Origin of the sequence: Janthinobacterium sp. NFX145 (genome assembly GCF_049810325.1) — a bacterium.
GTDB classification, from domain to species: Bacteria; Pseudomonadota; Gammaproteobacteria; order Burkholderiales; family Burkholderiaceae_D; genus Janthinobacterium; species Janthinobacterium rivuli.
The window spans coordinates 3,533,956-3,649,298 of the sequence record NZ_CP187360.1; the positions used below are offsets into that span (position 1 = coordinate 3,533,956).

Genomic DNA, 115,343 nt, shown 5'->3' on the forward strand with positions numbered 1-115,343 from the left:
CGCAACTTTTGGCCAGCGCCGAAACGGAAACCCTGGCCTTTCCCACCAGCATCAATACGGCCCTGCTCCTGCAAAAGGAACTGGCCAATCCCGATTGCCACTCGGCCGACATCAGCCGGCTGCTGCTGTGCGAACCGACCTTGTCGGCGCGCGCCGTGGCGCTGGCCAATTCGGCCCTGTTTGCGCCCGGCCAGTCGCCCGCCATCACCAGCGTGCGCGCCGCCGTCGAGCGGCTGGGCCACCGCAACCTGTATGCGCTGGCGACGGCGGCCGTCATCCGCCAGCTGAACGCGGGCATCCGCGACGAAGCCTTGCGCGCCCGCGCCACCCAGCTGTGGGCGCACACCGTGCACGTGGCGGCGCTGGCACATGGCCTGGCAGGCGCCGTCACGCACACGGATGCCGATACGGCCCTGTTCGCCGGCATCGTGCATGAAGTGGCCGGCTTTTATTTGCTGGCCCAGGCCGACAAGACCCCGGGCCTGTACGCCCACCTGGAAACGCAGATGGCGTCCGCCCTCGAAGTGATCGGCCGCGCGCTGATGCGCCAGCTGGGCGTGCCGCTGCAGGTAGCCGATGCCGTCAATACCTTGCCCGGCTCGACCATCATGCTGCCGCCCGAGGGCTTGCGCGACACCCTGCTGCTGGCCAAGGCGCTGGCGCCCGTGCCTTCGCCGCTGCCGCAGGCCGGCATCACCATCAGCGCGCCGCTGCAAGCCTACCTGGAAAATGATCCCGTGCTGCAGGCGCTGCGCACGCAGCCGTCGGCCGAGGCGAAGGGCCTGATCGAGGTACTGCTCAGCTGATGGCCTATCTGCTATGATTGCGCAGGCCGGAATGGATCCGGCTTGCTTTCATTGACGTCCACTGGAAAACTGCCTTGACTACCTCCTTACGCATGCTCGGCCTGGCCGCAGCTCTGACCATGGCGTGCAACGCCAACGCCGACAGCTTTGTTTCCTCGGCCTCCAGCGCCGGTTCCCAGTCGAGCGGCAGCATTTCCGATTCGCTCAACGGTTCGAGCAACAGCTCCTCGCGCGACAACAAGGTGGCCAATGGCCCCTACCGCATCATCGACGTGGCCGCCGTGCCGGGCCGCGACGGCATGACGCGCCTGACCATGCAGGCCGACGCCACGGCGACGCCGCTGGTGCTGGACTTGCCGCAAGCGGCGCTCGACAAGCAGCAACTGGCGCAGGGCGACGTGGTGCATGCGCAAAACCGCGCCTACGGCATCGAATTCTCGCGCAACGACACGCGCGCCGCCTTCTTCCTCGTGCTGGCCGACGACTGGTACGGCGAAATGGCAACGCGTCCCGTCAGCCTTTGATCCGTTTTCTCCTGCGCCGCCCCGCGCTGCTGCTGGGCGTTTGCGCCATCGTCGGCGCCGGCGCCGCCCAGGCAGGTACTTCGCTCGCCTCATCGCGCTTTTGCGACCGCGCACAGGAACTCACTGCCACGGAACAGGACCGGCTATTGCGCTTTGCCGCCGTCGTGCGCGAAGAACTGGCCGCCAGCGAAGGCAGCGTGGCCCTGATCAGCCGCTCCGGCCTGGACCTGGCGCGCTTCGGCATCCGCTATTCGCATGCGGCGCTGGCCTGGCGCCACGACAATGACAGCGGCTGGTCCGCGCGCCAGCTGTACTACGCCTGCGACGAAGGCCGCCCGCGCATCTTCGACCAGGGCACGGCCGGTTTCGCCATGGGCACGGAAAATCCGTCACTCGGCTACATCTCGCTCGTGAAACTGCCGGCCGAAACCGTGCCGCCCCTGCGCCGCGCCCTGCTCGACCCCGTGCGCGTGCAGCAGTTGCTGGCGGGCCGCTACAGCGCCAATGCGTACGCCTTCAATTTGAAATACCAGAACTGCAATCAATGGGTGGTGGAAATGCTGGCCGCCGCCTGGGGCGAACTGGCGGCCGGCGGCGACTTGCGCGCGCGCGCCCAGGACTGGCTGCGCGCCGCGCCGTATGCGCCCTCCCCCGTCGACGTGGGTGCGCGCTGGCTGATGCTGGGATCGATCTTCGTGCCGCTCGTGCACATGGACGACCACCCGCCGGAAGCCATCGGCACGATGCAGCTGGAAGTGAGTCTGCCGGCCAGCCTGGAAGCGTTCGCGCGCCAGCGCCTGCCCGCCAGCGAGCGCGTGGAAATCTGCCACGACGGCAAGCAGGTGGTGGTGCACCGGGGCTGGGATGCGATCGCCGACGGCTGTATTCCAGGCGCAAACGACAGGGTCATCGCCCTCGACTGATCATTTGTCCGCGTCGAGCGCTTCGCCGATCGCATAAAAGCGCCCGCCGGCAATGTAGTGCAGGCTGCGCCACGATGGATCGGCATCCTCGAAATGCCAGTGCCCGTCGCGGAACACGCGCGTGTCGGCCCAGGCGCCCACCACTTCGCCAATGAACAAATCATATGCCTGCTGATTGTGCGGCTCGGGGATCAACCGGCAAGCCAGCCAGGCCGAGCATCCGGCCACGAACGGCAGATCAAACCCTTCCCGATGGAATAGCCCTACCCCGGCGCGCGCCAGTTTATCGGGCTGCGCATCGAGGCTGTGCGTGCCCACCGCATGCGTGAGCTGCAACTGCGCCGCCGTCGGCACCTGGATGACGAAGCTGCCGCTGCCTTCGACCAGCGCGCGCGTGCGCGTGGCCTTGTCCAGCACCACGGTCAGTTTGGGCGGCGCGAAATCGAGGGCGCAAGCCCACGCGGCGGCCATCACGTTGTCGATGCCCGCATGGCGCGCCGAAACGAGAATAGACGGGCCGTGATTGAGCAGCCGGTAGGCTTTTTCCAGTGGCACGGCGGCGATGTGGTCCCGTTCATTTAGCGACAGCAGCATGTCCCACTGGTCGATGCCGGGCCCGAAGCCGTCCGGCGTCACCTTGACCGGTTCAAAGCCGAAGCGCGCATAAAAGGCCTGCGTGTGCTGGCTGGTATGCATGCTCACCTTGGCCACTCCCGGCACGGTGAGGATGGCGTCCAGGCGCGCCTGCGTCAGCACGTGGCCCAGGCCCTGACCGTGCAGATCCCGCGCCACCATGCCCCAGCACAGGCTGGCCACCGTGCCGCTCGCATCGAGCGCATGGCCGCCGCAGGCGACGATGTTCCCGTCGCGTTCGATGACCAGATAAGGATGTGTCGAATTTTCCAGCCAGGCGACAAAGCTGGCGCGCTCGGACGGGTCGAAAAAACGCGGCGTATTGCCGTCGAAAAGGGACAGGCAGGCATCGCGGTCGCCGGCCTGGTAAACACGTACTGTCTGCATTGTTTGTACTCGCAAGTAGATGATCGGGAATTATACGGGCGGCGCGTTCAAACCAGCTGCTCCGGGCTGACGACGTGCACGCCCGGCGCGCTGGCCAGCGCCGCTGCCAGCAAGGCGCTGGCGATGCGTGGCGCGGGATTGATGCGCCAGCGGCGCGGCAGCACGGGACCGAGCACGCGCAGCAGGCGCAAGGCGGCGCCCTCGCCCGCCCGCGCCACGTCGCGCTCGCCGCCGATCAGGCCGGGACGCACGTGCGTGAGCGAGCCAAACCCCAGCGCTTCCAGGTCGCGTTCCAGCTCGCCCTTGACGCGGTTGTAGAAAAAGCGCAAGGCCGCATTGGCGCCGGCGGCGGAATTGAGCGCATACGTGCGCGTGCCGGCCGCCAGTGCCAGGCGCGCCGCGGCCAGCGGATAGTCGTGGTCGACTCTGCGGAACGCCTGCCGCGTGCCCGCCACCTTCATGGTCGTGCCCAGCGTGCAGATGACGGCGTCCGCCTGCCACCAGGGCGCGTCCGCCGGCAAGCGGTCGAAATCGACGAGCGGCGCATCGAGCTTGGCATGCGCCGGCAAGGGTTTGCGCACGGGCGCGACGATGGCCGTGACGCGACCGTCAGCCAGCGCCAGGCGCAGCACTTCGCGCCCCACGAGGCCCGTGGCGCCTATCAGTATCAGTTTCATTCCTTCTCCCGCATACACTGGACGCCACACGATACAGTATCAGGCGCCCGCGTGCGTGTGATAGATCTTGCTGACGATGGTCCACTCGCCCTGCACCTTGAGCAAATTGAAAAAGTCGGTGAAGCGGAAGCCCGAGATGTCGTCCGTATCGACGCGCGCGCTGGCTGCCGTGCCCACGATATCGACGCGCACGATGGCCGCCCTGGCCTGCGGCGATGGACGAAAGGCGCTGTCGATGATTTCGAACAGGCCTTCGATGGGCCCGCCCGTCAGTTGATCGTCGCCATCGACGCCGAAAATGGTGGCCTCGCTGCTGAAGGCCGGGCGCATGATGCCGCTGTCTGCCTGCGCCCCGCCCGCATTGTATTGATTCAGCACGGCGACGATGGCCTGATAATCCTGCACATAAGTGGTGTTGTTCATGTTGCGCTCCTTGGGTGGGTGAAAAAATCAGGTCGGACTGGCGGGCCAGTCGGTGTAGCCGACGGCGCCGCCGCCGTAATACGCCGCGCGCGGCGCCACGGCCAGCGCCACGCCATGGCGCAGGCGGGCCACGAGGTCCGGGTTGGCGATGAAGGGACGGCCGAAGGCCACCGCATCGACCTTGCCTTCGGCGCGGCGCGCCAGCGCCAGCTGCAGGTCGTAATGGTTGTTGCCGATGTAGGGGCCGGTGAACAGCGCGCGCAGCGCATCGAGATCGACGCCATCGGGCACGTCGCGCGAGGTGGCCGTGGCGCCCTCGACGAAGTGCAGGTAGGCCAGAGCGTGGCGGTTCAGTTGCTCGATCAGGTAGCCATAGGTGGCCATCACATCGCTGTCGACGGGCGTGTTGCCCGCGTCGGGCGTGACGGGCGACAAACGGATGCCGACCCTTGCTGCGCCCCACACTTGCACCACGGCGTCGGTCACTTCCAGGGTCAGGCGCGTGCGGTTGTCGATGCTGCCGCCATACGCATCCGTGCGCCGGTTGGTCGAGTCGCGCAGAAACTGGTCGAGCAGGTAGCTATTGGCCGAATGCACCTCGACGCCATCGAAACCAGCGCGCAGCGCGCATGCGGCGGCATGCGCGTACTGCGCCACGATGCCGGCGATTTCCCGCGTTTCCAGCGCGCGCGGCATCGATACGGGCTGCATGCCGCTGGCCGTGTAGGTGCTGCCTTCGGCCCGGATGGCGGAAGGCGCGACGGGTGCGGCGCCGCCGGGCTGCAGGCTCGTATGCGAAAAGCGTCCCACATGCCACAGCTGGCAGACGATCTTGCCTCCCGCCGCATGCACGGCATCGGTCACCAGCTTCCAGCCCGCCACCTGCTCGTCCGTCCAGATGCCCGGTGTCATCGCATAGCCGCGCGCCTGGGGCGAGATATTCGTCGCCTCGCTGATGATCAGGCCGGCGCTGGCACGCTGGGCGTAATACTCGGCGTGCATGGCGTTCGGCACACCATCATCGCCCATGCGGCTGCGCGTGAGCGGCGCCATGACGATGCGGTTGGCCAGGGCCAGCGCGCCCAAGTCGACTGGAGAAAATAGATCGCTTTCATGCTGTTCGGTCATCGTACTGCTTTCATATTGTGCGAGAGGTCAAAATAACTGACCGGTCGTCTAGTTAATGGTTAAAAAAAACGGCTAGGACAACAGCCGTTGCGTGGTCGACATAGCAGCGTCGAACGGTCCGCCGTTCCTGGCCACCTTGACCATCAGCGAAGCGCCCAGCCACAGCTGGTACAGCGATTCGGCCAGCACGCGGGCCGGCGTTGCCACCGCCACGGAACCGTCGAAGTGGCCCGCTTCGATGCACTGCGTCAGGCGCTCCAGGATGGCGCCCGTGCCCTGCTGCAGCACGGCGCTCATGTCCACGGACAGGTCGCACACTTCGGCGCCCAGTTTGACCACCAGGCATTTGCCTTCCGGCGCGCTGCCGGCCTGGGTGGCGCTCCAGTAGTCAAAATAGGCCAGCAGGCGCTCGCGGGCATTGCCCGGGCCGTCCAGCAAGGCGTCAACCGTCTGCAGATAGGTGGTGAAGTAATCGTCGAGCAAGGCTTGGCCAAACTCTTCCTTCGACTTGAAGTAATAGTAGAACGAGCCTTTCGGCACGCCGGCCGCCGCCACCAGTTCGGCCAGGCCCACGGCCGTATAGCCCTTCTCGGCCATCAGGGCCTTGGCGATGTCGATCAGGTGCTGGCGCATGTCAGCGGAAGATTTTTTGCTCATGCGGCCAGTATAGCAAAAAATCTGACCGGTCGTCTAGTAAGCTATCCCCTGCTCCGCCATCACCCCAGGCGCAGCGCCAGCGCGGCCAGGGTCACCAGCAGCACGGGCATGGTCAGCACGATGCCGACGCGGAAATAGTATCCCCAGGAAATGTGGATGTTCTTGCTGTCGAGCACGTGCAGCCACAGCAAGGTGGCCAGGCTGCCGATGGGCGTGATCTTCGGGCCCAGATCGCTGCCGATGACGTTCGCGTAGATCATCGCTTCGCGCACTGCCCCTTGCGCCGTCGTCGGATCGATGGCCAGCGCGCCCACCAGCACCGTCGGCAGGTTGTTCATCACGGAAGACAATAAGGCCGTCAGCACGCCCGTGCCCATGGCCGTGCCCCACACGCCGTACTGCGCGAAGTGGTTCAGCATGCCCGTCAGGTAAGCCGTCAGGCCCGCATTGCGCAAGCCGTACACGACGAGATACATGCCCAGTGAAAAGACGACGATCTGCCACGGCGCATGGCGCAGCACGTGGCGCGTGGAAATCACATGGCCCTTGCCGGCCACCACCAGCAGCAGCGCGGCGCCCACGGCGGCGATCAGGCTGATGGGCACGCCCAAGGCTTCTTGCGAGAAAAAGCCCACCAGCAGCAGCGACAGCACCAGCCAGCCGGCGCGGAAGGTGCCCGGGTCGCGGATGGCGGCGCCAGGCTGTTTGAGCTGCGCCACTGCGTAGTCGGTCGGTATATCCTTGCGAAAAAAGATCAGCAAGGCCGCCAGGGTGGCGCCCACGGCGACAACGTTGACGGGCACCATGACGGACGCGTACTCGGCAAAGCCGATCTTGAAGAAATCGGCCGAAACGATATTCACCAGGTTCGACACCACCAGCGGCAGGCTGGCCGTGTCCGCAATAAAACCGGCGGCCATCACGTAGGCCAGGGTGGCCTTGGCGGAAAATTTCAGGGCGCGCAGCATGGCGATGACGATGGGCGTCAGGATCAGCGCGGCGCCGTCATTGGCGAACACGGCGGAGACGAGCGCGCCCAGCAAGACCAGCAGCACGAACAGTTTGCGTCCGCTGCCGCCGCCCCAGCGCGCCACATGCAGCGCGGCCCATTCAAAGAAGCCGGCCGCGTCGAGCAGCAGGCTGATGATGATCACGGCAACAAACGTGCCGGTGGCGTTCCACACGATATGCCAGACGACGGGGATGTCGCCCCAGTGGATCACGCCGGCCAGCAAGGCGACGCCAGCGCCGATGACGGCGCTCCAGCCGATGCCCAGGCCGCGCGGCTGCCAGATGACGAGGACTAATGTGGTGAGAAAGATGAGGAAAGCGGTGAGCATGAGGTCCCGTTCGTTGCGGCATCGCGGGCACCATGCGCCGCAGCCATTGAATATCAACAATAATTCTATAATACTGGAATTATTGAATCGAAGCAAAGCTGCGGCGTGTTTCCTTACTTGAGCGCGATGGCAATATCGACCAAGCCCACCGACCCGTTGCCGATGGCGGAAGCGGCCGGCGTGGCCGCGCCGCCGCTCAGCACGGCCGCACCCGTCGCCAGGTCGATGCGGTACAGCGAGCTCGGTCCCGTGGCCGACGTGCGCAGCACCGCCAGGGCCAGGCCGTTGGCGCCGCCCGCGATATCGAAGCCCACGTCACCGGCCACGGCCACGCCAAGCGCGCCGACGTTGACGAGGGTGCCGTCGTTCGGCGGATTTTGCAAGGCGAGACTGGCGCTGGCCGTGTCGATATCGAACAGCATGGTCGACGTCGTGCCCGCAAAGCTGTTGCTGTAGGCGGCGGCCGTGACGACAGGCGCCGCGCCAGCCCTGTTGACGGCGCCGTCGGTGGTGGTGGCGCCCGTGTCGACATTGATGCGCAGGCTTTGCCCCGTGTTGCCGATCACGCGCAGGCGGTCGGCGACGGGGTTGAAATCGACGCCAAAGGCCGTACCGGCGATGGCCGTGTACGGCGCGCTGGCATCCGCCGCATCGGCGGCCAGCGTCGCCTTGACGGTGACGGCGCCCGTGTCCGGGGCGATGGTGACGATGCGTCCCGCCGACGATATCCCGTACAGCAAGCCATCCTTGGGACGGATGTCAAAACCCAGCAGGCGCTCGCCCGCCGCCAGGCCCGTGACCGCCACATTGGCGTCCAGGGTGTTCGGGGTGGCCGTCTTGAAGCTGACGATGCGATTGTCGTCCGTCAGGCCGTAGGCGACGGGCGCCGCCGGCGCCTTCAAGGCGATGCCGCGCAATTCTTCCGTCACGCCGATGGCCGCCACCAGGGTCGCCGGCGCGGTGCTGGCTGCCAGATTCAGCGTGTACAGATTGCGCACGCCGGCCACCGTCATGACGGCGTAGCCCGTGTTGGCGCGCGCGTCGATGTCGAAGCCGGCCACGCCGGTCGCCGCCACGCCCAGCGGCACGGCGCTGGCCAGGGTGCCGTTGTTGGGCGGATTTTGCGTGTACAGGGTGGCGTTGGCCGCGTCGATGACGAACAGGGTCGTGCTGGCCGTGCCCGCAAAACTGTTGGTGTAGGCGGCGGCCGTGATGGCGGTATTGCCTGCTCCGCCATTGATATTGCCATCCGTCGTGGTGGCGCCCGTATCGACATTGATGCGCAGGCTTTGCCCCGTGTTGCTGACGATGCGCAGGCGGTCGGCGACCGGATTGAAGTCGACGCCGAACTCCGTGCCGGCCAGCGCCGTGTAAGGCGCCGTCGCATCGCCCGCATCGGCCGCCAGGGTGGCTTTGACGGTGGCGGCGCCCGTCACGCCATTCAGGGTATAGATGCGTCCCGTGCTGCCAACGCCATACAGCTGGCCATCGGCGGGACGGAAATCGATGCCCAGCAGGTTTTCGCCAGCTTGCAAGCCCGTGACGGTGACCGTGCTGCGGATGGTGGCTGGCGCGGCGCGGTCGAACGACAGCAGTTTATTACTGGCGGTGAGCACGAAGACGTCGCCGGCCACCACCGCGGGCGGCGGTGGCGGAACAACAACATCGTCATGGTCGCTGCCGCCGCCGCAGGCGGAAAGCGACATGGCGACGGCGGAAACGAGCAGCAGCTTGGCGTATGGCAAAGTTGGCAAATATGGCATGGTCGTGGCCCCTGTAAGAGTGAGTGAAGGTGCCGCTCATGCCGCGTTTGCGGCGAGCGCACCCCTGTACTACTTGCCATGCGCGCGTTTGGATGCAGCGGCGCAAAAAAAGTTTTGCCGTCTCAGCTTATGGTTGTCTTTAGGCAACTTAATCGGTGTATAGTCGCAGGCACGATTAAAACCGGGGTCAGGAAAGTGGCGCGCATCTATCAAACCAACAACATGGGCGAAGCCGACGTACGGGTCGCCATCGTGCAGCGTGGCAACGCCGACTTGCTGGTGCACCGCGCGGCCAGCTACGGCCTGGCGCATGGCGACGCGCAGTGGTTCATCACCCGCGAGCGCCAGGATGCGACGGCCAGCATGTACTTCACCTCGCCAGGCTTCGCGCAACTGGCCATCTGTTTTGTCGACAGCGCCAGCGAGGCGGGCTGGACCAAACCACACCGGCTGAAGGGCTGCCTGTCGTAGGCGGCGCCAAGCCCGCAAGGCGGCTACTCTTCCAGCCCTCCCCCCAGCGCCTTGTACAGGGCCACGGCCGACTTGAACTGGTCGCGCCGCGCGTCGAGCAGGGTTTGCTGCGCCGCGTACGACTGGCGCTGCGCGTCGAGCAATTCCAGGCGGCTGTCCTGGCCCGCGTCGTAGCGCAGCTGCGACAGGCGCTGGCGCTGCTGCGCCGCCACCACCACGCGTTCTTGCGCGGCGATCTGCTGCGCATACGTGGCGCTGCCCGCCAGGCCGTCGCGCACGTCGCGAAACGCCGCCTGGATCGCCTGTTCGTATTGCAGCACGGCCACGTCCTTGCGCAGGCGCGACAGCTGCAATTCCGCGCGCAGCTGGCCACCCTGGAACAGCGGTTGCGTCACTTGCGGCGCAAACGACCAGCTGCGCGCGCTGCCGCGGAACAAGTCACCGAGTTCCGGGCTAGCAAAGCCCAGCGACGCCGTCAGCGACAGGCGCGGGAAGAAGGCGGCGCGGGCGGCGCCGATTTCCGCATTCGCCGCCACCAGCGCATGTTCCGCCTGCAGGATATCGGGGCGGCGCGCCAGCAAGTCCGATGGCAGGCCGGGCGGCAGCTGCGTCAGCACGGGCTGGCCATCGAGCGGACGGCCAGCCGGCAAGTCCGTTGGCAGCGGTGCGCCCAGCAACAATTCCAGATTGTTGCGCGAAAGTAGACTGGCCCGTTCACGCGCCTGCACGTCCGCTTCCGCCGTGGCGGCCTGCCCTTCGGCTTGCGCCACGTCAAGGCCACTGCCCTGCTGCGCGGCGTGCAGGCGCTGCGTCAGGACCAGGGCCTGACGCCAGTCAAGCAGGGTTTGCCGCGCCAGCGCCAGCTGTTCCTCGGCCAGGCGCTGCTCCAGATAAGCGTCGGCCACGGCGCCGATCAGGGCCATGTGCGCGGCGCGCTGACCCTGCTGCGTGGCCAGGTAACGGGCAAAGGCGGCATCCGACAGCGAGCGCAGGCGGCCGAACAGGTCGATCTCGAACGCGCTCATGGCGATGCCGGCCGTGAACTGGTTTTGTGTCACCGCGTCGGCGCCGCGCTGGCGCACACCGCCCGCATTCGCGCCGATGGCCGGATAACGGCCCGCATCCTGGATCTGGTACTGGGCCCGCACGGCTTCCACGTTGAGGGACGCGACGCGCAAGTCGCGGTTGTTTTCCAGTGCGATATCGACCAGGCGCTGCAGGCGCGCATCGAGCAGCATCTGACGCCAGCCCAGGTCCGCGGCGCTACCCTGCGCAGCGAGTTCGCCATAGCTGGCAGGGATCGGCGCCGCCGGCTTGACCAGCGGCGGCGTCAAGGAACACGCCGACAGGGCCAGCGCGGCCAGGGGTGTGATAAAGAATAAACGCATTACAACTCTCCTTCCACCGCCTTGACGGCGATGCGGTTACTGCGTTTGTTGAAGTACGCGCCCATCTTGTCGACGGCGCCCAGCACCACGACAAAGAACACGGGCACGAAAAACACGGCCAGCACGGTGGCGGTGATCATGCCGCCGAACACGCCCGTGCCGATCGCGTGCTGCGTCTCGGCGCTGGCGCCCGTGGCCAGCATCAGCGGCACGACGCCCAGCGCAAACGCCAGCGACGTCATCAAAATCGGGCGCAAGCGCAATCTAGCCGCTTCCACGGTCGCTTCGACCAGTCCACGCCCTTGCGCCTGCAGCTGGCGCGCATACTCGACGATCAAAATGGCGTTCTTCGCCGACAGGCCGATGATCGTGATCATGCCCACCTTGAAGAAGACGTCGTTCGGCATGCCGCGCAACATCACGGCCAGCACGGCGCCCAGCAAGCCCAAAGGCACGACCAGCATCACGGAGACGGGAATCGACCAGCTTTCATACAGGGCCGCCAGCACGAGGAAGACCACCAGCATCGACAGCGCCATCAGCATGGGCGCTTGCGACGCCGATTCCTTCTCTTGCAGCGACTGGCCCGTCCACGCCAGCGCGAAGCCCGGTGGCAGCTGCTTCACGAGGCGCTCCATTTCCAGCATGGCGTCGCCGCTCGACACACCCGGTGCGGCGCTGCCCGAAATGCGCGCCGCAGGATAACCCTGGTAGCGCACCAGCTGCAGCGGCGACTCGCTCCACACGGGGCGCACCAGTTCACCCAGGGCCACCATGCCGCCCGCGTTATTGCGGATGCGCAGGGCCAGCACGTCGTTCAACTGCATGCGCGATGGCGCATCGGCCTGGATGATCACCTGCTGCATGCGGCCAGCGTTGGGGAAATCGTTGACATAGGTCGAACCCATGGCTGCCGTCAGCATGTCGGCAATGGCCGTAAACGACACGCCCAGCGCTTCGGCCTTGGTGCGGTCGATATCGAGGCGCACACTGGCGCCGGGAGGCAAGCCGTCCGGATACACGCCCGCCACCTTGCCGCTTTGCGCGGCCAGGCCCAGCAACTGGTTCTGCGCCGCCTGCAGGGCAGTGATGCCCTGGTTGGCGCGGTCTTGCAGGCGCATGGAAAAGCCGGACGAGTTGCCCAGTTCATCGATGGCGGGCGGCATCAAACTCATGATCACGCCCTCCTTTGCCTGCGACATGGCGGCCTGCGCCAGCGCCACTTCTTCCTGCGCCGTGGCGCCGTTGCGCTCTTTCCAGTCCTTCAGCATGGTGAACGCCAGGCCCGCATTCGGTCCCGCGCCGGAAAAGCTGAAGCCAAGAATAGACTGGTTCACTTCGATGCCGGGCCGCGTGGCCACGTGCTGCTCGTACAGTTTGACGACGTCCAGCGTGCGCTCCATGGTGGCGTCGGACGGCAGCTGGATCGAGGTGATGAAATATCCCTGGTCTTCTTCCGGCAAGAAGGCCGACGGCAGCTGCATGAAAGCCACGCCCAGCGCCGCGACGATGGCGCCATACACGACCATCGAGCGGCCGGCGCGTTTCACCATCGCCACCACGCCTTTTTCATAGCGCGCCGTCATGCGCTCAAACTGGCGGTCGAACCACAGGAAAAAGCCCTTTTTATCGTGGTCGTGCGGGCCTATCGGTTTGAGCATGGTGGCGCACAGGGCCGGCGTCAGGGTCAAGGCCAGGAACGCCGAGAACAAAATCGACACGGCCATGGCCAGCGTGAACTGGCGGTAGATGGCGCCCACGGAACCGCTGGCCAGCGCCATCGGGATGAACACGGCCGTCAGCACCAGGGTGATGCCGACGACGGCACCCGTGATTTCGCGCATGGCTTTCGACGTCGCTTCCTTCGGCGACAAGCCCTCGGTCGCCATCAGGCGCTCGACGGCTTCCACCACCACGATGGCATCATCGACGATGATGCCGATGGCCAGCACCATGCCGAACATGGTCAGCACGTTGACGGAATAGCCGGCCATCAGCATCACCGTGAAGGTGCCCATCAGGGCAATCGGCGCGACGATGGCGGGTATCAGGGTGTAGCGTATCTTTTGCAGGAACAGATACATGACGAGGAAGACCAGCACCATCGCTTCCAGCAGGGTGACGATGACCTTTTCAATCGAGATTTTCACGAACGGCGCCGTATCGAACGGCACCGAGTACTTGATCCCGGCCGGCATGGTGTGCGCCAGTTCGGCCATGCGCGCGCGCACGGCGGCCGCCGTCTGCACGGCGTTGGCGCCCGGCGACAGCATGATGGCGGCGCCCGACGCGGCTTGCCCGTTTTCGCGGATGCTGAAGTTGAAGCTTTGCGCTCCCAGCGACACTTTCGCCACGTCGCCGATCGTCACTTTCGAGCCATCCGCATTCGCGCGCAGCACGATGGCGGCAAATTCCGCCGGCGTTTGCAACTGGCCCTGCACCGTCAGCGGAATGGTCACGCGCTGGCCGTGCACGGCCGGCGAATCGCCCAGGCGGCCCGGCGCGATCTGCGCATTTTGCTGCGCGATGGCGGCCGTCAGCTCGCCCATGGCGATGTTGTACGACACCAGCTTGGCCGGATCGACCCAGATGCGCATGGCCCGCTCGGAGCCGAACAGCTGCACCTTGCCCACGCCGGGAATGCGGCGCAGTTCTTCCGTCACGTTGCGCGCCAGGTAGTCGCCCAGCGCCACTTCATCGTGCTTGCCATTCTCGGAAATCAGGCTGACGATCATCAGGAAGCCGGACGACGCCGACTCCACCGTCAAGCCGTTTTGCCGCACGGCTTGCGGCAAACGCGGTTCGATGGCTTTCAGGCGGTTCTGCACGTCCACCTGCGCCATTTCCGGGTTCGTTCCCGGCTGGAAGGTGACGGTGATCGAGGCCGAACCCGACGTATCGGTGGACGACTCGAAATACAGCAGGTGCTTGACGCCCGACAGTTCGCGCTCGATCAGGCCAACCACGGAATCGTTCATGGTTTGCGGCGTGGCGCCGGGATAGTTGGCGCTGATGCTGACGCTGGGCGGCGCCACCGAAGGGAAGCGCGCAATCGGCAATTGCGGTATGGCGATCAGTCCGAACAGGACGATGAAGACCGCCACCACCCACGCAAAGACGGGGCGGTTGATGAAAAATTGAGGCATGTCGTTAGGCTTTCATTGTATTCAAAGTGTGCATCAACGGGCCTTGGCGGCAGCCGCCGTTGCCACGACGGCCGGCTTCCACGGCTGCGGCGCGGCGGTGGCGCCAGGCTGCAAGCGTTCCTGGCCTTCGATGACGACGGTTTCGCCAGCCTTCAAGCCGCCGTTGACCACGTACTGGTGGTCGACCACGTCGCCCACGGCGATCGTTTTCAGGCTCGCTTTGTTCGTGCCATCGAGCACCCAGGCCTGCGCCTGGCCGCCGCTGCTGCGCAAGACGGCTTGCTGCGGCAGCAGCACGCCATTTGCCTGCACGGCGCGGGCGATGCGGGCGCGCACGAACATGCCCGGCAGCAGCTGGCGCTGCGGGTTGTCGACCAGCACGCGGACGACGGCGTCGCCCGTACCCGCATCGACGCTGATGCCCGAGAACAGGATGCGCCCCGTGACGGGATGCGGCTGGCCATCGGCACCGAGAATGGTCACGGGCAGCTTGTCCGCGCCACCGTTGCCCGAGGCCCGCAGCGCGGCCAGCGCGGCGGCCGGCTGGCGCACGTCGACATACACCTTGTCGATCTGCTGGATGCGCGCCATCGGCGTGGCATCAGCCAGGCCCACGAGCGCGCCTTCCGTCACCAGTTCGGAGCCGATGCGCCCGGCAATCGGCGCCTCGATGCTGGCAAAAGCCAGGTCCAGGCGGCGGCGCGCCAGGCTGGCCCGCGCCTGCGCCACGGTGGCCACGGCTTGCTCGCGCTGGGCCACGGCGTCGTCATATGCCTGGCGGCTGATGGCGTCCGCCTCGACCAGCGGTTTTAACCTGTCGGCCTGGCTGCTGGCGCGCTTGGCCGTGGCCACCGCATGCTGCAGGGCGGCGGCGGCCGAATCGACGTCCGCCTGGAATGGGGCCGGGTTCAGCTGGAACAGCTTCTGCCCCGCTTTTACTTCGGCGCCCTGCTCGAACTGGCGGCGCAGCACGATGCCGCCCACCTGCGGGCGGATGTCGGCCGTGCGAAAGGCGACCACCCTGCCCGGCAATTCATCGCTGAGGACGACGGGCGCCGCTTGCAGCTTGAGCACGGTGACGGCGGCGGGCGGCGCCGCGCCCTCTTCCTGCGCGGGTTGGGAACAGGCGGCAAGGCTGAACAGCGCCGCAGCGATCAAACTATTTTTTTTGGTGAAGGTGCTCGGATGCATGGTCTTTCTCTATGGCAGATCCCAACCGGCGGTCCGGTCGACAGATAGGCCGCAGCATAAAAGCCTTGCGTGGATGTTCCGTCAAAGAAATGTGGAGATTCGATGGAGACAGCGAAGAATGCTAGACTATTTATATGAACTATCATCACAGCGCCAGCCAGCCCTCCTTCCTTGCCACCACGCCGCCTTCCGCCCTCGTCCTGATCGCCGAAGATGAACCGCAAATTGCCCGCATCCTCGCCGGCTACCTGGAGCGCGACGGCTACCGCACGGCCTTTGCGCACGATGGCCAGGAAGCGCTGCAGCAACACCTGGCGCTGGCGCCGGACCTGCTGCTGCTCGACGTGCAAATGCCCCGTGTCGATGGCTGGGGCGTGCTGGCGGAAGTGCGCCGGCGCGGCGAGACGCCCGTCATCATGCTCACAGCCCGCGACCAGGATGCCGACAAGCTGGCCGCCCTGCGCGTGGGCGCCGACGACTACATCATCAAGCCTTTCAATCCAGCCGAAGTGGTGGCCCGCGTGGCCGCCGTGCTGCGCCGCTCGCGCGTGCGCCACCACCCGGTGGGCGGCCAGCGCCTGCGCTGCGGCCCCATCGACATCGACCAGGAAACCTATGTGGCCAGCGTGCTGCGCGATGGCGCGCCCGTGCCCTTGAGCCTGACCCTGACGGAATTTCGCCTGCTGGCCCACCTGGCGCGCACGCCGCGCCGCGTCTGCAGCCGCCTGGAATTGCTCGAGTCATGCATGCCCGAGAGCAATTCGATGGAACGCACGGTGGACAGCCACGTCAGCAAGCTGCGCAAGAAGCTGGAGGAAGCGGGCGTGCAGAACATGCCGGCCAGCCTGCGCGGCGTAGGCTACCGGCTGGAAAGCGACTTCTGATGCGCTTCACAGGCCTGAACCGGCAAATCATCCTGTCGATGTCCGTGCTGATGGTCAGCAGCATCCTGATCATCTGGATCGGTTCCTGGACCTTCTTTGCCATCGCCTTCAAGATCGATCCCGGCATGCTGTCCGAGCCGGACGACTGGTCGCCCAGCACCGTCGAATGGCTGTGGATTTTCGCCATCACCATCTTTGGCCTGGGCCTGGCCGCGTTTTTCGCCCTCAAGCTCGCTTCGCGCATCCTCAAACCGATCAATTCCGTGATGGACAGCGTGCGCCGCGTGGCCCATGGCGACCTGTCCGCGCGCGCCTTCGCGGGCGACCGCAGCCTGGGCGAGACGGCCATGCTGGTCGACGATTTCAACAGCATGGCCGAGCGTCTGCAGCGGGGCGCCAAGGAAAGCGAAACGTGGAACGCGGCCATTGCGCACGAATTGCGCACGCCCGTGACCATCCTGCGCGGCACCTTGCAAGGCGTCGTCGACGGCGTCTTCAAGCCCGAGGAAGTGCCGTTTTCCAGCCTGCTGGCGCAAGTGGAAGACCTGGGACGGCTGATCGAGGACTTGCGCACCCTGAGCCTGGCCGACAGCGGCCACATGCAGCTGCGCATGGCGTGGACGGACCTGACCCTGGAAATCGGCGAAGTGCGCCGCCTGCTGGCGCAAGAGATGGAAGCGGCGGGCTTTACGTTGCAACTGCACCTGTCCGACCATCCCGTCTGCTGCGACGCGGCGCGCATCCGGCAAATCGTGCTGGCCCTGCTCGACAACGCGCGCCGCTATGCGCATCCGGGCCTGCTGCGCGTGCGCACCCGCGTGCAGGCCGGCCAGTACTATCTGAGCGTCGAGGATGCGGGTCCCGGCATTGCAGAGGAACTGGCGCCGCACGTGTTCGAGGCGTTTCGCCGCGGCGACAGCGCCAGGGTCGACCTGAACGCGGGCAGCGGCCTGGGACTGGCCGTGGTCGAAGCCATCGCGCGCGCCCACGGCGGCAGCGCCGTCTGCACGCGTGGCAAGGCGGGCGGCAGCGTGTTTACCGTCAAGTGGCCGGTCGAACATGCTGCGCCGCCGCCCGCCGGCTGACTACGCCGGCGCGCGCAGCATGTCGACAAAGGCGCGCAGCACGGCCGGCATCTGCCGCCGGCTCGGGTAATACAGGAAGTAGCGCGACGGCGGCGGCATGCAGTGCTGCAACACGCACGCCAGGCGCCCTGACGCGAGATCGGCGCGCGCATCGGCCTCGTACACGTAGGCCAGCCCCGCGCCATCGCGCGCCGCGCGCAGCATCAATTCATCGTCGTCGAACACCAGCGGGCCGCCGACGGCGATGCTGACACCCTCCCCGTCCTGCCCGAACTCCCACGCATACTGGCGCCCGCTGGGGAAACGCCGGCCTATGCAAGCGTGCTCCAGCAAGCCGCGCGGCGTGCTTGGCGCCCCATGCGCCGCCAGGTAGGCGGGCGACGCCACCACCACGAACGGTTGCGGCGCGCCCACGGGCACGGCGATCATGTCGGCCGCCACCTGCTCGCCGAAGCGGATGCCCGCGTCAAAACCGTCGCGCACGATATCGATCATGCCATCATCGGTGACCACTTCGACCTGCACGCGCGGATAGCGGGCGACAAAACTGGCCAGCATGGGCGCGAGCAGCAGCCGGGCAGCCGGACGGGGCACGTTCAGGCGCAGCTTGCCTGCGGGCACATCCTGCAAAGTGCTCAAGTCCAGCAAGGCATCATCGATTTCGCGCATGGCCGGCGTGAGGCGCGCCAATAGCTGCTGCCCTGCCTCGGTCGGCGTGACGCTGCGCGTGGTGCGGTTCAGCAGGCGCACGCCCAGGCGCTCTTCCAGCGCGCGCAGCGCATGGCTGAGGGCGGAGGCGGACACGCCCCGTTCCAGGGCCGCCTTGCGAAAGCTGCGCAGGCGGGCGACGGCGGCAAAGGCCGCCAATTCGTTCAGATCAGCCATCATTCATGAGTTTCATTCATCAATACATGCAGGATTAACCATCTTATCGCATGCTGTTGCTTCTCCCATACTCCTTGCATCTTTTTTTGAAAAGGAATGACAATGGAACACAGAACACTGGGCAACTCCGGCTTGCGCGTCGCCCCCATCGGCCTGGGCTGCATGGGCATGAGCTTTGCCTACGGCGGCGCGGACGAGGCCACCTCGCTGCGCGTGTTGCACCGCGCCGTGGAACTGGGCGTGACCCTGATCGACACGGCGGAAGTCTACGGCCCCTACGTCAACGAGGACTTGGTAGGCCGCGCCCTGAAGCAGCTGCGCGGCAAGGTCCACATCGCCACCAAGTTTGGCTTCAGGATATTGCCCCACGGCCAGGGCGTGGAACGCATGGCCGGTGTCGACAGCCGCCCCGAGCACATTGTCCAAGCCGTGGAAGCGTCGCTGTCCAGACTGGGCATCGAGTGCATCGACTTGCTGTACCAGCACCGCGTGGATCCCGCCGTGCCCATCGAAGACGTGGTGGGCGCCATGGCGGAGCTGGTGCGGGCCGGCAAGGTGCGCCACCTGGGGCTGTCGGAGGTGTCGGCCGGCACCCTGCGCCGCGCCCACGCCGTGCACCCGATCACGGCCGTCCAGTCCGAATACTCGCTGTGGAGCCGCGACGTGGAAGCCGAGGTGCTGCCCGCCTGCCGCGCGCTCGGTATCGGCTTCGTGCCCTACAGCCCGCTGGGCCGGGGCTTCCTGACGGGCCAGCTAACTTCCAGCGCCGCGCTGGCGCCAGACGATTACCGCCACAGCCTGCCCCGCTTCCAGCCGCCCGCGATGGCCGCCAATGCCCATCTCGTTGCCGAATTGCAGCGCCTGGCGGCCGCGCGCGGCGCCACGGCGGCCCAGCTGGCGCTGGCCTGGCTGCTGGCGCAAGGTACTGACATCGTGCCGATACCGGGCGCCCGCAGCCTGGCGCACCTGGAAGAGAACGTGGCCGCCGCGCAGATATCCCTGAGCGACACCGAGCTGGCCGCCATCGGCGTCGCCATCGCGCCCGCTGCCGTGCAGGGCGCGCGCTACCCGCAACATGAGCTTGCCATGCTTGGCCTGTAGACAACCGTGCATGAGTGCGCTATACCGGTACTTTTTTGTCCAGCGCACTTGAAATGCCCGAATCCGCTATCATTTCCAATCTGAACTATTCATTATGAAAGAGATTGACATGTCCGCACTGCTCGAAACACTGCAATGGCGCTACGCCACCAAGAAGATGGATCCGACGAAAACGGTACCGCAAGACAAGGTCGAGCGCATCCTGGAAGCCGTGCGCCTGACGGCCAGCTCCAGCGGACTGCATCCTTATGAAGTCTTCGTCGTGACGAATCCGGCCCTGCGCGAGCAGATCAAGCCGCACGCATGGAACCAGTCGCAAGTGACGGACGCCTCGCACCTGCTGGTGTTTGCCGCCTGGGACAATTACACGGTAGAACGCATCAACGCGCGCTTTGACCTGGTCAATGAAGTGCGCGGCTTCAAGAACGAAGGCTGGGAAGCGTACCGCCAGCAAATCCTGGCCGCGTATCCGCAGCGCGATGCGGAAACCAACTACCAGCACGCGGCGCGCCAGGCATATATCGGCGTGGGCACGGCCCTGATCGCCGCGGCGCAGGAAAAGGTCGATTCGACGCCGATGGAAGGTTTTGATCCGGCCAAGGTCGACGAAATCCTGAACCTGCGCGAAAAAGGCCTGCGTTCCGTCGTCATGTTGCCGCTCGGCTACCGCGCCGACGCAGGCGACTGGCTCGTGGACTTGAAAAAAGTGCGCCCTGCGCGCGAGCAATTCATCACCGAGCTGGCGTAAGCGTTGTCAGCGCCTCGCCCGTGACTGAAAAGCGGATGCCCTCGCCGGCATCCGCTTTTTTTGCTTTCAGGCTGGCTGCGGGAAGCGCACCGTCACTTGCAATCCCCGCCCCTCGTCCCCTTCGGCCAGCGCGATATCGGCCTGGTGGTGCTCGGCGATGTGGCGCACGATGGACAGGCCCAGGCCGCAGCCCCAGGCGTCGTTGCCGTCGGGACGGAAGAAGCGGTCGAACAGGCGCGCATGGTGCTGTTGCGGCACGCCCGGGCCGTTGTCGGACACGCGCAGCAGCGGCCGGCCCTCTTCCAGCGCCGCCTGCAAGTCGACCCTGCCGCCCTGCTGCGTGTAGCGCAAGGCGTTGTCGATCAGGTTATTCAGCAACACTTGCAAGCCGTCGGGATCGGCCTGCACCAATACCCTGGCCGGCGGCGCTTCCACCACGCCCAGGTCGATCGCCCGGCTGTCGGCCAGCGCGCTGTGGTCGGCCACGGCCGCTTCCAGCAATTGTCCCAGGTCCACCGTGTGCAGCTGGCTGGAAGTCAACGCCGTTTCATGGCGCGCCAGGCTGAGCAATTGACGCACGAGGTGCGTGCTGCGGTCCAGCCGTTCGTGCAGCCGCGCCAGCGCCACGCGGCGTTCCTCCTCGCTGCCGGCCCGTTCGGCCACCTGCAGCTGCAGTTTCAGCGCCGTCAGCGGCGAGCGCAATTCATGCGCGGCATCGGCGACAAAGGTGCGCTGCGCAGTCAGCGCCGCCTCGAACTGCCCCATCAGGCTATTCAGCGCCAAGGCCACGGGCCGCAGTTCGGGCGGCATGTCGTCGGCCGCCAGCGGCGTCAGGGCGTCTGGCGACCGGCCCGCCACGGATTCGGCCAGCCGGTGCAGCGGCGCCAGCGCGCGCCCGACCACGGCGACGATCAGCAGCGCCAGGATCAGCGCGAACACCAGCAGCGGTGCGCCGGCGCGCGTGGTCATCTGCCAGGCCAGCTGGTCGCGCACGGCCTGCGCCTGCGCCACCTGCACGTAGCGGCCGCGCCGCGTTTCGCCGTACAGGCGCCAGTCCTCGCCGTGCAGCACGACATCGGCAAAGCCGGCCAGCGCATAGCGCGGCAGTGCCGGCTGGCCTTGCAGGACGGGCAAGGGCTGGCCGTCCTCGTCCCACGCCTGCAGCACGAACGCTTCTTCCGGGTCTTGCGCGGCGGCCAGGCCCGTCTGCGTCTCGAACTCGTCGGGCAAGGCCACGGCCAGCTGGCGCAGCTGCAAGTCGGCCAGTTCATTGGTTTCTTCCAGCAGCGAGCGGAACAGCGAAATGCCGGCGCCCAGCACGCACAGCAAGGTGGCGGCCAGCAAACCGAGCAGCAACTGGCGGCGGATGGTCAGCATGCTGCCACCCGCATCTTGTAGCCCACGCCGCGCACGGTCTGGATGCTGTCCGCACCGAGCTTCTTGCGCAACTGGTACACGTACACGTCGACGGTATTGCTTTCCACTTCGCAATCCCAGCCGTACAGCTTTTCGCTCAGCTGGCGCTTCGACACCACCTTGCCTGGATGGTCGAGCAAGGCGCGCAGCACGGAAAACTCGCGCGGCGGCAGCTTGATCAGCTCACCTTCGAACGTGACGTCGTGGCTGGCCAGGTCGAGGATCAGCGCGCCATGCTCGATGACGGAGCGCGAACGGCTGACCCGGCGCCGCAGCAAGGCGCGGATGCGCGCCAGCAGTTCGTCGAGGTCGAAGGGCTTGACCAGGTAATCGTCGGCGCCGCTGTCCAGGCCTTCCACGCGGGCCGGCGTGCCGTCGCGCGCCGTGATGATCAGCACGGGCAACTCGGCGCCCCGCGCGCGCATGCTGCGCAGCACGTCCATGCCCTGCTTGCCGGGCAAGCCCAGGTCCAGCAGCATCAAATCGTAGGCGAAACCGGCCAGCGCCAGCTCCGCATCGTGGCCATCGCGCACCCAGTCGACGGCATAGCACTCGCCGCGCAAGCCCTCGACCAGGCTTTCCCCGATCATCGGATCGTCTTCCACCAGCAATACGCGCACCCGGGCCTCTCAATGTCTTGAAAATGCCACCATCTTACCTTGAGCGGCGCCGCGCCGCATGGGCGGCCGCGGCGGCCTTACCTGGAGCCGGAACCGCGGAACGGCGGGATATTGCCTTCTTGGGGATACAGCGCCACGCCATTCGATAGCGGTGCCGCCGCAGCGAGCGCCTCGCCTGGCTGGGCCGCTTGCGATACGGGCAGAAAAGCCAGCAGGGATACCGCGCCAACACAGAAAATAGCCTTGATTTTCATATCATTCCTTAAAGGTTGGGTTGGAAATATCCGATGAATATACTATTTTATATATTTACAAACAAGCAATATGTATCAGGCCCTGCACAGCGCAAGGCCTGGTATTACGATTACTGCACCAGGTAGCGTTCCGAACGGGGACCGTACAGCAAGCCATTCGGCACGCCGGCCGACAGCATGCGCGCATTCGCCGTGCCAGCCAACGGATGGCTGGCGTCGGTGCTGGTGTTGATGATCTGCTTGACGGCCGCCGTCACCAGCATGCCGACCAGGCCACCCCCACCGCTGTTGTTGCCTTCGTTGCTCGACGCGCTGGCCGCGCCCTGCCACAGCAACGCGCCCGTCTTCAGGTCGACCAGCTTGGCATCGACCGACACCACCGTCACGCTGTCGATCACGGCGTAGGTCGTGCCGTACTTGGAGATCGTCACGTACAGGCCAGCATCAGCGCCAAAGATCTCGTTGAGCTTTTTCGCATCGACGCCATGAATATCGGCGGCGTTCGTCAAGCCGTTCTGCTTGAAGGTTTCACCGACCACGGCCACCGGCAGCACATAGTAGCCCGCTTCGGCCAGCGGATAGGTCACTTGGGCATAGACGCTGTTGCCGGCATTGACTTCCGGCGAATTGTTCAACGGCGGCAAGACCACGATCGAGCGGGGCTTGGCTGCCTTGAAGGCGGTGTAATCGTATGCCGCCTGCTTGGTGGCGCAACCGACCATGAAGATGGCGGGACCCAGGCACAGGGCCATTTTCAACATGCGCGACATCATAATTTCTCGCCTTTTTTCAATTTACCCAACAGGAAGTCCATGTACGGCGTCGATTCCGGGAACAGTTTTTTCTCGTCTTCGAACTGCGCGGCCACCTGCTCCGGCTTGCCCGCGATCGAGTACAGCATGCCCAGGTGGGCGTGGTAGCCCGGCGGCGCGTGATTGCCCTTGGCGCCGATCACTTGCAAGTCTTTTTCCATGGCGGCGATCTGCTGCTCGGGGCTTTCACCCTTCAGGTATTCATACACTTGCGGCTGGTAGCCTTCCCATTGGTACAGGGTCTTCGATTGCGTGGCGCAACCGGTCAGTGCGGCACAGGCGAGCAGCGCCAGCAGGGCTGCGCCCTTGTTCATCATTGTTTTCATGGGATACCTTATTGTTTGCGCAGTGCGCCCGCTTCGACGCCAGCCACCAGGCGCTCGACCGCTTCGCGCATGGCCAGGTCCAGGACTTTGCCGTTGAGGGTGGCGTCATAGCTGGCGGTGCCGCCAAAACCCAGTACTTCACGGTTCGACAGGCTGTATTCGCCGGCGCCGCCAGCCGAGTACACGACTTCCGAGGTCGCGATATTGACGACGTTCAAGGTAACCTTGGCATAGGCCACTTGCGTCTTGCCGCGGCCCATGATGCCGAACAATTGCTTGTCGCCCACTTCCTTGCGGCCGAATTCGGTCACGTCGCCCGTGACGACGAAATCGGCGCCCTTGATATTCTGGCCTTGCTTCTTGAACTCGGCTTCCTGCTTGAGTTCTGCCATATTGTCGCGGTCGAGCACGTTGAAACGGTTGGACGTCTGCAGGTGCGCAATCAAAATCGTTTTCGACTGGCTGCCCAGGCGGTCGACGCCATCGGAAAAGATGCCGCGCATGAAATTCGAGCGGTTGTCGAACTTGCCGACAGCGATCAGCGTGCGTGGACCAACGTAGGGACGGGCTGCGCTGGCAACCGTAGGGACAGCCAAAGCTTGCGAGGATTCGGAAGCGCAGCCAGCCAACGCCGCGCCAATCAGCGCTGCAATCAACAACGCGCCGGGTTTATTCTTGTTCATAGTGCCCTTATGATATGGAGGATCAGGAGCCACCTGCAAAATTGATTTTTAGCAAGTTAATTTCCTAATGGCAATTATATGGTATTGCATGTCTCACAATTCTCTCCAAAAGTAACGATGGCAAGGATTGCACTATTACCCGCCATACACAGGCGCGGCACTGCTTGACTTCCCAGCGCCAATTCATTAACTTGATAGTAAAAAAGCGTGTCGTCAGCGCCCTGCGCCACTGTCCCACACAGACCTCGCCCGCCGGCCTGCCCCGGCGCCAATGTCACGCTGTTCATATAAACGGGTCCCAAGGCCATGCCGACACACAATCATTCCCCGGCCCATCCGCTGGCCACGGCGCTGGCGCTCTCGCTGGGCGCCGCCGTCGCCCTGGGCCTGTCGCGCTTTTCCTACGGCTTGCTGCTACCGCCCATGCGCGCCGACCTGGGCTGGTCCTACCTGCTGGCCGGGGCCATGAACACCTTCAATGCGCTCGGCTATTTTCTCGGCGCCCTGGCCACGCCGGCCCTGATGCGCCGCCTGGGCGTGTGGCGCTTGCTGATCATCGGTTCCGTGCTGGCGAGCATCTTCATGCTGATGTCGGGCCTCGTCAGCGACACGGCCACCCTGTTCCTGCAGCGCGTGTGCGCGGGCGTGGCCAGCGCCTTCATCTTCATCGCCGGCGGCGTGCTGGCGGCACGGCTCGGTTCCATGCACAGCCAGCGCGCCGGCTTCTACATCGGCCTGTATTACGGCGGCACGGGTTTCGGCATTGCTTTGTCTGCCCTGCTGGTGCCGGCCGCATTGGCGTCCGCCCAGGAGCACGGCGCCGCGCATGCCTGGCAGTGGCCCTGGCTGGCACTGGGCATCGCCTGCCTGCTCGCCACCGCCATCATGGCCCTGCCGGCGAAGGCGATCGGCGAAGCGCCGCGTACCCTCGACACGCCGCGGCCTTTCGCCTGGCGCGATTTCTTGCCCAGCCTGGCCGGCTATTTCATGTTTGGCGTCGGCTATATCGGCTACATGACCTTCGTCATTGCCCTGCTCAAGCAGCAAGGCATGAGCGCCACCCTGATCACCGTGTTCTACACCTTGCTGGGGCTGGCGGTGGTGGCGTCGTCGCGCATCTGGGCGCGCATGCTGGACCGCTACAAGGGCGGCGAATCGCTGGCGATATTGAATGGCGTGCTGGGCGCAGTCACCATCCTGCCCGCGCTGACGAGCTTTGCGCCCGTCGTGTTCCTTTCAGGCCTCGTCTTCGGCGCAGTATTCCTGTCGGTGGTGGCGTCGACCACGGCCCTGGTGCGGCATAACCTGCCGCAACAATCCTGGACGGCTGGCATCAGCGCCTACACGACGGTGTTTGCGCTGGGCCAGATCGTCGGCCCCATCGTCGTCGGCTGGATCGCCGATGGCCCGGCCGGCCTGGAACGGGGCTTGATCGCCTCGGCCATCGCCCTCTTCATCGGCGCGGCGCTGGCCGCGCGGCAAAAAGCGCTGGCGCCGGCCACATAGTAGACTGCAGGCATAGTCCACCTCCACGGAAAGAACACGATGACCAACGACGCACGAAAAATCCCTGCAACGATGGATGCCGAGACGCTGGAATTCATCCAGGGCCTGTTCGCCCTGGTGCGCGAAGGCGACACGCAGCAACTGGGCGCCATGGTGGCTCAGGGCGTGCCAGTGAACTTTCGCAACGAAAAAGGCGACAGCCTGATCATGCTGGCCAGCTACCATGGCCACCTGGCAACATCGCGCCTGCTGCTCGCAGCGGGCGCAGACGCCAACGTGCCCAACGACCAGGGCCAGACGCCGCTGGCCGGCGTGGCCTACAAAGGCTACCTGGACATCGCAGAGCTACTGCTGCAGCACGGCGCCAGGGTGGAAGGCGCCAGCCCGGACGGCAAGACCCCATTGATGATGGCCGCCATGTTCAACCGCCTGGCCATCCTCGACCTGCTGCTGCAACACGGCGCCCTCATCGATGCTGTGGACAGCCGCGGCATGACTGCCGTGTCACTGGCCAAGAGCATGAATGCGCAGGAGACGCTGGGCCGCCTGGTCAGTTTGGGGCAGACGGCATAGCCCATGCAGATATCGCCAGCGGTCTTGCGACTGGCGCTTAAAAACCTGAGAATCAGAGGCTTAGCTGCTTCATTGATCCGGTATTAGCTTACGCTGCAGGATGGGAGATTATTCCCACTCAATTGTCAACGATCTTGCTAAGCGCTTGATTTTTAAGTGTTTGTCCAAACCACTCAGTTACCGATACCCGCAAAAATACCCTCACCTGCAAAATCCGCTACTGCCGGTTTGTCGCGACCGAGATGGAAGACACCAGTCCGCTTGCTAGCACCTGGCGCACTGTATTGGGATAGAGCGCGAAACTTCGCGTTGAACCTCAAAACTGCCAGCACCAACTTGCAGCGACTCGTGTATTTGAAGAAACGAGGCCTACCGGCATTCTGAAACGCGGAACCCAGCGTCATAATGTGGCCCTAGCTGCCCAGTAAAGCTTAACGCTGTAGCCAACCGACTGATCGCACGCACTGAAAACAGCAGCAAATTGAACGCGCATCATGCAGCGGTCCCGACGGCGTGCCTAGTTACTGCAAAGTTCGATTATTTGAAATGGCCTTCAGTGAAGGGGCGCAGTATGACCAGTCGTACCGGCAATACCTCGCTGCGCACGCCGCTTTACATGCCCAACTTGGTCGCACGCCGCCACAATCCCATTCTCTGCCGTTTTGCCGAACGCTTGTCTGCAACGGGCATGGCGAAAAAAACAGTGATTGGCGCAATCATGCACAAATTAGTCCATCTGATATATGGCGTGACCCACACTGACAGGCCCTTTGATGCGCATTATTTGGCAAAAGGACTTGTCATTCAAGACGGTATCTGACCCTGGCTCACGCCCTGGCTCGCGCCTGTAAATAGCGGAGAGAATGGTCCAACAATTTCTGGCTTCGCGCTGAGAAGTGAGTACGGACACAGCTTAAATTAGTCGGGAAAGTGTCTTGACTGATGGATCACTTTACCCCCAGCCACAACAGCTATAGGAATAACACCTACTCCTTCGTATAAACCCACGGGGATTCAGGAGTTCGCCTTCTCGCCTCAAACCCGACTGGTAAGTCTGATACCTCTACAATATTCGGATCAATATTTATAATCGTTCGCAAGCTTACCAATTGCATTTTATCCATTGAGTAGTCATCGTTGCCACTGTGGAACTGCCATTGGCTTCCATCCTCCTCATCATATTGATGGCTTACATACAAAATTGGAAACTCCTCAATCGTGACATATTTCGTTGTAACCACAACGTTATTTTCCTCTATTTCAAATTTTTTCATTTAATCATCCTCCGGTAGCGGCCATTTATCTGATTTATCACGATTCCCCTTTCTACTTCTTAATAAAAGATTATATTGCTCTCGTGTTCCACCTGCATTAACTGGCTTCCTATGATCAATTTGAGCCTCATTACTTGGAGGAATAACGCCAGATTGCGATTTTTTTGAATCAACCAAAATCTCACCAGTTACGTCGTCACGCAGAAGCCCATCATTATTTTCACGATTGGCTTTTTTCATTTCACGAACCTGTCGTGGCGTTGGTTTTGTGCTGGCCTCAATATTCTTTGGATTAGGAATATGACTATAATCGGTAGGCCCCTTCCACTCTGAAACATCAACTCCATCGCCTATATTTTTTAGCGCTGAATCAGTCCCATAAAAATCATTAAGAACCTTTTTCCCAAACAAATTAAAAGATTTTCCAGCATTTTTGATCATGCCAGAAAAGCCACCAAAACTGACCGCCACTATAGACGTTGAACCAACTTTCCCCTTGACAACTGCTTCACCAGTATATCCTGCTCCTTCAAAACCTCGGGTAAAATAACCACCGACAGCATCTGTCGCTTGACCCATGAGGTTTTCCACTGCAGGCAACTTCTTAACCCCGTAAATGATAGGGCCAGAGGCAAAATCAAGGGTTTCTACAGTATATTTGGCAATCATGTTACTTTCGACATAGTTACCGAAAGCAATCAAAACACCACCTACTCCCTGCGTTCCCTTGTCGATTATATCTGTCCCCAAGAATGGACCCGGCGTAGAACCAGTCTCCGTGTACTGATGCTCAACATCACCGTTGGGCGCATCCATACTACCCATCAGCCTGACCTCGACATTCGGCGTACGTCGAGTGTTAACCGCAGAAAGCCCCGCATTTGCAAAATTGGCCGTGACTTCGGCAATTTGCTGTGGTGACGCGCCACGCAAACTCAAGTAGTTTCCTATGCGACGATTTACCTCGTTTTGGGGAAGATTTTGAGACTCAGGGTCAAACCGCAGATTAGTTAGAAGCCTCAGTGTTTCCCAGTCCTCCTTCGACGTGAACTCATTGAACCCGGCATCGGTTGCAAGTTTCTGTACACGTGCTTGTTGCTCATAGGAGAGTGCCTTCAAGGACTCAGGAATATTTGCATGGTAAAGCAGGCCTGATGCGCTACTCCCTCCAGAGCTTGCCGCCGCACCAATCAGCCCTCCCCCTAAGGCGCCAGCCAATGCGTTGGCCAATACACGTGAGGAACCTCCTTCACTCCAGTTATGCTCAGTTTCGGCCGCTTGCTTGTACATCTCCTCACGTTGCGCTCCATCTGGCACATCCCCTGCCGCCTTCTTCAGCTTGTCGGCCTCGTCCAGCTTTCCGTTCGCAAATTTGCCGATTTCAGCAGTGGCAGCCTTACTGAACGCTTCTGTAATTGCCACTTGCGCCTGCACTTCTTGCTCCAGCTTTTTGCCATCCCAGCCTTTCTTTAGGGCTCCGCTACTATCTTTTTCGCTGCTCACATCACGATTCAGACCTGCCAACATTTCTGCCGTTGTCTTGCCCGTCAATGCTTGTTGTTTCTGCGCGTCACTGATCAAGATCGCGCCGCCACTAATCGCGGATGTCGTGGTACTTCCCTGGCTTCCAGACGCGCCACCAAAACCGGCAGAACCACTCGACCCTGATTTGCTGTTCGCTGCGGCGATTTTCTCCGGCGTACTCGCCGTATTCTGCGTCCCAACTTTGGCTTCCAACGATCCGCTCAAGCTGAACCCGCTCGCCGCATGCTGATCCTTGTTTTGCAACTCGCTCGTCGTCAAAGTGCCTGTGCTCAGCGCGTTCTTGCCGTCCGTGATCGCCTTGCCGCTGCTGGCGATCAGGCCCGCCTGCAGATCGGTATTGCCGGCCACCTGTATCTGGAAGCCGCCGTCGCCGGCCTTGATGCCGCTCTGTTCCGTGACGCTGGCAAAGTCACCTTTGGTCTTACTCTTCGAGACGCTGCCGCCGATGCTGCTGGCGCCATAGCAGAACGGAGGAATGCACAAGCTCATATTGAAACCCGCGCTGCTGTTCTTGCTGGCGTAGGTGCTGGTGTCTTGCAGGCTGACGATGTTCAAATCGCCGCCGATACCCGCCTTGACCGTGTTTGCCTCCAGGACAGCGCCGTGCAGATTGGTGTCGCCGCCACTGATCACGGTTGCGGTCTTGCCTGCCGTCACATAAGTGTTGGTGTAGTCAATATCCGTGCCATCGGCCTTGCCGCGCGCCTGGTTGGCGGCCAGGTCCAGACTGAAGCCGTTTTGTGTGCCGCCAAAGGTATAGCCGATGCCGATGCTGGAGCCGCTGCTGCTGTTCTTGCTGGTTTGCGTTGCCGTGTTTTTTGCCGCAAGCAGGTTGATCTTGTCGTCGGCGAACAAGGTAAGATTGCCGCCTGCAGCAATCTTGCTGCCGGCCACCGTCAAGTCACTGCCCGCCCCTGCCCCGGTCGCAACAATGCTGACGTTGCCAGCCGCATTGACGGCGCTGCCGACCACGGTGCTGCTGCTCTGGTGCATGTCGCTTTCGCTCTTGCTGCTGCCCAGGCTGACGCTAATCTTGATGCCAGCAGTGTTGGTCAATCCCTTCGAAGCCATGCCAGCCAGATCTGTGGCCTTCGATGCCAAAGTCACGGCCGCCAGGGCCTGCATGCGCGAGTCCTTCGTTTGTTCGGCGGCCTTCGCCAAGCTGCCGATGCTTTTCACGGCATCGACAATCGGCACGTTGACCGTACCGCCGAGGGCCACCTTGCTGAAGGTCGTGTGCTGCTCGCTGGCATTGCTGTTGTACGCCTCCTTGATCAGCACGTTCTTGCCCACGATGCTGATATCGCCAGGCAAGGCGCCATTCACACCCGTGCCGGTCGCCAGCACTTCGCTGGCCGTCTGCGTGTAAGTTTCTCCCGCGCGCAGCGCTACATTGCCGCCCAGGCTGGCAATCTGGCTGCCCACCTGCGCCACGCCTGTGCTCTTGCCATCGGACGTGGTTTTCACGCTACCGATGGCTGGCTGAATCAAGCTGCCGATCAGGCCAGACTTCTTGCTGTAGCTGCTGGACGTGGTGTCCTTGTCATTTTCCGCACTGCTAATACGCAGGTCGCGCAGCGCCGTCACGGCCACGTCGCCATCGGCCACCAGCGTACTGCCCTTGACGGCAATGTCACGCCCGCCCACCATGGTTACGCTGGCGCCGCTGATGCTGCTGGCGGCTTGCGTCGTGGTCCGGCCATCATCGGCCTGGCTGCTCAGCGATTTGCTCAGACCAAAGGTACTGTTCTTCTTGACTTGCTTGGAGTGCACTTCCTGACCATCCAAACCCACGGACTCGATTGCGATATCGTTCCTGGCCATCAAGTTAGCGGCCTCATGGGCGAGAATTGACGAAGCGGCCACCTTCAGGTCATGCCCGGCGACGATATCGACGCTCTTGCCCGTCAATGAAGTCCCCAGCGCCGTGCTGGTCTGCACCGCGTCGCGCGTGGTGATGGTCTTGCTATTCAGGAAGCCCTTGCTGGCGTGTTGGTGCCCTTCGTCCACTGTCGCTTGGTTCGCGCCGGCGCTCAGCACGATGTCATGGCCCGCCTTCACGGCCAGGCCCGCGCCGGCCTGCACCTCGGCCGCCCGCGCGATCAGGTCGTTGCCGGCCCTCAGCGCGATGCTGCCGCTGCCCTGGATCTGGCTGCCCACCTCGCTACTGCTGCTGTCCTTGCGGTAGTTTTTTGGATCCCAACTCAGATCGCTGCGGCTCGCAGTCGTCAGCGTCCCCAGCTTGATGTCGCGCCCGGCGCTGACCATGGTTTGGCCATCCTTGCCGGCATTGCCGATGACGCCAGCCAGCAGGCTCAAGTCGCGCCCTGCCGACACCACCAGCGTCCCACCGCCATTGTTACCGTCGCCGCTCACGTACAGTCCCGCCACCCGGTCGATATCCGTGCGGCTGAAACTGTTGCCGCCAGCAGCGTTACTGGCGCTTTGCGTGGTGCTGTTGATATGGATGTCGCGCCCGGCAGTGGCGACCAGCGCGCTGTTGGCCGAAATCGTGCCGCCGATATTGTTCAAGTCATTCCTGGCGGCGACAGCGACGGCGTCGCCATGCAGGCGCCCGCCCATGTTTGCCACATTCTCCGCCGTCAGCTTGACGACGCTGCGCCCGGCGATCGTGCCGCTGTTGGTCAAGTCGCCCGACAGATTGATATTGATGTCCTTGCCAGCCAGCAATGCTCCGCTACCGTCCAGGTCCCCGTCGCGCAGCCGCAGATAGATTTGCGGCACCAGTGCTTTTTGCACCGATCCATCGGCCAGCGTCACATCGCGCTCGACCAGCCAGACGATATCGCTGGTCAGCGCCGCCATCTGGCCCGGCGTCAGCGCTAAGCCCGGCCGCAGATCCCAGGCGTTGGCGTATGCGACGCCAGCGTCCATCAAGGCGCAGTATTGCTGCTCGTCGCTGCTGTAGTCGCCCACAAAGCGCCGCCCCGTCAATTGCGCCACTTGTTCGCGAATCAGCTTTTGCTCGTAAAAGCCGTCGCCCAGGCGTTTTTGGGTCACATTCGGATCAAGCGTGACCTGCTTCAGAAAATAATCGGAGCCCATCCATTCGCGGAAATTGGCAAAGCGCGGATCAGTTTCAACCAGATAACGCGACGAAGGCGACGGCAAAGTACGAAACAGGCTCGCATTGGGCAGCGCAATCGATGGAGCGCTGGTGCGCACCACTTGTGCCTGTCCTGCGGGATGGGCAAGCGCCACCTGCACGATACCAGCCAGGCGTGCCTGGCCGGGTGCACCGCCCACGCTGACTGCCTGGGCCGCACTTCCGGAAGCATGGCCTATGCTGATCTTGATACCGGGTGCCAGGCTGGCCTGGCTTTGCATATTCGTGCCCGCCACTGTCACCGCCGCTGCGCCTGTGACGGGATCAATGGTTGCTGCCTGGCCCGCACCGCCTAACCGTGTGGTCCCGTTCAGTCCGCTACCGCCGCTTACCGCTGCTGCCTGCCCGCCCGTCACATGATCAACGCCGGCCAAGCCCGCCAGCGTACTGACGATGGCTTTGCCTTGCACTTGCGCGCTGACTACGCCGGCCGTACTAGTGGACGCAGTCGTGCCGCCGGACGCGGCAGCGGACAAGCTGGTGCCGCTGCCCTGTGCAGCAACGAGCTGGTCTTCCCGCGCAATGTTCAGTGTAATATTTTCAATTTTCTCCGCAGGAGCATATGCCGTTGATTTTTCTCCCGTTCTATCCCGGCCTTTTTTGAAATCGCGCCAGTATGCAGTCGATGTTCCCGTTTCATTGGTGATTTTCTGGCCTTGCGTCTGTCCATTTATGACGCGGCTGCCGTGCATATCGAGCAAGCCGCCAGCGATAATGTGGCTATCTTCGTTGGCAACTAGATCGGCACCGATGGAAATATTTCCGCCAGCAATGATGCGCCCCGGATCCGAGCTGACGATCTCGCTCTGGCGCGAAGTACGGGTGGTCTGGTACAGCGTCCACTTTTCGTAGTTGCCATCCGGCGTGCTTAAATGCAGGGACTCATCATCATAGGTCGCCACGCCCGGCGTGCCCGCAGCATAGCGTTTCACTGCACCAGCGCCCTGGTACTCGGTCACGGTTTCCAGTTTCTCTGATGCGGACATTTCCACCTGAATATGCTTGTTCAGGTTATTGATTTGTTCAGCCCCCACATCCAGATTACCCAGTGCCTCGATGGTGGCGCTGGCATTGTTCAGTGCAGTTGCACGGCCTGTCGCCTGCCGGTTCCCATCCAGGCTACCTCCGATAGACAGCGTATTGGCACTGAATATGAGCGCATGTGCCAGGTTATTGATAGTTTTCGCGCCAATATGCAGACTGTCGCGCGCCGCAATGGTCGCCGCAACGCCATTTTCCACATCATTGTTCAGGGTCCCGGCCCGAATACTGAGCTGGTCGCCATAGATGCGTCCGCTGCCCATGTTATGCACGATGTCTGCGTTAATTTCGGTAGCAACACCGTCGACGACGCCTCGATTTACCAGCAAACCAGCGGTATTGAGGCGCGTGGTAGTCCCACTGATATCGCCGCCGGCGCTGTTTTCAATACTGTTAGTGCTTTGCAGGGACAATGTGCCGCCCGCGCGCAGTTTGCCCATATTAAGAACGGCGCCGCCGGCAGAGAGCGCCAGATCACGGTTGGCGATGAGCTCTGCACCCGCGCTGTGGCTATAGCTACCACTCACATCAAGGCGCATGTCTTGCTGCGACAAGACGCGCCCATCACCCGTCAGACTTGCGGCGCTGATATCCGTCAGCGCTCCGGCGATTACCGTGCCGCCTGTATTGATGATAGCCAGGCTACGCTGTGCCGACTGATCGGCCACGCTCAAGGTCTTTCCTGCGCTGGCCAGTCCCTGCGTATTGTCAAACGTTCCCGACGCTATCATGGACAAATTACCATCGACGCGCAGCGCCCCCGTCTGGTTATTCAAGGCACCCGCCGTCAGAATCGCGTCTGGCCCTTCGATGCCTTGGTTACTGGCCTGGGTCATGCTGTTGTCGAGTGTGCTCGCCGTCAGGCTGACCAAGGCACCCGAGCGTATCAGTCCCTTGCGGTTATCGATCGTGCCAGGCGTGGCGAACGAGAGCTTGCCCACCACCTGGATCTGTCCATTCTGATTATCCAGGCCAGCACCTGACAACGCCAAGCTGGACTGGCCCAGAATCTGCCCGCCCGCATTGTTGATCAAACCGGTAGTACCGCTGATCGCACCCGCGGCACCGAAATAACCTGCTGTGTTATTCCAGCTACCTATCGACACGACGGCGTCACCGCCGCTGACGATGCCGCCGGCATTGCCTGGGTTGCGCGCCGCATACGCGTCGGTTGTACCATTGCCCAGGACGTGGCCGCGCGTGTCGATCCGCAGGCTGGTACCTGACTGCAACAGGCCGCCGTCATTCGTCAACGGGCCGGAGGACACGCTCAGTGTCTGGCTGGCAGCGATGGTGCCCAGATGGTTGTCCAACGCCCATTGCCCCGTATCCATCCGAATATTCTTGCCGACGATCATCCCGGCAGCGCCTTGCCCGGCAGCGACCGTATTGCTTAGTTCTGTACTCTGGATTGCTATGTCGCCAGCGGCCTGGAAACTGCCGCTGTCATTCTTCATGACCCCGCCTGAAACAAGGTTCACATTGCCTTGCACCGCAGCGACCTTGCCGCGCGTATTGTCCAGTGCCCCTAGCGTGAGATCGACGTTGCCGGTCGCGGCCAGCAAGCCGCCCTCGTTGCGCAGCGCCTGTGCCACGTTGGCATTGAGGCTGCCGCCAGCGGTCAGTTTTGCGCCCTGGTTCAGCAGTTCACCTACCGCCGCCGTGAAATTGCCGCCAGCGGCAATTACGCCATTCATGCTGTTGTCCAGCGTGCTACCGCCGCGAATATCCAGGCTGCCGCTGCCGGCCTGCTGTAATGTACCACCCTGGTTATTCAAAGAGTCGGCAGCGATACTGGTACTGCCGTTGCTGGCGATGGTGCCGCCACGGTTATCCAGATTCTGACTGGCGCCGACGACAGTTTTCCCCAGACCAAGCTGGGTAATATTGCCTTGTCGATTGTCCAACGTTCCCGACGAGATCGCCACCTGCTGCGCGATGGTGCTGGCATTGCGATGATCGATAGCGGCCGCTTTAATGTCCAGGCCGCCATTCGACGTGATCTGTCCCCTCACACCATTCAGTTGACCGAGATGCACTGTCAGCGCACCGCTACCAGCATGCTCGATCTTGCCATTCGTATTGGCTAGCGTGCCAGCGTTCAGGTTCAGATTGACACTGTTGACGGCGATGCGTCCGTCAGAATTGTCAAGTACGCCATCAAGCGATGTGAGCTTGAGCGACGTGGCACCGCTGCCAGTCTGGATGATGCTGCCCTGTACATTGCCCAGATTCGCCACTTGTGCAGTCAACTGGCCTGCGCTGACCTGGCCACGGCCATTCTCCCAGCGCTGGCTATATTGATTGGCAGCCTTTACTTCGAGTGTGCCAGGGGTCGTCACCACGGCGCCGCTTGTGGAGATATCGCCTGCGCTGGCATTGAGCGCAATATTGGACGCACTGGTCTGACTGCCAGCCAAACCCACCTTGGCACCGCTAAAGGCCATATTGCCGGCGGCCAGGTTCTGCCCTGACGCGCCTAAAGCGTGCACGGTTGTCACATTCAGATCGCCCGCCCCCTGCAAACTTCCATCAGCCTTGACGCCTGCACCCAGCAAGCTCGACGCGTCCCCGGACAGGCTGCCTGCATCAATCGTAGTATGCCCTTGTGCCAGGATAGCGCCGGCATTACTGACAGCGCCCGATGCGCGCAAGCTCTGGTTGGCACCGGCATACAGGCTGCCGCTGTTGACGACATTGGCGGCGACCGTGTTCAGGTCGCCACTGGCAAACACCTTGCCGGCACTGTTGTTCAGGTCGCCGATCATCAGATCCGCATTGCCATCGAGCGCCTGGATCTGGCCGTGTGTATTATCCACATCGCCGCCGCGCAGGGTCAGCTTGCGTCCGGCAAGAATATTCCCATCCCTATTGTTTAACGCCGTACTGCCACTCACACTGATATTCTGTGCCGAGGCAATGCGGCCATGGTCGTTGAGCAGCGTAGCCGCTTCGACCTGCACATCGCCATTGGCTGCGATCTTGCCGCCGCTATTGTCCAGGCTGCGCGTGGCGACTATGCTGGCCAAGTCGCTGCCTAGCTGGACGATTTCACCCTGACGATTGTCCAAGGTACCGGCCGCCACCGTCACATGGCGCGCAATCGTGCTGGCATTGCTGTGATCGACGTCATCGGCTGTCACGCTTAGCGCACCATTGCCCGTGATCTGGCCCCGTTGGCCGGACAGCTTCGCCGCGCGGATCGTCAGCGTGCCCGTGCCCGCATGTTCGAGCTTGCCATCGATATTTATTAACTCACCCGCGCCCAGGCTCAAATTGCCACTGTTGACGGCGATGCGTCCACCTGTGTTGTCCAGCACGCCGCCAGGCGTACTCAATTCGATGGCGACATCGCCAGTACCCAACTGCATGATGTCACCGTTGACGTTGCGCACATTGGCCACTGCCAAGGCCAGTTGTCCCGCGCTCAGCTGACCACCTGCGTTCACCAGCGCCTGCGCGTTGTTGTCCTTGGCCGTGATCGCCAGCAAGCCGGCCGTATTCACTACCGCCTTGCTGGTGTCGATATCGCCCGCGCGCGCCGTCAGCGCGATATTTGCTGCGCTACTCTGGCTGCCCGTCAGGTCGAGCGAAGCGCCGTCCAGCGTGGCGTCGCCCGCTGCCAGATTCTGCCCTGTAGCACGCATGGCTTGCTTTGCTGTCACGTTCAAATTGCCCGCCTGACCCAGCGTGCCGTCGGCCCGCAAGCCGGCGCCCAGCAAGCCGCTGCTATCGACACTGCCCGCCTGTAAGCTGACATTGCGGCCCGCATACAGCAAGCCCGTATTCACCACGTCGCCCGCCACTGTGGCTACCAGGTCCGTGGCAGCGCTCAGCGTGCCTTGCCGGTTCAGCAAACTCGCCGCCGTCACCTCCAGCGCCCCCGTGCCAGCCTGCAGCAAGCCGCGCGTGTTATCCAGCGCAGCTGCACTCACTTGCAGCGCGCCGCCCGCCGCCAGCACGCCATCGCTATTGCCCAGGCCCCCTACGCTGCTCACTTGCGCCGCTTGCGCTGCCGTGATGCGGCCCTGGCTGTTGTCGAACGTGCCAGCCTGCACTACTACGCTGCCATTGCCGCTGATTTCGCCGCCAGCGTTGTTCAACTGCCCCGTCGCCGCCACCGTCATTGTCGCCTCGCCCGTCTGCAGCAAATGCCCACCACGGTTACTCAGGCTGTCCGCATGCAGCGTCACTTGATGTCCCACGGTGCTGGCCTGGTCATGACGCATGGCGCCCGCATCGATACTCACCTTGCCGTTGCCGATGGTGCGGCTACGCTCGCCATCGAGCGTGGCGGCAGTGATTACCAGCGTGCCGGTACCTGCGTGTTCAAGCTTGCCGTCCGTATTGATCAATTTGCCCGCGCCCAGTGCCACATTGGCGCTGTTGACGGCGATGCGGCCGCCCGTGTTGTCCAGCAGGCCTGCCGGCGTCTTCAAGACGATGCGCGTGTCGCCCGCGCCCGTCTGCACCAGCGTGCCGTCGCGGTTGTCCAGGTTACTCAGTTGTAAGTCCAGCTGTCCCGCGCTCAGTTTCCCTTGCTCATTGACCAGCGTCTGCCCGGCATGCGCACCCGCCGTGACAGTCAGGGTGCCCGGCGTCGTCACCAGTGCCTGGCGTGTCAGTACGTCACCCTGCGTGGCCGTCAGCGCGATCTGCGCCGCCCCCGTCTCGCTGCCCGTCAGGTCCACAGAGGCGCCGTTCAAATCCAGATGACCCGCCGCCAGGTTCTGTCCCGTGGCGCGCAAGGCTTGCGCCGTCGTCGCGCGCAAATCGCCCACCGTCAGCAAGCTGCCGTCCGCTTTCACGCCCGCACCCAACAGGCTGGATGCCGAACTGGCCAGGCTCGCCGCCTGAAGCGTCGTATGGCCCTGCGCCGCGATCACGCCCGTATTCACAACGGCGCCCGTCACCTGCAAGTTCTGGTTGGCACCCGCGTACAGGCTGCCACTGTTGTCGACCTTTCCGGCCGCAATCGCCAGGTCGCCTGCCGCAAACACGCTGCCACCGGTATTGTTCAAGTCGATAATGGCCAGGGTAGCTGCCCCTGCCACCGCCTGGAGCTGGCCGCGCGTATTATTCACGTCGCCTGCATGCAAAGCCAATGCATGGCCAGCGGCCAGTACGCCGCTCGTATTGTCCACGCGGCCAGCCACGTTCATGTTGACGTCCTGGGCCGCTGCAATGCGGCCTTGCTCACTCAGCACGCTTGCTGCAGAAAGGTCAAGACTACCGTTGGTCTCCAGCCTGCCGTCGCTATTGTCCATACCACGTGCAACATGTACTTTTGTTTCTTGCGTCCCCGTCTGAATCAGGCTGCCACCATGATTGTCCAGCGTACCTGCCTGCACCGTCAGGTGCCTGGCCAGCGTTGTCGCCTCGCGGTGATCCACCGCATCACCGGCTAGCATCACGTCGCCATTGCTAGTTATCTGTCCGCGCTTGACTGCCAGCGAGGCGGCATGGATGGCCAAGGCGCCCGTGCCCGCATGTTCAATCTTGCCGTCTGAATTGACCAGCACCGCCACTTCGACCGTCAGATTGCGGCTATTGGTGGCAATCCGGCCTGCGCTATTGTCGAGTTGACCAGGTAGCCGAAGCGCCAGGTCGCCTTCGCCCAATTGCAGAATCTGACCGCCCACGTTGGAGAGCTCATGTGCAGCGATATGGATTTGCTCACCCGTTGCCTGAGCGCCATCGGTACGCAACACGCGTGCAGCCTCCAGTGCCAGCGTACCGTGCGCTGTCAGGGTGGCGCGGCTGGCATCCAGATCGCCCTGGCTTGCCGTAGCAGCCATTGTTTGAGAAGAAAGCTTGGCCATAGCAAGATCGACAACTGCACCTGCAATGTGCATCGTGCTGCCCGCCGCGCCAATGCCATGGATGCCCACCCTGGTATTTGCTTCGACAGTCAAATCGCCTGTCGCACGCAGCAAATTGTCAGCATTCAAACCGGCCGCCAGCACTGCGCCGGCGCCTGAATCAATGCGTCCGCCACCATGCAGTGCAGTATTGCCGGCAGCAGCGATCAGGCCGCTGTTGCTGATATCGCCACCGCTCGACATACTGGTATCGCCTGCCGCATAGATCGTGCCGGCATTCTGCAGATTGCCCGCCGCGCGGGCCTGTACCTTGCCGCCTTCGCCACCCGACTGGATATACCCACTGTTGCTGATCCAGCCATCCGATTGCAGCACCACATTGCCCGCTGATGCTGCTACCGTCCCAGCGTTGCGCGTACCGATACCGGCCTCGGTGCCTATCAGTGTAATTTTTCCGGCATACATGCCGCCCAACTGGGCCACGTCCAGTGCAAACGCAGGCGTCGCGTCGTCCCCAGACGCGGTAGCCCCAACTGTTAGGTTTGCATCAACCCGATTCGCCCCCGTGACGACCCGCAGATCGTTAGCCCAGATGCCTGCATTCACCTGCACCGCGCGCGCCAGAATGGCTGTGTAGTCGCTTTGTGACGTATCGAGTCCCCTGCCGCTCACGCTGACCACGCCCCGTTGCACCACATAACCATCAAGATTGCCACCATTGACGATGGGCGAGCCGGTCGTTAAAGTCACACGACTGGCATTAATGAAACCACCACCATCGACAGCCACCCCGGCAGGATTGGCAATGATGACCTCAGCGCGTTGCCCCGCCACCTCGACATAGCCGCGTAATTGACTGGGATTGGTGGAGTTGACTTCGTTCAGGATCACGCGGGCATTGCCACCGGCAAGCCACGGATTGCCTTGCACCCAGCCGCCGGTCTGCGTTTGCGTATTGCCACGACTATTATTTAAGATGACGCCATTGCTCTGCACGTCGAATTGACTATAAGTATTGCGCGACACGCCAGCCGCGCTGGGCGTCTGGATATTGACTTGCGGTACGCCATTCGCCGTTTGCAGCACGGTCGGCCGCTGGTTTCCAGGGGCATTGCGGTCCGCCACCACCTGGCCATGCGCCGCGCCAGTCACGAATAGCAGCATTCCCAAGGCACTGAACACTGCAAGACAGGCAGGGCGTAGCGTAGCCAGTGTCAGCTCTGCGCCGCCGCCTCCTGCACCGTCGCTCATGATACTTTTGCTGCCGGGCGCTTTGCCTTGCGATGCGGCGTTCTCGCCCACCACCATCAGTTCGCCACGACGTCGATTGAAAATGATGCGGTACAGGTGCCTATTCATAGATGCGTCTCGCTAAAGTGTCTAAATTGCTGTCGCCATGGCGCTATAGGCCATCATCGGCCTGGCGCTCCACCAACTGGCGGCCTGTGCCTTGGAAACCGCACAGCCGCGCGATGTCTTCACTTGCATACCTGTCTCATCTCCCTTGTGATACAAAAATCTGAAACAGGACTCGGGGAGGCGCGTAGAGACTTCGCGTACGAACGATGCTGTGTGGCCAAACGGAGCGACCCAATCCATGATCCACATGCGGTCACCACTATTCCAGTCTTCCGGGCGCATGAGGGAGTGGTTGCCGTCTGCCAGATAGCGGCTTTCGGCATCGGCATCGAAATTTGCCCAAGCTATGTACGCCACCGGTTGCTGAACCCCATCAACCAATGTCGACGCCAACATGAACTGCTGCCTTTTGACGGGATTTAACAAGCTCTGATTCAATGAGGCCAGCCACAGGTAACGATGGTTCTTGGAATGCATACAAAGCCAGGCCAGCGCGCCGAACATTTCCGCTTCGCTGTGTCCAGGCAAGCCCAGAGCTGGGGCAATAATGTCTAAAGAAGATGTATTCATTGCGTATCAAAAACTCGTATTCAAATTGAAGCCCGCCGTATGGCTGGCCGTGCGGAACAGCTCGGGCTTGCGCACGGGCCAGCCGACAAAGGCGTCGTACTGCACGCCCAGCCACTGGCCGCGCACGCCGACGAAGCCGCCCGTCAGGCGCCGCGCGATCAGCCATTCGGCGGACGGCCCTGCCACTTCGCCGTGATCGAGTCCGGCATACGCTTCCTGGCCGCTGCTGCCCAGTGGCATGGCGAGCTCGTTGCGCAGCAGCCATCCCCGTTCGGCCGACAGGCTGCTTTCGCCGTCATAGCCGCGCACCGTGTAACGTCCGCCGATGGCAAAGCGGTCCTGCGGCACCAGCGGCGTGCGGTTGTGCTGCGTGCGCCAGCTGCCCGAGTAGCGCAGCGGCTGGCCAGCCAGCGTGAACGGCACCGACAGGGCCGCGTCGGCCAGGATCAGTTTGAAACGCGAGGTGCCTTCGCCAAACGCTTCCTCGGGCGCGGCGATCGCGTCCATTGCGCCCGTGCCGCGCCGGTATTGCAGATTCAGATCCAGCGTCGCCTGGCCCAGAAATTCGCGGTGGCCGATGCCAACTTCCCAGCCCGCCATGCGGCGGCGCTGCACTTCCACTTCCGTGTCATCGATGAAGTTTTGCGCAGAGCGCTGCCAGCCGCGCAGGGACACCGTCGTCTTGCGCGAGGCGTCGCGGTACACCAGGCGCGACAACTTGACTTCGCGATTCTGGCTGGCGCCGCTGTAGTTGTAGTCCTGGCTGATGCCGGCCACGGACTGGTGGTAGCGACTGTCGCTGGCCGTGAAGGCCAGCAGCCAGTAGGCGTAGGGAATCGAATAATGGGCCACCATGCCACCCGTACCGCGCGGACCGTGGCGGTTACCGTCGACGTTCTGATTCAGGCTCAGGTAAAACAGGTCGTTCAGGGTCAGCCAGTGGTCATACGACAGGGTCACGCTGCCCTGCAGCTTGCCGGTCGAGCGCGAACCGCCATCGTCGAGGCCCAGCGCCAGGCGAAACGGCAAGCCCTGCTTCCACTGGATCTGCAGGTCGCTCTCGCCCGGCTTGGCATTGCCGCCCTCGGCCGGCATGATCTGGATATCGGCCTCGGCCGTCGGCACGCGCTTGAAGTTTTCCAGCGCCTGTTCCGTATCGCGCACATTGAGCAAGTCGCCGGGCCGCGCCGGCACGGCGTTCCACCAGGTGGCGCGGGGATTGGCGCCGGGCGCGAAATGGATCGCGCGGATGTAGCCAGGCACCAGCATCAGCTTGAGCGTTCCTGTTGCCAGGTTTTGCGGCTCTGCCAGCACCCGGGTGGTGACATATCCCTTTTGCATGATGGCGTTCTGCACGCGCGCCATCAAAAGATTGATGCCCCCTGTGCCAAGGCAGCGGCCGGCAAACGGATCGGCTTGCCCATCGTCGGCGCGCCGCGCCGCCGCCAGCGCCCACTGAAACTGTGCCGAGCGCTCGCCGCTCAACTCCAGCGTATCGATCACGAAACACGGTGCCTCGCCGGAGGGTAGGCGCGTGGATGGCGTGGCGACCGTCGTGGCGGGTAGGCGCACATCGGGCACCGCTTCCTGCTGCTGGCGTATGCTGCGTTCACGCTCTTGCTGACGCATCAATTCCTGCTCTGCCGCCTCGCGCTGAGGCGACTGCAGTCCCGGCGCCCCCGTTCCTGTCTGCGCCTGGGCCAACGATGACAAGGCCAACATGGTTAACGCGACGAGCCTCCTGGCACCTCGAAAGCGCTTCAGTCTCGCCGCCAGCGGGAATACCTTACCGGCATTGTCCAAATACCGAGATGGCAGCAAGCTGACATCCATTCTTCGCTTCCAGACAGTAACCGCAGTACGTATAAATACCATTCATCCATCCTTGATTGAGGTACTGCTTCCTGTCGCAACTTCCGCAGCCATGCCCAGCCAAAATGCACTGCATGGCCAGGGGCCAAAACTCAAGCGACGGATATTTCGGGATGACATCGAAGTTTTACTAATTTAGCAATTTACGGAGGCGCGCAACAATGGTAAATAGGACTACTCCGAAACCAAGTGCCCGCATGCTGTCGACGCAGAACATGGCGACATGTCTGGGTGGCAAGAGAAGAACAGCAATAGGTGAACGAGTATGGATCCACTTGCCAGCATCGGCAGCCATGCACTCACTGCCGATGGGAACAAATAGACATGAAGCTGGGCGTGTGGGTGCCTGCCTTTCGCTATAATTGCGTGCTATTTCTTTTTAAGAGGTATGAACAGTGCGGGGACGACGCTTCAAAACGCAAACCGATATTGATCGTTATATTGCACACGGATACGGGCAAGGGGATGGTGCAAACTACAAGCCCTGGCTGCGCGTACAGGACGTCCCATCGCAAGGCCGGTCACGCAAGGCGCAGCACTGATTCGCCGATGCCGACCGACCGGCTTGCCTCCGTATGGCTATATCCTTCGTCCAGTACCAGGCATGCCGCCTGCTGTTTGAACTCAGGGGAAAACGTACGTCTTTGCTTGCTCATCAAACACCTCTCCATGGCGAGCATTCTCGCCTAAATCAGTGTCCGGGTACATTAAACCACTACACGTACCATTAATAACGCCATGAAAAAAACAGTGCTTAAGCGCGCCAATCGTTGCCAGGCAGTGCCAGAAAAATAACAAAAAAGCCCGTGAAATCACGGGCTTAGGTGTGGTTTACTGCCTCTCAGTGCCAGCAGTTGCTAGACATCAAATCATTCCCACTCGATGGTCGCCGGCGGCTTGCCCGAGATATCGTAGACGACACGGTTGATGCCGCGCACTTCATTGATGATGCGATTGGAGACCTTGCCCAGCAAGCTATGCGGCAGGTGCGCCCAGTGGGCCGTCATGAAGTCTTGCGTTTGCACGGCGCGCAGGGCCACCACGTATTCGTAGGTGCGGCCATCGCCCATCACGCCCACCGATTTGACGGGCAGGAAGACGGCAAACGCCTGGCTCGTCGCTTCGTACCAGTTGGTCGGCACGCTATCCTGGTCGAAGCCAGGAACGACGACCGGCTCATATGGCGTGTTGCGCAGTTCTTCGATGAAGATGGCGTCGGCGCGGCGCAGCAGGTCGGCGTAGTCTTTCTTGACTTCGCCGAGGATGCGCACGCCCAGGCCTGGGCCCGGGAATGGGTGGCGGTAGACCATGTCATGCGGCAAGCCCAAGGCCACGCCGAGTTTGCGCACTTCGTCCTTGAACAGTTCGCGCAAGGGTTCCAGCAACTTGAGCTTCATGGTGTCCGGCAAGCCGCCCACGTTGTGGTGACTCTTGATGGTCTGGCCTTTCTTGCCCTTGCCGGCCGATTCGATGACGTCCGGGTAAATCGTGCCTTGCGCCAGCCATTTGGCATTGACCAGCTTGCCCGATTCGACCTGGAACACTTCAACGAATTCGCGGCCGATGATCTTGCGCTTTTGCTCTGGGTCGGTCACGCCGGCCAGGTGGCCCATGAACTGCTCTTCCGCATCGACGCGGATGACTTTCACGCCCAGGTTCTTGGCGAACATGTCCATTACCATCTTGCCTTCGTCCAGGCGCAGCAGGCCGTGGTCGACGAAGACGCAGGTCAGCTGATCGCCGATGGCGCGGTGGATCAGCGCTGCCGCGACGGACGAATCGACGCCGCCGGACAGGCCCAGGATGACGTCATCGGTGCCCACTTGCGCGCGGATTTTTTCCACCGCTTCGCTGATGTAATCAGGCATGTTCCAGTCCGACTTGCAGCCGCAGATTTCATGCACGAAACGGCCGAGCATAGCCTTGCCCTGCACCGTGTGCGTCACTTCCGGATGGAATTGCACGCCGTAGAACTGGCGCTCTTCATCGGCCATGGCGGCGATCGGGCAGCTCGGGGTGTTGCCCATCAGCTTGAAGCCTGGCGGCATTTCCAGCACCTTGTCGCCATGGCTCATCCACACTTTCAGCATGCCGTGGCCTTCGTCGGTGACGAAGTCGGCGATACCATTGAGCAACTTCGTATGGCTGCGGGCGCGCACTTCGGCGTAGCCAAATTCGCGCACCAGACCGTTTTCCACCTTGCCGCCCAATTGAGCCGCCATGGTTTGCATGCCGTAGCAGATGCCCAGCACGGGCACGCCCAGCTCGAACACGGCTTGCGGCGCGCGCGGCGAGTCGCCGTCCAGCGTGGAATTGTGGCTGCCCGACAGGATCACGCCGGCGGCGCCATAGTTGCGCACGAATTCGTCGCTGACGTCATACGGGAAGACTTCGGAAAACACGCCGGAATCGCGCACGCGGCGGGCGATCAACTGGGTGACTTGGGAGCCGAAATCGAGAATGAGGATTTTAGAATGCATGGTCGGAGCTTTATTCAAGGTCAATTGCAAAACCGGCGCACTGGGCGCCGGTCTGGACTTTCGTTACCGCTTACTCGGAGCGATAATTTGGCGCTTCTTTCGTGATCTGCACATCATGGACATGCGACTCGCGCATGCCGGCCGAGGTGATTTCCACGAATTCCGCTTTTTCGCGCAGTTCGTCGATGGTGGCGCAACCGCAGTAACCCATCGATTGACGCACGCCGCCCACCAGCTGGAAGATGATCGCCAGCACGCTGCCCTTGTAGGCCACGCGGCCTTCGATACCTTCCGGCACGAACTTGTCGGCCTTCATGGTGGCGTCCTGGAAATAACGGTCAGCCGAACCATCGGACATCGCGCCCAGCGAACCCATGCCACGGTACGACTTGTAGCTGCGGCCCTGGTACAGGATCACTTCGCCCGGTGCTTCTTCCGTACCGGCAAACATGGAGCCCATCATGACGGTCGAGGCGCCAGCGGCCAGCGCTTTCGAGATATCGCCCGAGAAGCGGATACCGCCATCGGCGATACATGGCACGCCCGTGCCTTCCAGTGCTTCGGCAACATTCGAGATAGCCGTGATTTGCGGCACGCCCACACCGGCGACGATACGCGTAGTGCAGATCGAGCCAGGACCGATGCCGACCTTGACGGCGTCGGCGCCGTATTCCACCAGCGCCTTGGCGGCGGCGGCGGTCGCGATGTTGCCGCCAATCACTTCCACCTGCGGGTACTTGGTCTTGATCCAGCGTACGCGGTCGAGGATGCCTTGCGAGTGGCCGTGGGCCGTGTCGACCACCAGCACGTCGACACCGGCGGCGACCAGCAGGTCGATGCGTTCTTCATCCTTGGCGCCGACGCCGACGGCAGCGCCGACCAGCAGTTTGCCCTGGCTGTCTTTCGACGCGAACGGGTGCGAGGTCGACTTCTGGATATCCTTGACGGTGATCAGACCGCGCAACTCAAACGCGTCGTTGACGACCAGCACGCGCTCGAGGCGGTGCTTGTTCATCAGGCGCTTGGCTTCGGCCGTATCGGCGTCTTCATTGACGACCACCAGCTTTTCGCGCGGGGTCATCTTGGCGGAGGCTTCCGCGTCGAGTTCCTGCTCAAAGCGCAAATCGCGGTTGGTAATGATGCCGACAACTTCCTTGCCCTTGACGACAGGGAAACCGCTGATGCCGTATTGTTCCGTCAGCGCGATCACATCGCGGATTTTCATTTCCGGTGGAATCGTGATCGGATCACGCAACACGCCAGCTTCGAAACGCTTCACGCGGGCCACTTCACGCGCCTGGTCCTTCGGATTCAAATTCTTGTGGATGATGCCGATGCCGCCTTCCTGGGCCATCGCGATCGCCAGACGGGCTTCCGTCACCGTATCCATGGCTGCGGACAGCAAGGGAATATTCAGGGTGATATTGCGGGTCAGGCGAGTTTTGAGGGACGTATCGGCGGGCAGAACGTTGGAGTAGGCTGGGACGAGCAGCACGTCATCGAATGTGAGTGCTTTTTGAAGTAGACGCATAGCATTTCCTATTGGCGCAAAAGCAGATTATACAGAAAAAAGCACCCTCCGTCCTTGCAGCATAGAAAAGATATTTGAAAATAGCAAAAAATGGCGCTCGGCCGGCAGCGGGCAAGCTGCCGCCACCCTTGCCCGCTCAGCCCTTGGCAGGCTTGCCGCCAGCCCGGCGCCGGCGCGCTTCTTTCGGGTCCGCCTGCAAAGGCCGGTACACTTCCACGCGGTCATGCTCGCGCAGGATGGTATCGAGCGGCTTCTTCTTGCCATAAATGCCAACCATGTTCACGGTCAGGTCGATAGAGGGGATTTCCCGCAGCAAGCCGCTCTGCTCTACCGCCTGCCCGATGGTGGCGCCTGCAGGCACCGTCAAGGCACGCAGAAAGCTGCTGCCAGGCAAGGCGTGACAGACTTGGACCTTGATGTTGGCCTCAGCCATACACCGTCTCCGCGCGCTTGCAGAAGGAATCGACCATGCTGTTGGCGATCATGCCGAAAACGGGGCCGATGATCTGTTCCAGTACGCGGCTGGAAAACTCGTAGTGCAGGTCCAGTTCGATCTTGCAGGCATCTTCGCGCAGGGCCTTGAAGGTCCACACGCCGTCGAGGGTCTTGAAAGGACCGTCCACCAGCTTCATCTTGATGGAAGTCGGCGGCACGTTCTCGTTGGACGTGGTGAAGCTTTGGCGCACGCCGTGGTAATGTATGCCCACGCTGGCGACGACCGTGTTCTCGCCCCGCTCGCGAATCTCAACCGCACCGCACCAGGGCAGGAATTTGGGATAATCTTCCACCGCCGCCACCAGCGCGAACATTTGTTCGGCGCTATAGCCGAGAAAAACTGATTTATGTACTACTGCCATTGAAGAACCATTTGCTATGATGTTGGATACATTTGATTTTATCGCGCTTGCGCGAGACAGTAGTTTAACCGACCCGCGCACATTTACCATCTCATGACCATAGCAGACAACAGAAAAGCCTTCCACGACTACTTTATCGAGGATCGCTATGAAGCCGGCATCGTGCTGGAAGGCTGGGAAGTCAAAGCCATCCGCGACGCCCGTGTACAAATCAAGGAAGCCTACGTCGTCGTCCGCGGCGATGAGCTCTTCCTGTTCGGCGCGCATATCAGCGCCCTGCCGACCGCCTCCACCCACATCCACCCGGAAGCCGTACGCACGCGCAAGCTGCTGCTGCACCGCACGGAAATGGATAAACTGATCGGCAAGGTGGAACGCTCCGGCTATACCCTGGTGCCGCTCAACCTGCACTACAAGGGCGGCCGCGTGAAATGCGAAATCGGCCTGGCCAAGGGCAAGAAGCAACACGACAAGCGGGCAGCGGAACGCGACCGCGATGGGGCGCGCGAAGTCCAGGCGGCAATGAAGTCGCACCGCCGCTGATACGGCACTACGCGCAGCGTGCTGCGCCAACACCATCAAACCCGGCTATATGCCGGGTTTTATTTTGCCGGCGCCTGCGGCAAATGAAAAGCATGGCGCGACGGGATGCAAACAGGAGAAGGAAAGAGATACGGCGGAAATAAGACTGGTATGGGCGAAAATACCGGGGAGATAAGTGATGCGAATCCGCTTTGCCTGTCTGGCCAAAGACGATAAATCAGGAAAGTTCCGGATGCTTGCATGCTGCCTTGTACTACACCTGTACTACTCCACAGGACAAGCATCCGAATGAATGGCGTATTACATTACACCTTCAGCAGATCACGCGATTTGCCCGCATCGGTCCACTCTTTGACCCATTTCGGTTGACGGCCACGGCCAGTCCATTGCTGCGTCGCATCATCCGGATTGCGATAGCGTACTGCGACCGTGCCGGTTTTAGCGCGGATACCCGTGCCAACCAGATCTTTGACGGAAACGCCAACGCTTTGGGCAATTGCCAGGATTTGCTCGCGCGCTTTGGACAGATCGTCCTGTTCGCGTTTCTTCATTTGCTTCTTGATGTCGTCCTGCAAGGTACGCAGTTCGGACAGGGATAAGCTGGACAGATCCATGATATTTCCTTGTGTGAGTTGAAAAATATAACTGAACAGTTAAATTCTATCCAATTGTAACGCGACTGAGGTGATTTTTCTTCAGATTTGATTGTTTTTTACAATTCTTTTACCAAAAAACCGACTTCCCTGGCTTTCGAGCGCTGCAAACCTTCAATCCCCGGAACATCCATCGCGCGCAAACAGTCTGCGCAAGCGTCCCTGCTTTGGGCGGCGGCGATTCAATGCAGCACCATCGACAGTATTTATTTTGCAGTACTTTTTGTTTCATTGCAATTTATAGTAATTATAAATGGCAATTCAAAATATACATGGGAGCAATACTATCGCCAATTTTGCATCGGCTACCCAAACACCTCCCAAGCATCCGTCGCGGATATCGGCGCAATCATCGCCACGCATGCGCAGCAGATTCTACTTCAATCAAAAATATAAGCGTCGCACGACAGCATATAATCCCGAAAGTGCGCACAGCATAGCATAAAGAAAATATTTCAACGTTATGGATTCAAGCGCAGATACTCGAGCCCGGCTGCCGACATATATTCCAGCGGCGCAAATGAAAACTGCCCGCGATACGGCGGGCAGTTTTTGACGACAAACTTGCTACGGATTTGCTATTCACCCATCCAGCGGCAATCAGGGAATCGCCACGCCGCCTTTCGGCTTCTGCGTTTTCACCACCTGCATCGCCGTGGCGATCAAGCCGCTCATATCGCCCAGATTGGCCGGCACGATAATCGAGTTATTTGTTTTTGCCAATTGCGCGAACGCGCCCACATACTGCTCTGCCACTTTCAGGTTGACGGCATCTTCCCCGCCCGGCTCACGTATGGCCGCGCCCACCTGGCGCAGCGCTTCGGCGCTAGCCTGCGCCAGCGCGACAATGGCCGTGGCCTGGCCTTCGGCACGGTTGATCGACGCCTGCTTCTCGCCTTCAGAGCGGGCAATGGCAGCTTCGCGCTCACCGCTGGCGATATTGATCTGCTCCTGCTTGCGCCCTTCCGAAGCGGCAATCAAGGCGCGCTTTTCGCGTTCGGCCGTAATCTGCGCCTGCATCGCATGCAGGATTTCCTTGGGTGGCGTCAAATCCTTGATTTCATAGCGTAATACCTTGACGCCCCAATTCGCCGCCGATTCATCGATGGCATTCACGATGGCCGTATTGATATGGTCGCGTTCTTCAAATGTCTTGTCGAGTTCCATTTTACCGATCACGGAACGCAAGGTCGTTTGCGCCAGTTGCGTAATGGCGGCAATATAATTCGACGAGCCATATGAAGCACGCATGGCGTCGGTAATCTGGAAATACAGAATGCCATCGACCTGCAATTGCGTATTGTCGCGCGTAATGCACACCTGCGGCGGCACGTCGAGCGGAATTTCCTTGAGCACGTGCTTGTAAGCGATGCGGTCAACAAAAGGCACGACGATATTCAGGCCTGGGCCCAATACTGCATGGAACTTGCCCAGGCGCTCCACCACCCAGGCATGCTGCTGCGGCACCACATTGACCGTCTTGAAGACAAATACCAATGCCAGCAATAACAAGATCAGCGACACGCTTCCAGTGCTTACTTCCATAATCTACTCTCCAGGTTATTCAACAATCAAACGGCTGCCACGCACGGCACGTATGGTGTAATGACCGGCCTGCGTATCGCTGCCGGGAATCAGTTCCACATCCCACAAGGCGCCGCGGTACATGACGCGCGCCGCGCCATCGACCCAATGCGCGACCGCCACGCTTTGGCCGATATCGAGATTCACATTCGGATCCTGCGCCGCATCGCGCCGCGCCGCCTTGCCAAAACGGCTGCGCCGCAATAACAAAGTGGCCGCCACGCCGACAATGGCCGCCGTCAGAGCTTGCCAGCCACCATTGCCGCCCGCCAGCGCCACCAGTCCTCCGGCACTGATGCCGATGGCGATCATCAGCAAATAAAACGTGCCCGTAAACAGCTCAAGGATCAATACCGCGCCTGCCGCCACAAACCAGCCTACCCATTCAGCCATGATGCCTCCATCTTTGCGAATCCGAAAATAAAAAACCCCGCAGCCTATATAAGCGACGGGGTTTAATGCGTATGACTGCCTGATATTATTCTTGCCAAACACCTATATACAAGCAGTCTAACGCAATTCCTGATGGCGTCAATAGGCAGGGGCGAATTAGCGCCGCAGGCCCGGCATTACTCTTCCAGCAGGCTGCGCAGCATCCACGCCGTTTTTTCATGCAAATCGAGGCGCTGCGTGATCAGGTCGGCCGTCGGCTGGTCATTGGCCTTTTCCAGCAAAGGGAACAGGCGGCGCGCCGTGCGCGCGGTCGCTTCCTGCGCCGACACCAGGTGGCTGACCATGTCCAGCGCCGGCGGCACGCCGTCGATTTCCTTGATCGAGGCCAGCTTCACGAATTCCTTGTAGGTGCCCGGCGCCGGATAGCCGAGGGCGCGAATGCGCTCGGCGATCAGATCCAGCGCGGCCCACTGCTCCGTGTATTGCGTCATGAACATCAGGTGCAGGGTGTTGAACATCGGCCCCTTGACGTTCCAGTGAAAATTATGGGTCATCAGGTACAAGGTGTAGCTGTCGGCCAGCAGGCCGGACAGGCCTTCCGCGATCTTCGCGCGGTCCGCCTCGGAAATGCCGATGTCGATCTTTGCCACTTTGCTCGGTTTCTTGCTTGCCATGAGAACTCCCGTTTCAATGTATTGGTGGAATCATTTTAGCTGATCTGGCGCAAGCCCATCGAATACTGCCGTGCGCCGCATGGTTATCGCCTGTCCCTGCATGATGGGCATAAAAAAACCCGCTGCCAGGTGAGCGGCAGCGGGTTTTCAGAGGGCGATAAAGATGCTTACGCTTTCAGCGCAGCCAGCTTTTGCCAGGTGTCGATCACCGAGTCGGGATTCAGGGACATCGATTCGATGCCCTGCTCCATCAGCCAGACGGCGAAGTCAGGATGATCGGAAGGACCCTGGCCGCAGATGCCGATGTACTTGCCGCGTGCCAGGCACGCCTTGATGGCCAGGGCCAGCAGGGCTTTCACGGCAGGATCGCGTTCGTCGAAGTCGGCGGCCAGCAATTCCATGCCGGAATCGCGGTCCAGGCCCAGGGTCAGCTGGGTCAGGTCGTTCGAACCAATCGAGAAGCCGTCGAAATGGTCGAGGAACTGGTCGGCCAGGATGGCGTTCGACGGCACTTCGCACATCATGATGACGCGCAGGTCGTTCTCGCCGCGCTTCAGGCCATTTTTCGCCAGCAGGTCGATGACTTTCTCGGCCTGGCCCAGGGTGCGCACGAATGGCACCATGATTTCCACGTTCGTCAGGCCCATGTCATTGCGCACGCGCTTCATCGCTTCGCATTCCATGTTGAACGCTTCGGAGAAGTCGGCCGACAGATAGCGCGCCGCGCCGCGGAAGCCCAGCATCGGGTTTTCCTCGTCCGGCTCGTAGCGCGAACCGCCGATCAGCTTCTTGTACTCGTTCGACTTGAAGTCGGACAGGCGCACGATGACTTTTTTCGGCCAGAACGCGGCGGCGATGGTGGCGATGCCTTCGGCCAGCTTGTCGATATAAAACGCTTTTGGCGATGCATGGCCACGCGCCACCGATTCCACGGCCTTTTTCAGGTCGGCATCGATGTTCGGGTATTCCAGGATCGCGCGCGGATGCACACCAATATTGTTATTGATGATGAATTCCAGGCGCGCCAGGCCCACGCCGGCATTCGGCACGGACTGGAAGTCGAACGCCAGCTGCGGGTTGCCCACGTTGAGCATGATCTTGGTATCGAGCTTCGGCAATTCGCCGCGCGACACTTCCGACACTTCCGTTTCCAGCAAGCCGTCGTAGATCTTGCCTTCGTCACCTTCGGAGCACACGACGGTGACGAACGTGCCGTCTTTCAGCACATCGGTGGCATTGCCGCAGCCGACGACGGCCGGCACGCCGAGTTCACGCGCGATAATTGCTGCGTGGCAGGTACGGCCGCCACGGTTGGTGACGATGGCCGAAGCGCGCTTCATGACCGGTTCCCAGTTCGGATCCGTCATGTCGGCAACGAGCACGTCGCCTGGCTGCACGCGCTCCATGTCGGCCGGGTCGTGAATCACGCGCACGGGGCCGGCGCCGATCTTCTGGCCGATGGCGCGGCCCGAAGTCAGCACGGTACCGGTGCTTTTCAGCTTGAAGCGTTCCTGCACGTCGGTCGCCTTTTGCTGCGACTTGACGGTCTCGGGACGCGCTTGCAGGATGTACAGCTTGCCGTCGCGGCCATCCTTGCCCCACTCGATGTCCATCGGACGGCCGTAGTGGTTCTCGATGATGACGGCGTATTTGGCCAGTTCCACCACTTCGCTGTCGTTCAGCGAGTAGCGGTTGCGCATTTCGACGGGCACGTCGACGGTTTTCACGGAACGGCCAGCTTTCGCTTCGTTCGTGAATTCCATCTTCAGCAGCTTCGAGCCGATATTGCGGCGGATGACAGGCGACTTGCCTTTTTCCAGCATCGGCTTGTGCACATAGAATTCGTCGGGATTGACGGCGCCCTGCACCACGGTTTCGCCCAGGCCATAGCTGGAGGTGACGAAGACCACGTCCTTGAAGCCCGATTCCGTGTCGATGGTAAACATCACGCCGGCCGCGCCCAGGTCGGAACGCACCATGCGCTGCACGCCAGCCGACAAGGCCACTTCCGCGTGGGTAAAGCCTTTGTGTACGCGATACGAGATGGCGCGGTCGTTGTACAGCGACGCGAACACCTGTTTCATGGCGTCGAGCACGTTGTCGATGCCGACCACGTTCAGGAAGGTTTCTTGCTGACCAGCAAAAGACGCATCCGGCAAGTCTTCCGCCGTGGCGGAGGAGCGCACGGCAAACGACATTTCGGTATCGGAATCGGCCACCAGTTTGGCGTAGAACTGGTCGATTTCGGCGGCCAGGCGTGGCTGGAATGGCGTTTCCACGATCCACTGACGGATCTCGGCACCGGCTTGCGCCAGCGAGCGCACGTCATCGATGTTCAGCCCTTCGAGGCGCTGGGCGATGCGTTCGGCCAGCGGCAAGCCGCCATTGGCGCTATACGACAGGAAATCGCGGAATGCCTGCGCCGTGGTGGCAAAGCCACCGGGCACGCGCACGCCGGCTTCCGCCAGCTGGCTGATCATTTCGCCCAGGGAGGCGTTCTTGCCGCCGACGGATTCGACATCCGTCATGCGCAAATGCTCGAACGAGGCAACATACACCGCGTCCTTGTCTTCCTGCTGTTGCGATACTGCGTTGGTCATAATGACACCCTTACTGATGATAGAAATCTTTACGCGCGGCGCACAGACAGTCTTCTTGTTATTCTTGGCGTCGTGCAGCACAATCATACCGTTGCAGCCATTTTACCTTGTGCGGCGCAAATTGACGACGCACAATCTTGATCCGAAAACCCATGACACAAGAACCACGCCCTCCTCTGCCCTCCGCGGCCCGCACCGTCTTCTTCGTTTCCGACGGCACCGGCATCACCGCCGAGACGTTCGGCCACTCGGTGCTGACGCAGTTCGATCTGCGCTTCCGTCAGATCCGCCTGCCCTTCATCGACACCATGGACAAGGCCTACGAGGCGGCGCGCAAGATCAACGAAGCATTCGCCACCGATGGCCAGCGCCCGATCATTTTCTCGACCCTGGTGAAGAACGACCTGTCGGCCGTGATCCGCAAATCCAGCGGCATGCACATGGACCTGATCCAGACCTTTGTCGCTCCGCTGGAGCAGGAACTGGGCGTGATGTCGACCCATACCATCGGCCGTTCGCACAACATCGTCGACAGCGAGGAATACAAGAACCGCATCGAGGCGATCAACTATTCGCTGGCGCATGACGACGGCCAGTCGCACAAGAACCTGTCGTCGGCCGATGTCATTCTGGTGGGTGTTTCACGCTCTGGCAAGACCCCGACCAGCCTGTACCTGGCCATGCAATACGGTATCAAGGCGGCCAATTATCCGCTGATTCCCGACGATTTCGAGCGCGACAAGCTGCCTTCCGCCTTACTGGAATTTAAGAATAAAATTTTCGGATTGAGCATTACGCCCGAACGTTTGTCGGAAATACGCAACGAAAGACGCGCTGGAAGCAAGTATGCGGCCATCGAAAATTGCCGTTACGAGGTCAACGAGGCGGAAAAAATGATGAAACGCGAGGGCATCCGCTGGCTATCGTCGACCACCAAGTCGATCGAGGAGATCTCCACGACGATCCTCCAGGAGATCAAACCGAACCGCCGCGAGTATTAACACAGAAAGGTCCGCCGCGTAGCGCAGGCATCACGTCGAAAGCAAGGTGTCTGCAATAAAACTTGCCAGCGGTTTGCGCTAGCGGCCTGGCGGTCTGGCGGCGGCCTTCATCGTCGTAACGGCATTGGATTCAGAGCAAAGCAAAACCGCGTGGCCAGCGATGCTTTTGCCATGCCGTTCAAGGCTTGCTCTTAAAATATCTTTCGCACTTTCCACGACCATACTTTCTGCTGCAGTCATCCCCGACTGGCCAGTGATCAAAAACTCCCTTTCGATATCCCTGACCAAACTGCGGTGATCCGGCGTGGCCGATAGCCGGCCAGGTCGCAGCGGGCTGAAAACTCAATCTTTACACTTTCTTATTTATCAAAAATACATTATTATTTTATTTCTTAAAAGCAAATAAGAGTTCTCGACCGCGCGGACATTATTTTTGCTCGATCGCGTTACCACCTAGGCCATCATAGTATGTTTAAACGTAATACCCTTTCCGTGTTTGCTTCAAGCTGCACTATGCTGGCGGCCCTGTCACTGACCGGCTGCGCTGTCAATAAAGCCACCAGCTCGCTCAGTCCGGGAACCGATCTGAACAGTATCAAAAGCGTCTACGTGGTGAAGTTGCCGCAAGACGGGCGCCATATCGACAAGATCATCAAGGCTAATCTGGAAAAGCGCGGCTATGTGGTGACCAACGGTCCTGTATTGGCGGGACCGTACAACGCCGATGTCGCCGTCACGTACGCCGACAAGTGGGTGTGGGATATCACCATGTACATGGTGGAACTGAGCGTCAACTTGCGCGACCCGAAAACCGGCTTCCCGCTTGCCACTGGCAATTCCTTTCATACCTCAATGACACGCAAGTCGCCCGACGAAATGGTCGATGAAGTGCTGAACAATATTTTTTCCGCCTCGCCGCAGTAAATCCTGCGGTTTGCTGCCAGCGGCAAACCGCGCCGTGTTCACTCATCCACTACCCATATCATGAAAAAAATTCTGCCATTCCCTGCAGCGCGCCTGCTCGCCATCCCTGTCGTTGCCACTCTGCTGGCACTGGGCGGTTGCGCATCTCCCGTCACCTATCAGGCAATGGTGCCGGTGACGCTGAAAGTAAGCCAGCAACACCCACAATCGGTGTCAGTGGCGGCGCTCGGCGGCAGCGGCACCAACAGCATGGGTAAATCGCAGATCGACAACGCGGAACTGGCGAAAGCGGTCACCGAAGCGATCAACCAGACCAAGACCTTTTCGCGCGTGGTGCCCGGCAAGGGCGGCGACTACCTGCTGACCGTCAACATCGTCAACGTCGTCCAGCCCAATTTCGGCTTTTCCTTTACTGTGGGCCTGGAAATGGGCTGGACACTGATACGCGCCAGCGACAGCAGCAAGGTGTGGCAGGAAGCCATCAAATCGGAATACACGGCCAGCGCCACCGACGCTTTCGCAGGAACCACACGCCTGCGCCTGGCGACGGAAGGTGCGGCACGTAACAATGTCGAACAGGGTCTGCGCAAGATCGCTGAGCTAAAACTGTAAGTCACCGCACAGCCGGCTTTCCTGGCGGACCTGCCGCTATGCCTCGCTGCCCAGCACCGTCAGCGCCGCCACCAGCTGGTCCAGTTCAGCTGTGGTGGTCGTGACGGCCACCGTGGCGCGCACGACATCGGTAGCGCCGATATTGCGCTGCACGGTAAATACGCCAAAGCGCTGCAGCAAGACTTGCTGCAGTGCGCGCGCGTCCATGCCGTCGACGGCAAAGGCGACCAGCGCCGTGCCGTGCCTGGCGTCCAGCGGCGACAACATGCGCACGCCGGGCAGTTGCGCGGCGCGGCTGACCCAGTAATCGCGCAGCCAGGCCAGGCGTTCGGTCTTGGCCGGCGTGCCGCCCAGTCGCGCATGAAAGTCCAGCGCTGCAGGCGCGGCCAGGATGGCGCCGATCGGCGGCATGCCCATGTGCAGGCGGCTGCGGATATCGTCCAGCGGATAATCATCGTCGCCACAATGCGGCTCGATCTTGTGCAACTGCGACGCGCGGATATACACGACACCGAGTCCCGCCGGCGCGCCCAGCCATTTATGCAGATTGAAACCGGCGAAAACGACGCCCATGGCTTGCACGTCCACGTCGACCTGCCCCAGCGCATGGGCGCTGTCGAGCAGCACATCGATGCCATGTTCGCGCGCCAGCGCCATGATGGCTTTCACCGGCAGTTGCTGGCCGTTGGCCGGCGTCACCTGCGACAGCAGCAGCAATTTTGGATTGACGGCCTGGCGCATGGCTTGCGCGTAACTGGCGATGATCTCGTCATCGCTGATGGGCAGGCTCAATGTGACTTGCGTGCTGGTGACACCACGGCGCTGCGCCAGCCAGCGCATGGCCGTGCGCATGGCCGGATAATCGAGATTACTCCATAGAACCGTATCGCCGGGCGCCAGGCCGTGGTATTGCGTGATCAGCACCTGCATCGATTCGGTGCCGCTGCGGGTCAGCAGGATCTCGTGCGGCTCGGCGTGGATCAGCGCGGCGACGCGCTGGCGCAGGATATCCACGTGCGTGCGCGTAAACTCGCCGCGCACGAAGGGACTCAGTTGCTCGTTGGTGTAGCGCACGGCCTGCTCGAACGCCGCTTGCACGGGTGCGGCCATGGCGCCGAAATAGCCGTGTTCGAGATTGACGATGGCGTCCGGCGGCGTGGGATACAACGCGGCCACCTGGCGCCACCAGGCCTCGTCACGTGCGGCGCCATCGGCTAGCACAGGGAAAGTCATGGCTACGCTGTTCAGGGCTGGCCCTGGCGCAGCTGCTCGAAGAAGCAGACGGCGGCGCAGGCGGCCACGTTCAGCGATTCGATCTGGCCCAGGTGGGGAATGACCACCTGGTGTGTCGCCATCGACAATAAATCGTCGGCCACGCCCTGCCCTTCATGGCCAAACAGCCAGGCGACCGGTTGGCGCAGGTCGACGTCGTACAGCTGCTGCGTGGCGTAGCCGCTGGTGGCCAGGGTCGCCACAGTGGCGCCCGACACGAGCGCCGCCAGGTCGACGTTTTCAAAGATGTCGAGCACGAAGTGCGCGCCCATCGCCGCGCGCAGCACTTTCGGCGACCAGCAGAAGGCCGTGCCGGCGCTGCAGTACACCTGCGTGATGCCGGCGGCGGCCGCGCTGCGCAAAATCGACCCCACGTTGCCTGGGTCTTGCAGGTTATCGAGCAGCACGGCCGACACGCTCAGCGGCTGCGTGACGGCACGTTCCGGCGTCTCGACGAGGAACATCACGCCCACGCCGTGTTCGACCTGGCTCACCGCGTTGTACAGCGCGTCGGGCAAGCCCAGTACGTGCGCGCGCTGGCTTTCCAGCTGGCCGACGATCTCCATCACTTCCGGGTTACGCAAGGCGCTTTCGCTGACGATGCATTGCTCCGGCATGCCGCGCAGCTGCAGATACGACTGGCACAGATGCACCCCATCGAGCAGGGTGCGGCCCGACTTGCGGCGCGCCTGCGAACTGCCCGCCAGTTTCAGCAAATCCTTGTATTGCGCGTTGTCGCGCGAGGTAATCGTCTTCATGCCGCCACCTCCTGTCCACCAAACAGGGCGATCACATTGCGCACGGGAGCGAACGAGCGGCGGTGCACGGGCGAGGCGCCGTGCAGGTGCAGGCGTTCCAGGTGCAATTTGGTGCCATAGCCCTTGTGCTGGTCGAAGCAGTACTCGGGATAGGCCGCATGCAGATGCACCAGGGCCGCGTCGCGCGCCGTCTTGGCCAGGATCGAGGCGGCCGAAATCGAATCGACCTTGTCGTCGCCACCGATGATGGCCATGCCGCGTATCGGCATCACGGGGCAGCGGTTGCCGTCGATCAGGGCCAGGGTCGGCACGGTCGCCAGCGCCTCGACGGCGCGGCGCATGGCCAGCATCGATGCCTGCAAAATGTTCAGGCGGTCGATCTCTTCTTCCGACGCTTCGGCGATGGCCCAGGCCAGGGCCTTGGCCTTGATCTGCGGCGCCAGCAGGTCGCGTTTGGCTTCGCTGAGTTTTTTCGAATCGCGCAAGCCGTCGATCGGCTGATTCGGGTCGAGGATCACGGCGGCGGCGAACACGGGGCCGGCCAGCGGACCGCGGCCTGCCTCGTCGACGCCACAGATGATTTCATCGAGCGAGAATGGCAAGTCGTCAAACAGGCCGGGATAGATATTTTTCACGTTGAATCTTTGGTAGGAACTGCGATTGAAACGGTGCTTACTTGCGGTGTGCGGCGATGACCTGCATGACGGCATTCGCGCTTTCCTGCGCGCTGTCGCGCAGCAGGCTGTGATGCATGTCCGTGAAGCGCTGCACCAGGCGCAAACGGCCCGGCACGTCGCTCAGCTGCTGCCACATGGCCTCGGCCAGCGCCTCGGGGCTGGCCGCGTTTTGCAGCAGTTCGGGCACCAGGTAGTCGCGCGCCAGGATGTTCGGCAAACCTATCCACGGCTGGTAACCCATGTGGCGCATGATTTCCCACGAAGCGCGCATCATCTTGTAGGCGATGACCATGGGCTTCTTGTACAGCGCCACTTCCAGCGACGCCGTGCCGGACGCCACAAGCACCGCATCGGCGGCGCAGATGGCCGTGTGCGAGCCACCGTCGGTGAGCAGTATCTCGACGTCCTGCAAGCCCGCTTCCGCGATCAATTGCAGGAAGTACTGGCGCTGTTTTTCGCCGGCCATGGGCGCGACGAAACGCAGGGAGCGGTCGCGCGCCAGCAGCAATTTGCAGGCGGTCACGAAAGCCACCGTATTGTATTTGAGTTCGCCCGTGCGGCTGCCCGGCATCAGGGTCACGACATTGGCGTCTTCCGGCAAGCCCAGGGTACGGCGCGCGGCCGCTTCGTCGGGCTGCAACGGAATCATCTCGGCCAGCGGATGGCCGACATAGGTGACGGGCACGCCTGCCTTGCGGTAGATCTCTTCCTCGAACGGGAAGATCACCAGCATGTGCGAGACGGCCTTGATGATTTTCTTGATACGGCCACCGCGCCAGGCCCAGATCTGCGGCCCGATGTAGTGCACGGTGGGGATGCCGCCTTCCTTGAGCTGTTGTTCCAGTCCCAGGTTAAAACCCGGATAGTCGGCGCCGATGAAGACGGCGGGACGCTCGGCCAGCAACTGGTCGCGCAGCGCGTTCTGGATGCCCTTGATCTCGCGGTAGCGGGGGATGATCTCGAACAGGCCGCGCACGGTCAGCTTGTCGAGCGGCCAGTCAGAGACAAAACCCTGCCTGGCCATGTGCTCGCCGCCGATGCCGTGGAAGCGCGCGCCGGGCAGCTGCGGCACGAGGCCGGACAGCAGCCGGCTGGCCAGCAGGTCGCCCGACACCTCGCCGGCGACGATGGCGACGTTGGCGACCGGCAGGCCGCTGGTTTGGTCAGCGGACGATGCCACGCGACGCCACGCCAAGGAATTCGCGCATGGCGCGTATGTGTTGCGCCACCTCGGGCGACGACGCCGCTTCTTCTTCGAACAGGGCAGCCTTGGATTCTTCCAGGGTCAGTCCCGCGCGGTAGATGAGTTTATATGCGGTGCGGATGCCGTTGATCTGCTCGCGCGTGAAGCCGCGGCGTTTCAGGCCTTCGATATTGACGCCGTGGGCTTGCGCCGGATTGCCGTTCAACAGGACGAACGGTGGTACGTCCTGCGTCAGGCTGGTGCTCATGCCGACGAAGGCGTGCGCGCCGATCTTGCAGAACTGGTGCACGTTGGCGAAGCCGCTCATGATGACCCAGTCGCCGATTTCCACGTGGCCCGCCAGCTGGGCATTGTTGGAAAAAATCGTGTTGTTGCCCACCAGGCAGTCGTGCGCCAGGTGCACATACGCCGAGATCCAGTTGTCATTGCCCAGGCGCGTGACGCCGCCACCCTGCACGGTGCCCGTGTTGAAGGTGCAAAATTCGCGGATGGTGTTGCGGTCGCCGATGTCCAGGCGCGTCGCCTCGCCCGCCCATTTTTTATCCTGTGGCTGCGCGCCGATGGAGGAAAACTGGAACAGGTGGTTGTCGCTGCCGATCGTCGTGTGGCCGTCGATGACCACGTGCGGGCCAACCTTGGTGCCAGCGCCGATGCGCACGTGCGGACCGATGATGGTGTACGGACCCACCTCGACCGAGCTGTCGAGCTCGGCCTTCGGATCGATGACTGCCGTGGAGTGGATGGCCGCCATTACTGCCCCGCTGGCTGGCTCGCAGATTGGCTCGCATCCTGCGCGCTGCGGATGGTGCACATCAGTTCCGCTTCCAGCGCGACCTTGCCGTCGACCGTGCCGACGGCCTTGTACTTCCAGATGCCGCGCGAAACGCGCAGGATTTCCACATCCATCTTCAGCTGGTCACCCGGTTCGACGGGACGCTTGAAGCGCGCATTGTCGATGCCGACGAAGTACACCACCGAATTTTCGTCCGGTTTCACGCCCATCGACAGGAACGACAGCAGTGCCGCCGTCTGCGCCAGCGCTTCGATCATCAGCACGCCAGGCATGACCGGCTTGTGCGGGAAATGGCCCTGGAAGAACTCTTCGTTGACCGTCACGTTCTTGATGGCGGTGATGGTTTTGTTCGCTTCCCAGTCCAGCACGCGGTCAACCAGCAGCAGCGGGTAGCGGTGCGGCAGCAGCGATTTGATGGCGAGGATGTCGAGGGTCTTTTTTTCAGTAGTCATTTTTCGTCTTGCGTGGTCAGTGTTTTAATTGTTTTTTCAAGCGCGCGGATCTTCTCGCGCATGCTTGACAGGTTGCGCACGATGGCGGCGCTCTTTTCCCAGTCGGCGTTCTTGGCCAGCGGATAGAAGCCCGTGTACTGGCCCGGCTCCACTATCGAACGAGAGACCATGCTGCCCGAGCCCACGTGGACGCGGTCGGCGATGGTCAAATGGCCCAGCACCATGGCGGCGCCGCCAAAGGTGCAGTACTTGCCGATGATGGCGCTGCCGGCCACGCCGACGCAGCCGGCCATGGCCGTGTGCGCGCCGATGTGGCAGTTGTGGCCGATCTGGATCTGGTTATCGAGCTTGACGCCATCTTCGATGATGGTGTCGGCCAGTGCGCCACGGTCGATGGTGGTGTTGGCGCCGATGTCGACATCGTCACCGATCACCACCCTGCCCGTCTGCGGAATCTTGATATACACGCCGCCTTCGTTGGCGAAGCCGAATCCGTCGGTGCCGATGACGGCGCCCGAATGGATGATGCCGCGCTGGCCAATCACGCAGCGCGCATGGAAGGTGACGTTGGCGAACAACTGGGTACCGGCGCCGATGACGGCGTCGCGCCCTACCACGCAACCGGCGCCGATGACGCAGGCAGGACCGATCACGGCGCCCGCTTCGATCACGGCGCGCGGCCCGACCGATGCGGTCGCGTCGACCTGCGCGCCATCATCGACGATGGCGCTGGCATGGATACCCACGGGCGGCTTGATCTCGGCCAAGGAGGCGAAATACTGCGCCGCGCGCGCGAAATACACATAGGGATTCGGGGTGACGATACGCGCACCGGCGTACTCGCCGCCGATCAGCGCGTCGTCGGCCGGCGTGAGTATCAGCGCGCAAGCGCCGCTCTGGGCCGCCTGTGCGCGGAATTTGCTATTGCTGAGAAAGCTGATGTGCGAAGCGCCGGCGTCGGCCAGCGGTGCGATGCCTGTAACTTCCAGGTTCGGATCGCCCGCCAACTGCCCGCCGAAGCGTTCGACCAATTCACCTAGTCGAGTGCCCATCGATATACCCTTATAAAAACGCCTGACTATGCCTGCTGCGCGGCGCGATTTGCGGTCTCCGATGCTCACTGTGCTCCAGCACAGCTCCGCTTCTCAACCACAACTCACATCCGCTCGCTACGGCACTGCCAGGCTTGAAACCGTTACTGTTACTTGTCCAGCGCCTTCAAAACCTTGTCGGTAATGTCGATGCGCGGGCTGGCCCACAGGGCTTCCTGCAGCACGATGTCATATCCTTCGATATGCGCCATCTGCTGGATGATGGTGTTGGCTTTTTCCGCGATGGCGCTGCGCTCTTCGTTCGTGCGCTGGCTCAGGTCTTCGCGAAACTCGCGCTGGCGGCGTTGCAGCTCCTTGTCCAGCTCGAAAAACTCGCGCTGGCGCTTGGCGCGCTCCGCCTCGCTCAGGGTCGGCATGTCCTTTTCCAGGGCTTCGTTGGCGACCTTGAAGCGGCTGGCCAGTTCCTGCACGGCCTTTTCACGCGAGCGGAACTCTTCGGCCAGCTTGGCGCTGGCCAGCTTGGCCAGTCTCGATTCGTTATAAATACGTTCGCTGCTGATCCAGGCGATCTTCGACTCCTGAGCCTGCGCCTGCACCGGCAACAGCGAACTCCAGCACAATGCGATCACGGCAAGGGTCTTGGGCAGGGTAGCGGATGCGGTGTTCATGATACTCCATGGTCAAAAAGTAAAAGCTCTCGCCCCGGTTCAGATGGCCGGTTAAAAACCGGTGCCCATCTGGAACTGGAAGCGCTCCAGGCGGTCCGTCGGCTTGGCGTTCAGCGGCTTGGCATAGCTCAGCTTGAGCGGGCCCACCGGTGAAATCCAGCTGATGCCCAAGCCAGCAGAATAGCGCAATTGCGACAGACGCATTTTTTCGCCTTCCTGGTAGACCTGGCCGCCGTCAAGGAAACCGAACCAGCGCAAGCTGCGGTCATTGCCCGAACCGGGGAATGGCATCTGCAGTTCCGCGTTGGCGATCAGGCGCGAAGCGCCGCCCAAGGCATCGTTGGTGCTCGGTTCGACCGCGCCCAGCGAGGAACTCAGGTAGCCGCGCACCGAACCGATGCCGCCGCCGTAGAAGTTCTTGAAGACCGGATACACGTGCTTGCCGATGCCGTGGCCGTAATCGAGCTCACCCTTCAGCGCCAGGGTGACTTTGCTGAACAGCGGACGGAAATACTGGTGCTCGTAGATGGCACGGAAGTACTTCTGGTCGCCGATCAGGTCAGCCTCCAGGTTGACGCGCTGGTAGCGGCCGATCGATGGCGTCAGGGCGCTGTCGCGGCTGTCGCGCTGCCATGCCGCCGTCAGCGGAATGGAGTTCGTCGTGGCCGAACCGATGCCGTCGGACGGGCCGCCATTGTCGACCACGTACTGCTTGAAGCGGATCGGGCTGGTGATATCGGTCTCGATGCGCGAGCGCTCGCCGCCGATACCAAAGAAGACGGTATCGACTTCCGAGAACGGCACGCCGAAACTGACGCGGCCGCCGGTCTGCTTGATCTTGTAGCTGCCGATATTCAGCGCCGGCGGTTCCGTCGTGCGCAGGTAGACTTCAAAACTGCGCGAAATGCCATCGTCCGTGTAGTACGGATTGGTTTGCGAAAACGCAATGGTGCGGCTGTAATGGCTGGTATTGAGTTCAATGCCGACCGTGTTGCCGCTACCGGCGAAGTTGGCCTGCGAAATCGACGCCGACAGCGTGAATTTTTCCGATTGCGAGAACGCGCCGCCGATCAGGAAGTTACCCGTCGGTTTTTCCACCACCGTCACGTTGACGTCGACCTGGTCGGTCGTGCCCTGCGCTTCCGGCGTGTCGATGGTCACGTCCTTGAAGTAGCCGAGGCGGTCGACACGGTCGCGCGACAGCTTGATCTTGTTGCTGTCGTACCAGGACGATTCGAACTGGCGGAATTCACGGCGGATGACTTCATCGCGCGTGGTGGTGTTGCCGGCGATATTCATGTGGCGCACATAGACGCGCTTGCCCGGATCGATGAAGAAGGTGAAACCGACTTCATGCTTTTCACGGTTGATTTCCGGATTGGCGTTGACGTTGGCAAAGGCGTAGCCGAACGTGGCCAGGCGGTCCTGGATGCGCTTGTTCGTGGCCGTCAGGCGCGCGCCCGAATAGATCTCGCCTTCGCGCATCAGGTTCAGGGCTTTCAGTTCTTCTTCGCGGCCGAACATCTCGCCTTCGAACTTGGTGCCGGCGATCTTGTACTTTTCACCTTCGGTGATATTGATCGTCAGGTAAATGTCTTTTTTATCGGGCGTGATCGACACTTGCGTCGAGTCGACCTGCATCTCGATATAGCCGCGGTCCAGGTAGTAGGACTTGAGCGACTCGATGTCGCCCGTCAGCTTGGTCTTCGAATATTGATCGGCCTTGGTGTACCAGCTGAACCAGCCGCCCGTATTCAAGGCCAGCTGTTCGCGCAGCTCCTTGTCGGTGAAGGCCTTGTTGCCGACGATATTGATCTGCTTGATGCGGGCCACGTCGCCCTCGTCGACGGCGAACACCACGTTGACGCGGTTGCGCTCGATCGGCGTGACGGTGGTGGTGATCTTCACGCCATACAGGCCATGCGACAGGTACTGGCGCTTGAGTTCCTGTTCCGCGCGGTCAACGGATGCCTTGTCGAAAATCTTGGCTTCACCCACGCCGATTTCCTTCAATGCCTTGACCAGCACATCCTTTTCAAATTCCTTGGTACCCGTAAATGCCACGGAAGCGATGGCCGGACGTTCCTCGACCAGCACCACCAGCACATCGCCCTCGGCTTCCAGGCGCACATCCTTGAACATGCCCGTCGCATACAGGGCCTTGATGGCGGCGATACTCTTCTCGTCGGAGAACGTTTCGCCGACCCGCACCGGCAGGTAGGCAAACACGGTGCCCGCTTCAGTACGCTGGATCCCTTCGACCCGGATGTCCTTGACAGTAAATGGCTGGACGGCCAGCGCGTGGCCGGAACAGATGGCCATGACGGCGGCGCCGATCAGGCTGCGGCGAAAGGAAGGCAAGGCAAAACGAGCAGAATGTAATTTCATTGGGGTTATTCAATGGGTAAATCAATGGACAACATACACAAAAGATTGCTTGTGCGACTCACGCAATGGCATCAACCACCGCCCTAATTCAGCAATCGCAACACGTCATTAAAGACGGCAAGCACCATCAAGGTCAGCAACAAACCGATCCCCAGGCGCTGGGCAATCTCGCCTACGCGCTCCGGCAAGGGGCGTCCGGTCAAAACTTCCAGCGAATAATACAGCAAATGCCCGCCATCCAGAACAGGAATGGGTAGCAAATTCATCACGCCCAGACTGATACTGATGAAGGCAATGAAGCTCAGGTAGCTTACCAGGCCGATGCGCGCCGTCTGGCCCGCATAATCGGCGATGGTAATGGGCCCCGTCACATTCTTCAGCGAGACCTGGCCGGTGATCATTTTGCCCAGCATTTTCAGGCTCATGACACTGGTATCCCAGACCTTGGTGGACGCCTTGCCCACGGCGGCGAACGGTCCGGATGCCACGGTGATCATATCCGGCACCTGCCCCAGCTTTGCTTGTATCTTACCAACTGTTACAGCTCCCTCCGCCCCGGCACCCGGCACGGCGTCGGGCGTGATGGACAGGGTCAGATCCTGGCCCTGGCGCAGGAGCTGCAATTGCAAGGTCTTGCCCGGCGCCTGGCTCAGGGTGGCGATGACGGCCGCCACGTCGTGCACGGGCTGTTCATCGATGGCCAGGATCTGGTCGTTCTTCTGCAGGCCGGCGCGCGCGGCGGCGCCACCGGGCATGATTTCCATCAAGGTGGGCGCGGAACGGGCCAGGGTCAGGCCCAGCTTGCCCAGCACGTCGCCTTCCAGGTCCGTTTCCGTCAGGCTGGCCGTCGGCAAGATCGCTTCCTGCTGGCCGCGGTCGGGACGGCGCACTTCGATGCGGGCCGGCTGCTTGTCGAGGGTAGCCTGGATCAATTCCCAGCGCAGTTCGGACCAGCTGGCCACGGCCTTGCCATTCACCGCTTCAACCGTATCGCCGCTGCGCAAGCCGGCCGCATGGGCGGCCGTCTCTTCGGCCACGGGACCGAGTTTACTCGATGGCTCTTCGATGCCATGCATGAACAGGCCCGCATACAGCACGATGGCGACGAGGAAATTGGCCAGCGGGCCGGCGGCCACGATGGCGATGCGGCGCCACACGCTCTGGCGCGTGAATTCGCGGCGCAATTCGCTTTCCGGCAAATCGCTGAGGTCTTGCGCGCGGCTGTCGAGCATGCTCACATAGCCGCCCAGCGGCAGCGCGGAAATCGCCCACTCCGTCTGGTCCTTGCCAAACTTGCGCGAATACACCACTTTTCCCATGCCGATCGAGAAACGCAGCACTTTGACGCCGCACCAGCGCGCCACCAGGTAATGCCCCAGCTCGTGCAGAGTGATCAGCGAACCCAGCGCAACGATGAACGCCAGCAAGGTGGTAATCAAGGTCATGCGGCCAGCCTTTGGGCGATGTACGCTTGCGCGACCGCTCGGGCCAGGCGGTCCTGCTCCATCACGGCTTCGATGCTGGACGCGGCGCCGTGCGGCACCGTCTCGATCACGTGCGCGATGACCCGGTCGATATGGCGGAAGCCGATCTGTTCGTCAAGAAACGCTTGCACGGCCACTTCATTGGCCGCGTTCAGCAGGGCCGGCGCCGTACCGCCCGCGCGCAAGGCGTCGAACGCCAGCGCCAGGCAAGGGAAACGGCGGAAATCGGGACGCTCGAACTGCAGGGTCGCCACTTGCGCCAGGTCCAGTTGCGCCACGCCGGAAGCGATACGCTGCGGATACGCCAGCGCGTGCGCGATCGGCGTGCGCATGTCCGGATTGCCCAGCTGGGCCAGCACGGAACCGTCGATGTACGACACCATCGAATGGATCACGCTTTGCGGGTGGATCAGCACTTCGATCTGCTCGGCCGGCGCGCCGAACAGCCAGTGCGCCTCGATCACTTCCAAGCCCTTGTTCATCATGGTGGCCGAATCGACGGAAATCTTGCGTCCCATGGCCCAGGTCGGATGCTTGCAGGCCTGGTCCGGCGTGACCGCGTCGAGCGTCTCGACATCGCGCGTGAGGAAGGGACCGCCGGAAGCGGTCAGCACGATTTTCGCCACGCCGGCGGCGCCCGGCGCGCGGCCATGGGCGTGCGGCATGCATTGGAAGATGGCGTTGTGTTCGCTGTCGATCGGCAGCAGCACGGCGCCGTTATCGTGCACGGCATCGATGAACAGCTGGCCGGACATCACCAGCGCTTCTTTATTGGCCAACAATACTTTCTTGCCAGCACGCGCCGCCGCCAGGGTGGGCGCCAGGCCGGCCGCGCCGACGATGGCCGCCATCACACCCGTCACTTGCGGCGCGCTGGCGATGGCGCACAGGGCGTCCACGCCGTACTCGACCTGCGTATCGACGCCCTGCCCGCGCAGCAAGCGCGTCAGTTCAAGGGCGGCATCCGCCGTGCCGACGACGGCGCGCTGGGGACGGAATTGCAGACACTGGGCGGCCAGCTCAGCCACACGGCTGTGCGCGCTCAGCGCATACACGCTGTATTGCTCCGGATGACGCGCGAGCACGTCCAGGGTGGACACGCCGATCGAGCCGGTCGCGCCAAGGATGGTGATGTATTGCATGAGTTTCCTTAAAGCCAGCTGGCCACGAGGGCGGCAAATGGCAGGACCGGGATCAAGGCATCGATACGGTCGAGTACGCCGCCATGGCCAGGCAGCAGGTTGCTGCTGTCCTTGATGCCGGCGCGGCGCTTCAATTGGGATTCGAACAGGTCGCCGACGATGCTGGCGGCGACGATCAGCAGCAGCACCAGCAAGGCCACCAGCCAGCCGCGGCGCAATTGTAGCTGCACGGCAAAGGTGTCTTGCAAGACCGGCAGCGATGGCGCGGCCACGATGGTGATGGCGGAGATGACGAGCACGGCGATGCCGCCGCCGATGGCGCCTTCCCAGGATTTACCGGGGGAAATACTTGGCGCCAGCTTGCGCTTGCCGAAAGCCTTGCCCGAGAAGTACGCGCCGATATCGGCGATCCACACGAGGGCCATGACGGACAGCAGGTACAAGGGGCTATGCAGGAACAGGGCGATGATGGCAACAAAACAGCCGACGATGGTCACCGGGTACACCAGGCTGAGCAAGGTATTGCCCAGGCCTTCGGTGGGCGGCAAGCCCGTCGCCAGCGAAGGCACGAAACGGATCAGCCAGATGGCCACACACAGGGCGAACCAGAAATTGAGCTGCGCCATGCCGTTACCGACAAAAAACGTATACGCGAAGGCGGCAGTCCAGATGGCGGCAATCAGCAGCGCCTGGCGATTTTTGAAAATGCGGAAACTTTCCCAGATGGCGGCGCCGAAGAACGCCGTGGCGATCACGGCGAAGGCGGGGAAATAATTCAGATACAGAACCGGCAGCAAGACCGCCAACAAGACCAGGGCGGTGATTATCCGTGTTTTCAGCATCAGTTTGTCTTTTCAGTTAATTGCGCGCTGGTACGGCCAAAGCGCCGTTCGCGCTGCTGGTAAGACGCGATTGCCGCGTCGAGGCACTCGTCATTGAAGTCGGGCCAGAAAGTCTCGGTGAAAAACAACTCAGTGTACGCCAGTTGCCACAGGAGGAAATTGGAAATGCGCTGCTCGCCGCCCGTGCGGATGAACAGGTCGGGCTCGGGCGCGTAGGCCATGGCCAGGTGCGGCGCCAGTTGCTCTTCCGTGTAAGCGTGTGCGGCGGGCTGGCCATTGACTGCCGCCTCGGCCGTCATTTTATTGACTGCCTGCATGATGTCCCAGCGGCCGCCGTAATTGGCGCAGATGGACACCGTCAGGCGTGTGTTGTTCGCCGTCTTGCGCTCCGCATTGGCGATCAGGGTTTGCAGCTGCTCATTGAAGCGCGACAGGTCGCCCACCACCTTCAGGCGGATATCGTTGGCATGCATCTTGACCACTTCGCGTTCCAGCATCGTGACGAACAGGCGCATCAGCATCGACACCTCTTCTTCCGGGCGGCGCCAGTTTTCAGAACTGAAGGCAAACAGGGTCAGGTACTCGACACCGCGTTCGAGGCAAGTCTCGACGATGCCGCGCACGGCGTCGGCGCCCTTGACGTGGCCAGCCACGCGGGGCAGGAAGCGTTTGGTTGCCCAGCGACCATTGCCATCCATAATGATTGCCACATGGCGCGGCACCGTACCGACCTCAGGTACTGCCGTTGTCGAACTCGAATAGATCATGAAAACAAGAATACCAAAAATAAAAGATAGCTATTATGCGCCAAATAGCACTGCCCGGAAAAGCCATGCTTTTCCGGGCAGTGTCGAAGGACTGAAAACTAGACCGTCAGCACTTCTTTTTCTTTGTCGACGACCATCTTGTCGATGTCGGCAATAAACTTGTCCGTCAGCTTCTGCACTTCTTCCGACGAGCGGCGCTCATCGTCCTCGGAGCAGGCTTTTTCCTTGACCAGCTTCTTCAGCGACTCGTTCGCATCGCGGCGAATGTTACGCACGGCAATCTTCGCGTCTTCCGCTTCGCTCTTGACCAGCTTGACCATTTCCTTGCGGCGCTCTTCCGTCAGCGGCGGCGTCGGAACGCGGATCAGGTCGCCCTGTGCCGACGGGTTCAGGCCCAGGTCGGCGTCGCGGATGGCTTTTTCGATGGTGTTGGCCATCTTCTTTTCGTACGGCTGCACACCGATGGTGCGCGCGTCGATCAGGGTCACGTTGGCAACCTGGGTCAGCGCCGTCGGCGAACCGTAGTAATCGACCATCACGTGGTCCAGGATACCCGTATGGGCGCGGCCGGTACGCACTTTGGCCAGGTCGGCCCGCAGTGTTTCCAGCGACTTCGTCATGCGTTCCTGGGTGTTCTTTTTAACGTCAGCTAAGGACATACGCCCTCCTATATCTTGATAATAAATGGGTATTACAATTATTCACTGCAGTGTAAATGTTCGCGCAGTCGGGAGTGCCGAAAACCGTTCAGGGCAAGGCGCAGCGCCGAAGACAGTACGAATGTACGGCGAGGCGCTGCAACGCAGCCATGGACGGTTTCTCGGTGCTCCTTATTTCTATACGTGAACCAGCGTGCCTTCATCTTCGCCCATGATGACGCGCATCAGCGCGCCTGGCTTGGTGATCGAAAACACTTTGATTGGCAGTTTCTGGTCGCGGCACAGGGCGAATGCCGTGGCATCCATCACTTGCAGGTGCTTGGCGATGGCGTCGTCGAACGTAATCGTGTGGAACAGGGTGGCGTTCGGATCTTTCTGCGGATCGGCCGTGTACACGCCGTCGACCTTAGTGGCCTTCAGGACGATCTCGGCGCTGATCTCGGCACCGCGCAGGGCAGCTGCCGTGTCGGTGGTGAAGAACGGATTGCCGGTGCCGGCGGCGAAGACCACCACTTTACCTTCTTCCAGGTATTGCAGGGCTTTCGGGCGGACGTACGGCTCGACCACTTGCTCGATGCCGATGGCCGACATGACGCGCGCGGTAATGCCGACGTGGCGCATGGCATCGGCCAGGGCCAGTGCGTTCATCACGGTGGCAAGCATGCCCATGTAGTCGGCGGTGGCACGGTCCATGCCTTGCGCGCCAGGCGCGACGCCGCGGAAAATATTGCCGCCGCCAATCACGATTGCCAGTTCCACACCCAACTTCGCCACCTCGGCCACATCGGCCACCATGCGCTCGATCGTGGCGCGGTTGATGCCGTAGGGATCATCGCCCATCAGGGCTTCGCCGGACAACTTGAGGAGGACGCGCTTGTAGGCTGGTTTTGACATGAGCTGGGGCTCCATAAATGAGGTTATTCGAGTATGACATGGCGCAGCGCCTTGCAGCGCCGGATAGGCGGGAGGAAGCTGCCCATGCCGCCGCCCGGCACGACAGGTGCGGGCGGGCCAAAAAAACGGGCCTCTCGGCCCGCTTTACTTACGCTCCCTGGGAGGCAGCCATCTGTGCTGCGACTTCTGCTGCGAAGTCGTCTTGCTTCTTCTCGATGCCCTCGCCCACTACGTACATGGCGAAACCTTTGACGCTGGTGTTAGCCGCCTTCAGCATTTGCTCAACCGACAGCTTGTCGTTTTTCACGAAAGCCTGATTCAGCAGGGAAACTTCTTTCAGGAACTTCTGCACGGAGCCTTCCAGGCGCTTGGCCAGGATTTCCGGCGATTGCGCTGGCTTGCCTTCGGCCGCCGCTTTGGCTGCGTCTTCTTCGGCTTTCAGTTGTGCAACCGAACGCTCTTTTTCGATCAGTTCCGCAGGAACTTCGTTCGACGACAGCGACACTGGCTTCATGGCAGCGATGTGCATGGCCACGTCTTTACCCACTTGCTCATCGGCGCCGTCGAATTCGACGATCACGCCAATGCGCGAACCGTGCAGGTACGAAGCCAGCTTGGCGCTGGTTTCGAAACGCTGGAAGCGGCGGATGGTCATGTTTTCGCCGATTTTGCCGATCAGGGCAGCGCGCACGTCTTCCAGGGTCTTGCCGTCGAGCGGCAGAGCCAGCAGGGCAGCGACGTCAGCCGGGTTGTGTTCTGCTACCAGACGGGCAGCGTTGTTGGCCAGCGCCAGGAAATCGTCGTTTTTCGCAACGAAGTCGGTTTCCGAGTTCACTTCGACCAGGGCGCCTACGCCGTTGGCGATGTAGGTTGCCACGACGCCTTCAGCGGTGATGCGTGCCGATGCTTTCGATGCCTTGCCGCCCAGTTTGACGCGCAGGATCTCTTCCGCACGAGCCATGTCGCCTTCGGCTTCGGTCAGTGCTTTTTTGCATTCCATCATTGGTGCGTCGGTTTTGCCGCGTAATTCGCCTACCATCGCTGCTGTAATCGCTGCCATGTGTTTCTCCTGATTCGGTGAGTCGATAGTCGCGGCCGGGCATGCATGCCTCGCCAGCGGTCACTATCGTTTTTTTGTTAAAAAAAAGGGGGAGCTGCTGCCACCCCTTTTCCCTTACTGCTGTGCTTACAAACGGCTATCTTGCGATAGCCTGGCCATTAAGCCTGTTCGTTAACTTCGACGAATTCGTCGCCAGCGGCTGCTTTAACCATTTCAACAACTTCGTTACCGGCAGCTGCACGGCCTTCGATGATTGCATCAGCAACACCGCGAGCGTACAACATGATGGCTTTCGAGGAGTCATCGTTACCTGGGATCACGAAGTTCACGCCTTCTGGGGAGTGGTTGGTATCGACAACGCCGATGACCGGGATACCCAGTTTAGCTGCTTCGGTGATCGCACCTTTGTGGTAGCCGACGTCCACAACGAAGATTGCGTCAGGAATGCCGCCCATGTCCTTGATGCCGCCGATCGATTTTTGCAGCTTGATCATTTCGCGGGAGAACATCAGCGCTTCTTTTTTCGACAGCTTCTCGATCGAACCGTCTTCGATCATCACTTCCATGTCTTTCAGACGCTTGATCGAGGTTTTGATCGTTTTGAAGTTGGTCAGCATGCCGCCCAACCAACGTTGATCAACGAAAGGCACGCCAGCGCGTTGTGCTTCAGCAGCGATGATTTCGCGAGCTTGACGCTTGGTGCCAACCATCAGGATGGTGCCACGGTTTGCAGCCAGTTGACGCACGTGCTTCATTGCGTCCTGGTACATCGCCATGGTTTTTTCCAGGTTGATGATGTGGATCTTGTTGCGATGGCCGAAGATGAACGGTGCCATTTTTGGATTCCAAAAACGGGTTTGGTGACCAAAGTGGACACCGGCTTCCAGCATTTCGCGCATTGTTACGGACATTATTAACTCCAGGGTTGGGTCTGGAATCCGATCAGTCACCATACAGGCACCCTTGTCGACCGGATTCGCGTGTTTATATAAATTAAAGACACTGTTTTACTGCATTGCTTAAAAGAGAATTCAAGCAACCCGGGATTCTACACTGAAATGCCCATTTCATCAAGCCCGCGCCGCAAATCGCGCGCGCAGCGACGGCAAGCGTTGCACCACACTGGTGCAAGGCGTATCGACCATCGGTTTTCCCGCAAAAATCACCTGCCAGCCACAGGATGGAGGCGGCGGATGCCGGGCGCCTCGTTTATAATTTCGACATATTTGCAGACTTTTCCTCATACGCTGAGATTCGTCTGTGCTTTTCACCCGAACATCTTGCAGATTGCGAATTACACCATGTCCACCATCCGTATCAATACCGCCGCCGACATCGAAGGCATGCGCGTTGCCGGCAAACTCGGCGCCGAAGTACTCGATTACATCACGCCTTTCGTCAAGGTCGGCGTCACGACCGGCGAACTGGACCGCCTGTGTCACGAATACATGGTCAACGTGCAGGGCACCATCCCTGCCCCGCTGAACTATTGCCCGCCCGGCTACACGCCTTACCCGAAAGCCATCTGCACCTCCGTCAACGACGTCATTTGCCACGGCATTCCCGGCGACAAGGTCCTGAAAAGCGGCGACTCCGTCAACCTCGACATCACCGTCATCAAGGATGGCTACCACGGCGACAACAGCCGCATGTTCCTCGTCGGCACGCCGACCATCCTGGCCAAGCGCCTGTCGGAAATCACCTATGAATGCATGTGGCTGGGCATCGACCAGATCAAGCCGGGCGCCCACCTGGGCGATATCGGCCACGCCATCCAGCAGCATGCTGAAAAGGCCGGCTACAGCGTGGTGCGCGAATTCTGCGGCCACGGCATCGGCAAGGTCTTCCATGAAGAGCCGCAAGTGCTGCATTACGGCAAACCAGGCACCCTGGAGCGCCTGGAAGCGGGCATGATTTTCACGGTCGAGCCGATGATCAACTCGGGCCGCCGCGAAATCCGCGAAATGAACGACGGCTGGACCATCAAAACCAAGGACCGCAGCCTGTCGGCGCAATGGGAACACACGGTGCTGGTGACGGAAACGGGCTATGAAGTGCTGACCGTCTCGCCCGGCATGCCGCCGCCACCCGCCTTGATCCTGAACAAAGCCTGATTCTCCATCCCACGCACCGCCACCCCAGGGCCCAGATGAAAAAGCAAGTTCGGGAACAGCTGAAACAGCAACTGAAAGCCGACCGCCAGGTCGTCATTGCGGCCTTCCAGGCCGACGGCAAGCCTGAAAAACTGCTGCGCAGCCTGCGCCACAGCGTCGATGGCGTGCTGGCGCGTGCCTGGCAGGAAGCGGGCTTGCCGCCAGGCACGGCCCTGGTGGGCGTGGGCGGCTATGGCCGCGGCGAACTGTTTCCGTATTCCGACGTCGACCTGCTGATCCTGCTGCAACAGGCGCCCGACGCCGCCACGCAGGAAAAGCTCGAGGAACTGGTGCAACTGCTGTGGGACCTGGGCCTCGAAATCGGCCACAGCATCCGCACGGTCGACGAGTGCCTGGTCGAATCGAAGGCCGACATCACCGTGCAAACAAGCTTGCTCGAAGCGCGCCTCGTGTGCGGCAACGCGGACCTGTTCGCGCAATTGCAGCAGCGCTACGACGCGGCCATGGACCCGCAAGCCTTCTTTCAGGCAAAAACGGCGGAAATGCGCCAGAGACACGCCAAGTACGAGGACACGGCCTTCAGCCTGGAACCGAATTGCAAGGAAAGCCCGGGCGGCCTGCGCGACTTGCAAGTGATCCTGTGGGTGGCCAAGGCAGCCGGCCTGGCGAACTCGTGGCGCACCCTGGCCACGGGCGGCCTGATCACCCTGACGGAAGCGCGCCAGTTGATGGAAAAGGAGCGCGCCTTCAAGGATATCCGCGTGCGCCTGCACCTGCACGCGGGCCGGCGCGAAGACCGCCTCGTGTTCGACGTGCAGACGGCGATCGCCGAATCGCTGGGCCTGCAAGCGACGGGCAGCGGGCCGCACATGCGCCGCGCCAGCGAATTTCTGATGCAACGCTATTACTGGGCCGCCAAGACGGTGACCCAGCTCAATACGATTTTGCTGCAAAACATCGAGGCACGGCTGTTTCCGCAAGACGACGTGGCCGTGCCCATCAACGAGCGCTTCAATGAAGTCAACAGCCTGATCGACATCAGCGCCGACGATACCTTCGAACAATACCCATCGGCCATGCTGGAAGTCTTCGTGCTGATGACGGAACGCCCAGCCCTGAAGGGCATGACCTCGCGCGCCACGCGGGCCCTGTGGCACGCGCGCTTCAAGATCGACGCCGCCTTCCGCCAAGATCCCGTCAACCGCGCCCTCTTCCTGCGCATCATGCAAGCCCCGGTCGGCATCATCCATGCGCTGCGGCGCATGAACGAGATGAGCATCCTGGGGCGCTACCTGCCGAATTTCCGCCGCATCGTGGGCCAGATGCAGCACGACCTGTTCCATGTGTACACGGTCGACCAGCACATTCTGATGGTGGTGCGTAACATGCGCCGCTTCACCATGAGTGAACACGCACACGAATACCCGTTCTGCAGCCAGCTGATGGCCGACTTCTCGCAGTCGTGGCTGCTGTACGTGGCGGCCCTGTTCCACGACATCGCCAAGGGCCGCGGCGGCGACCACTCGAAGCTGGGCGTGGCCGACGCCACCCAGTTCTGCCAGGACCACGGCCTGTCGCAAGAAGACACGGAACTCGTGGCTTTCTTGGTGGAAAATCACCTGACCATGTCGCAAGTGGCGCAAAAGCAGGACTTGTCCGATCCCGACGTCATCGCCGCCTTTGCGAAAGTGGTCAAGGACGAGCGTCATCTGACGGGCTTGTACCTGCTGACGGTGGCCGACATCCGCGGCACCAGCCCGAAAGTGTGGAATGCCTGGAAGGGCAAGCTGCTGGAAGACTTGTACAAGATCACCTTGCGCGTGCTAGGCGGCGAGCCGCACACGGCCGACCGCGAGCTGAAAAACCGCCAGCAGGAAGCGCTGGCCACCCTGCGCCTGTACGGTTTGCCGCCCGATGCCCATCTGAAACTGTGGCAGCAGCTGGACGTGGCGTATTTCCTGCGCCACGACGCGTCCGACATCGCCTGGCAGACGCGCTCGCTGTATGACAAGCTCGACAGCAAGTTGCCGGTGGTAAAATGCCGGCTGGCGCCCATCGGCGAAGGCTTGCAGGTGGCCGTGTACATTCCCGACCAGCCCGACCTGTTCGCGCGCATCTGCAGTTATTTCGACCGCAAGAATTTCAGCATCCTCGACGCGAAGATCCACACAACGAAAAACGGCTATGCGCTCGACACCTTCCTTGTCACCGAGCAGAACTTCGCCAAGAGCTACCGCGACATCATCAGCCTGATCGAGCATGAGCTGGGCGAGCTGCTGCAGTCGCAAACGCCACTGCCGCCGCCGGGCAAGGGACGGCTGTCGCGCCTGTCGCGCACCTTCCCCTTCCAGCCGACCGTGGATTTGCGGCCCGATGAAAAGGGTCAATATTATTTACTGTCGGTGGCGGCCAACGACCGCACGGGCTTGCTGTATGCGATCGCCAACGTGCTGACCAAGTACCGCATCAACTTGCACACGGCCAAGATCATGACCCTGGGCGAGCGGGTCGAAGACGTCTTCCTCGTCGACGGGCCCGCGCTCAACAATGCCCGCAACCAGATATTGCTGGAAACCGATTTACTCGATGCGCTGAAAGTGTAGACTTTCCGCGCAGCGCCTACTTTACTGAAACTGAAACAACATGACCGAAGAATTATTACGCTTGTCCAAACGCATGTCCGAACTGGGCCTGTCCTCCCGCCGTGAAGCCGATGAATGGATCGCACGCGGCTGGGTCCGTGTGGACGGCAAGGTGGTGTCCGAGCTGGGCAGCAAGGTCTACCCGAGCCAGAAAGTCACCGTGGAACGCCAGGCGGCAGCCGAGCAATCGAAGCGCGTCACCGTGCTGATCAACAAACCCGTCGGTTACGTCAGCGGCCAGGCCGAAGATGGCTACACACCCGCCGTAGCCCTGATCAAGGCGGAAAACCGCTGGGCGGAAGACCGCAGCCCGGAACAGTTCCACCCGACCCAGCTGCGCAGCCTGGTGGCGGCCGGCCGCCTGGACATCGATTCCGTCGGCTTGCTGGTCCTGACGCAGGATGGGCGCGTGGCCAAGCAACTGATCGGCCACGATACCGATATCGACAAGGAATACCTGGTGCGCGTGAGCTACACCAAGGGCGGCACCCTGCCCGACAGCGAACTGAAAAAGCTCAACCACGGCCTGTGGCTCGACGGCAAGCCGCTGCTGCCGGCCAAGGTGCGCTGGCAAAACGAAGACCAGCTGAGCTTTACCCTGCGCGAAGGCAAGAAACGCCAGATCCGCCGCATGTGCGAAGCCGTGGGCCTGAAAGTGCTGGGACTGAAACGCGTGCGCATCGGCAAGGTCAAGCTGGGCGATTTGCCGACGGGCCAATGGCGTTATCTGAGCGCGGACGAACAGTTTTAAGCTACGACGTCAAGATGGCGTGCCGCGCGGCGCGCCTAGTCACATAAGCAACAGGAATATAGTGATATAAAAACAATTATTGTGATTTACTTAGTAAATATTGCTTTAAACCTATACACTATTCCCCATCAGAACAAAAGAGATACGCTGTCGTGAACGATCCCATCCCCAATCCCCTGCGCAAAGGCGCGCCCAGCCTGGCTGACGTGGCCGAGCCGATGGCGCCAGGCACCAAGCCGCACCATATGAGCGATCCGTGGGATATCGGCGAAACCCTGTGCAGCCTGGCTGACAACGGCGACGCCATTTCCATCTACCCGACGGGCGGCGAAGACGTCATCATGGGGCGCATTTTGTCCGTCGACGACGACTTGCCGCAATTCGTGCTGGAACTCAATGAAGGCGCGACCCTGCCCGAAGGCGGCGCCACATTTGTATCGTGGGTACAAAGCGCCAAGCTGCAATTTACCATCAATGGCGAATGGCAAGCGTATCCCGAGCGGCCGAACGTGTATCTGACCAACTTCCCCAGTCATTGCCTGGTGCTGGAACGGCGCGAATCGACGCGCCTGGAAACGCCGCTGGGCGTGTACTACCTGGCCGCCTTCGTGCTCGAAGGTCGTCCGTATGAATTGCAGCTGTATGATTTCTCGGCCGGCGGCATCGGCATGCGCGCCCATCCGCGCGACACGATCGGCCTGTACGTGGGGCGCAAGCTGTCGCGTGTGCGCCTGGAACTGGGACCGAACAAGGTCATGATCGCCGACCTGGAAATCCGCCTGTCGCGCACCTTCCGCTCCTTCCTGCTGGGCGAGCAAGTGCAGATCGGCTGCCGCTTCCTGAACCTGACGGATGCCATGCAGGATGAATTAAAGATGCTGCTCGATAACCTGGGCAGCAGCCGCAAGGTGCGCTAGGTTCGCCCGATTTGCCTCAGGCATAAAAAATGGCCGCCCAGCTCTTGCTGCGCGGCCATTGTTTTATCGTCGACAGGTATCCGGCGCCTAGTCGTCGTCGTTTGGGTCGAGATCGGGGAACATGACTTCGGTATAGCCGAACTGCGTGAAGTCGACGATACGCATCGGATACAAAATACCGTGCAAGTGGTCCACCTCATGCTGCACCACGCGCGCATGGAAGCCGTCGCAGTCGCGGCTGATGGGCTGGCCGAACTGGTCCACGCCTTCGTAGTGCAGCTCGCTCCAGCGCGGCACGCTGCCGCGCAGGCCGGGCACGGACAGGCAGCCTTCAAAACCCTCTTCCTTGCGTTCCGACAAAGGCGTCAGCACAGGGTTGATCAGCACGGTTTCCGGCACTTGCGGCGCGTCAGGATAGCGCAGGTTCTGTTTGAAGCCGTAGATCACCAGCTGCAGGTTGACGCCGATCTGCGGCGCCGCCAGGCCCGCGCCATTGGCCGCATGCATGGTGTCGAACATGTCGGCGATCAGGGCATGCAGTTCGGGCGTATCGAATTCACGCACGGGCTCGGCCATGCGCAGCAGGCGCGGATCGCCCATCTTGAGGATTTCACGTACGGTCATTTTGCGTCCAGTGCCGATTGCAGTTCTTGCAGGTAGCTGCGGAAGGCCGCGCCCGTTTCAGGGTGTTTCATGCCCATCGCCGTCGTTGCCTTCAAGTAGCCAAGCTTGGAGCCGCAATCATAACGCTGCCCCTGATAGCGGTAAGCCAGCACGCGCTCTTCGCGCATCAGGGCGGCAATGCCGTCCGTCAACTGGATTTCGCCGCCGGCGCCCGTGCCGATATTTTCCAGGTGGCTAAAGATACGGCTGGTCAGCACATAACGGCCCACCACGGCCAGGGTCGATGGCGCCTCTTCAGGCGCAGGCTTTTCCACGATGGCCGAGACCAGTTCCAGGTCGGGCTGATAATTCTTTGCCGAGACAATACCGTACTGCTTGGTTTCCGCGCGCGGCACATCCTGCACCGCCAGCAGCGAGCAATTTTCATACTGGAAGACATCAGTCATCTGCGCCAGCACGGGGCGCACGCCCTCTTCCACATCCATGAAATCGTCGGCCAGCAAGACGGCAAACGGCTCGTCCCCAATCACGGGACGGGCGCACAGTACGGCATGCCCCAGGCCCAGCGGCGCCGACTGGCGGATGTAAATGCAATTAATGTGCTTGGGAATGACGTTTTGCACCATGTCGAGCAACTGGCGCTTGCCGGCCGCTTCCAGTTCCGACTCGAGTTCGTAAGCCGTATCGAAATGGTCTTCGATGGCGCGCTTGTTGCGGCCCGTGATGAAGATCATTTCCGTGATGCCGGCCGCCACGGCCTCTTCCACCGCGTACTGGATCAATGGTTTGTCGACGATGGGCAACATTTCCTTCGGTTGCGCCTTGGTCGCGGGCAAGAAACGGCTGCCCAGGCCGGCGACGGGAAAGACTGCTTTTCTGATTTTTTTCATGGGTCTTTTGTAGTATTTTAATGATTAGTTTTGCGCGAGCAAGGCCAGCAAACCAGCCTCGTCGAGGATGGCCACGCCCAGTTCCTGCGCCTTGGCCAGCTTGCTGCCAGCGTCAGAACCGGCCACGACATAGCCTGTCTTCTTCGATACAGAACCGCTGACCTTGCCACCAGCCGCCTCGATCAGCTCCGCGGCCTCGTCGCGGCTCATATTGGGCAAGGTGCCCGTCAGGACGAAAGTCTTGCCGTCCAGCTTGCCGCCAGCGGCTGGCATTTCAGGTAATTGTGACATTAATTCATTGCGCAGGGCGTCCAGTTGAACCAGCAGCTTGACATTGCTCTCATCGGCCAGCCATTGCGCCAGCGCTTCGGCCACAGCGGCGGGCAAGCCAGCGTGGAAGCTGGCGCCTTGCGCGGCCAGGCTGGCCAGGGTCACGCCCCTCTCCACCAGCTGCTTGCTGCGCGGCTCCGTCAGCTTCGGGATGCCGATGGCTGCCAGCAATTTGGTTTCCTCGAGTTGCGTACGCAACTTGGCGCTGGGCGCATGTTCGCCTTGCGGCGTAACACCGGCATCGAGCAAAGCCTGCAGCGCCTGCTGATTCTTTTCCTCGGCAAAGAAGTCGGCGATCGATTCCGCCACGGTGCCGCCGATGTCGGGCAGCACGCGCAGCAAAGCCGCCGGCGCTTTGCGCACATACGCCAGACTGCCCAGCCACTCGGCCAGGGTCTTGGCCGTCGATTCGCCCACGTGGCGGATGCCCAGCGCGAACAGGAAACGCTCAAGCGGCGGGCGCTTGCTCGCCTCGATGCCAGCCAGCAAGTTTTCCGCCCACTTGGTAGGAATCTTGCCCTGTTGCACTGTCTCTGGCGTCGAACCATCGCGCTCATCGGCGCGCACTTTCATTTCCAACAATTTATCGAGGGTCAGGCTGTACAGGTCAGCGAGGCCATGCACGTATTCCAGTTCGACCAGGGTATCGATATAACGTTCCCCCAGGCCTTCGATATCCATCATGCGCCGTCCCGCGAAATGGCGGAACGCTTCCTTGCGCTGCGCCGAGCAGAACAGGCCACCCGAGCAACGGGCAATCGCCTCGCCCTCTTCGCGCACTACGTGCGAGCCGCAAATCGGGCAAGTATCACGCATCACGAAGGCAACAGTTCCTTCTGGACGCTTGTCGGGCACCATCGCCAGCACCTCAGGTATGACATCGCCTGCGCGGCGCACGATGACCGTGTCGCCAATCCGAATATCCTTGCGCTGAACCTCTCCTTCATTGTGCAAGGTGGCGTTGGTCACCGTCACGCCGCCGACTGATACGGGCGCCAGGCGCGCCACGGGCGTCATGGCGCCCGTGCGGCCCACCTGGATATCGATGCCCAGCACTTGCGTCAGCGCCTCTTCGGCGGGGAATTTGTGCGCCAGCGCAAAGCGCGGCGCGCGCGACACAAAGCCCAGCTCCTGCTGGTCTTCCGTCGCATTCACCTTGTAGACGACGCCGTCGATTTCGTACGGCAAGGCGGGACGGCGCGCGCCGATATCGGCGTAGTAGGCAAGCAAGCCCTGCGCGCCCTGCACCACCTTGCGCTCTTTTGACACGGGAATGCCCAGGGTTTCGTACCAGTCCAGCAAGGCCGAATGCGACACCGGCATGGCGGCGCCATCGAGGGCGCCGATGCCGTAGGCATAGAAACGCAGCTTGCGCTGCGCCGTGATGCGCGAATCGAGCTGGCGCAGGCTGCCGGCGGCCGCATTGCGCGGATTGGCGAATTCCTTCTGCCCCGCCTCGCGCTGGCGTTCGTTCAGGCGGGCAAAATCGCCCTTGAACATCATCACTTCGCCGCGCACGTCGAGCAGTGCGGGAATCTTGTCGCCATGCAGGCGCAAAGGGATGCCGGAAATGGTGCGGATATTGGCCGTCACGTCCTCGCCCGTGGCGCCGTCGCCGCGCGTGGCCGCCTGCACGAACAGGCCGTTTTCATAGCGCAGGTTGATGGCCAGGCCGTCGAATTTCACTTCGGCCGCATACGCGACGTCCTGCGCGTCGAAGCCCAGGCCTTCACGTACGCGGCGGTCGAAATTGACGATATCGTCGTCGGAGAAACCATTATTCAGCGACAACATCGGCACCGTGTGCGTGACTTGCTCGAATTGCGGCAACGGTGCCGCCCCCACGCGCAAGGTGGGCGAATCGGGCGTGCGCAAGTCGGGATGGGTCGCTTCCAGCACCTGCAGTTCGACGAACAGCTTGTCGTACTCGGCGTCGGGAATGGTGGGATTGTCGAGCACGTGGTAGGCGTGCAGATGCCGATTGAGTTCGGCCGTGAGTGCCAGGACGCGCTGGGCGGCGTCCTGGTTGATCGGATCAGTCATTGTTGCGGGATTCTTCAGCTAAATAAACGCAGGGCGCGGGTGGAGCCGGCCGGAATGTCGGCCGCGTCCATTTCCTGGTAAAACTCTTGCACCTGGCCGGCGATCTCGGCCAGCGCCGCATCGGACAGGGCCTGGTTGTAATCGTCGACGATGGTCGCGTCGAGGCGGCCCACCAGTGCCTTGGCGCAAGCGACCATGGCGCCAAAACCGTCACGCGCAGGCGCCACGCAAGGCACGTCCAGCAGCAGGGTCAGGCGCGGCGTGGTTTCCTCGGCCAGCGTCACATTCGTCGACAGCGAGAACAGATAGCCACCATCGCCGTCCGGCATGACGAAACGGCCGTCCGGACGCACGTCGAAGCCCTGCTTTTCCAGCGCGAACAGCAAGGTGGAAATGGCCCATGGGGCGCCATTCGTGTGCAGGTTCACGCCCAGCTGGGCGTCGTGGCCGGCCACGAAACGGTGCAGATTGCGCGCTTCGGCCATCACTTCCATCATGTCGGGCACTTCCGGCTCGGCGCCGATCTCGTCAGCCACGCCGCGCAGGCGCGTGACCAGTTCCGAGTATTCGAGTTCATTCAAGGCCGTGCTGCGGCTGGCCAGCTGCACGCCGCCCTGCATCTTGGTGTAGACACCGCCATGCGTGATCGGTTCCCAATCGCCATTCACGTGCAAGCCGATGAAGTGGACGGGCTTGTTGCCCACCAGGCGCAGGGTTTGCAGCACGGGCAGGATCTTGTCGCCGCGCACGGGCGCTTCCAGCGACAACGGCAGCAGGCAATCGATGAGCGGGTCGACCAGGCTGGTCGCCTGTTCGCTGGCGGCGCTGACTTCCTGCTGCGCCGGCGCGGCAGGGGTGGCAGCGACAGGATCGGCATCGGCCAGCGACGGTTCCGCATGCACGGGGGCGTCGGACACCGGGGCCGCTGGCGGCGCGCCAAACGACGGTTCGGCCTTGGCGGCGGGCGCAGCATCGAAGCGCGGCTCCTGGCGCAGCACGGGTTCCTGGGCTTCGACCGCGGGGGCGTCGCCCTCGCGCATCAGCACGTCGTCGTGGTCGGTGGAAAAAGCCCGTTCCACGCTTTTCTTGGCCTTGTATTCCTGCCATTTGTTGTACGAGAAAACGCCGACGATAAAGACGCCGCCGGCGCCGAACAAGGTAATTTGAAGGTCTGTCATGCTGCTTGTGCCTCGGTTGCAAAATTTGCGGCGGACTCCATGTCCACCGCCACGATGCGCGATACGCCTTGCTCCTGCATCGTCACACCGATCAATTGATGGGCCATTTCCATCGCAATCTTGTTATGCGAAATGAAAAGGAATTGGGTCTGGTCGGACATGCGCTTGACCATGCGGCAGAAGCGTTCCGTGTTCGAATCGTCCAGCGGTGCATCGACTTCGTCGAGCAGGCAGAACGGCGCCGGATTCAGGCGGAACATGGAAAACACCAATGCGGTCGCGGTCAGCGCCTTCTCTCCACCGGACAACAGGTGGATGGTGGCATTTTTCTTGCCGGGAGGCTGCGCCATGACTTGTACACCGGAATCGAGAATCTCGTCGCCCGTCATGGTCAGTTTCGCCTGGCCGCCGCCGAACAGAATCGGGAACAGTTCGGAAAAGTGATGGTTGACCTTGTCGAACGTGTCTTGCAGCAAGTCGCGCGTTTCCTTGTCGATCTTGTGGATCGCGTCTTCCAGGGTATTGATCGCTTCCGTCAGGTCGGCATTCTGGGCGTCGAGGAAATTCTTGCGCTCGGACGCCTGTGCCAACTCGTCCAGCGCGGCCAGGTTGACGGCGCCCAGGCCCGTGATGGCGTTCGTCAAACGCGTGACTTCGCCCTGCAGATACGATGGACGCATGTCCGGGTGCAACTTTTCCGTCAACGCAGCCTCGTCGGCGCCCGACTCCAGCAATTGCTGGGCGAATTGCTCCTGGTTCAGGCGCGCGGCCTGTTCCTTGAGCTGCATTTCCATGATCTTGTCGCGCTGCGGCTGCAGACTGCGTTCCGATTGCGTACGCGCATCTTCGGACAGGCGCAGCTGCTGCGTAATCTGGTCCAGTTCGTGGCGCGCGTCGGCCAGCGCCCGCTCCTGCGTCGTGCGGCGTTCTAACAGGTCCTGCAAGCCATCGGCGGCCGCGCCGCTTTCCAGGTTGGCCAGCTCGAGTTCGCCCGCCTGCAGGCTGGCCGTCACTTGCTGGGCCTGCGTACTGGCCGTGGCGATGTTGCGGCGCAATTCCTCGATCTTCGCGCGGTGGGCTTTTTCCGCGTATTCCGTATCTTTGGCGTTTCGTTCCAGGTCGCGCAAGGCTTCGCGCGCTTCGGCCAGACGCTGTTCCTTCTGCAGGAAGTCCGTATGGCCGTCTTCGTGCGCTTCCTGCAAGTTGCCCAGCTCCATGTCCAGCTGTTCGAATTTTTCTTCCGATTCCAGCTTGGTCTGCATCTGCTCCGCTTCCTGCGCGGCGATTTCCGCCAGGTCCGCCCCGATCTGCGTGCTGCGCTGATTAAAACGCGCTTCCACTTCCGACAGTTTCACCACGTCCAGTTGCAGAGTATGCACGGAGGAAGTGAGCTGCTGTATGCGCAAGCGCAAGTCGGACAGGTTGCGCGTCAGGGTAGCCACAGCCGCGTCGGCCCGCACGGAACGGGCGCGCGCCTCTTCGGCCAGCAATTGCTGGGCGCGCAACTGTTTGCCGATGTTGTCGATTTCCTGCTGGCGGCCCAGCATGCCTTCCTGCTCCGAATCGGCCGCATAGAAGCGCACGCTGGTGGCCGTGACCACGTGGCCCGCGCGCGTGACGAAATAGCCGCCCGGCGGCAATTTGCTGCGTTCGGCCAGCGCTTCGGCCGCGTCTTCCACGGCGTAGGCGTTGTGCAGCCAATCCTGCAGCAAGCCGCGCAAGCCCGGATCATTGAGTTTCAATAAGTTCAGGAAAGGCTTGAGGCCCGGCACTTCCGGCTGCGGCAGCGGCGCCACGGTGGACGGCGCATACAGGGCCAGCTTGGCCGGTGGCGCGTCGGCAAAGAAGGCCTTGGCCCAGTCGATATTCGACAGTTGCAAGGCCGACGTGCGTTCGCGCAAGATCGATTCCATGGCCGCTTCCCAGCCCGCTTCGATCTGCAGCTTTTGCCACAGGCGCGGCAAGGTGTCGAGCTCGTGCTTTTTCAGCCACGGCTGGACCTTGCCCTGGGTTTGCACCCGTTCCTGCAATTGTTTCAAAGCGGAAAGACGCGCTTCCAGCTGGGCGTTGGCAGCCGTTTCGGCATTGACTTGCGCCTGTGCTTCGGCCCGTTCCTGCTCCAGCTTCGGTTGCTGCTCCAGCGCTTCTTCCAGGTAAAAACCCTGCTCTTCCAGCGTCTGCTGCTTTTCTTCCAGCTGCAGTTTCAGGTTTTCCAGGTGGCTGCTGTCGGGCAAACTCAGGCTGTTCTTTTCCTGCTGCAGGCGCTCGCGGCGCGTCAACAGGCTGGCCAGGATGTTCGAGGCGTTGCGCTGATGCGCCGATTCCAGTTCCAGCTGCTGCTGGGCCTGCATGATGCGGGCGCGCGATTCCGTGCTCTTGTTTTGCGCGGCGCGCCAGGCGGCATCGAGCTCGGGCAATTGCTCGCCCTTCTGCTCGGCCATCATTTGCGATTGCTCCACCTTCGCGGCCAGCTCTTCGAGGTGGAATTCCGCCTCTTCGATCTGTTCCTGGTATTCGCCGCCCTGTTGCGTCCACTGGTCGCGCTGGGCCGTCAGGGTCGCCAGCTGTGCCTGCAGGCGGGCGCGCGATTCGATGACGAACTTGATCTGCGCTTCCAGGCTGCCGATTTCCGCATTTGTCTGGTACAGGTGACCCTGCGCCGTATGCAAACGGTCGCCCACGGCAAAGTGCGCCTGGCGCATCTGCTCCAGGGTCAGTTCCACATTGCGCAGCTTGGCCGTCTGTTCTTCCAGGTCCGTCTGCGCCTGCTCCACTTCGCGGAAATAGCGCGTCTGCTCGTTTTGCGCCTCGTTCTTGCGCAGCAGCCACAAGAGTTTCTGCTTTTCTTCCTGGTCCGCCTGCAAGGCGTGGAAACGCGTGGCCACGGCCGCCTGCGCTTCCAGCTTTTCCAGGTTGGCGTTAAGTTCGCGCAAGATGTCTTCCACGCGCAGCAAATTCTCGCGCGTGTCCTGCAGGCGGTTTTCCGTCTCGCGGCGGCGTTCCTTATATTTGGAGACACCGGCCGCTTCTTCGAGGAAGACGCGCAATTCTTCCGGGCGCGATTCGATGATGCGCGAAATCATGCCCTGGCCGATGATGGCGTAGGCGCGCGGGCCGAGGCCGGTGCCGAGGAAAATATCCTGGATGTCGCGCCGGCGCACGGGCTGGCCATTAATGTAATAGGTGGAGGTGCCGTCGCGCGTCAGGGTGCGCTTGACGGCAATCTCGGCGTACTGGCCCCATTGGCCGGACGCCTTGCCATCGTTATTGTCGAACACCAGTTCCACGGAAGCGCGCCCGGCCGGCTTGCGGTGCGTGGAGCCATTGAAAATGACGTCCTGCATCGATTCGCCGCGCAATTCAGATGCTTTCGATTCGCCCAGCACCCAGCGCACGGCGTCGATGATGTTCGACTTGCCGCAGCCATTCGGCCCGACCACGCCCACGAGCTGGCCTGGCACCTGGAAATTGGTGGGATCGACGAAAGACTTAAATCCCGACAACTTGATGGAAGAGAGACGCACGTGTTTTAGAGTTCCTGGCCTATGCTGGCGGTTATATTATGGGTGAACCCGGTTCATACTCAGTTCAGGTGCACGGTGGAGGCCTGGCCACTCACCGCAAAAAAGTGGTTCATCATACCATTTCCTGATACTTTTCTGGCCAAAAACAGCAGCGTCAAGTACCAGCCGGCACCATCTTAAGGGGCTGGGCGGCCATCCTGCGCCAGTTTCCAGTCTTCACGGGAAAAAACGCGCTCATGGCCGGACAGCACCAGGGCGAGTTTTTGCAGCCATTGCTCGGTCGGCATGGGTTCGGCCTTGAAGCTGAGCACCACCATCAGCACCAGGCTGGCCAGTGCCAGCGCATGGCTGACGGCGAAATGGACGGCGCCCCGGGCATTCCACATGAAGCCCAGCGCCAGCGCCAGGCCCAGTACGCAGCCGCTGACGGCTTCCGACACGCTGTGCGCATGCACGACCACGCGCGAAATGGCCACCAGCACGGCAAAGGCCACGCCGACGAGCACGCCGGCATGGCGCCAGCGCGGTTCGGCCCGCTGCAGCAACACGTACATCAGCACGGGAAACACGGCGCCGGCGCGCATGGCGTGGCCGCTGAAACCCGTAAAATCGAGGGCGCTGCTGCCCACGCCCCAGCTCATGAAGGCCAGCTTGGACAGCACCACGAGGGCCAGGCCGCCGCCGTACCACAGGCTCCAGCTGAGCACCAGACGCCATTGGCGCGAGACGAGCAGCCACAGGGCGATCGCCACGCCAGCCGGCCCCATCACGGACATGTCGGCCGCAAAAGAAATCCCATTCCACCAAGTCATCGTGCACGCGCTTATTTCATGATCAGCTTGCACTATGCCACGACTCTGCCCTGTTCCGCGCGGCTTTTGCTGTGCTGCAGCGAAGAATTACATTCGATTACAAAATTCCCACGCCAACACCATCCGCCTGGCCAGCCTGATGGGCGTCAGATATTCGTCAGGCGCCTGCCCTTGGGCGGCGCAAAGTCGCGGATCGATTCGATCATGCCCACTTCCAGCGCCTGGTCGGCCGTCAAATGCAGGTCGGAATACGCGTGCACCTGCCACTGCTCTTCCGTCAGGTTGACGTGGCCGCGCAGGATGCGCTCGGTGCGCATGTCGTCGGCACGCAAACCTTCGACGATGATGCTGAGCGCATCGGGGCGCGAACCGGGCGAAGCTGTCGCATGCGACTTGTGCACCATGAAGCGGGCCGTGTCGCTGGCATGGCGGCGCCGCCCCGCCAGGAACAGGGTGACTGCGATGGAGGCCACGGCGCCCGCGTTATAGGTGACGATGTCGAGCGGCAACTTGCTGAGAAAGTTGTACAGGCAGATGCCATCGCTGACATAGCCGCCGTTGGACTGTATCAAAATGTGCGCGGTGGTGAGCTTGTCTTCCGTGATGTCGGCCACGGCGTTGAAGACGCGCCGCACCATATCGCTGTTGACGTCGCCCGAGAGAGTAAAGTAACCGTGCTGCTCGGTGTTGTTTTGCGTCTCGCTTTGTGTAGTGTTCATGGCAGGCACCCGCAAGAAAGCCAGAATTTCATCATAACGCATTCCCGCGCGGCCGGGCGCCCTTTTGCAACGGGCCAGCGCCCCTGCCAGCCCCGCAAACCGGGGCTTTTGCTGCAATTTGGCAACGTCTTTTCAGATTGACAGAAACACCCTGCTGGCATATATTCCTCCCACTTGATCGGGAGAGGGCAACCCAGCGTTGCCGCCGAAGGGGCACTACCCAAAAACTCTCAGGCAAAAGGACCGATCAGGCGGACTGAAGCTGTTGCTTTGGCGACATCTTTAGCTCAACTCTGGAGAGCGGCCGCGGCTATTGCCGGCGGCCCACCGAAGGGGCGCACGGGGCAAGCCCCCGTAATCTCTCAGGTACAAAGGACAGGGGGGTCAGTGATCACGCTGGAAAGCCGTGTTTGGCTATTCTATGTTTTGTTAACTCCCCTATTACCTTCGTCCCGAGGAATCCATGACGCTCAAAGCGACCCCACTCAACAACGCCCACCGTGCCCTCGGCGCCCGCATGGTCGATTTCGGCGGCTGGGACATGCCCGTCAACTACGGCTCGCAAATCGAAGAACACAACGCCGTGCGCGGCGATGCCGGCATGTTCGACGTGTCCCATATGTGCGTGGTCGATATCGAAGGCCCGAACGTGCGCGCCTTCCTGCGCGGCTTGCTGGCCAACAACGTTGACAAGCTGCAAGTGTCGGGCAAGGCGCTGTACTCGTGCATGTTGAATGCCGAAGGCACCGTCATCGATGACCTGATCGTCTACTTCTTCAACGAAAACTGGTTCCGCCTCGTCGTCAACGCGGGCACGGCTGAAAAAGACGTGGCCTGGATGCAGCAGCAAAACACCGCCACCAGCAGCGGCCTGACGATCACCGAACGCCGCAACGCCAACGATCCGATGGCCCTGGTGGCAGTGCAAGGCCCGAACGCGCGCGCCAAGGTATGGCAAGTGCTGCCGGAAACGCAAGCCGCCTCCGAAGCCATCAAACCGTTCAACGTCGTCATCGTCAAGGGCACGGCTTTCGGCGAAGTGATGCTGGCGCGCACCGGATACACGGGCGAAGACGGCTTTGAAATCGGCGTGGCCGCCACCCAGGTGGAAGCGCTGTGGAACGCCCTGGCAGCGGCTGGCGTCAAGCCGGCCGGCCTGGGGGCGCGCGACACCCTGCGCCTGGAAGCGGGCATGAATCTGTACGGCCAGGACATGGACGAAAGCGTCAACCCGCTCGACGCGGGCCTGGCGTGGACCATCGACCTGGTCAGCGAGCGCGACTTCATCGGCAAGGCCGCCCTGCTGGCCAAGGGCCAGAACGCGCAATTCGTGGGACTGATCCTGCGCGAAAAAGGCGGCGTGCTGCGCGCCCACCAGAAAGTCATCATCGCCGGCAGCGACGCCACGGGCGAAATCACCAGCGGCACCTTCAGCCCGACCATGCAGGAAGCGATTGCCCTGGCGCGCGTGCCCAACGGCGTAGCGGTAGGCGACAGCGTGCACGTGGAAATCCGCGGCAAGCAGCTGGCCGCTTCCGTCGTCAAGCTGCCTTTCGTGCGTAACGGTAAAATCCTGGCTGCGTAAGCGTTTTAGAGCCGCCCGCAAGACCGAACAAACATAATCAATAACGAACACTTACCATCTGGAGCCACACATGAACATTCCTGCAGACCTGAAGTACACCGCTTCCCACGAATGGGTACGCCTTGAAGGCGACGGCACGATCACCGTCGGCATCACCGAGTACGCGCAGGACGCCTTGGGCGACATCGTCTTCGTCGAACTGCCAACCGTGGGCAATACCTACGGCGCCGGCGACGACGCCGCCGTGGTGGAATCGGTCAAGGCAGCGAGCGACATCTACGCGCCGATCGCCGGCGAAGTCGTGGCCGTTAACGACGACGTGGTCAACTCGCCAGAGTCGATCAACGCCGACGCCTACGCCAACTGGCTGTTCAAGATCAAGCCAGCCGACGTGTCGGCCCTGGACGGCTTGCTCGACGCTGCCGCCTATGGCGCCACCACCAGCGCGTAATCGCGTTTGACTCACGGGCCGCGTTTGCGGCCCGTTTGCATTTAATTTTGTAGCTATGCCCCGCCGCCGCGCCCGCGCGCCGCATCCCGGTTTTTCAGTCTTTTTTGGCCTCTATATCATGACCCGCACCAGCCTGACCCAACTCGAAGCACGCGATGCCTTCATCGCCCGCCACATCGGCCCTTCCGCCACCGAACAGCAAGCCATGCTGGCGACCCTCGGCTATCCATCGCGCGCCGCGCTGATCGACGCCCTGGTGCCGGCCAACATCCGCAACAAGGGCGCCCTGCCATTGGGTGCTTACTCGCAGCCGATGCCGGAACAGGAAGCGCTGTCGCGCCTGAAAGCCATCGCCGGCAAGAACCAGGTGCTCAAATCCCTGATCGGCCAGGGCTACTACAACACGTTCACCCCCGGCGTCGTGCTGCGCAACATCTTTGAAAACCCGGCCTGGTACACGGCGTACACGCCTTACCAGCCTGAGATTTCGCAAGGCCGCCTGGAAGCCATTTTGAACTTCCAGCAAGTCATCACGGACCTGACCGGCATGGGCATCTCGAACGCCTCGATGCTGGACGAAGGCACGGCCGCCGCCGAAGCGATGACATTGATTCAGCGCGTGGGCAAGTCGAAGTCGAACGTGCTGTATGTCGCCAATGACGTGCTGCCGCAAACGCTGGAAGTGGTGCAGACGCGCGCCCAGCCGATCGGCATCGACGTGCGCACCTTCGACCCGGCGGAAATCGAGTCGCTGGACGCCTGCTTCGGCGTGCTGCTGCAATACCCTGGCGTGAACGGTTTAGTCCGCGACTACCGCGCCGGCGTGGAAAAACTGCACGCGAATGGCGCCATGGTCATCGTCGCTGCCGACCTGCTGGCCCTGACCATGCTCACGCCTCCGGGCGAATGGGGCGCCGACGTCGTCGTCGGCAACAGCCAGCGCTTCGGCGTGCCGCTCGGTTTCGGCGGCCCGCACGCGGGCTATCTGTCCACGCGCGATGAATTCAAGCGCAATATGTCGGGCCGCCTGGTCGGCGTGACCGTCGATGCGCAAGGCAACAAGGCGTACCGTTTGGCCCTGCAAACGCGCGAGCAGCACATCCGCCGCGAAAAAGCGACGTCGAATATCTGCACGGCGCAAGTGCTGCTGGCCGTGATGGCCTCGATGTACGCCGTCTACCACGGCCCTGCCGGCCTGCTGCAGATCGCCCAGCGCGTGCACCGGTTCACCGGCGTGCTGGCGGCGAACCTGAAGACCCTCGGTTATGGCGTCGTCAACGCGAGCTACTTCGACACCCTGACCATCAACGTGGCCGATGCGGCGCAACTGCACGCGACGGCCATGCACCACGGCGTCAACCTGCGCAAGATCGACAACACCCATGTCGGCGTGTCGCTCGATGAAACCACCACGCGCGACGATATCGCGTTGCTGTGGAAAGTGTTCGCGCACGGCCTGGTCAACGCGCCTGCCGCCCCGGACCTGGACGCCGTTGAAGCAGCCGTGACCAGCGCGCTGCCGGCGAATCTGGCGCGCGAAAGCGCGTATCTGACGCACCCGGTCTTCAACAGCTACCACTCGGAACACGAAATGCTGCGCTACCTGCGCAGCCTGGCCGACAAGGATCTGGCGCTGGACCGCACCATGATCCCGCTCGGCTCGTGCACCATGAAGCTGAACGCGACGAGCGAAATGATTCCCGTCACCTGGCCCGAGTTTTCGAACATCCACCCGTTCGCGCCCGATGCGCAAACGGTCGGCTACCGCGAAATGATCTCGCAGCTGGAAGAAATGCTGTGCGCGCTGACGGGCTACGCTGCCGTCTCGCTGCAGCCGAACGCCGGCTCGCAGGGCGAGTACGCGGGTCTGCTGGTGATCAAGGCATATCACGAATCGCGCGGCGAAGGCCACCGCAACATCTGTCTGATTCCATCGTCGGCGCACGGCACCAACCCGGCATCGGCCAATATGGTCGGCATGCAGGTCGTCGTCACCAGCTGCGACGCCAACGGCAACGTGGACCTGGCCGACCTGAAAGCTAAAGCGGAAAAGCACAGCGCCAACCTGGCTTGCGTGATGGTCACCTACCCATCCACCCACGGCGTGTTTGAAGAAGGCATCCAGGAACTGTGCGAAATCATCCACTCGCACGGCGGCCAGGTCTACATCGACGGCGCCAACATGAACGCGCTGGTCGGCGTGGCCGCTCCCGGCTCGTTTGGCGGCGACGTGTCGCACCTGAACCTGCACAAAACCTTCTGCATCCCGCACGGCGGTGGCGGACCAGGCGTCGGCCCGATCGGCGTGGGCGCCCACCTGGCGAAATTCCTGCCGAACCAGCGTTCCTCCGGCTACCAACGTGACGCCGCCGGCATCGGCGCCGTCAGCGCCGCGCCATTCGGCTCGGCCAGCATCCTGCCGATTTCGTGGATGTACATCGCCATGATGGGCGCAGAGGGATTAACCGCAGCGACCGAGACGGCGATCCTGGCGGCGAACTACATCGCGCGCCGCCTGGCGCCGCACTACCCTGTGCTGTACTCGGGTCACGACGGCCTGGTCGCGCACGAATGCATCCTGGACCTGCGCCCGATCACGGACGCCACCGGCATCAGCAACGAAGACGTGGCCAAGCGTTTGATGGACTTCGGTTTCCATGCGCCGACCATGAGCTTCCCCGTGCCGGGCACCCTGATGATCGAGCCGACGGAAAGCGAATCGAAAGTGGAAATCGACCGCTTCATCGACGCCATGATCGCCATCCGCGCGGAAATCGCCAAGGTCGCCAGCGGCGAATTCGACCACGACGACAACCCATTGAAAAACGCGCCGCACACGGCACAGGTGTTGATGTCGGACAACTGGGAGCGCAAGTACAGCCGTGAGATCGCCGCCTACCCGGTCGCCTCGCTGCGCCAGCGCAAATACTGGCCACCGGTCGGCCGCGCCGACAACGTGTACGGCGACCGCAACCTGTTCTGCGGTTGTGCCCCCATCAGCTCTTACGAAGAAGAGTAAGCGCCAGGCGCCCGCTTAGGCGGGCGTGCCAGCGACAAAGGCAGGCCACGCGGCCTGCCTTTTTTCATCGTAGGTCGGATTAGCGCGCAAGCGCGTAATCCGACACCACCACCAGCCTCGCCAACAATATTGTCGGATTACGCTCCGCTAATCCGACCTACGTGACCGACAACGCCAGCAGGGCGGCGCCCGGCAGCCCTAGGGTCGTGCCGAGTATCGTCAGCAACATGACATCGCGCCGCTCGCAGCGGGTGCGGTGCGAGCTCCAGGCGGCAAACAGCAACGCGACAGCCACGCCGCTGAGCGCAATTCCCACTTCCGTCATGCCAGCTCTCCCGCCATTGATTCTTTTTTCATCGTTCTCATCCTTTTCATTGATTGAACAAGCTACCTACCGGTAGGCAGTAAGTGTACAATAAAAAACACGGCGGCGTCCATGCCCCGTTTTTTTGACGACACGAAGGAAGCGCAATGCAGCAGCAAACCACTCTCCCCGCCGCCAGTCTCGGGCTGGCGGCTTCCCTGGCCCTCGTGGCCGTGCTCGGCCCGGCCGGCATCGACATGTATCTGGCCTCGATGCCCGCCATGGCGCGCGAGCTGCACACCTCGTATGCGAACGTGCAACTGAGCCTGACCGTCTTCCTGCTGGCCCTGGGCGGCGGGCATCTGCTGTGCGGTCCGCTGACCGACATGCTGGGCCGGCGCCGTCCGCTCCTGGCCGGCATCGTCGTGTATATACTTGCGGCCGCCTGGGCGTCGCAGGCGGATCAATTGAGCACCCTGCTGCTGGCGCGCACCCTGCAGGGTCTGGGCGCGGCGCTGACCCTGGTCGTGGTGATGAGCATGGTGCGCGACGTGGCCGATGGCGTGCAGGCGGCGCGGCTGTTTGCCCTCCTGATGACCATCGTCGGCCTGGCGCCCGTGCTGGCGCCGGCCGTGGGCGGCTTGCTCGACGCGCACTACGGCTGGCGCGCCGTGATGCTGGCCCTGGCCGCGCTGGGCGCCGTGACCCTGCTCAATAGCGCGCTGTTCCTGCCGGAAACCTTGCCGCTGAAGAAGCGCGTTTCGCCGCAAGGCATGCACCGCACCTATGCGCGCATCGCACTGGACCGCGCCTTCCTGCTGCCTGCGCTGGCCCTGTCCGCCGCTTTCTTTTTCCTGTTTGCGTATATCGGCGGCGCCTCGCTCGTGTACCAGCGCGATTTCGGCCTGTCCGCCAGCAATTTCGGCCTGGTCTTTGGGGCCACGGGCGTGGCCGTGCTGCTGGGCGCGATGGCCAGCGCCCGCCTGGTGGAAAAGCATGGCGTGGCGCGCCTGAGCGTGGCGGGCAGCGTGGCCATGCTGGGCGGCGCTGGACTGGCACTGCTCGGTGCCTGGGCGGGAGGGGGAATAACTGCCGTCGTGCCGGGCATGTTCGTGGCCCTGTTCGGCCTGGGCATCGCGGAAGCGGCGCTGATGGCCATGGCCATGGGTTCGCAGCAGCGCGCGCTCGGTTCCACGGCCGCCCTGCTGGGCGCCATCCAGATGAGCTTGTCGTCCCTGGCCACGCCGCTGGCGGCCAGCCTGTCCGAATGGGGGCCGCTGCCCTGGCTGCTGTTCTTGACCGTGGCCGGCCTGCTGGTATCATGGCTGACCCTGGCCACTGCGCGCGTCCATCCGGTCCATGCCAGCAGTCTGGGAGCGCACTGACGCCTCACCCACTCTCACCCCAATGATGAAAAAACGCTCGGCTTCGGCCGATAACATCTGTGCCGTCGCCGTCGTGCACTTTTCGGAGCACGGCTACGATGCCTCGTCGCTCAGCGACATCGCCGAACAGGCGGGCATGCGCAAGGCCTCGCTGTATTCGCATTTCGCCGGCAAGGATGCCCTGTTTCTGGACGTGTTTGCCGACGCGCTGGCTGAAGAGCAAGCCTTCATGGACGCCTGCTTCGCCGACGAAGCGGCGCTGGCGGCACCCGGCGGCCAGCAAGCTGGCGCCGTGTACTGCGACCGCATGGCGCAGCGCTATGCCGAGTCGGCCCATTTGCGCTTTTTGCTGCGCACGGCGTATTTGCCGCCCGCGCCCCTGCGCGTGGAAGTGGGCACGGGCTACGAAGCCTTGCTGGCACAGCTGCAGCAGTATTACGTGCAGAGCCTGGCCCGTCTCGCGCCCACGTTATCGTCGCAGCGCGTCGACCTGTATGCGCAAGCCTACCTGGGCATCGTCGACAGCCTGCACGTGGAACTGATCTACGCGGGCGGCGCCGCGCTGCAGCAGCGACATGCTGCGCTATGGCAGATATTGTCCGATTCGCTGGCGATGGCGGCGCAGGCGGCCTGATGTGGCATAAGGTGGAGGCCACATGGTTTTCGGCGAGGCTCACTGCGCGAAAACTGGGTCAGGCATACGCGTGCACCAGTATCAAGCCAGCAAGCGGAACGACAGCAAACAGCACAACAACGCCAAGACATCCTGATCTGGATCCCGGTCTGGAGCCCGCAGGAGAAGTGCCGCGCTCACGCTCGCGTGGCGTCCTTGCATGTAGCCATTTGATATGGCAGGACTGGCAGAAGAACGTGGTTTTGTTGTTGCGCCAGGCTTCAATCGTTCGATCGGTGTGGCATGCAAGCGTACCGCAACGGGCACATTCGAAATGTGTTTCTTTGGGCCGCTTTTTAGAAAAGTGCTTGCCGACAAAGAAGATGACGACAAGGCCGGCTATTATCGCCCCACCGATCAATTCCATAGACATGTGTTTTTCTGTATTTGCATAGAGTTTACCGTGGCTACTTCCAGCCAATCACCGTACTCAAGCATAATGGATTGCCAAACGGAAAAAATCACACTTTGTCACATTACACTTTGGAAACCTAAGATTTCTTCAGTTGACACCTGGTCAGCCCATCCATAAGATGCCCCCATTATTCATTTACGGAGTCCCACGTGGGTACTTGTTCTAGTGACAGTAGCCGATCTTGTATCGGTGATTGCCTCGGCAGCTAAACAGCAAGCAACGCGGAACTTTCTTTCCTCCGTGCCTTGCTGAGCAAGGTGCGGTGTCTCGCGCGGCCAGTCCGGTTGCGCGCCCCCTCCCTCTTTCCGATCGCGACCGGCTACTGACCCGGATTGCCCGCCAGCGCCATGCTTTGCCATGCGTGCTGTCGGCACGCAAGTCTTGCCTGCGGCTGCGCCGCCCGTCAACACCTCGTCGTGAAAGGAAGAGCCATGAATCTCTTCACCCGCTTATTCGAATCGTTCCTGCGCAAGCGCCATACGGCCGGCCACTTCCGCCGGCGCGCCATGCCGCTGGAAAACAGCACGGCCCGCCCCGTGCCCGACCATCTGGCGCGCCAGCTGCTGGCCGCCGCCCATGAAGACCTGGACAGCGCGCTGAACCGGCTGCACACGCGAGCCGAAGGCTTGCGCGATGCCGAGGCGCAAGTCATCGGCGCGCAAACGGGCCCGAACGAGGTCGAGCATGAAAAACCGCTGGCCTGGTACCAGCACCTGTGGCTGTGCTACAAGAATCCGTTCAACCTGCTGCTCACGGTGCTGGCCATCGTGTCCTACCTGACGGAAGACCCAAAGGCGACCATCGTCATCGGCACCATGGTGATTCTGTCGACCCTGCTGCGCTTCGTGCAGGAAGGCCGCTCGAACCGGGCCGCCGAGCGCCTGAAAGCCATGGTCAGCAATACGGCCACCGTGCTGCGCAATGGCCAGCAGATCGAGCTGCCGATTCGCCAGCTGGTGCAAGGCGACATCATCGTGCTGTCGGCCGGCGACATGATCCCCGCCGACTGCCGTTTGCTGTCCGCGAAAGACCTGTTCGTCAGCCAGGCCGCCATGACGGGCGAATCCTTGCCGGTGGAAAAGATGGCCGAGCTGGCCGACGCCCATGGCAAAGACCCGATGGAACTGGCCAATTTGCTGTTCATGGGCACGAATGTGATTTCGGGCGCGGCCACGGCGCTGGTCCTGGCGACCGGCAACCGCACCTATTTCGGCACCATCGCCACGAGAGTGACGGCCACGGAGCGCACGCCGACGGCGTTCGAAGCGGGCGTCAACAGTGTCAGCTGGCTCTTGATCCGCTTCGCCCTCGTGATGGCGCCGCTCGTGTTCCTGATCAATGGCTGGACCAAGGGCGATTGGATGGAAGCGTTTTTGTTCGCCCTGTCGGTCGCCGTGGGCCTGACGCCGGAAATGCTGCCCATGATCGTCACCAGCACCCTGGCCAAGGGCGCCGTGAAACTGTCGAAAAAGAAAGTCGTCGTGAAACGCCTGGACGCCATCCAGAACTTCGGCGCCATGGACGTGCTGTGCACGGACAAGACGGGCACCTTAACGCAGGACAAGATCGTGCTCGAGCGCCACACGGACGTGTTCGGCCAACCGTCCGATGAAGTGCTGCAATTCGCGTATCTGAACAGCCACTACCAGACGGGCCTGAAAAACCTGCTCGATCGCGCCGTGCTCGACCACGTGGAATTGCAGACGGAAATGCAGCTGGCCCGCGATTACGTGAAAGTCGATGAGATCCCGTTTGATTTCGTGCGCCGCCGCATGTCCGTCGTCGTTTCCGAAAAGAATGACCACCATGAACTGATCTGCAAGGGCGCCGTCGAGGAAATCCTCGCCGCCTGCAGCCATCTGCGCCTGGGCGGCGTGAACATTCCCCTCGATCCTGCCCTGCTGGCCAAGGTGCTGGACACCACGCAGGGCCTGAATGCGGAGGGTTTACGCGTCGTGGCCGTGGCCGTCAAGGAAGTGCCGCCGCATAAAACCGTGTATGGCGTGGCCGATGAAACGGCGCTGACCCTGATCGGCTATGTGGCGTTTCTCGATCCGCCGAAGGAATCGACGGCGCCCGCCCTGCGCGCGCTGGCCGAACATGGCGTCACCGTGAAAGTCTTGACGGGCGACAACCACCTGGTGACGGCGAAGATTTGCCGCGAAGTGGGTCTGGCCGTGCATGGCGTGCTGCAAGGTCCGCAACTGGACGACATGGACGACGCGACCCTGGCGCAGGCGGCCGAAGACAACACGGTGTTTGCCAAGCTCAGCCCGCTGCACAAGGAACGCCTCGTGCGCGCCCTGCGCGGCAATGGCCACATCGTCGGCTTCATGGGCGACGGCATCAACGACGCGCCCGCCCTGCGCGCGGCCGACATCGGCATTTCCGTCGATTCGGCCGTCGATATCGCCAAGGAAGCGGCCGACATCATCCTGCTGGAAAAGAGCCTGATGGTGCTGGAAGAAGGCGTGCTGGAAGGCCGGCGCACCTTCAGCAACATGCTCAAATACATACGCATGACGGCCAGTTCGAACTTCGGCAATGTGTTTTCCGTGCTGGTGGCCAGCGCCTTCTTGCCGTTTTTGCCGATGCTGCCGCTGCACTTGCTGGTGCAAAACCTGTTGTATGACGTGTCGCAGATCGCCATTCCCTTCGACAATGTGGATGCCGAGCTGATCCAGCAGCCGCTGAGCTGGAACCCGCGCGACATCGGCCGCTTCATGGTCTTTTTTGGGCCCATCAGCTCGATCTTTGACATCAGCACGTTTATCCTGATGTGGCATGTGTTTGGCGCGAATACGCCTGAGCAGCAGACGCTGTTCCAGTCCGGCTGGTTCGTCGTGGGGCTGCTGACGCAAACCCTGATCGTGCACCTGATCCGCACGCCCAAGCTGCCCTTCATCGACAGCATCGCGTCCGTGCCCCTGCTGGTGGCCACGACCCTCATCATGGCCGTGGGCGTGTTCCTGCCGATGGGACCGCTGGCGACCTACTTCAAGCTGCAAGCCTTGCCACTGGGCTATTTCCCCTGGCTGCTGGGCATCCTCGTGTGCTACACGGTGCTGACGACGTTCATGAAACGCGTGTATCTGCGCAAATTCGGCTGGCAATAGTATGATGAGCCGCTCTTTCCCCTACAAAAGGCGCGCATGAGCGGCTCTTCCCTTTCCAAACGTAATCTTGCCCTGCTGTTGTCGGCCCTCGTCTTCCCCGGCAGCGGGCATTTTGTATTGAAACGCAAGGCGCGCGGCTGCCTCTTCCTGGTGCCGGCCCTGGTCGCGCTGGTACTCGTATTGCGCCAGATCATGGCACGTTTAGACCAGGTAATGGCACAGATCGACAGCGGCGCCCTGCCCCTCGACGTGCAGCTGATCGTGGAAAAAGTCGATGCGCTGTCTGCCAATGACGGGCCCGCCATGACGGTGGCCGTGGGTGTGCTGGCGGCGTGCTGGATCGGCAGCCTGATCGACACCTTCCTGATCAAGCCATGACGCCGGAAGCAGTCGCGCGCAAAGCACGCAAGGAAGCCAGGATGCAGGCGCGCCGCGCGCAGCTGGCGCTCAGCCGCCAGGACCACAGCGGCCCGCTGGCCTGGCGCGGCTGGTTCGACGGCTCAGCCCATCCGAATCCGGGCAAGCTGGGCATAGGCGCCCTGCTGCTGGGACCGAACGGCGAGCGCATCGAGGTGAGCGAGGCGGCCGGCTATGGCAGCAGCAGCGACGCGGAATACGCGGCCCTGACGGCCGTGCTGCAAGCGGCGCTAGCCGTGCGCCCGCCGCCCGTGCAACTGCTGCTGTACGGCGACAGCCAGGTGGTGATCAACGACGTGCTGGGAACGACGCCGGTCGGCGCCAAAGGACTGGAAACGCACAGGGCCACCGTAGTGGCCCTGCTGGAACAATTCACGGATGTGAGCTTGCGCTGGATTCCTCGCCACAGGAATGGCGAGGCGGACCGGCTGTCGCAGCTGGCGATTACCGGCTGGGTGGAGAAAGATTAAGCGGCGCGGCCGATCCGCAATGCTTCCTTTGACTCTTTCGCCGCAGGGCGTTGCTTGCCCTTCAAACCGCTGACACTGGCCTGCTGCCCGTTCAGTTTAAAGACGCTGACGACCTGCGCCAGGTTATGCGCCTGGTGCTGCATCGATTCGGCGGCCGCCGCCGACTCTTCCACCAGGGCCGCGTTTTGCTGCGTGACGGCGTCCATCTGGCCGATGGCGCGGTTGATCTCGTCGATGCCCACGCTTTGCTCGCTGCTCGCCGCCGTGATTTCCGTGATGATGTCGCTCACGCGCTGCACGCTGTCGACGATGTCGGTCATGGTCGAACCGGCTTGCGCCACCAGCATGCTGCCCGCGTTGACTTGCTCCACGGACGCGCCGATCAGGGTCTTGATCTCTTTCGCGGCCGAAGCGGAACGCTGGGCCAGGTTGCGCACTTCGGACGCCACCACGGCAAAACCACGGCCCTGCTCACCCGCGCGCGCCGCTTCCACGGCCGCGTTCAGCGCCAGGATATTCGTCTGGAAGGCGATGCCGTCGATGACACTGATGATGTCGACGATCTTGTTCGACGAAGCGTTGATCGATTCCATCGTGCCCACCACTTGCGCCACGACTTCGCCACCCTTGACGGCCACTTGCGCCGCCGAGGCCGCCAATTGATTCGCCTGGCGCGCATTGTCCGCATTCTGTTTCACGGTGCTGGTCAATTCTTCCATCGACGACGCAGTTTCTTCCAAGGAACCGGCCTGCTCTTCCGTGCGGGAAGACAGGTCCTGGTTGCCGGCGGCAATTTGCGTCGACGACGTGGCGATGCTGTCCGTGCCGCTGCGCACTTCGCCCACGATGTTGAGCAGGCTCGTGTTCATGTCCTTCAGAGCCAGCAAGAGTTGGCCCGTCTCATCCTTGGCGCTGGCGTCGATCTGCGCCGTCAAGTCGCCATCAGCCACCTTGCGGGCGATGTCCACGGCCGTGCGCAAGGGACGCACGATGCCCATCGTCAACAACCAGGCGCACACGACGCCAAAACCCAGCGCCAGCACGGCCAGAGTCAGCAGCAAGTTGCGGCTCGTCTTGGCGACCTCGTCGATCTCGCGCGCGGTTTTATCGATGCTGGCGCGCTGGTGCTGCAGCATGTCGTTGACCACTTTCAGGTATTTCGTCGAACCGGGCACGAAGATGCCCTGGAAAGCCTGCTCCGCTTCCGCTTCCTGTCCATCCGCCTTCAGCTTCGACACTTGCGCGCGCGAATCGAGGTAGACCTTGCGCTGTTCGCTCACCAGGCGGAACAGTTCTTTTTCTTCCGGGCTGGAAATCAAGGCTTCGATTTTCTTTTGCAATTCGCCCGAGACGACGGACGATTGCTTGGCTTCTTCCGCGAAATACGCGCCCAAGGTCGTGTCGCTGCTGCGCGCGATGGCTGTGGTGCGGCGCACGCCGCTGTCAATTTTCGCGTACCAGTCGGAAATATAGCGTTCCTTCGTCAGCGGCAATTCCATCATGGTGCGCGTGGCCGTGGCCACGTCATGCAAACGCCACACGCTGATACCGGTGATGAGCATGGAAAACAGCAAGATCACGGCAAAACCCAGGCCGAGGCGCACACCAATACTGACGTTTCTTAACAAATTCATGTGAATATCCTAAAAAAGCGGAACCAGACTATATAAAAGGGGTTGCGGCTGCACGTGGCAGCCGCGGCGCGATCAGCGTGTGCCGATGCGCAAGGTGGTTTGCGGCGCTGCCGGGCGTTTTGGCGTCTTGGCAGCACTGGCGCCGGCCTGCTGGCCGTTGAGCTTGAAGACGCTGACGACCTGCGCCAGGTTGTGCGCCTGGTGCTGCATCGATTCGGCGGCGGCCGCCGACTCTTCCACCAAGGCCGCATTTTGCTGCGTGACGGCGTCCATCTGGCCGATGGCGCGGTTGATCTCGTCGATGCCCACGCTTTGCTCGCTGCTGGCCGCCGTTATTTCCGTGATGATGTCGCTCACGCGCTGCACGCTGTCGACGATGTCGGTCATGGTCGAACCAGCTTGTGCCACCAGCATGCTGCCCGCGTTGACTTGCTCCACGGACGCGCCGATCAGGGTTTTGATCTCTTTCGCGGCCGAAGCGGAACGCTGGGCCAGGTTGCGCACTTCGGACGCCACGACGGCAAAACCACGTCCCTGTTCACCGGCACGGGCCGCTTCCACGGCCGCGTTCAGCGCCAGGATATTCGTCTGGAAGGCGATGCCGTCGATCACGGAAATGATGTCGACGATCTTGTTCGACGACGCATTGATCGATTCCATCGTACCCACCACTTGCGCCACGACTTCGCCGCCCTTGACGGCCACTTGCGCCGCCGAGGCCGCCAATTGATTCGCCTGGCGCGCATTGTCCGCATTCTGTTTCACGGTACTGGTCAGTTCTTCCATCGACGACGCTGTTTCCTCCAGGGAACCGGCCTGCTCTTCCGTGCGGGAAGACAGGTCCTGGTTGCCGGCGGCGATTTGCGTCGACGAGGTCGCGATGCTGTCCGTGCCGCTGCGCACTTCGCCCACGATGTTGAGCAGGCTCGTGTTCATGTCCTTCAGGGCCAGCAAGAGTTGGCCCGTCTCATCCTTGGCGCTGGCGTCGATCTGCGCCGTCAAGTCGCCATCGGCCACCTTGCGGGCGATGTCCACAGCCGTGCGCAGGGGACGCACGATGCCCATCGTCAAGACCCAGGCACACACGACGCCGAAGCCCAGCGCCAGCGCGGCCAGCACCAGCATCAGGTTGCGGCTGGTATTGGCGACGCCGTCGATTTCGCGCGCCGTCGTGTCGATGCTGGCGCGCTGGTGTTCCAGCAAGTCCTGCACCATCTTCTGATACTTGGCGGCGGCCGGCACGAAGATCTTTTCAAACACCTCATTGGCGGCGTCGGCCTGCGCTTCGCCCTTCAGCTTGTAGACCTGGTCGCGCGAACTGATGTAGACCTTGCGCTGTTCCAGCAAGCCCGCGAACATGGCTTTTTCTTCCGGCTTGTCGATCAGCGCCTCGATTTTCTTTTGCAGTTCAGCCGAGCTGGACGACGAGACTTTCGATTCTTCCGCGAAATAGCCGCTGAGCGAGGTGTCGCTGCTGCGGGCAATCGCGATGGTGCGGCGCACGGCGCTGTCGATACGGCCGTACCAGTCGGAAATATAGCGTTCCTTCGCCAGCGGTTGCTCCATCATGACGCGCGTGGCGCTGGCCACGTCGTGCAGGCGCCAGACGCTGATGCCCGTAATGAGCATGGAAAACAGCAAAATCACGGCAAAACCGAGTCCGAGGCGGACACCGATGCTGACGTTGCGTAATAAATTCATGTGACTATCCTAAAAAGCCCTGATGCCGTGGCGACAGGCTGGCAGTTTTGCGCTGGCGTGGGATCGCTGCCTTGGCGAAACGGGCGTGAAAGTGAAACTGAAGTGAAACTGGCGCACGGTTCGGCTGAACCGTGCGCCAGGAAAGGCGCTAGCGTGCGCCTTGCAGAAAAATCAAGCAATGCCGAGAGTCAATTGTTTCCGACAAATCCAGTCAAAATGACCGCAGCGAGAATTAAGCGGCTAATTTTTCGATCAAGCCCATGTCGGCGCTAGACATCAGCTGGTCGATATCGACCAGGATCAGCATGCGCTCGTCGATGGTGCCCAGGCCGATCACGTATTCCGTGTTGATCGAACGGCCCATGTCCGGCGCCGGCTTGATCTGTTCCGGCATCAGCGTGGTGACGTCGGAGACGCGGTCGACGACCATGCCGACGACGCGGTTGCCGATGTTGAGGATGATGACGACGGTGAACTGGTCATAGCTGGGCGTGCCCAGGTTGAACTTGATGCGCATGTCGACGATCGGCACGATGATGCCGCGCAGGTTGACCACGCCCTTGACGAACTCGGGAGCGTTGGCGATGCGGGTCGGCGTTTCATAGCTGCGGATTTCGCTGACTTTCTGGATGTCGATGCCATACTCTTCCTGGCCCAGGGTAAAAGCCAGGTATTCGGCAGCCTTGGCAACGGTTGCGCCAGTGTCGCTGGAAATGGTGTTCATGATAATCCTTTAGTTAACTCGCCTGGGGCGCAGGCCAGCATGCACGATGGCATGACTGCCACTAGTATGTTTTTTGCAAATACTTTCTCGCAATTAGCTTATGCTTCTAATTTCCGTGCGGCAATGTTACCCCATGTAAATTCTACATGCACTAAAAAAGAGCAATTGCTGGACGAATGATTTCAAAAATACAATTTATGTAGCAAATACGGCACGCCGAAGAGCAGACCACCGGCCGCAGGCGGTGGCGTTTTATGCCACACTGGCGGCCCCTGCTTTTTATGACCTTGACCATGCACTCTTTGCTTTCTCAATGGCAACCACGCCTGCTGGCGCTGGCCACGGCCGGCCTGGGCGATGACAGCGCCCACGACCTCAACCACCTGCACCGCGTCTGGCGCAACGCCAGTGCCCTGCTGCAAGAGCATGCGGACGCGGACGCCCTCACCGTGATGGCCGCCTGTTATTTGCACGACCTCGTCAACTTGCCGAAAAACCACCCCGAACGCCACCTGGCCTCGCGCCAGGCGGCGGCGCTGGCATGCCGCCAGCTGGCGGAACTGGATTTCCCGGCAGAAAAATTGGCGGGCGTGGCCCACGCCATCGAGACGCACAGTTTTTCCGCCAACTTGCCGCCACACACCATCGAAGCGCAGATTGTGCAGGACGCAGACCGCATCGACGCGCTGGGCGCCGTGGGACTGGCGCGCCTGTTTTACACGGCCGCGCGCATGGATAGCGCACTGGCGCATGGCACGGATCCGCTGGCGCGACAGCGTCCGCTCGACGACAAGGCCTATGCGCTCGACCATATCGTCACCAAGCTCGACAAGCTGCCCGGCAAGATGCAAACGGCGGCAGGCCGCGCACTGGCCGAACAGCGGCTGGCCGTGTTGACGGACTTCCGCGCCGCCTTTGCCGACGAATGGGGAATGCCCCCGGACATGGATGGCGATAGCCAGCATGGTTCCCGCTGTCTATAATGCAAGCCTCAGCTATCGCGCCGCGCGTCAGCAGCATCCTGTCACGCGCCGGCGCTATGCCAACGCGCCGAAAGCATGCATGTCCGATAAAACCAGCCCCGACAGCCATTCCCCGTCCTCCCCCGCCCTAAAGAGCGCCGGCAACCTCAATTTCATCCTCGTCTGCGTCTTCATCGACATGCTGGGCATCGGCCTGGTGGTGCCCGTGCTGCCCATCCTGATCGGCAACTTTGTCGATGGCAAGGATGCGCAAGCGTTCTGGTACGGCATCATGGCGGCCCTCTTCGGTTTGCTGCAATTCATCTTCATGCCCATGCTGGGCGCCATCAGCGACCGCGTGGGACGCCGTCCCGTGCTGCTGTACTCGATGGCCGGCATGGGCATCAACTTTCTCGCCACGGGCTGGGCGCCGAACCTGGCCTGCCTGTTCATCGGCAGGGTCATCGGCGGCGTCTCGTCGGCCAGCATGTCGGTCGCGTCCGCCTATGCCTCCGACGTGTCCACGCCCGACAACCGCGCCAAGAGTTTCGGCAAGATCGGCGCCGCCTTTGGCCTGGGCTTCATCTGCGGGCCCATGCTGGGCGGCCTGCTGGGCGAAATCGATCTGCGCCTGCCGTTTTACGTGGCGGCGGGCCTTTCGGCGGCCAATTTCATCTACGGCTATTTCTGCGTGCCCGAGTCGCTGCGGCCTGGCCCGCGCGCACCGTTCACCCTGGCGCGCATCAACCCGTTTGCCGCCCTGCTGAAGCTGGTGCGCCGCGTGGAAATCCGCGGCCTGGTGCTGGCCTTCGGCCTGATGACGTTCGCGCAAATGATGCTCAACACCACCTGGGTGCTGTACACGCATTTCCGCTTCGACTGGACGCCGCGCCAGAACGGCATCGCCCTGTTCTGCGTGGGCCTGTGCGCGGCCGTCGTGCAGGCGGGCTTGCTAGGCATACTCATCAAGCGCTTTGGCGAAGTGCGCCTGTCCCTGCTCGGCATGGCCTCGGGCGCCCTCACCTATTTGCTGTACGGACTGGCCACACAGGGCTGGATGATGTATGCGCTAATCCTGTGCAACCTGCTGGCCTTTGCCGCCGGCCCCGCCCTGCAAGGCATCATCTCGAAATCATCGAACGCCAGCGAACAGGGAGAGCTGATGGGCTCGCTGCAATCGATCAGCAGCCTGGGCATCATCATCATGCCTTTGCTCGGCAGCATGATCCTGGGCGAAGTGAGCCACTTGCCGCCGCAGGACTGGCGCATCGGCAGCACTTTCTACCTGTGCGCCATCATGCAAATGCTGGGCATCCTGGTGGCCTGGCGCTACTTCAAGGCGCAACGCCAGGCAAGACTTGTGGTTTCCACCACAAAGTAGTCGGCGGTATAATATTGCACTTGAGAAATAAATAGGCGAGAATGGGATAATCAGCGGAGCGTTGCCGACGCCCCGCATTCGATGGTGAGCAAGGATGGGTATGACTGACTTTTATTCCAGCGCCTGGCGCCGGACCGTGGCCATGCTGGCGCTGGCGCTGCCACCGCTGGCGGGCGCGCAATGCTCGCGCGACATCCAGGTGCCCGTCTCGGCCATCGGCGCCAGCGTGGTGGTCAATGGCGCCACGATCGGCGGCATCTATCCCGACTTGCTGCGCAGCATGGGCGCCAAACTTGGCTGCAATTTCATCTTCACGGCCGTGCCCCGCGCGCGCCTGGAAGCGATGTTCGAGACGGGCAAGGCCGATATGCTGATCCCGGCCAGCAGCACCTTGCGGCGCGACCAGCATGGCCTGTTCATTCCCATGCTGGGCAGCCGCCCCCTGCTGATCTCGCTACAGGGCGCACGCGCGCCCATCAACACCATGCAGGAACTGATCGAGCGGCGCGAATTGCGCGTGGCGCTGGTGCGCGGCTACGACTATGGCGCACCGTACCAGGCGCTGGCGAAGGAGCTGAGCAGCCAGGGGCGCCTGTTTTACGAAGTCGACGCCCTGTCCGTGGCCCGCCTGATGCAAAGCGGCTTCATCGATGCCACCATCATGAGCCCCACCATCCTCGCCGGCGTGGCGCAGAACGACGCGCGCGTATATGGCCTGGCCGACCGCTTGCGCCTGGAAGCGCTGCCGGAACTGCCGTGGGGCATGAGCGGCGTCTACCTGTCGCGCAAGTCCCTCACGCCGGAAGACCAGGCCACCCTGCGCGAACTGCTGGACAAGGCGGGCCGCTCGGGTTCCGTGATGGAAGGCTTCCAGCGCCATCACCGCCAGGAACTGTTGTCGCTGAGCATACGCCCCCGCTAAGGCCTGCATGTCCGGTCTGGTCGTCGCCGTCGTCCTGTTTGCCGCCCTGCTGCACGCCAGCTGGAACGCCATCGTCAAGTCGGGCAAGGATACCTTTCTCAGCACGGTGCTCGTTTCCGTGGGCGCGGCCCTGATTTCGCTGGCCGTCCTGCCTTTCGTCAACCCTCCCGCCCCTGCCAGCTGGCCTTACCTGGCTGCCTCGGCCATGGCGCAGCTGGCCTATTACTCGCTGCTGGCGGCCGCCTACAAGGCGGGCGACATGAGCCATGCCTATCCCCTGATGCGCGGCAGCGCGCCATTGCTCGTGGCGCTGGCCAGCTGGCCGCTGATCGGCGAGCGCCTGTCCGCCACGCAGATGGGCGCCGTCGCCTGCATCTGCGCGGGCATCTTCGGCCTGTATCTTGCCGCGCGCACCAGCACTATCGGCAAGGCGCCGAAAAGCACGGGCCGCGCCACCGCCTTTGCGCTGGGCAACGCCTGCGTCATCGCCAGCTATACCCTGATCGACGGCATCGGCGTGCGCCTGTCCGGCGCCCCGGCCGCCTACACGATGTGGATTTTTGTCTTGAACGGAACGGGCCTGCTGCTGTGGACGGCGTTGCGCCGCCCCGCCGACCTGCTTGCCTATGCGCAAACGCAATGGCGTTTGGCCGCCGTTGGCGGTTTCGGCACCCTCGCCTCGTATGGCCTGGCCCTGTGGGCCATGACGCAGGTGCCCGTGGCCGCCATCGCGGCCCTGCGCGAAACGTCGATCCTGTTCGCCATCGCCATTGCGGCCCTGTTCCTGCGCGAAAAAATCAGCCCCCGCCGCTACCTGGCCATCGGCCTGATCGCGGCGGGCGCCATCCTCATGCGCATGGGCTAGCGGGCGTCGAGCGGCGCTATCGGCAACTCGATGGCGCTGGCCGCCCCTGCCGCGTGGTACACGCGCTGCGTCGCCTTTTTATAATCGCCTGGCTGGGCCAGGAAGATATTCGGCACGAAGGTTTGCGGATTGCGGTCGTACAGGGGGAACCAGCTCGACTGCACTTGCACGGCGATGCGGTGGCCCGGCAGGAAGACGTGGTTCGCGTTCGGCAAGGCGAAACGGTAGCGCTCGACCTTACCGGCAGGAATCGCCGTCGGGTGTTCGAGGCTGTCCCGGTAGCGCCCGCGGAAGATGTCCATCGCCACGCCCAATTGATACCCACCCATGGCCGGCTGCGACGGTACTTCATCCGGATACACGTCGATCAGTTTTACCACCCAGTCGGCATCCGTGCCGCTGGTGGCGGCGAACAGGTTGACCATCGGCGCGCCGGCGATGCGCACGGCCGTCTTCAACGGTTCGGAAACATAGCTGAGCACGTCCGTGCGGTCCGCATAGCCGCGCTGGTCGCTGACCAGCCATGGCTTCCACACGTCGCCATCGTTCAGGCGCACGGGACGGGGCACGAACGGCACGGGTTTCGCAGGATCGGCCACGTATTCGTCGAAGGCGCCGCTGGCTGCATCGGCTGTGGCCGATGACGCCGCAAAGCCCAGCTTGTAGCCATCCTGCAGATAGATCGGCGTCAGCTTGATATCACACGTCTCGCAGGCCAGCGGCCACTGCTGCAGGCGCTGCCACTGGTTGGTGCCGCTCTGGTACGACACGACGGGCGCCGTGTTCGCTTCCGGCGCGCCATCCTTCAGATATTGATTGAGGAATGGCTGCATGACTTTTTCACGGAACTGGCGCGCCGTATCGCCGTCAAACTTCAAGGCGCCCAGACTGGAGCCATCATAATTGACGCCGCTGTGGCGCCACGGGCCGATGGCCAGGTAATTGAGGTTGTTGCGCGTGTCGCGCCCTTCCATCGCCCAGTAGGTGGCGTAGGGGCCATAGATATCTTCCTGGTCCCACTGTCCCACCACGTGCATGGTGGGCACGATCAGCTGACGCTTGGCGAGTATCTTGTCGAGCGCCTGTTCCTGCCAGTAACTGTCGTAAGCCGGGTGTTCGAACAGCTTTTTCGTGTAGGTCAGCTTGTCGATGCCGAATTTCTTCGCGTAATCACCGGCCGAACCGATGCGCAGATACGCCTCGTAATCGTCGTAGACACCGAGCGCCGGCGATTCGCCGCTGCCGCGCACGCTCGTCTGGCCCGCGATGTACGACAGGCTGGGCATGCGGAAGGCGCCATTATGAAACCAGTCGTCGCCGCGCCAGCCGTCGACCATGGCGCTCATGGGCACGGCCACCTTCAGGGCCGGATGCGGGTCGACCAGGGCCATCAGTACCGTGTGTCCCTCGTACGAGGAACCGAGCATGCCGACTTTGCCATTGCTTTCCGGCACATTTTTCACGAGCCAGTCGATCGTGTCCCACGCATCGGTCACATTATCGACCTTGGTATTGTTCAGCGGGCCGCGCACGGGCCGCGTCATCACGTAATCGCCTTCCGAGCCATGCTTGCCGCGCACGTCCTGGAACACGCGGATGTAGCCGTTTTCCACCAGGGTATCGTCGCCCAGCGGCAAGGTGACCAGCATGCTGGGGCTGGCGGCGCGCTGGGCGCGGCGGGCCGCATTGTACGGCGTGCGCGTGAGCATGATCGGCGCTTTTTGCGCGCCTTTCGGCACGACGATCACCGTGTACAGCTTGACGCCGTCGCGCATGGGGATCATTACCACGCGCTTGACGTAGTCGTTCAGGTCCGGCATCACCAGTTTGGCGCCGATATCGGGCGTCATCGGCGGCGTTTTCGGCGTTTGCGCCAGCACGGGCGCGGTAAACAGGGAACTTACAATCAAGGCCAGGCAGGTGAGCCGGACGGGGGACGACACGTGCATACTGTTCTCCAATGATTCATGCCACGCAAAAGTGGCCGAACGGCAATAGTACCCGGAAAGCAAGTTTTGCATAAGGCATGCCTCTGACGCGGCGCAGCAGAGAAATCGGGGCGCAAACTTGACAGAACGCGTGCGAACTGCAACCATAACGCCATGAAATTTATCCCTTCACAACACGCCTGCTTGAATTGGTGGTCCCGCTCACTTTCGCGCGGCCACTGCATAGTGATGTGAATCTGATCCACGCCGCCTCGATCGGTGGCGTAACAGGCTCAGCCTGGATCATCCCCGATGCAGGCGGCTCAAAAGGAAACTTGATGAGCTTGCCTAATACCCCCGATACCCAAGACCAGAACGACGCACCGGCAGCGCCGCTGTCCCCTGCCGCCATCGCTTCGCAATCCGTGATCCTGACGGGCGACCGCCCGACCGGTCCCTTGCACCTGGGTCACTACGTGGGCAGCCTGCGCGACAGGGTCCGTTACCAGAACAGCTACAAGCAATTCATCATGCTGGCCGACGCGCAGGCGCTGACGGACAATATGGACGACATCGACAAGGTGCACCGCAACGTCGTCGAAGTGGCGCTCGATTACCTGGCCGTCGGCATCGACCCGGCGAAAACCACGGTCTTCATCCAGTCGCAGATCCCGGAACTGGCCGAGCTGACCTTTTACTACCTGAACATCGTTACCGTGGCGCGCCTCGAGCGCAATCCTACCGTCAAGGAAGAAATCCGCCTGCGCGGCTTCGAGCGCGACATCCCGGCCGGCTTCCTGACCTACCCTGCCAGCCAGGCGGCCGACATCACGGCATTCAAGGCGGGCGTGGTGCCCGTGGGCGAAGACCAGATCCCGATGATCGAGCAAACGAATGAAATCGTGCGCCGCTTCAACCGCATGTACAACCGCGAAGTATTGATGGAATGCAAGGCGCTGGTGCCGGACATCGGCCGCCTGCCCGGCATCGATGGCAAGGCGAAGATGAGCAAGTCGCTGGGCAACACCATCAACCTGGGCGCGACCTCGGCCGAAATCACGGCCGCCGTGAAAAAAGTCTATACCGATCCGCTGCACCTGCGCGTGGAAGATCCGGGCCACCTGGAAGGCAACATCGCGTTTACCTACCTGGACGCGTTCGACCCGGAAAAAGCGGCGCTGGCCGAAATGAAAGCCCATTATGTACGTGGCGGCCTGGGCGACAGCATCGTCAAGAAGCGCCTGGACGTGGTTTTGCAGGAAATGCTGGCGCCGATCCGCGCCCGCCGCGAAGAGTTCGCCAAGGACAAAGGGCAAGTCATCCAGATGCTCAAGGAAGGCACGTTCAAGGCGCGCGAAGTGGCGGCCCGCACGGCCGATGAAGTCAAGTCGGCGCTGGGTCTCAACTACTTCTGATCAATAGCAGTAATAGCAAACTGATGCGCTCAGGCGGAGTCGGGTAAAATCCCGCTTTCGCCTGGGCGCAATTCGTTTGTCACCGTGGCACCAGCAATCCGTAGAGAAGACAACGCGCCATGACCGATACCCCTATCGAACAGCTGCTGCAGCAGCATTTTTCCATCGATGCGCTGCAACGCTCGCCCGCGCCCCTGCAACAGGCGCTGGGCATGCTGGGCGGCTGGCTGGCCGCCGAGCGCGACACTCCCTACCCGCATACGCCGTATGCGGAACTGCTGACGCAATTGTCCGACACCTGCCTGCCCGCGCACGGCATGCCCGTGGCGCAATTCCTGCAAGAACTCGACACCACCGTGCTGGCCAATACGGCCCAGCTGAACCACCCGCAATACATCGGCCACATGACGCAGGCCTTGCCATGGATCAGCGTGCTGGCCGAAGCGTTTACGGCCACCCTGAACCAGAACCAGGTCAAGATCGAGACGGCGTACGTGTCGACCCTGATCGAAAAGCAGATCCTCGGCTGGCTGCACCGTCAGGTGTACCAGCAACCGGACGCCGTCTACACACAGGCCATGGCCGCCACCAGCGGCGCGCTGGGCAATGTCGTCAATGGCGGCACCATGGGCAACCTGACGGCCCTGGCCGTGGCGCTGGAACAGCAATTGCCCGGCACCCGCAAGCGCGGTTTGTTTGCCGCCATGCAGGAATCCAGTTACGCGGGACTGGCCGTGATCGGTTCGGCCCGCAGCCATTACTCCGTGAAAAAGGCGCTGGCGACCCTGGGGCTCGGTGAAAACGCCTTGCAGCTGGTGGCCGTCGACCGCGACAACCGCATCGACGTCGCCGCGCTGGAAGCAACCATTGCCGACTTGAAATTGCGCAATATCAAGGTCGTCGCCATGATCGGCATCGCCGGCACGACGGAAACGGGCGCCATCGACCCGCTGGCCGCCATGGCAGCCATTGCCGCACGGGAAAACATCTGGTTCCATGTGGATGCGGCCTGGGGCGGCGCCCTCTTGATCGCGGAACAATACCGCGCACTGTACGACGGCATTGCCCTAGCCGACTCCGTCGTCATCGACGGGCATAAATTGCTGTGGGTGCCGATGGCGCAAAGCATGGTGCTGTTCAAGGACAGCGCCAGCCTGAACCTGCTCAAACACAACGCCAACTACATCTTGCGCGACAACTCGGGCGACCTGGGCCAGACCTCGCTGGAAGGTTCGCGCCGCTTCGATGCCCTGAAACTGTGGACCTCGTTCAAGGTGCTCGGCGTGTCCGGCTACACCACCTTGCTGCAGCAGGCGGCCACCCTGTCCGGCCAGTTGCAGGATTTATTGACCGACCAGCAGGATTTCGAACTGGTCACGCGCTCGGACACCTTCATTCTCACCTACCGCTACGTGCCCGCGCACTTGCGCCAGCGCATGGAAAGCTTGCTGGCCAGCGGCGACGTGGAGGCGGCGAGCGAACTGAACAAGCAACTCAACACCTTGAACGCCAAGCTGCAGAACCGGCAAAAGGCGCAAGGCCACAGCTTCGTGTCGCGCACGGTACTCGAATCGACGCGCTACCCCGGCCCGACCAATGTGCTGCGCGTGGTCATGACCAACGTCAAGACGCGCCCCCACCACTTGCGCGCCATTTTGGCCGAACAGCGCGCCATCGGCCAGGCGCTGGTGGCGGAATTGGGCCTGTAAGGAATCCCCCACCCATCAGCCTTGACTGGATGAACAATGCAGCGTCTTAGCGCCCTCACCGATCTGTTAAAGCATCTGTTGAAATGGCTGCTACTGGCCTTGGTCGTGGCCGTGCTGGCGGGATCGGCCTCGGCCTTCTTCCTGTTCGCCCTGGACTGGGCCACGCGCACGCGGATGGCGCACGCGTGGCTGATCTGGCTGCTGCCCGTGGCGGGCTTTGCCGTCGGCTGGCTGTATCTGCGCTATGGCCGCAGTGTCGAAGGCGGCGCGAACCTGCTCATCGATGAAATCCACGACCCGAAAAAAATCATCCCCCTGCGCATGGCGCCGCTGGTGCTGGGCGGCACCGTCATCTCGCATTTGTTCGGCGCTTCCGTCGGACGCGAAGGCACGGCCGTGCAGATGGGCGGCGCCTTGGCAGACCAGCTGACCCGCATGTTTCGCTTGAACAATGAAGACCGCCGCATCATCCTGATGGCCGGCATCAGCGCCGGCTTTGCCTCCGTCTTCGGCACGCCATTGGCAGGCGCCCTCTTCGGCCTGGAAGTATTGGCCATCGGCCGCCTGCGCTATGAAGCCATGCTGCCCTGCCTGGCTGCCGCCGTCATCGCCGACCAGGTGGGCTTGCTGTGGGCGCAGTTATTGAACATTCACCATACGCATTACGCCGTGCCCTTGATCCCCGCCCTCTCCGCCTGGACCTTGTGCGCGATGGTGATCGCTGGCGTGCTGTTCGGCGTGACGGGCAAAGTATTCGCTCAAGCCACGCACGGCTTGAGCGGCCTGATGAAACGCTGGA

At 61.9% G+C, this 115,343-nt stretch carries 94 protein-coding genes, 2 pseudogenes and 2 riboswitches (2 of these 98 only partly in view); of the genes and pseudogenes, 34 read left to right on the forward strand and 62 right to left on the reverse strand.

Going from position 1 to position 115,343, the window contains the following annotated elements:
- The 3 genes from ACPJXG_RS15730 to ACPJXG_RS15740 form a co-directional block, all read left to right on the forward strand.
- Window positions 1-806: the 3' portion of an HDOD domain-containing protein gene (locus tag ACPJXG_RS15730; RefSeq protein ID WP_225241008.1), read on the forward strand. 61 nt of this gene lie to the left of the window's left edge; the window shows 806 of its 867 coding nt (coding positions 62-867); its start codon lies beyond the left edge, outside the window; its stop codon occupies window positions 804-806.
- A 92-nt stretch (window positions 807-898) separates the two neighbouring features.
- The gene (locus ACPJXG_RS15735) at window positions 899-1,330 is read left to right on the forward strand and encodes a hypothetical protein (RefSeq protein ID WP_034788152.1); all 432 of its coding nucleotides are present in this window, start codon (window positions 899-901) and stop codon (window positions 1,328-1,330) included.
- Window positions 1,327-2,253 (forward strand): DUF2145 domain-containing protein, encoded by a 927-nt coding sequence (locus ACPJXG_RS15740; protein ID WP_425251638.1) that lies wholly within the window; start codon window positions 1,327-1,329, stop codon window positions 2,251-2,253. The genes ACPJXG_RS15735 and ACPJXG_RS15740 overlap by 4 nt, the downstream gene beginning before the upstream one ends.
- Here ACPJXG_RS15740 and ACPJXG_RS15745 read toward each other — a convergent pair whose 3' ends face one another.
- The 8 genes and pseudogenes from ACPJXG_RS15745 to ACPJXG_RS15780 all read right to left on the reverse strand — a co-directional run bounded on the left by ACPJXG_RS15745 (window position 2,254) and on the right by ACPJXG_RS15780 (window position 9,261).
- On the reverse strand, window positions 2,254-2,847 hold the full coding sequence (locus ACPJXG_RS15745) for a flavin reductase family protein (protein ID WP_425254755.1): 594 nt from the start codon (window positions 2,845-2,847) through the stop codon (window positions 2,254-2,256).
- A gap of 9 nt (window positions 2,848-2,856) precedes the next feature.
- Window positions 2,857-3,273, reverse strand: a pseudogene (locus tag ACPJXG_RS15750) (GNAT family N-acetyltransferase); the annotation flags it as partial.
- A gap of 47 nt (window positions 3,274-3,320) precedes the next feature.
- The gene (locus tag ACPJXG_RS15755) at window positions 3,321-3,950 is read right to left on the reverse strand and encodes an NAD-dependent dehydratase (protein WP_425251639.1); all 630 of its coding nucleotides are present in this window, start codon (window positions 3,948-3,950) and stop codon (window positions 3,321-3,323) included.
- 39 nt (window positions 3,951-3,989) lie between these two features.
- A complete protein-coding gene (locus tag ACPJXG_RS15760) occupies window positions 3,990-4,373 on the reverse strand; it encodes a nuclear transport factor 2 family protein (RefSeq protein WP_425251640.1) in 384 nt (127 codons plus the stop codon).
- A gap of 27 nt (window positions 4,374-4,400) precedes the next feature.
- Window positions 4,401-5,501, reverse strand: coding sequence for an alkene reductase (locus tag ACPJXG_RS15765; RefSeq protein ID WP_425251641.1), 1,101 nt, complete (start codon window positions 5,499-5,501; stop codon window positions 4,401-4,403).
- A 72-nt stretch (window positions 5,502-5,573) separates the two neighbouring features.
- Complete coding sequence (locus tag ACPJXG_RS15770) at window positions 5,574-6,158, reverse strand: TetR/AcrR family transcriptional regulator (protein ID WP_425251642.1); 585 nt, start codon at window positions 6,156-6,158, stop codon at window positions 5,574-5,576.
- Window positions 6,159-6,217: 59 nt separating this feature from the next.
- Entirely contained in the window at window positions 6,218-7,498 is a 1,281-nt protein-coding gene (locus ACPJXG_RS15775) for an arsenic transporter (protein ID WP_425251643.1), read from the reverse strand.
- Between the two features lie 113 nt (window positions 7,499-7,611).
- Window positions 7,612-9,261 carry a DUF4394 domain-containing protein gene (locus tag ACPJXG_RS15780; protein WP_425251644.1) on the reverse strand — a complete coding sequence of 550 codons (1,650 nt, stop codon included), beginning with the start codon at window positions 9,259-9,261 and terminating at the stop codon, window positions 7,612-7,614.
- A 195-nt stretch (window positions 9,262-9,456) separates the two neighbouring features.
- Here ACPJXG_RS15780 and ACPJXG_RS15785 point away from each other — a divergent pair, with 195 nt between their 5' ends.
- Entirely contained in the window at window positions 9,457-9,732 is a 276-nt protein-coding gene (locus ACPJXG_RS15785; RefSeq protein ID WP_035818247.1) for a DUF6150 family protein, read from the forward strand.
- Window positions 9,733-9,755: 23 nt separating this feature from the next.
- Here ACPJXG_RS15785 and ACPJXG_RS15790 read toward each other — a convergent pair whose 3' ends face one another.
- From ACPJXG_RS15790 to ACPJXG_RS15800, 3 genes are read right to left on the reverse strand one after another with little or no spacing between them, the layout of a single operon-like run.
- Window positions 9,756-11,120 carry an efflux transporter outer membrane subunit gene (locus ACPJXG_RS15790; RefSeq protein ID WP_425251645.1) on the reverse strand — a complete coding sequence of 455 codons (1,365 nt, stop codon included), beginning with the start codon at window positions 11,118-11,120 and terminating at the stop codon, window positions 9,756-9,758.
- Window positions 11,120-14,266 (reverse strand): multidrug efflux RND transporter permease subunit, encoded by a 3,147-nt coding sequence (locus ACPJXG_RS15795; RefSeq protein ID WP_425251646.1) that lies wholly within the window; start codon window positions 14,264-14,266, stop codon window positions 11,120-11,122. Before ACPJXG_RS15795 ends, ACPJXG_RS15790 begins: the two co-directional genes overlap by 1 nt.
- Before the next feature lie 33 nt (window positions 14,267-14,299).
- Window positions 14,300-15,457 carry an efflux RND transporter periplasmic adaptor subunit gene (locus tag ACPJXG_RS15800; RefSeq protein WP_425251647.1) on the reverse strand — a complete coding sequence of 386 codons (1,158 nt, stop codon included), beginning with the start codon at window positions 15,455-15,457 and terminating at the stop codon, window positions 14,300-14,302.
- A 134-nt stretch (window positions 15,458-15,591) separates the two neighbouring features.
- On the opposite strand from ACPJXG_RS15800, the gene ACPJXG_RS15805 reads away from it, so the two are divergent.
- Together ACPJXG_RS15805 and ACPJXG_RS15810 are read left to right on the forward strand one after the other, a co-directional pair.
- Window positions 15,592-16,341: a response regulator gene (locus tag ACPJXG_RS15805; RefSeq protein ID WP_425251648.1), complete on the forward strand. Its 750-nt coding sequence runs from the start codon at window positions 15,592-15,594 to the stop codon at window positions 16,339-16,341.
- Complete coding sequence (locus tag ACPJXG_RS15810; protein WP_035818237.1) at window positions 16,341-17,426, forward strand: ATP-binding protein; 1,086 nt, start codon at window positions 16,341-16,343, stop codon at window positions 17,424-17,426. Before ACPJXG_RS15805 ends, ACPJXG_RS15810 begins: the two co-directional genes overlap by 1 nt.
- Here ACPJXG_RS15810 and ACPJXG_RS15815 read toward each other — a convergent pair whose 3' ends face one another.
- Window positions 17,427-18,314, reverse strand: a complete 888-nt coding sequence (locus ACPJXG_RS15815; RefSeq protein ID WP_425251649.1) for a LysR family transcriptional regulator — start codon at window positions 18,312-18,314, stop codon at window positions 17,427-17,429.
- Between the two features lie 99 nt (window positions 18,315-18,413).
- On the opposite strand from ACPJXG_RS15815, the gene ACPJXG_RS15820 reads away from it, so the two are divergent.
- Together ACPJXG_RS15820 and ACPJXG_RS15825 are read left to right on the forward strand one after the other, a co-directional pair.
- Window positions 18,414-19,412 (forward strand): aldo/keto reductase, encoded by a 999-nt coding sequence (locus ACPJXG_RS15820; RefSeq protein ID WP_425251650.1) that lies wholly within the window; start codon window positions 18,414-18,416, stop codon window positions 19,410-19,412.
- Between the two features lie 109 nt (window positions 19,413-19,521).
- Window positions 19,522-20,160, forward strand: coding sequence for an NAD(P)H-dependent oxidoreductase (locus tag ACPJXG_RS15825; protein WP_099403551.1), 639 nt, complete (start codon window positions 19,522-19,524; stop codon window positions 20,158-20,160).
- A gap of 66 nt (window positions 20,161-20,226) precedes the next feature.
- On the opposite strand, the gene ACPJXG_RS15830 is transcribed toward ACPJXG_RS15825, so the two are convergent.
- The 6 genes from ACPJXG_RS15830 to ACPJXG_RS15855 form a co-directional block, all read right to left on the reverse strand.
- Window positions 20,227-21,537, reverse strand: coding sequence for an ATP-binding protein (locus ACPJXG_RS15830; RefSeq protein WP_425251651.1), 1,311 nt, complete (start codon window positions 21,535-21,537; stop codon window positions 20,227-20,229).
- Window positions 21,531-22,196 carry a response regulator transcription factor gene (locus ACPJXG_RS15835; protein ID WP_099403404.1) on the reverse strand — a complete coding sequence of 222 codons (666 nt, stop codon included), beginning with the start codon at window positions 22,194-22,196 and terminating at the stop codon, window positions 21,531-21,533. Before ACPJXG_RS15835 ends, ACPJXG_RS15830 begins: the two co-directional genes overlap by 7 nt.
- A gap of 77 nt (window positions 22,197-22,273) precedes the next feature.
- The gene (locus tag ACPJXG_RS15840) at window positions 22,274-22,450 is read right to left on the reverse strand and encodes a hypothetical protein (protein WP_158300230.1); all 177 of its coding nucleotides are present in this window, start codon (window positions 22,448-22,450) and stop codon (window positions 22,274-22,276) included.
- 110 nt (window positions 22,451-22,560) lie between these two features.
- Window positions 22,561-23,223, reverse strand: coding sequence for a DUF799 domain-containing protein (locus ACPJXG_RS15845; protein ID WP_099403403.1), 663 nt, complete (start codon window positions 23,221-23,223; stop codon window positions 22,561-22,563).
- Window positions 23,220-23,588 (reverse strand): DUF4810 domain-containing protein, encoded by a 369-nt coding sequence (locus ACPJXG_RS15850; RefSeq protein ID WP_225240994.1) that lies wholly within the window; start codon window positions 23,586-23,588, stop codon window positions 23,220-23,222. Before ACPJXG_RS15850 ends, ACPJXG_RS15845 begins: the two co-directional genes overlap by 4 nt.
- Before the next feature lie 8 nt (window positions 23,589-23,596).
- A complete protein-coding gene (locus ACPJXG_RS15855; protein WP_071077629.1) occupies window positions 23,597-24,271 on the reverse strand; it encodes a CsgG/HfaB family protein in 675 nt (224 codons plus the stop codon).
- 306 nt (window positions 24,272-24,577) lie between these two features.
- On the opposite strand from ACPJXG_RS15855, the gene ACPJXG_RS15860 reads away from it, so the two are divergent.
- The 3 genes from ACPJXG_RS15860 to ACPJXG_RS15870 all read left to right on the forward strand — a co-directional run bounded on the left by ACPJXG_RS15860 (window position 24,578) and on the right by ACPJXG_RS15870 (window position 27,170).
- The gene (locus ACPJXG_RS15860) at window positions 24,578-25,777 is read left to right on the forward strand and encodes a YbfB/YjiJ family MFS transporter (RefSeq protein ID WP_425251652.1); all 1,200 of its coding nucleotides are present in this window, start codon (window positions 24,578-24,580) and stop codon (window positions 25,775-25,777) included.
- Window positions 25,778-25,816: 39 nt separating this feature from the next.
- Window positions 25,817-26,350: an ankyrin repeat domain-containing protein gene (locus ACPJXG_RS15865; RefSeq protein ID WP_425251653.1), complete on the forward strand. Its 534-nt coding sequence runs from the start codon at window positions 25,817-25,819 to the stop codon at window positions 26,348-26,350.
- A 571-nt stretch (window positions 26,351-26,921) separates the two neighbouring features.
- Window positions 26,922-27,170, forward strand: coding sequence for a hypothetical protein (locus ACPJXG_RS15870; RefSeq protein ID WP_425251654.1), 249 nt, complete (start codon window positions 26,922-26,924; stop codon window positions 27,168-27,170).
- 166 nt (window positions 27,171-27,336) lie between these two features.
- Here the strand turns inward: ACPJXG_RS15870 and ACPJXG_RS15875 are convergent, their stop codons facing one another.
- From ACPJXG_RS15875 to ACPJXG_RS15915, 9 genes and pseudogenes are all read right to left on the reverse strand, one after another.
- On the reverse strand, window positions 27,337-27,624 hold the full coding sequence (locus ACPJXG_RS15875; protein ID WP_425251655.1) for an immunity protein Imm33 domain-containing protein: 288 nt from the start codon (window positions 27,622-27,624) through the stop codon (window positions 27,337-27,339).
- Window positions 27,625-40,518, reverse strand: coding sequence for a hemagglutinin repeat-containing protein (locus tag ACPJXG_RS15880; protein WP_425251656.1), 12,894 nt, complete (start codon window positions 40,516-40,518; stop codon window positions 27,625-27,627). It abuts the gene before it with no gap.
- Between the two features lie 21 nt (window positions 40,519-40,539).
- Window positions 40,540-41,088, reverse strand: a complete 549-nt coding sequence (locus ACPJXG_RS15885; RefSeq protein WP_425251657.1) for a toxin-activating lysine-acyltransferase — start codon at window positions 41,086-41,088, stop codon at window positions 40,540-40,542.
- A gap of 6 nt (window positions 41,089-41,094) precedes the next feature.
- Window positions 41,095-42,810: a ShlB/FhaC/HecB family hemolysin secretion/activation protein gene (locus ACPJXG_RS15890; protein WP_425251658.1), complete on the reverse strand. Its 1,716-nt coding sequence runs from the start codon at window positions 42,808-42,810 to the stop codon at window positions 41,095-41,097.
- A gap of 680 nt (window positions 42,811-43,490) precedes the next feature.
- A pseudogene (locus tag ACPJXG_RS15895) lies at window positions 43,491-43,616 on the reverse strand (transposase); the annotation flags it as partial.
- Between the two features lie 213 nt (window positions 43,617-43,829).
- Complete coding sequence (gene guaA / locus ACPJXG_RS15900; RefSeq protein WP_035818203.1) at window positions 43,830-45,440, reverse strand: glutamine-hydrolyzing GMP synthase; 1,611 nt, start codon at window positions 45,438-45,440, stop codon at window positions 43,830-43,832.
- Window positions 45,441-45,510: 70 nt separating this feature from the next.
- A complete protein-coding gene (gene guaB, locus ACPJXG_RS15905) occupies window positions 45,511-46,971 on the reverse strand; it encodes an IMP dehydrogenase (RefSeq protein ID WP_035818200.1) in 1,461 nt (486 codons plus the stop codon).
- 136 nt (window positions 46,972-47,107) lie between these two features.
- On the reverse strand, window positions 47,108-47,404 hold the full coding sequence (locus tag ACPJXG_RS15910; protein ID WP_425251659.1) for an RnfH family protein: 297 nt from the start codon (window positions 47,402-47,404) through the stop codon (window positions 47,108-47,110).
- Entirely contained in the window at window positions 47,397-47,828 is a 432-nt protein-coding gene (locus tag ACPJXG_RS15915; protein WP_035818194.1) for a type II toxin-antitoxin system RatA family toxin, read from the reverse strand. The genes ACPJXG_RS15910 and ACPJXG_RS15915 overlap by 8 nt, the downstream gene beginning before the upstream one ends.
- A 93-nt stretch (window positions 47,829-47,921) precedes the next feature.
- On the opposite strand from ACPJXG_RS15915, the gene smpB reads away from it, so the two are divergent.
- Entirely contained in the window at window positions 47,922-48,371 is a 450-nt protein-coding gene (gene smpB / locus ACPJXG_RS15920; protein ID WP_034752217.1) for an SsrA-binding protein SmpB, read from the forward strand.
- Between the two features lie 305 nt (window positions 48,372-48,676).
- Here the strand turns inward: smpB and ACPJXG_RS15925 are convergent, their stop codons facing one another.
- The 5 genes from ACPJXG_RS15925 to ppsA form a co-directional block, all read right to left on the reverse strand.
- Entirely contained in the window at window positions 48,677-48,985 is a 309-nt protein-coding gene (locus ACPJXG_RS15925) for an H-NS family nucleoid-associated regulatory protein (RefSeq protein ID WP_035818192.1), read from the reverse strand.
- 639 nt (window positions 48,986-49,624) lie between these two features.
- Window positions 49,625-50,569 (reverse strand): SPFH domain-containing protein, encoded by a 945-nt coding sequence (locus tag ACPJXG_RS15930; protein WP_035818190.1) that lies wholly within the window; start codon window positions 50,567-50,569, stop codon window positions 49,625-49,627.
- A gap of 15 nt (window positions 50,570-50,584) precedes the next feature.
- A complete protein-coding gene (locus ACPJXG_RS15935) occupies window positions 50,585-51,001 on the reverse strand; it encodes an NfeD family protein (RefSeq protein WP_035818188.1) in 417 nt (138 codons plus the stop codon).
- A 176-nt stretch (window positions 51,002-51,177) separates the two neighbouring features.
- Entirely contained in the window at window positions 51,178-51,675 is a 498-nt protein-coding gene (locus ACPJXG_RS15940) for a Dps family protein (protein ID WP_034752224.1), read from the reverse strand.
- A gap of 167 nt (window positions 51,676-51,842) precedes the next feature.
- Entirely contained in the window at window positions 51,843-54,275 is a 2,433-nt protein-coding gene (ppsA, locus tag ACPJXG_RS15945) for a phosphoenolpyruvate synthase (protein ID WP_035826959.1), read from the reverse strand.
- 152 nt (window positions 54,276-54,427) lie between these two features.
- On the opposite strand from ppsA, the gene ppsR reads away from it, so the two are divergent.
- From ppsR to ACPJXG_RS15960, 3 genes are all read left to right on the forward strand, one after another.
- A complete protein-coding gene (ppsR, locus tag ACPJXG_RS15950; protein WP_035818186.1) occupies window positions 54,428-55,276 on the forward strand; it encodes a posphoenolpyruvate synthetase regulatory kinase/phosphorylase PpsR in 849 nt (282 codons plus the stop codon).
- 468 nt (window positions 55,277-55,744) lie between these two features.
- Window positions 55,745-56,200: a hypothetical protein gene (locus ACPJXG_RS15955; RefSeq protein ID WP_425251660.1), complete on the forward strand. Its 456-nt coding sequence runs from the start codon at window positions 55,745-55,747 to the stop codon at window positions 56,198-56,200.
- 60 nt (window positions 56,201-56,260) lie between these two features.
- The gene (locus ACPJXG_RS15960; protein WP_152598649.1) at window positions 56,261-56,812 is read left to right on the forward strand and encodes a hypothetical protein; all 552 of its coding nucleotides are present in this window, start codon (window positions 56,261-56,263) and stop codon (window positions 56,810-56,812) included.
- Window positions 56,813-56,848: 36 nt separating this feature from the next.
- Here ACPJXG_RS15960 and ACPJXG_RS15965 read toward each other — a convergent pair whose 3' ends face one another.
- The 17 genes from ACPJXG_RS15965 to rpsB all read right to left on the reverse strand — a co-directional run bounded on the left by ACPJXG_RS15965 (window position 56,849) and on the right by rpsB (window position 73,835).
- Window positions 56,849-58,045 (reverse strand): aminotransferase class V-fold PLP-dependent enzyme, encoded by a 1,197-nt coding sequence (locus tag ACPJXG_RS15965; RefSeq protein WP_425251661.1) that lies wholly within the window; start codon window positions 58,043-58,045, stop codon window positions 56,849-56,851.
- A gap of 11 nt (window positions 58,046-58,056) precedes the next feature.
- Window positions 58,057-58,842 (reverse strand): TrmH family RNA methyltransferase, encoded by a 786-nt coding sequence (locus ACPJXG_RS15970; RefSeq protein WP_425251662.1) that lies wholly within the window; start codon window positions 58,840-58,842, stop codon window positions 58,057-58,059.
- The gene (gene rnhB / locus ACPJXG_RS15975) at window positions 58,839-59,477 is read right to left on the reverse strand and encodes a ribonuclease HII (protein WP_035818175.1); all 639 of its coding nucleotides are present in this window, start codon (window positions 59,475-59,477) and stop codon (window positions 58,839-58,841) included. Before rnhB ends, ACPJXG_RS15970 begins: the two co-directional genes overlap by 4 nt.
- A 37-nt stretch (window positions 59,478-59,514) precedes the next feature.
- The gene (gene lpxB, locus ACPJXG_RS15980) at window positions 59,515-60,699 is read right to left on the reverse strand and encodes a lipid-A-disaccharide synthase (protein WP_425251663.1); all 1,185 of its coding nucleotides are present in this window, start codon (window positions 60,697-60,699) and stop codon (window positions 59,515-59,517) included.
- Complete coding sequence (lpxA, locus tag ACPJXG_RS15985; protein ID WP_035818170.1) at window positions 60,683-61,474, reverse strand: acyl-ACP--UDP-N-acetylglucosamine O-acyltransferase; 792 nt, start codon at window positions 61,472-61,474, stop codon at window positions 60,683-60,685. The genes lpxB and lpxA overlap by 17 nt, the downstream gene beginning before the upstream one ends.
- Window positions 61,474-61,968 (reverse strand): 3-hydroxyacyl-ACP dehydratase FabZ, encoded by a 495-nt coding sequence (gene fabZ, locus ACPJXG_RS15990; RefSeq protein WP_035818168.1) that lies wholly within the window; start codon window positions 61,966-61,968, stop codon window positions 61,474-61,476. The genes lpxA and fabZ overlap by 1 nt, the downstream gene beginning before the upstream one ends.
- Entirely contained in the window at window positions 61,965-63,020 is a 1,056-nt protein-coding gene (lpxD, locus tag ACPJXG_RS15995; protein WP_425251664.1) for a UDP-3-O-(3-hydroxymyristoyl)glucosamine N-acyltransferase, read from the reverse strand. The genes fabZ and lpxD overlap by 4 nt, the downstream gene beginning before the upstream one ends.
- A 149-nt stretch (window positions 63,021-63,169) precedes the next feature.
- Window positions 63,170-63,688: an OmpH family outer membrane protein gene (locus ACPJXG_RS16000; RefSeq protein ID WP_051958405.1), complete on the reverse strand. Its 519-nt coding sequence runs from the start codon at window positions 63,686-63,688 to the stop codon at window positions 63,170-63,172.
- 51 nt (window positions 63,689-63,739) lie between these two features.
- Complete coding sequence (gene bamA / locus ACPJXG_RS16005) at window positions 63,740-66,076, reverse strand: outer membrane protein assembly factor BamA (protein ID WP_035818165.1); 2,337 nt, start codon at window positions 66,074-66,076, stop codon at window positions 63,740-63,742.
- Between the two features lie 83 nt (window positions 66,077-66,159).
- Entirely contained in the window at window positions 66,160-67,521 is a 1,362-nt protein-coding gene (gene rseP, locus ACPJXG_RS16010) for an RIP metalloprotease RseP (protein WP_035818163.1), read from the reverse strand.
- Window positions 67,518-68,702, reverse strand: coding sequence for a 1-deoxy-D-xylulose-5-phosphate reductoisomerase (gene ispC / locus ACPJXG_RS16015; protein WP_425251665.1), 1,185 nt, complete (start codon window positions 68,700-68,702; stop codon window positions 67,518-67,520). The genes rseP and ispC overlap by 4 nt, the downstream gene beginning before the upstream one ends.
- An 8-nt stretch (window positions 68,703-68,710) precedes the next feature.
- The gene (locus tag ACPJXG_RS16020; protein WP_425251666.1) at window positions 68,711-69,544 is read right to left on the reverse strand and encodes a phosphatidate cytidylyltransferase; all 834 of its coding nucleotides are present in this window, start codon (window positions 69,542-69,544) and stop codon (window positions 68,711-68,713) included.
- Window positions 69,544-70,311 (reverse strand): polyprenyl diphosphate synthase, encoded by a 768-nt coding sequence (gene uppS / locus ACPJXG_RS16025; RefSeq protein ID WP_278318717.1) that lies wholly within the window; start codon window positions 70,309-70,311, stop codon window positions 69,544-69,546. Before uppS ends, ACPJXG_RS16020 begins: the two co-directional genes overlap by 1 nt.
- Before the next feature lie 98 nt (window positions 70,312-70,409).
- A complete protein-coding gene (gene frr / locus ACPJXG_RS16030; RefSeq protein WP_034784152.1) occupies window positions 70,410-70,970 on the reverse strand; it encodes a ribosome recycling factor in 561 nt (186 codons plus the stop codon).
- Between the two features lie 177 nt (window positions 70,971-71,147).
- The gene (gene pyrH, locus ACPJXG_RS16035; RefSeq protein WP_035818156.1) at window positions 71,148-71,864 is read right to left on the reverse strand and encodes a UMP kinase; all 717 of its coding nucleotides are present in this window, start codon (window positions 71,862-71,864) and stop codon (window positions 71,148-71,150) included.
- A 148-nt stretch (window positions 71,865-72,012) separates the two neighbouring features.
- A complete protein-coding gene (gene tsf / locus ACPJXG_RS16040; protein ID WP_034752260.1) occupies window positions 72,013-72,924 on the reverse strand; it encodes a translation elongation factor Ts in 912 nt (303 codons plus the stop codon).
- Between the two features lie 158 nt (window positions 72,925-73,082).
- Window positions 73,083-73,835 (reverse strand): 30S ribosomal protein S2, encoded by a 753-nt coding sequence (gene rpsB / locus ACPJXG_RS16045; RefSeq protein WP_010397614.1) that lies wholly within the window; start codon window positions 73,833-73,835, stop codon window positions 73,083-73,085.
- Window positions 73,836-74,225: 390 nt separating this feature from the next.
- Here rpsB and map point away from each other — a divergent pair, with 390 nt between their 5' ends.
- From map to ACPJXG_RS16065, 4 genes are all read left to right on the forward strand, one after another.
- On the forward strand, window positions 74,226-75,038 hold the full coding sequence (gene map / locus ACPJXG_RS16050; protein WP_035826955.1) for a type I methionyl aminopeptidase: 813 nt from the start codon (window positions 74,226-74,228) through the stop codon (window positions 75,036-75,038).
- A 35-nt stretch (window positions 75,039-75,073) separates the two neighbouring features.
- Window positions 75,074-77,641 carry a [protein-PII] uridylyltransferase gene (locus ACPJXG_RS16055; RefSeq protein WP_314607564.1) on the forward strand — a complete coding sequence of 856 codons (2,568 nt, stop codon included), beginning with the start codon at window positions 75,074-75,076 and terminating at the stop codon, window positions 77,639-77,641.
- Between the two features lie 40 nt (window positions 77,642-77,681).
- Window positions 77,682-78,431: a pseudouridine synthase gene (locus tag ACPJXG_RS16060; RefSeq protein WP_278318715.1), complete on the forward strand. Its 750-nt coding sequence runs from the start codon at window positions 77,682-77,684 to the stop codon at window positions 78,429-78,431.
- Window positions 78,432-78,583: 152 nt separating this feature from the next.
- A complete protein-coding gene (locus tag ACPJXG_RS16065; protein ID WP_425251667.1) occupies window positions 78,584-79,348 on the forward strand; it encodes a flagellar brake protein in 765 nt (254 codons plus the stop codon).
- 87 nt (window positions 79,349-79,435) lie between these two features.
- On the opposite strand, the gene def is transcribed toward ACPJXG_RS16065, so the two are convergent.
- From def to ACPJXG_RS16100, 7 genes are all read right to left on the reverse strand, one after another.
- Complete coding sequence (def, locus tag ACPJXG_RS16070) at window positions 79,436-79,972, reverse strand: peptide deformylase (protein ID WP_034752265.1); 537 nt, start codon at window positions 79,970-79,972, stop codon at window positions 79,436-79,438.
- Entirely contained in the window at window positions 79,969-80,862 is an 894-nt protein-coding gene (galU, locus tag ACPJXG_RS16075; RefSeq protein WP_035818146.1) for a UTP--glucose-1-phosphate uridylyltransferase GalU, read from the reverse strand. The genes def and galU overlap by 4 nt, the downstream gene beginning before the upstream one ends.
- A 24-nt stretch (window positions 80,863-80,886) precedes the next feature.
- Window positions 80,887-83,235, reverse strand: coding sequence for an NAD-dependent DNA ligase LigA (gene ligA, locus ACPJXG_RS16080; RefSeq protein ID WP_425251668.1), 2,349 nt, complete (start codon window positions 83,233-83,235; stop codon window positions 80,887-80,889).
- 14 nt (window positions 83,236-83,249) lie between these two features.
- Window positions 83,250-84,413, reverse strand: a complete 1,164-nt coding sequence (locus ACPJXG_RS16085; protein ID WP_425251669.1) for a cell division protein ZipA C-terminal FtsZ-binding domain-containing protein — start codon at window positions 84,411-84,413, stop codon at window positions 83,250-83,252.
- Window positions 84,410-87,937 carry a chromosome segregation protein SMC gene (gene smc, locus ACPJXG_RS16090; protein ID WP_425251670.1) on the reverse strand — a complete coding sequence of 1,176 codons (3,528 nt, stop codon included), beginning with the start codon at window positions 87,935-87,937 and terminating at the stop codon, window positions 84,410-84,412. The genes ACPJXG_RS16085 and smc overlap by 4 nt, the downstream gene beginning before the upstream one ends.
- A 176-nt stretch (window positions 87,938-88,113) precedes the next feature.
- Window positions 88,114-88,749 (reverse strand): phosphatase PAP2 family protein, encoded by a 636-nt coding sequence (locus tag ACPJXG_RS16095; RefSeq protein WP_425251671.1) that lies wholly within the window; start codon window positions 88,747-88,749, stop codon window positions 88,114-88,116.
- Window positions 88,750-88,895: 146 nt separating this feature from the next.
- The gene (locus tag ACPJXG_RS16100) at window positions 88,896-89,468 is read right to left on the reverse strand and encodes an ATP-dependent Clp protease proteolytic subunit (RefSeq protein ID WP_035826947.1); all 573 of its coding nucleotides are present in this window, start codon (window positions 89,466-89,468) and stop codon (window positions 88,896-88,898) included.
- Window positions 89,469-89,637: 169 nt separating this feature from the next.
- Window positions 89,638-89,724: riboswitch (glycine riboswitch) on the forward strand.
- Between the two features lie 27 nt (window positions 89,725-89,751).
- A riboswitch (glycine riboswitch) is annotated at window positions 89,752-89,857 on the forward strand.
- 74 nt (window positions 89,858-89,931) lie between these two features.
- Between ACPJXG_RS16100 and gcvT the strand changes: the two genes are divergently transcribed.
- The 3 genes from gcvT (at window position 89,932) to gcvP (ending at window position 94,523) form a co-directional block, all read left to right on the forward strand.
- On the forward strand, window positions 89,932-91,053 hold the full coding sequence (gene gcvT, locus ACPJXG_RS16105) for a glycine cleavage system aminomethyltransferase GcvT (RefSeq protein ID WP_425251672.1): 1,122 nt from the start codon (window positions 89,932-89,934) through the stop codon (window positions 91,051-91,053).
- A gap of 70 nt (window positions 91,054-91,123) precedes the next feature.
- Entirely contained in the window at window positions 91,124-91,504 is a 381-nt protein-coding gene (gene gcvH / locus ACPJXG_RS16110) for a glycine cleavage system protein GcvH (protein ID WP_035818129.1), read from the forward strand.
- A 118-nt stretch (window positions 91,505-91,622) separates the two neighbouring features.
- Window positions 91,623-94,523, forward strand: a complete 2,901-nt coding sequence (gene gcvP / locus ACPJXG_RS16115) for an aminomethyl-transferring glycine dehydrogenase (RefSeq protein ID WP_425251673.1) — start codon at window positions 91,623-91,625, stop codon at window positions 94,521-94,523.
- Window positions 94,524-94,680: 157 nt separating this feature from the next.
- Here gcvP and ACPJXG_RS16120 read toward each other — a convergent pair whose 3' ends face one another.
- Window positions 94,681-94,848 carry a hypothetical protein gene (locus tag ACPJXG_RS16120; RefSeq protein WP_425251674.1) on the reverse strand — a complete coding sequence of 56 codons (168 nt, stop codon included), beginning with the start codon at window positions 94,846-94,848 and terminating at the stop codon, window positions 94,681-94,683.
- A 146-nt stretch (window positions 94,849-94,994) separates the two neighbouring features.
- Here ACPJXG_RS16120 and ACPJXG_RS16125 point away from each other — a divergent pair, with 146 nt between their 5' ends.
- Both ACPJXG_RS16125 and ACPJXG_RS16130 read left to right on the forward strand, forming a co-directional pair.
- Window positions 94,995-96,212 (forward strand): Bcr/CflA family efflux MFS transporter, encoded by a 1,218-nt coding sequence (locus ACPJXG_RS16125; RefSeq protein ID WP_425251675.1) that lies wholly within the window; start codon window positions 94,995-94,997, stop codon window positions 96,210-96,212.
- Between the two features lie 22 nt (window positions 96,213-96,234).
- On the forward strand, window positions 96,235-96,846 hold the full coding sequence (locus ACPJXG_RS16130) for a TetR/AcrR family transcriptional regulator (RefSeq protein ID WP_425251676.1): 612 nt from the start codon (window positions 96,235-96,237) through the stop codon (window positions 96,844-96,846).
- A 58-nt stretch (window positions 96,847-96,904) separates the two neighbouring features.
- On the opposite strand, the gene ACPJXG_RS16135 is transcribed toward ACPJXG_RS16130, so the two are convergent.
- Complete coding sequence (locus ACPJXG_RS16135; RefSeq protein ID WP_425251677.1) at window positions 96,905-97,258, reverse strand: hypothetical protein; 354 nt, start codon at window positions 97,256-97,258, stop codon at window positions 96,905-96,907.
- 473 nt (window positions 97,259-97,731) lie between these two features.
- Between ACPJXG_RS16135 and mgtA the strand changes: the two genes are divergently transcribed.
- Genes mgtA through ACPJXG_RS16150 form a run of 3 tightly spaced genes read left to right on the forward strand, consistent with a single transcriptional unit; the run spans window position 97,732 to window position 101,303 of the window.
- A complete protein-coding gene (mgtA, locus tag ACPJXG_RS16140; RefSeq protein ID WP_425251678.1) occupies window positions 97,732-100,416 on the forward strand; it encodes a magnesium-translocating P-type ATPase in 2,685 nt (894 codons plus the stop codon).
- Window positions 100,417-100,452: 36 nt separating this feature from the next.
- Window positions 100,453-100,794 (forward strand): hypothetical protein, encoded by a 342-nt coding sequence (locus tag ACPJXG_RS16145; RefSeq protein WP_425251679.1) that lies wholly within the window; start codon window positions 100,453-100,455, stop codon window positions 100,792-100,794.
- Complete coding sequence (locus ACPJXG_RS16150; RefSeq protein ID WP_425251680.1) at window positions 100,791-101,303, forward strand: ribonuclease HI family protein; 513 nt, start codon at window positions 100,791-100,793, stop codon at window positions 101,301-101,303. The genes ACPJXG_RS16145 and ACPJXG_RS16150 overlap by 4 nt, the downstream gene beginning before the upstream one ends.
- Here ACPJXG_RS16150 and ACPJXG_RS16155 read toward each other — a convergent pair.
- From ACPJXG_RS16155 to ACPJXG_RS16165, 3 genes are all read right to left on the reverse strand, one after another.
- Window positions 101,300-102,937 (reverse strand): methyl-accepting chemotaxis protein, encoded by a 1,638-nt coding sequence (locus ACPJXG_RS16155; protein ID WP_425251681.1) that lies wholly within the window; start codon window positions 102,935-102,937, stop codon window positions 101,300-101,302. The genes ACPJXG_RS16150 and ACPJXG_RS16155 overlap by 4 nt on opposite strands.
- 72 nt (window positions 102,938-103,009) lie before the next feature.
- Window positions 103,010-104,638 carry a methyl-accepting chemotaxis protein gene (locus ACPJXG_RS16160; RefSeq protein WP_425251682.1) on the reverse strand — a complete coding sequence of 543 codons (1,629 nt, stop codon included), beginning with the start codon at window positions 104,636-104,638 and terminating at the stop codon, window positions 103,010-103,012.
- Window positions 104,639-104,870: 232 nt separating this feature from the next.
- The gene (locus ACPJXG_RS16165) at window positions 104,871-105,362 is read right to left on the reverse strand and encodes a chemotaxis protein CheW (RefSeq protein WP_035818113.1); all 492 of its coding nucleotides are present in this window, start codon (window positions 105,360-105,362) and stop codon (window positions 104,871-104,873) included.
- A 293-nt stretch (window positions 105,363-105,655) separates the two neighbouring features.
- Between ACPJXG_RS16165 and ACPJXG_RS16170 the strand changes: the two genes are divergently transcribed.
- The 4 genes from ACPJXG_RS16170 to ACPJXG_RS16185 all read left to right on the forward strand — a co-directional run bounded on the left by ACPJXG_RS16170 (window position 105,656) and on the right by ACPJXG_RS16185 (window position 109,492).
- Window positions 105,656-106,345, forward strand: coding sequence for an HD domain-containing protein (locus tag ACPJXG_RS16170; RefSeq protein ID WP_425251683.1), 690 nt, complete (start codon window positions 105,656-105,658; stop codon window positions 106,343-106,345).
- Between the two features lie 79 nt (window positions 106,346-106,424).
- Window positions 106,425-107,705: a TCR/Tet family MFS transporter gene (locus ACPJXG_RS16175; protein ID WP_035826937.1), complete on the forward strand. Its 1,281-nt coding sequence runs from the start codon at window positions 106,425-106,427 to the stop codon at window positions 107,703-107,705.
- Window positions 107,706-107,805: 100 nt separating this feature from the next.
- Window positions 107,806-108,627, forward strand: a complete 822-nt coding sequence (locus ACPJXG_RS16180) for a substrate-binding periplasmic protein (RefSeq protein ID WP_176388783.1) — start codon at window positions 107,806-107,808, stop codon at window positions 108,625-108,627.
- A gap of 7 nt (window positions 108,628-108,634) precedes the next feature.
- Complete coding sequence (locus tag ACPJXG_RS16185) at window positions 108,635-109,492, forward strand: EamA family transporter (RefSeq protein WP_425251684.1); 858 nt, start codon at window positions 108,635-108,637, stop codon at window positions 109,490-109,492.
- On the opposite strand, the gene ACPJXG_RS16190 is transcribed toward ACPJXG_RS16185, so the two are convergent.
- Window positions 109,489-111,441: a CocE/NonD family hydrolase gene (locus ACPJXG_RS16190; RefSeq protein ID WP_425251685.1), complete on the reverse strand. Its 1,953-nt coding sequence runs from the start codon at window positions 111,439-111,441 to the stop codon at window positions 109,489-109,491. The genes ACPJXG_RS16185 and ACPJXG_RS16190 overlap by 4 nt on opposite strands.
- Before the next feature lie 317 nt (window positions 111,442-111,758).
- Here ACPJXG_RS16190 and trpS point away from each other — a divergent pair, with 317 nt between their 5' ends.
- The 3 genes from trpS to ACPJXG_RS16205 all read left to right on the forward strand — a co-directional run.
- Window positions 111,759-112,835, forward strand: coding sequence for a tryptophan--tRNA ligase (gene trpS, locus ACPJXG_RS16195; RefSeq protein ID WP_200880242.1), 1,077 nt, complete (start codon window positions 111,759-111,761; stop codon window positions 112,833-112,835).
- A gap of 119 nt (window positions 112,836-112,954) precedes the next feature.
- Complete coding sequence (locus ACPJXG_RS16200) at window positions 112,955-114,544, forward strand: pyridoxal-dependent decarboxylase (protein ID WP_425251686.1); 1,590 nt, start codon at window positions 112,955-112,957, stop codon at window positions 114,542-114,544.
- 36 nt (window positions 114,545-114,580) lie between these two features.
- Window positions 114,581-115,343, forward strand: partial view of a voltage-gated chloride channel family protein gene (locus ACPJXG_RS16205; protein WP_425251687.1) — the 5' portion only. 491 nt of this gene lie beyond the right edge of the window; only the first 763 of its 1,254 coding nucleotides appear in the window; the start codon lies at window positions 114,581-114,583; the stop codon falls past the right edge of the window.

What these genes read in the sequence shown, in the direction of transcription:
- ACPJXG_RS15735 (WP_034788152.1), top strand. Translation starts at nt 899, where the DNA reads ATGCTCGGCCTGGCCGCAGCTCTGACCATGGCGTGCAACGCCAACGCC.
- ACPJXG_RS15745 (WP_425254755.1), bottom strand. Translation starts at nt 2,847, where the DNA reads ATGCTGCTGTCGCTAAATGAACGGGACCACATCGCCGCCGTGCCACTG.
- ACPJXG_RS15755 (WP_425251639.1), bottom strand. Translation starts at nt 3,950, where the DNA reads ATGAAACTGATACTGATAGGCGCCACGGGCCTCGTGGGGCGCGAAGTG.
- ACPJXG_RS15760 (WP_425251640.1), bottom strand. Translation starts at nt 4,373, where the DNA reads ATGAACAACACCACTTATGTGCAGGATTATCAGGCCATCGTCGCCGTG.
- ACPJXG_RS15765 (WP_425251641.1), bottom strand. Translation starts at nt 5,501, where the DNA reads ATGACCGAACAGCATGAAAGCGATCTATTTTCTCCAGTCGACTTGGGC.
- ACPJXG_RS15770 (WP_425251642.1), bottom strand. Translation starts at nt 6,158, where the DNA reads ATGAGCAAAAAATCTTCCGCTGACATGCGCCAGCACCTGATCGACATC.
- ACPJXG_RS15775 (WP_425251643.1), bottom strand. Translation starts at nt 7,498, where the DNA reads ATGCTCACCGCTTTCCTCATCTTTCTCACCACATTAGTCCTCGTCATC.
- ACPJXG_RS15780 (WP_425251644.1), bottom strand. Translation starts at nt 9,261, where the DNA reads ATGCCATATTTGCCAACTTTGCCATACGCCAAGCTGCTGCTCGTTTCC.
- ACPJXG_RS15790 (WP_425251645.1), bottom strand. Translation starts at nt 11,120, where the DNA reads ATGCGTTTATTCTTTATCACACCCCTGGCCGCGCTGGCCCTGTCGGCG.
- ACPJXG_RS15795 (WP_425251646.1), bottom strand. Translation starts at nt 14,266, where the DNA reads ATGCCTCAATTTTTCATCAACCGCCCCGTCTTTGCGTGGGTGGTGGCG.
- ACPJXG_RS15800 (WP_425251647.1), bottom strand. Translation starts at nt 15,457, where the DNA reads ATGCATCCGAGCACCTTCACCAAAAAAAATAGTTTGATCGCTGCGGCG.
- ACPJXG_RS15805 (WP_425251648.1), top strand. Translation starts at nt 15,592, where the DNA reads ATGAACTATCATCACAGCGCCAGCCAGCCCTCCTTCCTTGCCACCACG.
- ACPJXG_RS15810 (WP_035818237.1), top strand. Translation starts at nt 16,341, where the DNA reads ATGCGCTTCACAGGCCTGAACCGGCAAATCATCCTGTCGATGTCCGTG.
- ACPJXG_RS15815 (WP_425251649.1), bottom strand. Translation starts at nt 18,314, where the DNA reads ATGATGGCTGATCTGAACGAATTGGCGGCCTTTGCCGCCGTCGCCCGC.
- ACPJXG_RS15820 (WP_425251650.1), top strand. Translation starts at nt 18,414, where the DNA reads ATGGAACACAGAACACTGGGCAACTCCGGCTTGCGCGTCGCCCCCATC.
- ACPJXG_RS15825 (WP_099403551.1), top strand. Translation starts at nt 19,522, where the DNA reads ATGTCCGCACTGCTCGAAACACTGCAATGGCGCTACGCCACCAAGAAG.
- ACPJXG_RS15830 (WP_425251651.1), bottom strand. Translation starts at nt 21,537, where the DNA reads ATGCTGACCATCCGCCGCCAGTTGCTGCTCGGTTTGCTGGCCGCCACC.
- ACPJXG_RS15840 (WP_158300230.1), bottom strand. Translation starts at nt 22,450, where the DNA reads ATGAAAATCAAGGCTATTTTCTGTGTTGGCGCGGTATCCCTGCTGGCT.
- ACPJXG_RS15845 (WP_099403403.1), bottom strand. Translation starts at nt 23,223, where the DNA reads ATGATGTCGCGCATGTTGAAAATGGCCCTGTGCCTGGGTCCCGCCATC.
- ACPJXG_RS15850 (WP_225240994.1), bottom strand. Translation starts at nt 23,588, where the DNA reads ATGAAAACAATGATGAACAAGGGCGCAGCCCTGCTGGCGCTGCTCGCC.
- ACPJXG_RS15855 (WP_071077629.1), bottom strand. Translation starts at nt 24,271, where the DNA reads ATGAACAAGAATAAACCCGGCGCGTTGTTGATTGCAGCGCTGATTGGC.
- ACPJXG_RS15860 (WP_425251652.1), top strand. Translation starts at nt 24,578, where the DNA reads ATGCCGACACACAATCATTCCCCGGCCCATCCGCTGGCCACGGCGCTG.
- ACPJXG_RS15865 (WP_425251653.1), top strand. Translation starts at nt 25,817, where the DNA reads ATGACCAACGACGCACGAAAAATCCCTGCAACGATGGATGCCGAGACG.
- ACPJXG_RS15870 (WP_425251654.1), top strand. Translation starts at nt 26,922, where the DNA reads ATGACCAGTCGTACCGGCAATACCTCGCTGCGCACGCCGCTTTACATG.
- ACPJXG_RS15875 (WP_425251655.1), bottom strand. Translation starts at nt 27,624, where the DNA reads ATGAAAAAATTTGAAATAGAGGAAAATAACGTTGTGGTTACAACGAAA.
- ACPJXG_RS15880 (WP_425251656.1), bottom strand. Translation starts at nt 40,518, where the DNA reads ATGAATAGGCACCTGTACCGCATCATTTTCAATCGACGTCGTGGCGAA.
- ACPJXG_RS15885 (WP_425251657.1), bottom strand. Translation starts at nt 41,088, where the DNA reads ATGAATACATCTTCTTTAGACATTATTGCCCCAGCTCTGGGCTTGCCT.
- ACPJXG_RS15890 (WP_425251658.1), bottom strand. Translation starts at nt 42,810, where the DNA reads ATGTTGGCCTTGTCATCGTTGGCCCAGGCGCAGACAGGAACGGGGGCG.
- guaA (WP_035818203.1), bottom strand. Translation starts at nt 45,440, where the DNA reads ATGCATTCTAAAATCCTCATTCTCGATTTCGGCTCCCAAGTCACCCAG.
- guaB (WP_035818200.1), bottom strand. Translation starts at nt 46,971, where the DNA reads ATGCGTCTACTTCAAAAAGCACTCACATTCGATGACGTGCTGCTCGTC.
- ACPJXG_RS15910 (WP_425251659.1), bottom strand. Translation starts at nt 47,404, where the DNA reads ATGGCTGAGGCCAACATCAAGGTCCAAGTCTGTCACGCCTTGCCTGGC.
- ACPJXG_RS15915 (WP_035818194.1), bottom strand. Translation starts at nt 47,828, where the DNA reads ATGGCAGTAGTACATAAATCAGTTTTTCTCGGCTATAGCGCCGAACAA.
- smpB (WP_034752217.1), top strand. Translation starts at nt 47,922, where the DNA reads ATGACCATAGCAGACAACAGAAAAGCCTTCCACGACTACTTTATCGAG.
- ACPJXG_RS15925 (WP_035818192.1), bottom strand. Translation starts at nt 48,985, where the DNA reads ATGGATCTGTCCAGCTTATCCCTGTCCGAACTGCGTACCTTGCAGGAC.
- ACPJXG_RS15930 (WP_035818190.1), bottom strand. Translation starts at nt 50,569, where the DNA reads ATGGAAGTAAGCACTGGAAGCGTGTCGCTGATCTTGTTATTGCTGGCA.
- ACPJXG_RS15935 (WP_035818188.1), bottom strand. Translation starts at nt 51,001, where the DNA reads ATGGCTGAATGGGTAGGCTGGTTTGTGGCGGCAGGCGCGGTATTGATC.
- ACPJXG_RS15940 (WP_034752224.1), bottom strand. Translation starts at nt 51,675, where the DNA reads ATGGCAAGCAAGAAACCGAGCAAAGTGGCAAAGATCGACATCGGCATT.
- ppsA (WP_035826959.1), bottom strand. Translation starts at nt 54,275, where the DNA reads ATGACCAACGCAGTATCGCAACAGCAGGAAGACAAGGACGCGGTGTAT.
- ppsR (WP_035818186.1), top strand. Translation starts at nt 54,428, where the DNA reads ATGACACAAGAACCACGCCCTCCTCTGCCCTCCGCGGCCCGCACCGTC.
- ACPJXG_RS15955 (WP_425251660.1), top strand. Translation starts at nt 55,745, where the DNA reads ATGTTTAAACGTAATACCCTTTCCGTGTTTGCTTCAAGCTGCACTATG.
- ACPJXG_RS15960 (WP_152598649.1), top strand. Translation starts at nt 56,261, where the DNA reads ATGAAAAAAATTCTGCCATTCCCTGCAGCGCGCCTGCTCGCCATCCCT.
- ACPJXG_RS15965 (WP_425251661.1), bottom strand. Translation starts at nt 58,045, where the DNA reads ATGACTTTCCCTGTGCTAGCCGATGGCGCCGCACGTGACGAGGCCTGG.
- ACPJXG_RS15970 (WP_425251662.1), bottom strand. Translation starts at nt 58,842, where the DNA reads ATGAAGACGATTACCTCGCGCGACAACGCGCAATACAAGGATTTGCTG.
- lpxA (WP_035818170.1), bottom strand. Translation starts at nt 61,474, where the DNA reads ATGGCGGCCATCCACTCCACGGCAGTCATCGATCCGAAGGCCGAGCTC.
- fabZ (WP_035818168.1), bottom strand. Translation starts at nt 61,968, where the DNA reads ATGACTACTGAAAAAAAGACCCTCGACATCCTCGCCATCAAATCGCTG.
- lpxD (WP_425251664.1), bottom strand. Translation starts at nt 63,020, where the DNA reads ATGGGCACTCGACTAGGTGAATTGGTCGAACGCTTCGGCGGGCAGTTG.
- ACPJXG_RS16000 (WP_051958405.1), bottom strand. Translation starts at nt 63,688, where the DNA reads ATGAACACCGCATCCGCTACCCTGCCCAAGACCCTTGCCGTGATCGCA.
- bamA (WP_035818165.1), bottom strand. Translation starts at nt 66,076, where the DNA reads ATGAAATTACATTCTGCTCGTTTTGCCTTGCCTTCCTTTCGCCGCAGC.
- rseP (WP_035818163.1), bottom strand. Translation starts at nt 67,521, where the DNA reads ATGACCTTGATTACCACCTTGCTGGCGTTCATCGTTGCGCTGGGTTCG.
- ispC (WP_425251665.1), bottom strand. Translation starts at nt 68,702, where the DNA reads ATGCAATACATCACCATCCTTGGCGCGACCGGCTCGATCGGCGTGTCC.
- ACPJXG_RS16020 (WP_425251666.1), bottom strand. Translation starts at nt 69,544, where the DNA reads ATGCTGAAAACACGGATAATCACCGCCCTGGTCTTGTTGGCGGTCTTG.
- uppS (WP_278318717.1), bottom strand. Translation starts at nt 70,311, where the DNA reads ATGATCTATTCGAGTTCGACAACGGCAGTACCTGAGGTCGGTACGGTG.
- frr (WP_034784152.1), bottom strand. Translation starts at nt 70,970, where the DNA reads ATGTCCTTAGCTGACGTTAAAAAGAACACCCAGGAACGCATGACGAAG.
- pyrH (WP_035818156.1), bottom strand. Translation starts at nt 71,864, where the DNA reads ATGTCAAAACCAGCCTACAAGCGCGTCCTCCTCAAGTTGTCCGGCGAA.
- tsf (WP_034752260.1), bottom strand. Translation starts at nt 72,924, where the DNA reads ATGGCAGCGATTACAGCAGCGATGGTAGGCGAATTACGCGGCAAAACC.
- rpsB (WP_010397614.1), bottom strand. Translation starts at nt 73,835, where the DNA reads ATGTCCGTAACAATGCGCGAAATGCTGGAAGCCGGTGTCCACTTTGGT.
- map (WP_035826955.1), top strand. Translation starts at nt 74,226, where the DNA reads ATGTCCACCATCCGTATCAATACCGCCGCCGACATCGAAGGCATGCGC.
- ACPJXG_RS16055 (WP_314607564.1), top strand. Translation starts at nt 75,074, where the DNA reads ATGAAAAAGCAAGTTCGGGAACAGCTGAAACAGCAACTGAAAGCCGAC.
- ACPJXG_RS16060 (WP_278318715.1), top strand. Translation starts at nt 77,682, where the DNA reads ATGACCGAAGAATTATTACGCTTGTCCAAACGCATGTCCGAACTGGGC.
- def (WP_034752265.1), bottom strand. Translation starts at nt 79,972, where the DNA reads ATGACCGTACGTGAAATCCTCAAGATGGGCGATCCGCGCCTGCTGCGC.
- galU (WP_035818146.1), bottom strand. Translation starts at nt 80,862, where the DNA reads ATGAAAAAAATCAGAAAAGCAGTCTTTCCCGTCGCCGGCCTGGGCAGC.
- ligA (WP_425251668.1), bottom strand. Translation starts at nt 83,235, where the DNA reads ATGACTGATCCGATCAACCAGGACGCCGCCCAGCGCGTCCTGGCACTC.
- ACPJXG_RS16085 (WP_425251669.1), bottom strand. Translation starts at nt 84,413, where the DNA reads ATGACAGACCTTCAAATTACCTTGTTCGGCGCCGGCGGCGTCTTTATC.
- ACPJXG_RS16095 (WP_425251671.1), bottom strand. Translation starts at nt 88,749, where the DNA reads ATGACTTGGTGGAATGGGATTTCTTTTGCGGCCGACATGTCCGTGATG.
- ACPJXG_RS16100 (WP_035826947.1), bottom strand. Translation starts at nt 89,468, where the DNA reads ATGAACACTACACAAAGCGAGACGCAAAACAACACCGAGCAGCACGGT.
- gcvT (WP_425251672.1), top strand. Translation starts at nt 89,932, where the DNA reads ATGACGCTCAAAGCGACCCCACTCAACAACGCCCACCGTGCCCTCGGC.
- gcvH (WP_035818129.1), top strand. Translation starts at nt 91,124, where the DNA reads ATGAACATTCCTGCAGACCTGAAGTACACCGCTTCCCACGAATGGGTA.
- gcvP (WP_425251673.1), top strand. Translation starts at nt 91,623, where the DNA reads ATGACCCGCACCAGCCTGACCCAACTCGAAGCACGCGATGCCTTCATC.
- ACPJXG_RS16120 (WP_425251674.1), bottom strand. Translation starts at nt 94,848, where the DNA reads ATGACGGAAGTGGGAATTGCGCTCAGCGGCGTGGCTGTCGCGTTGCTG.
- ACPJXG_RS16125 (WP_425251675.1), top strand. Translation starts at nt 94,995, where the DNA reads ATGCAGCAGCAAACCACTCTCCCCGCCGCCAGTCTCGGGCTGGCGGCT.
- ACPJXG_RS16130 (WP_425251676.1), top strand. Translation starts at nt 96,235, where the DNA reads ATGATGAAAAAACGCTCGGCTTCGGCCGATAACATCTGTGCCGTCGCC.
- ACPJXG_RS16135 (WP_425251677.1), bottom strand. Translation starts at nt 97,258, where the DNA reads ATGTCTATGGAATTGATCGGTGGGGCGATAATAGCCGGCCTTGTCGTC.
- mgtA (WP_425251678.1), top strand. Translation starts at nt 97,732, where the DNA reads ATGAATCTCTTCACCCGCTTATTCGAATCGTTCCTGCGCAAGCGCCAT.
- ACPJXG_RS16145 (WP_425251679.1), top strand. Translation starts at nt 100,453, where the DNA reads ATGAGCGGCTCTTCCCTTTCCAAACGTAATCTTGCCCTGCTGTTGTCG.
- ACPJXG_RS16150 (WP_425251680.1), top strand. Translation starts at nt 100,791, where the DNA reads ATGACGCCGGAAGCAGTCGCGCGCAAAGCACGCAAGGAAGCCAGGATG.
- ACPJXG_RS16155 (WP_425251681.1), bottom strand. Translation starts at nt 102,937, where the DNA reads ATGAATTTGTTAAGAAACGTCAGTATTGGTGTGCGCCTCGGCCTGGGT.
- ACPJXG_RS16160 (WP_425251682.1), bottom strand. Translation starts at nt 104,638, where the DNA reads ATGAATTTATTACGCAACGTCAGCATCGGTGTCCGCCTCGGACTCGGT.
- ACPJXG_RS16165 (WP_035818113.1), bottom strand. Translation starts at nt 105,362, where the DNA reads ATGAACACCATTTCCAGCGACACTGGCGCAACCGTTGCCAAGGCTGCC.
- ACPJXG_RS16170 (WP_425251683.1), top strand. Translation starts at nt 105,656, where the DNA reads ATGCACTCTTTGCTTTCTCAATGGCAACCACGCCTGCTGGCGCTGGCC.
- ACPJXG_RS16175 (WP_035826937.1), top strand. Translation starts at nt 106,425, where the DNA reads ATGTCCGATAAAACCAGCCCCGACAGCCATTCCCCGTCCTCCCCCGCC.
- ACPJXG_RS16180 (WP_176388783.1), top strand. Translation starts at nt 107,806, where the DNA reads ATGACTGACTTTTATTCCAGCGCCTGGCGCCGGACCGTGGCCATGCTG.
- ACPJXG_RS16185 (WP_425251684.1), top strand. Translation starts at nt 108,635, where the DNA reads ATGTCCGGTCTGGTCGTCGCCGTCGTCCTGTTTGCCGCCCTGCTGCAC.
- ACPJXG_RS16190 (WP_425251685.1), bottom strand. Translation starts at nt 111,441, where the DNA reads ATGCACGTGTCGTCCCCCGTCCGGCTCACCTGCCTGGCCTTGATTGTA.
- trpS (WP_200880242.1), top strand. Translation starts at nt 111,759, where the DNA reads ATGAGCTTGCCTAATACCCCCGATACCCAAGACCAGAACGACGCACCG.
- ACPJXG_RS16200 (WP_425251686.1), top strand. Translation starts at nt 112,955, where the DNA reads ATGACCGATACCCCTATCGAACAGCTGCTGCAGCAGCATTTTTCCATC.